The organism is Rickettsia africae ESF-5, assembly GCF_000023005.1.
In the GTDB taxonomy this organism is placed as follows: Bacteria; Pseudomonadota; Alphaproteobacteria; order Rickettsiales; family Rickettsiaceae; genus Rickettsia; species Rickettsia rickettsii.
The window spans coordinates 230,686-346,028 of record NC_012633.1 but is presented as its reverse complement, the minus strand read 5'-3'; the positions used below and the strand labels follow the sequence as shown (position 1 = coordinate 346,028).

The following is a 115,343-nucleotide window of genomic DNA, read 5'->3' as shown; positions in this document are numbered from 1 at the left end:
TTACGTATTATACTATCTTCCTCATGAATAAAACACGGAGCCGGAAATTTAATAGTACTTTTACGAATTTTATTCCATAACCTTGCTAAATAATTATAGTCTTTCTTTAAATCTAAGGTGCTACTTCCTCTACCTGCGGTTCTAACAATGACGCTATAAGCATTTTTGTCACCGCTTACTATTTTATTTAAAATATCTTTCAGTCTTTTTCTTTCTTCCCCGTTTGATATTTTACGCGATATACCGTTTTGCGAACCTTTATTAGGCATTAAAACACAATATTTACCAGCCAAGGATATATAAGTAGTAAAAGCGGCGCACTTATTTCCTCGTTCTTCCTTAGTAACCTGCACTAATAATATTTGGTTTTTTCTTATTACTTCTTGAACTTTATATTGTTTATATTGCGGAATATTTGACTCAGGGGTACCGCTTTGAATCATTTCAATATCATCAGCCGCTTCTAAATTAAGTTCTGACTGGAACGTACTCTCTACTAAATCTTCTATGGTTTTTAGGTCAATTTCTTCACTATCAACCAAAGAATCATATATAACAGCCGGTTTCTCTTTATCATCCTCAACCGTAATATTTGAAAGAGCTATTTCAGGAAAAGCATTAACCGGAAAATTTCTCTCCGAGGTAGGCAAATTGTAATAGTTAGGATGGATTTCACTAAACGGTAAAAAACCGCTTTTATCCATTCCGTACTCTATAAAAACAGCTTGTAGCGACGGTTCTATTCTTGTAACTTTTGCTAAATAAATGTTACCTTTATTTTGTTGTCTTACGGTTGTTTGAAATTCAATATCTTCTATATTGTTGCTTTGTCCTAATAAAACTACTCTTGTTTCGCTTGGAAAATTAGCATCAATTATAATCTTTTTATTCATTTATCTTGCTCACTAACTTGAAGAACAAATAATTAATATAATGCTTGTATCTTAAGAAAAATCATTGTTTATCTTGTATTAATTTATTTAAATAGATAATTTATCTATGAGTAAAGAGCAAAAATGAAATTCTAGATAAACTTCAAATAACACCTCTTTAAAATACTAAAAAATATATTATTATTTTTCTTACATTAAAATATTTTCATATTATTTAATTCATTAATTTTTTTTTAAAATTCAACAATAATTATATACAAATTACAAATAAGACTACCATACTTGATTAAAAGCTGATAATCTAATAACTATCCATATATACTTAAATAATGGAATTATGAATCTCTTTAATTTTTAAGATAATAATCTTAATCATTATAATTATGAGTTATATACCATGTATTTATGTTTAGCAAACACTTAATTTATGACTTTAAAAAACGATTACAAAACTATTTTTTTCTCACTTTTGGGAATATTTATTTTTTCCTGTATCAATGCTATAAATTTTTATAATTTTAAAATCTTTTTACTGCTAAATAAAAATCTAGGCGGAGAACAAATAAATCATATCAATCAAACTAAATTTATAGGTTCGATAATCGCAGGCTTTGCCTTAACACAGTTAATTAATAAGTTAAGTAATCAAAAAATTATTTTAATTAGTTTATCTTTATTAATTATTTGTACAATAAACCTAATTTTATTAAATAATTACACTCTAATTAAAATTAATTTTATTGTAATTAATTTTGGAACATTTGCATATTTCACTTCTATAACATTAGACATTATTGAGAGTAGCAAAGAAAAGAAATATTTTTTTTTAGCTTGTATAATGTTGTTATGGGCGGGTGGAAACTTAATGGTAGATTTATTAAATCCATTTATAACACCGACAAATAATACTATAGTAATTTGTGCATTGTTATATTGTATCAATATACTAACCGAATTTCTGCATTATAATCCTACATCTCATAAATTAAATTTAAATTCCAAATTTTCATCCTTAATAAAAAATGTCGAATTACAATTATTGACAGGCTTCGTAGTTGCTTATGTCACCTTGGATATATTATGGTATTATGAAGCTTTTGCATTAAAGAAAGAATTAGCATTAATTAATTTAAGACTTATACTAAAATATATTTTTCTAGCAATATGTTTTTCTATAATTCCTATATGCTATATATTAAGCAAAGTAAATAAATATTTGGCTAATTTATCACTAACTATAATTCTGCTCGTCTGCTTTATTTTACTACCGCTTCATGGAACTAATAAAAACCTTAATATATTATATATAATACTAATCGGTAGTTGTTTAGGATCCATTTATATTTGCAATATTTTAATACTAATTGATAAATTTAGGGATTACGAACTTAGAACAGCTTTATTTTCGTATTTTTCAATGTGCAGCATCGGTACATATGCCGGAGCTTTATCATCTCATGTACCTTACGGCACTATTAACAGCAGTGATTTCTTATTTTCTATTTTTGCCGTAGTCGGTAGTTTTGTAGCTTATCATTTTTGGTATTTTATTAAGTATACATTATATAGATTTTAATAAGACTTCTTGCATAACTTGCTAATAAAGGTAATTTGTACGTCGATCCGGTACTCGAATCCTCACGTTACTTGCGTGTACGCTGCGGTTCTGCGTTCCGTGTCTCCTTCAAATTTCTCCTTATTAGCAAGTTATGCAAGAAGTCTTATACTAACAGACGAAGATCAACTTCAAACAGAGCAAGGAATCCACAAGGTGAGGAGCGGCGCATATAATTAATACGTGAGTATCGCAACTCTTGTAGGATGACACAGCCAATTTTTGAAGTTGATCAAGTATATGTGTAATATTCTGTAACATACTATAACTTGTATAATTTGGCATTAAATATTAATATCTAAATATATTTTTACAATGCCTAAAATGCAGCAAAGTACATTATTAAAACCGGTTAGTTGTTACGGAATCGGGGTCCACTCAGGAAAACGTACCCAGTTAACTATAGAGCCCGCTAAAGAAAATACCGGAATTATATTCATTAGAACCGATATATCTTCTGAAAATAATTATATTGAAGCTAGCTATTTCAATGTTTCCGATACCTTGTTATCTACCACTATCAGTAATGATCATAAAGTTCAAATTTCAACAATTGAACATTTAATGGCAGCACTTTGGGGATGCAGCATTGATAATGCAATTATTAAAATTGACGGTCCTGAAGTACCAATTATGGACGGCAGTAGTAAACCTTTTGTGTTTATGATTGAGTGTGCAGGAAAAAAATTACAAAATGCTCCTAAAAAATATCTAAAAATTTTAAAAGATATAAAAGTAGTTCATAAAGATTGTGAATTATATTGTACTCCTTCCGATCACATGACTGTAGATTTAACCATTGATTTTAGTAGTAAAGCTATAGGCAGACAAAATCTAAGTTTTAGGGATCAAGAATCTTTTACTAAAAATATTGCAGATGCTAGAACTTTTGGCTTTATAAGAGATGTTGATTATTTGAAAAGCAAAGGGCTTGCCCAAGGTGCCTCATTTGAGAATGCTATAGGAATAGATGAGCAGGATAAAATCTTAAACCCAAACGGCTTACGTTATGAAGATGAATTTGTTCGCCATAAACTATTAGATTTATTCGGTGATTTATATACCAACGGCACTAGCATTGTAAGTGCAATTAAAGGCTACAAAACTAGCCATGCTCTTAATAATGAACTATTGCATAGAATATTTAGCGATACTACCTCTTACAAATTTGTAACTAGCAGTGAGTTATAATAATCATTTCATATTGTTAAATTTCGCTTTCTTTTTTGCATCCTTTTTAAATTTGCACTTTTTGTCGTTTTTATTTCAGCATTATTAACTTTATCTTTATCCATAGCTTTAGTTAAAGGATTATATCCTTCGGCTTTATTAGGATTTTCATAAAATGGATTCATTACATTTTTAATATCTTTAACATAGCTCTCTTTGCTATTATCCATTGTTATTTTATTTTCTCTAAAAAATTCTTCTAAACCGTTTCTTTTTATTTCAGAATTAAAACTGCCTATTATTTCTCGAAATTTTTGTATTGTTTGGTCTTTATTCATACTCCAATAATTCTTATCCGTTATTAATTTTTTTAAAGCTAATGTTTGCAATACTTGATTCTTAGTATAATTCTCTAATTGTTCTAAATTTTTATATATAGGAGTATCTTGTTTTTTATATTCTTCATTTATATTTAATTTAAATATTGCTTTTATTTCTATTTTTTCCTTTTCAGTAAGACCGTCGATAATTAATGATGCGGTCGTAACTACACCGTAACCCGTAGCTTTTAATATATCAAGCACATTACCGCTCGCACCTTTAATAATAGAAGCGGCCCAATTTGCGGCTCCACCTAAATTATTGCCAAATATTCGTCCTGTACTTTGCAATTTATTTACATTTAACTCATACTTATCTTGAGTAGCCTCCTTACCTGCCGTTTGCGGCGTATATAATTCATTTTTCAAAATATCTTTTAAGCTCGGTTCTAATGATAATATATAATCTTGCTGACTTTTAGCATTTCTGTTATGTACTAATAAATTATTCTCTTTATGAAGTTTACGCAAATCATGCACTTTCAAAGTCTCATTTACAGCTTGAATTCCTACGCTAACTCCTGAAACAACAGCTACAGCTATAATTATCGGTGATATAGGAGTAAAAAGTCCAGAAACTGTAATTGCTATAGAAGCTATGGAAACTGCATAACTTAAACTATTGCTAAATAATATTTTACCGATTTTACTTTGTCTAAAACTAGTCCAATAAGATTTTAACTTATTAAATATTTTTCTAACCCTTGATTTTTTTGACATTTATTTTTCTCTCCAAAGAACAAATATTTTTATAAATTTTTCTTTTATTTATTTAATTAACTTCTCTTACAACTGAAATTATAGTATAAACTCTAATAAAAAAAACAAAATAAATGTCTGGAAAAGAATTAAATAAAATTGTTGCAGCCATCTTATTTGCTAGTTTAATTGCTATGATGGTTGGATTTGTTGCAAATATATTATACAAGCCCACTCTAGAGTTACAACATCGCGGCTATAGCGTTGCGGTTCAAGAATCATCAGAAAATCAAAATACTACCGCACTAGAGCAAGCACCGGTAAATATACCGGAATTAATGAAGACTGCTAACACCGATAACGGTCGTGAAATAGCCAAGAAATGTTTAATGTGCCATTCTCTTGATAAAGACGGTCTAAATAAACTAGGACCGCATCTTTGGGATGTCGCAGGCAGACCAAAAGCAAGCATAGCAAACTATAAATATTCCCCTGCTCTATCAAAACTTGGCGGCATATGGGATGATGATAGTTTATTTGCTTTCTTACATAAACCAAGTAGCTATGCACCAGGAACTAAAATGTCCTTTGCCGGTATCTCAAAACCACAAGACATAGCTGACGTAATATTATTTTTAAAAACTTATGTTCATGATAAATAATTATCTCACCGAAATATGGTTAATAATAGGTATAATTTGCATAGTTGTTGAATTCTTTACAGTTCCAAGTATTGGATTCTTATTCTTTGGGCTTGGAGCGTTATCAAACACTCTTGTGGTATATAACTACCCTCTAGTTAGCTTAACAAATCAAATAACATTTTTTGGTATATTATCACTTATTTGGTTTTGCATATTATATTATCCTCTTAAAAAATATGTTTATAATAAAACTGATAAAACAAAAAATTACTCGGATATGATAGGCAAAACGGTAGAGGTTTATAGTGCTACAGTTTCTTCTGATACTATAGGACAAGTAAGATGGTCCGGTGCTATTATGAATGCTTACCTTGTTCCAAATGAAATCGATGCAAAAACAGGCGACCGACTTTTTATTATCGAAGTTAAAGGGAATGTACTAATTTGTTCTAGAGAAAAACCTAATAATAATTCTTAGCAAAATATTTCTAAATGACATTGCCCGCGTAAATACAATTCCTCATTGCAAGTAGGTATTGTTGCGTGGATCATTTTATGTCATTCCCACGGAAGCGGGAATGACACTAAATGCATTTTCCAGTCCAACGCGGGCAGCCTCTCTAAATATTCTCTTTAAACCAATCAAAAACTTTTTTAAAGAAGCTACTATTTGCATCAAGTCTAATATGAGCAAATTCTTTTTGCTGTTTTAGAGCATGAATTTTTAGCATTCCTATAGTTGCTGAATACATAGCCGGATTATAGTCTTCTATAAAACCGGCAATAATCTCCGGTTTACCGATTCTACTCTGTTTTTCAAAAATTTTATTTGAAAGCTCTTTAAGTCCTCTAAGCTGAGACCCGCCGCCAGTAATTACAACTCTAAAAACTTCAACCTGCCCTTTTGTTGCTTTATCATATTCGGCTTTTACCATTGATAATATTTCTTCGGCTCTTGCTCTTATTACCTCAGCCAATTTATAAATTGTTACGGAAGTATTTAAAGTATGATGAGTATCAACCTGAAAATCCTCCATATTTACAATACTATCTTTCTCAAATAAAGGTATCATTGCATTACCGTATAAAATTTTTAATTTCTCTGCCGTAACAAGATCAATACCAAAGACTTTAGCAATATCCGAGCTAATATGAAAACTACCTATATTTACATGCCCCGTATATATTAATTTACCAGCAAAAAAAATGCCGAAAGAGGTAGTTTTATCCCCCATGTCGATGATAAGCGAACCTAGATTTTTTTCATCATTCGTAAGACAGCTAATAGCAGAAGCATAAATTGCTAGAGTAATATTTGTGACTTCAACATGACATTTAGCGAAGCATTGTACAATATTTGATAACATATTTGAACTAGCAGCAATAATATGTAATTCACAACTAAGTTCTCTACCGTACATACCTATAGGATTCTCGACTGAATTATTATCCAGGGTAAATTCAAGAGGAAAATAATGAATAATTTCCTGGTTTTTAACTTTAAATTCAAGTAATGCTTTTTGTAGTAACTTTTTAATATCCTGCTGCGTTACAGTTTGCCCGTTAACTTTAATGGTATAATTTATATAATAAGATTTAGTGTCGGCACCTGATAACGATAATATAACTTTTTTTATATTTTTACCGCAATCTTTTTCAAGTGCGTAAATTGCTGAAACAATGCTAGTTTCAGCATTTTTTAAATCTGATATAACTCCTGATTTAATACCTTTAGAATGATGCAAATTTTGGCTAGCTACTTTAATTTCACCTTTTTTACTAATATAGGCAGCAATTACGGCAATCTTACTACTACCGCAATCAAGTGTAACAAAATTTGATATTTTCTCTTTCATTTTTTTATGCTTGTTATTCCAAAAACATCATTGCGCGAAGAATTACAAAGTCATGAGACGAAGCAAGCTCAGGATGCTTGACAAGAGTACCACGTCGAAACTACGTTTCTCTTCGCAATGACGATTCTCAGTACTTCTCTATATAATACTTATTCTTATCCCTTAAATCCAAAACCTTATAATTTTGGTTAAATAGCTTATTAGCTTTATTTAGTGCATCGACATATTTTAATGCTTCTTCAAACTCTTTTTCAGGTAACTTAATACTTATATTACCTTTAAGATTTAAATCCCACCTTCTATCTCCGAGTCTTACAGCAGCTGACGTTTTATTCATTAATGCCGGATATTTCTGCAACTCTAATACTAATGTACCTGCATAGATATTCGCCCCTTCCCCTACAACATGTAATAAATGAGGAAAAGGTTGAATATTTTTACTAATTTCGTAACCTTCTTCATCGACTAAGAAAAGCTGATTATTAATTTGCCAAATAGCAATAGGTTCTCTTTCAAATAATTTTATATATACCGTATTTGGTAATCTTCTACTGACATATACTTCCTTGATCCATTTATTTTTCTTTAAATTATTTCTAATTTCGTCTAATTTAAGAGCAAAAATAGGACTGCCCTTATTCGCATTTAAAACCTTTAATATTGTAGGCTCATCGACATTTTGCTGTCCTTCAATGATAACATTCTCAAGTTTAAACCCAAGTCTTGTTGTTGTTTGGTATATATTTGTTGTTAAGTAGGTTTTTATGCCGGCAAAATATTTTGTAAAAACAAATAGACATACAAAGATAATTAAAGCAATCTTAAGCCCTAATATTGCTTTTTTGTAAATTAGTCCTAATTTTCGGCGTAATGAGATATTATTAGTTTTTTTTGTTTGTTTTTTTTTATTGGAGCTTGTTTTTTTTCTCATGATTCAAAGCTTGCCATCTTTATAATTTCTTCAATTAAGTTAGTAAAATTTATCCCTGCATAAGCTGCAATTTCCGGCACTATTGATAAAGGCGTCATACCTGGGTGAGTATTTATCTCCAAAGCATATAACTTGTTTGTCTGCTCTTCTAAAATAAACTCTGCTCTAGCAGGACCTTTACAATTCATTGTTTTATAAATTTTTTCTGACTCTATAAGTAATTTCTCATATAAATTAGCAGGTAGCGGAGCAGGACAAAGATGATCAGCAAATCCTTCGGTATATTTAGTTTCATAATCATAGAAACGATTCTTTAGTAATTTAATCTCTAAAGCTCCAAGAGCTTTGCCGTTTAATACCGCTACTTGCAATTCTCGCCCTTTTATATATTGTTCTATTATTACCTGATCACCGTAAGGAAAATCATAATCGGCAAAGTTAAAATCGTCTTCTGCAAATATCACCTCAACACCAATACTTGAACCTTGCGTAAGAGGCTTAATAACGTACGGTCGTTTCATAGGATCATTTTTTATATTATCGCTTTTATTTACAACAATGCTTTCTGCCATATTAATATTATTCGTTAAAAACCAGATCCTAGAATGTATTTTATCGAATGCTAAAGCTGAAGATAACATGCCGCTATGAGTATAAGGAATCCGCATTATATTAAGTAATCCTGGTAAACAACCGTCTTCACCATATGTACCGTGCAGGCAATTAAAAACGATATCAGGTTTTATTTCTTGTAATCTAACTGCAATATCCGCTCCCATATCAATAAAGGTAACTCTATATCCTAATTCAATTAAAGCTTTACTAACTCCTTCACTTGACACTAACGATACTTCACGCTCAGCAGACATACCGCCTACCATTAATGCTATATGCTTTTTACCGGTACTACTTAATATTTTGACTATAGAGTGTTCTACCCAATGTGTTTGATATTTATGCACGTTTTTTCCTTTCTTATTAAATCCATTGTAATTCCTAACTAAAAGCGACCTTGTTGCATAGCTCGAAAAACCTACTCGATGTCATCCCCGCGTAGGCGGGGATCCAGAAAAATAACTTCAATATTGATATAGAAGTTACATATTATAAAATAAACATATAAAAAACTTGTTTTTTATATGTTTTACTGGATTCCCGCCTTCGCGGGAATGACATAAAACTAGCTGCAACAACGCCATTTTTAATTAGGGATGACGTCCGATTCTCTTAATCTCCCACTCTAACTTAACCCCGCTATCTTCACATACTTTCTGCCGAACAAAATCACCTAAATCTTCTAAATCCTTAGCGGTAGCATCACCATTATTTATCATAAAATTACAATGAAGTTCTGACATCGAAGCACCGCCTATTCTATAACCTCTAAGCCCCGCTTTGTCAATAAGTTCCCAAGATTTACGCCCTTCAGGATTTGCAAAAGTACTACCGCCCGTACGCTCTTTAATAGGCTGTGTAGATGATCTTGCGTTATGTATTTCATTCATCCGTAATAATATATTTTCACTATCGCCTTTATTTATTTTAAAAACAGCTTTGAGAATAATTAAATTCTTTGGTAAATTATTACTGCGATATTTAAAACCGATTTCTTCATTTGTGAATGTTAAAAAGTTTCCTGCAAAGTCAATCGCTTCAATCTGCACTACAATATCTTTAAATTCAGAGCCGTAAGCACCGGCATTCATAGCAACACCGCCGCCGATAGTCCCTGGAATACCTACTAAAAACTCAAAACCGGAAATAGCATTTGCTTGACAAAATTTTGCTAAATTATAATTAAGGCAGCTACTACCTACTATTAAATGATTATCTATAAACTCAATATTGCTAAAATTCTGACCAAGTTTTATAACGACCCCTTCTATGCCACCGTCTCTTATAATAACATTTGAGCCTGCTCCAAAAGTCTTTATAGGTAATTTTTGCTTATTTTGTATTAAGAAACTTTTTAAATCTTCGCTATCTAAAGGTTTAAAGAAAATTTCAGCATTACCGCCTACTTTAAACCATGTTAAGTGTTTTAAATTATAATCTTTTTTATACTCGCCTTTTACTATCGGTAAAATTAACATATTTAGTCCTGCTATTCGCTTTACTGTTATCTTCACTCTTTTGTCCCTTAGTTCGCTTGACCCTATGTTATACGAACAGATGTCATTCCCGCTTTCGCGGGAATGACATAAGAGCTATGCAACAATACCAGTCAAACCACGGTATGACAACTAAAGCCACGGGATGACAATCTCCCCTCTAATTCATTAGCAAAACTTGAAATATTACCTGCTCCCATCATAATTATCATATCACCAGAAGCTGCATTATCTATAATAACTCCAACCGCATCATCTAGCTCTGCTAGAAAATTTGCTTTATCGTGATGTTTACGCTTAGTAATCTTATCAACTAAATTTCGTCCTGTAATTCCCTCTATAGGGTTTTCACCTGCAGCATATATATCAGTAATATAGAGTATATCGGCATCAGCAAAGCAAAACATAAAATCATCAAATAAATACTGCATTCTTGAATATCTGTGAGGCTGAAAAATAGCAATAACTTTACCGTTTTGTTTATTTGCTATATTTTTAGCCGTCGCAAGCGTTGCTTTGATTTCCTCAGGGTGATGAGCGTAATCATCGATAATTGAAGCGTTATTATATTCAGCTACTTTAGTAAATCTCCTCTTCACTCCTTTAAAATTATTAAAACCGTTTTTAATAGCTTTAATACCGAAATCTAATTCTATCCCAACGGCAATTGCAGCAAGACTATTTAAAATATTATGTCTTCCGGGCGTTGGAATAGTAATTTTTTCAATAATCGTTGTACCTAGTACATTTGGTAGACTAATTTTTACGTCAAAAGTAGAGGAGGCAATATCAGTGTTAATATTAAACGCTATAATATGAGCATCTTCCGAATCGATGCCATAAGTAACAATCTTCCTTTCAGTAATATCGTCTACTAACTTACGAACTATTTTATGATCGATACAACAAACGGCAAAACCGTAAAACGGCAAATTAGTAATAAAGCTTCTAAAAGCACCAATTAATGTTTCAAAATCTCTATAATAATCTAAATGTTCAGGATCAATGTTAGTTATTATCGCAATAGTTGATGGAATATGAATAAACGTTGCATCCGATTCATCGGCCTCCGCAATTAAATAATTACTTGAACCAAGATATGCATTAGTCGATTTATTATTGATGATCCCACCGTTAATAACCGTAGGACATAAACCAGCTGCCTCAAATAAACAAGCAACTAAAGAAGTAGTAGTGGTTTTACCGTGCGATCCCGAAACTGCTACTGAACATTTTAATCTCATAAGTTCAGCAAGCATGTCCGCACGTCTAATAATTGGAATTTTACGCTCCAAAGCTTCTTTTATTTCAGGATTCTTTGGATTAATTGCCGATGAAATAACAACATACGACACATTGGTAATGTTCTGCTCGGCGTGTCCTAAAAATATTTTAATACCGTATGACTCAAGCCTTTTAGTATTATAATTTTCTACTAAATCGGAACCTTGTACTTTATAACCTAGATTATATAATATCTCGGCAATACCGCTCATGCCAACGCCGCCGATACCTATAAAATGTATAGTTTCTAAGGTTTGATTAGTTTTTTTTAATTCAAGTAACAGCATTTAAGTTTAATCATTTAAAATTGAGTTCTGCATATAGGTTTTAAGTAACATTGTCAAGCACTAACTGTGTCATATCGCGACTTGATCGCGGTATCCAGTTTAAAATATTAAAATCATTGATATTAAAAGTTATTTTTATGGATACCGTGGTCAAATCACAGCATAACATCGGAGTCTTTTTCAAGAGCCATACAACAAAACCAGTTCAGTATGACAATCATTAAACCTCATCCACCCTATCAAATTTTGCTTCGGAATAGAAGTTTCCTTGTAGCCCACCGACTTTTAGATCAATTAAAAATTTAGCTATTTCTCCGTTTTCTACAAATTCAGCTACCGTTTCAATACCTAAATCTTCTGAAATTTTAATTAATCTTTCTACGAAATACCTACTTTGTACATCACTTGTAATACTACGCACATATTTACCGTCAATTTTGATAATATCAATTGGTAAGCTTTGAAGTTGTTTAAAAGAAGTAAAACCCGCACCAAAATCGTCTAATGCAAATTTACATCCGTACTTATGTATTTTATTAATAAATAAAGTTATTTTATCGTAATTCTGATTGAAAGAAGTTTCCGTAATTTCAATAATTAAACGATCCCCAACATTATGAGCTTTTAATAAGTTTTCTGCTATTTCCCATAAAGCTTCATCGCATGTTCCTATATTTGAAATATTAAAGGCTAACATTAAGTTTGGGTTACGGGCAAGTTCATTAACAGTCATTTCTAAAACAATTTGATCAATTATAAAAATTAATCCTTTATTTTCAGCAATAGGGATTATAGGACCTACGGAAATATAAACACCGTTCTCGTCAGGTATACGAAGCAGACATTCATAATAATGAATCTTCATAGTATTACGATCTATTATAGGCTGATAAGCAAATCGCATAGTCTTTTTTGCTAAGGCTTGTCGTAGTAAGTTAAGCTGAAGATTAGATTTTCTTATATTTTCCAAATCATGTTCTGTACTGCTATATTCACGGTAATAATAATTATTATTTTGTGAAAGTAACATATTTAATGTTTTTTCAATTTCTTTAGCATTATTACTTACTTTTTTTGGAAATTTAATACTAGCAATATAACAATTCATATAAATTGCCGGCTTCTGTTCATTAATATAAAGCTGCAAAAATAAATATAATTTTCTAGCAAAATTTTTAATTAAGTCAGAATCAGTAGTATTTAGGATAAATAATATTCTATCTTTCTTTATTTTCTTAAACTTTGAAAAAATATTAAGTTCTTTGCTTACATCTTCAATGATTTGATCTAAATCTTCAATTATAAAATGCTTACCCTGCTCTATAAATTCTATTTCATCATAATTAACTAATCTACAAGCAAAACATACGCCTTTTTCCAATTTATCTATCGCATCTTGTAAATCTTTATAATTCGTTCTTAATTCTGATATTGCCATGTGTATCATAAAATTATATACTTAAGAATATTAGGGCATTTTTACTGTAAATGAAATAAAAATATGAACCGCATAGAAGTGATACAAGAAAAATTAAGTGTGTTAAAACCACATTTTCAAGAAATAATAGATGAAAGCTATAAACATGCTAGTCATTATAACGGAATTCACAGCCATATAAAAATAAGAATTTCTGCAAAAACATTACAGGGGAAAAGCCTAATTGCCAATCATCGCACTATTAATAACTTACTTGCCGATGAATTTAATAGCGGCTTGCATGCTTTATCGATAGAGGTACTATGAAAACAAATAATATTTTAAAAGTAGCCGTTGGAGCTAGCAGCGTAGCACAAAAAGCCTTAAATAGTATAACGGATAAAAGCTGTGGCATAATTGAGGATAAAATACTTAAAGGTAATTATGTCACTCGCGAAGAATTTGAAAAATTACAAACTTTAGTAATAAAACTCAAGAAAGAATTAGCAGAGTTAAAGAACAAATAATTAATCAACTAGTTTCAGAATTGTCTATTTTTGCTTTTAACTCTTCTATTTCTGCTATAGTTAGCCCTGTTGAATCTGCTATTATATTGTGACATCTATATCTTTAAGTCACAAGTTCTTTACTATTTCTATGCTTCTTTCTTTCCCTTTTTCACACTGTTCTTCCTAAAGCTATTTCCTCGGCATCTTCCATTAATTTCGCTCTTATATAGGCATCATATTCTTCGGCGGTGAGGTTATGCATTTCTATTATATTGTATGCATCTAATACCTTCTCGCTCTTTATATTTGCAGGTGGGCTGGTTTCTGTTTCTGCACACTTAAATAAATGTAGCCACTCATCTATAGTAGTTTCAAGCTTATCTTTATCAAAATTTTAAGCTCTATAAATAAATACATAGGAAAAATCAAATAAATATTGCTTATTTGTTTCGGTAATAAATCTTTATGCTTTATTCCTTGTGTAAGTTGTAAGCTCGATTATATACCAGCTACCGGCTTCATCTTTAACCTTTAAATCAAATATGCTTTTTGTTCCCTTTATCGAGCATAGGTACTTGCTCTACAGGTATAAATTCTATTGCTTTAATTCTAAGCCCCTCAGGTAGTTCAAGAACTGCATTGATCAATTCCTTGAACCTCTCTAAATCACGAAAGATTTTTTTTAATACACTATCAATTAGTGGGATCTAAATATCTTTGCATATTAATTATTACTTTTGGTATTACTCATATTATATAGCTTTTTAAGTAATCAGTAAATAATACTAGAATATGTACTTTTAATAGAATAATTATTACTATTTTTTAACAAAAATTACGTACTTTGATCCGTTCTAATGGATACGATTGCTGACATGCCGGGGACTAGATTAGCATTTGGGGATTCAAAATCTATTAAAACAGGTACACGTTGTACGCTTTTAGTAAAATTACCGGTAGCATGATCTGGTGGGATTAAGCTAAATTTAGAGCCGGTCGCAGGAGCAATATTACGAATCTTCCCGTAAATTACCTTTTTAGGCAAAGCATCAAATTCAATTTTGACTTTCATACCGGACTTAAATTTCTGAATTTGTGTTTCTTTAAAATTAGCCTGAATATACATAGTATTATCTTGAACTATAGAAAACAACACCCTACCCGGTACTATGTAATTTCCGACTTCTAAACTACTATTACCGAATATACCGGGTACCATAGCAATAAGTTTAGTATTTTGTAAGCTCCTTAAGGTTACTTTTTTATTTTCTGTTAGCTCTTTAAGTTTTTCCTGTTCTGCTGCTTTTTCAAGCTCAAGAAGCTGTAAATGTTGCTTAGATATATCTAAATCTAACTGTGCTTGTTTATAATCCGTTTTGGCTTTTTGATATGCGTTTTTAGAATCATCTAACGTTTTAGAGCTAGCAAATTTTGCCTTATTTAACTCCTGCACTCTCAGAAAATCTGTTGCAACAATATCAAAGCTTATTTTATTAAGCTTTAATTTTTCAGCTGCTTGCTCTAGGCTAATCTGCCCTATTGAGATTTTTTGCTCTATAATTTCTATATTTTTTATGCAAGCTTCAATAGATGCTTCAAGTGCTGCAAGCTTTGCCTTATAATCTCTATCGTCAATTTCACCTATCAGATCGCCTTTATTAACTTTAGTATTATCGGTAACAAATAACTTTGTTAAAACACCGCTAACTTCAGCACTAACATTTGAAATATCTGCATCTATGTAAGCATTATCCGTAGATTGTGTATTTGCCCAAACATAAATTCTACATCCCAAATAAATAAATATGATTAAGGCTATAATAATTACATATTTAGTAAATGGATGATGTTTATATTTGTCGATAGCTTGTTGTAATACACTCGGCATAATTAACTTTACCAATACCCTCTATGTTTAAAAAAATAACAAATTGGTATAGAAAGAATATATATAACTGCAATTAACGGCAGTGAATACCATGGATATATGATAAGATTTATAATAACAATAGCAACTAAAATCATTGCAAGCGATAAATATTCAGGTTTAATACTCAAATTTTTTGTTGAGATTGTAGGAAGCCTACTAGCAAGTAGAAAAGCTATAATAGCCAAATATATATTAATTGTTATAGTATGAGTACGGGTATTGATATTTAATAACGTACCGATTTCAAAATCTATCATTACAGGCATTAAAGCAAGTAAAGCACCGCATGGGGCAGGTACACCGGTAAAAAAATAGTCAGTTTTATCTTGTTTCGGTTGATAAATACCAACGTTAAAGCGAGCTAAACGTAGTGCCATACACACTATAAATAATAACATTACCGCTGATGAAAATACCTTATACTCATATTGTTGAAAAGACCATAAATATATCAGATAGGCAGGAGCTATACCGAAATTAGCAAAATCGCATAATGAATCAAGCTCTGCACCAAATGGACTAGCTGAATTTAGCATCCTTGCTATTCTACCGTCGATACCGTCAATAATTGCCGCTACTATAATGCAATATACCGCAAGTTCCCATCTGCTATCCAAAGCAAATTTTATAGAACTCATACCGGTTACTAAACCAAGCAACGTAATAAAGTTGGGAATTAATTTTATTAGAGGTACAGGCTTAGTTATTATAGATTTACGAATTTTTAACAATTTTTATACCCAAAATGTATTTATCACGTCATTGCAAGGAAAAAACAGTGTGGTTGCATGGCTGTCAATATCTCACTTCCTGCAAAAGCAGGAATCCAGAAAAAAATAATCTTAATTGGTACAAAATTATATATTTGATAAAATAAACAGATAAAAAACTTGTTTTTTATACGTTTCACTGGATTCCCTCCCGCCTACGCGGGAATGACATAAACAAACCATGCCTACAGCTGCTCGCAATGACGGTTTTAAAGTGATGAGGCTACTTCCTCTCAAACTTAAATTCTGTTGTCTTTTTACGTCCAAAATCAGCAATGATAGTTTCACCGCCTATAGCAGTCTGCCCTTTACTCACTAATAAAGCTGTTTTCAACGGTAAATAAACATCTACTCTGCTACCGAAACGAATTATACCGTATCGCTCGCCCGTTTTAACTTCATTACCCTCTTCTAAATCACAAACTATACGCCTTGCTATAAGTCCGGCTATTTGAACAAAAACAATTTTCTGACCTTGAGCAGTTTCCATTAATACTGATTGACGCTCATTATAAATACTAGCTTTATCGAGTGAAGCATTAAAAAATTTTCCTGGATTATAATGAAGTGCTAAAATTTTTCCGTTTGCCGGGATTCTATTAACATGGACATTAAAAATATTTAGAAAAATACTAACTCTAATCATTTCCACATCACCAAGTCCTAATTCCGGAGGCGGCAATGCTTCCTTAATTTCTTGAATTATTCCATCTGCAGGACTTATTACCAGATCATCACTTATAGGCACAAAGCGATCAGGATTACGGAAAAAATAAATACACCAAGCAGTAGCAATACATCCAATACAGCCAAGTTTTTCATTAAATGATGCTAATAAAAAACTTACTAATGCAAAGCTAGCAATAAATATATATCCTTCGCGGTGAATAATTTTAAATAAATCATTATATTGTTTCATTTTAATCTCTATGAATCTCCTTATTATTTTTAACTATGCCTGCTCTGCTTTATCCTCTTGGTTCTCACTCTCGTTTTCATCTTCGTCTTGAGGAGTAGCTTGGACTTCTTGCGCAGAACCAAGAGCATATACGCATAAATCCGGGAGTGGAACACCGTTTTTTTTAGCAAGATCATTTAGCTGTGATATTGCTTTCATAACATCATCAGGAATAGTACCGCCTCTTTCATCAGATAACCATTTTGCTTGAAATTGTAGCGGATGATGCCCTTCTTGAGGCGTACCTATATAAAACTTAAACTTGGCTCTTTGTCCACTAAAATCGCAGTCAAATTCAAACTCTTTATAATGTGCCATAACTTTATGAATTAATAATTATATTAATATTATTATAACAATAAAAATGCAAATCTAAAATAATTTCTTGTCTAATATTTTTTAAGTTTTTTAGCAATATAACGATTTGAATATAGAAATTTATCGCTAGAATCTATAATTATCCCGCCTGCTTCCTTAATAAAAAGCTCAAATGCATAATATAATGTAAAATTTAATAATGATAAACATATTAAATCCGCTTTACCTGACGCTACAAGCGTAGCCCCATAGCAAAGAGAACCAAAAGATCTAATATTATCTACCTCTATCTCCTCCAAATCATTATGATTTACACCTTCAATAATTGCTAAACAGTTTTTTAAATCAGCATTATCGGAAACTCTAAGTCTTAATCCTTGATAATTAGAGTTTAAATTATTTTTTTCTATCCAAGCTCCCTTACCTTTTTCAGCATAATAAATTTCATTAAGAGCAGGAAAATATATTACTGTAGAAGTAGGAATTAAAACTTCTTGATTCCTTTTGAAATAAGTTACGGATATCGCAAAAAAAGGTATGCTTCTGGCGAAATTATTTGGACTATCTATAGGATTAATTAAAAAAACACTCTCATAATTATTATTTAAATCGAATTTATCCTCCGGAAAAAATAAATATTGTGTATATTTTTGTAATTCTTCACATAATAAAGTTTTTAATTTTAAATAAGATCGCTTACAAAATTCTTCATTTCTTACAGAGTTTTTTTGTAGCATTTCAAGTTCTAAAAAATCTCTATGCAAAAACTTAACAGCTTTACGCAGGGCATTAATTAATAAATTAGTTATAGGTTGCATTTGATATTTTTAATTATTAGTTTTAGAAATTATGTCGTATGGCTTTAAAAAATTGATACCATTCCTAGCTAAAAGCATTGCCTGAGTGGATGCTGAAAGTCGTCATTGCGAGGAAAAACTGTAAGTTTTGACTAAGCAATCTCAGGATATTTGACGAGATTGCCACGCAGCCTACGGCTGCTCGCAATGACGGGGTGGTATCCATAGTTCAATAAAACAGCTTACTTCGCTCGCTCGACATATGTCATATCATCAGTTTTAACCACAATTTTTTCTCCTATTTCTAAATATTGCGGGACCTTAACTTTAATACCGTTTTCTAAAATTGCTGGTTTATAAGAAGCGGTAGCGGTTGCTCCTTTTATTACCGGATCAGTTTCACTAATTTCAAGTATAACAGTTGGAGGAAGCTCAATATTTAAAGGCTTGTCATTATAAAATTCGACTTTAACAATCATATTTTCAGTTAAGAAAGATAATTTTTCTTCTAACATTTCCTTGGAAATATTTATTTGATCAAAATGTTTGGTATCCATTAATACCAAATCATCACCTTCAAAATATAAAAATTGATAATCTTTTTGTTCAAGTTCAGCTTTTTCTAAATAATTGGCAGAACTGAATCTTTCGTTACGCTTTGTCCCTGTTTTTAAATTTTTCATCTCAACTTGTACATAAGCTCCACCTTTCCCGGGTTGAGTATGTTCCGGTGTTTTGCTGACAACCCATAAATCATTATTATACACTAATATATTACCTGTTCTAATTGAATTTGCTGAAATTTTCATATATCTTACATTTAAGACTTAAAATTAAAGTATAAATATACAAATTATTTCCTTTAAAAACAAGAATTTAATCTTATGACCACAATATTAGTAGTAGATGATATAGAACCCAATATTAAGTTACTAACAGCCAAACTTTTAAAAGAGTATTATACGGTTCTTACTGCAAATAGCGGTAAAGAAGCACTAGCAATTCTTAAAAAAGAAAAAATTGATATTATACTACTTGATGTTATGATGCCGGAAATGGATGGATGTGAAGTATGTAAAACGATAAAAACCGATCCGGAAACTACTCATATACCGGTTGTAATGGTAACTGCACTTTCCGATATTGATGATCGAGTTAAAGGTCTTGAGGCAGGAGCTGATGAGTTTTTAACAAAGCCGATTAACGATACTGCTCTATTTGTAAGACTTAAATCGCTATCTAGAATGAAAAGCTTAATTGATGAGTTAAAGCTTCGTAATAGCACTAATGCATTATTAGGCGTAACAAATATCGCAATGCATGACACTTTTGCAAATAAAAAAATATTACTAATTAATGATGATGTGGTACAAGCTAAAAATATAAAAAAAATGTTACTTAAGCTTACCCAAAACGTAAAGGTAATAAGTAATTCCGATGAATTAGATATTATAAATGAATATACCCCCGATTTAGTAATTATCAGTAGTACGCTCGAAAATGACGATCCTTTGAGGATCAGTGTTATTTTAAGAGGTAAAGCAGAAATAAACGGCGTAGTAATAATTTTACAAATTGATGAAGACGGTATGCCTTTGGTTGTGAAAGGTATTGAACTCGGTATTAATGATTATTTCGTTTATCCTATAGAGGAAAGCGAATTGCTTGCTAGAATTAGAACACAATTAAGACGTAAGCAATATCAAGATAATTTACGTAATGATCTTGAACAAAGTGTCAATTTAGCAGTTAAAGACGGTCTAACCGGCTTATTTAATCGTCGCTATTTCGATATACATCTCAAACAAATTATTGAGAAAACTAATAAAGAAAGTATTAAATTATATTTACTTATGTGCGATATCGACAATTTTAAACATGTAAACGATACTTACGGTCATCAAGCAGGCGATAAGGTTTTAACAATTGTATCCCGTATTTTGAAGAATACTCTCAGAGTAACAGACTTAATAGCAAGATTCGGCGGTGAAGAATTTACTATACTCTTAACGGATATAGATATTTCTAAAGCAATTGAAACTGCGGAGAGAGTTAGAGTTAAAATAGAATATATGAATTTTCACATTGAAGATCAAATTGAACCTTTAAAAACAACTATTTCAATCGGAGTTACGAAATATAAAAAAGAAGAATCAATAGAATCTTTCATTGAACGTGCTGACAAAGCTATGTATGAAGCTAAAACAACGGGTAAAAATAAAGTAGTAAAATTATAATTGATTTTTTAAAGTAAAAAAATAATGAGCAATTCTTCCAAAAAACATTTTGATTTACCATATAGACCAGGGGTCGGCATGATGATATTAAATGCCGATAACCATATATTCGTCGGTAAAAGAATAGATACAAAAATATCTGCATGGCAAATGCCGCAAGGTGGGATAGTTCCCGGCGAAACACCAAGTATTGCAGCAATGCGTGAGATGTTAGAAGAAATAGGCAGCGATAAAGGATATATTATTGCCGAAAGCAAATTCTGGTATAGTTATGATGTACCAAGCTTTTTAATACCTAAACTGTGGAACGGTAATTTTCGTGGACAACAACAACGCTGGTTTTTAATTAGGTTTACCGGAAATAACGAAGATATTAATATAAATACCTCTAATCCGGAATTTGACCAATGGCGTTGGGCATCACTTGATGAACTCTTATCTATTATAATACCGTTTAAACGTAAACTTTACCAAGCCGTCGTAAAAGAATTTGAATCATTAATTCAGTAAAAATGTTATATATATAGTACTTGTAGAACAGCACTATTTACCTCTTTATCACCTTCAATTCATTTATAGCACTAAATAATGAAATATCCGTATTATTGCCTAAAGTAAATACAGCACACTCATTTGTTCCTCTAGACAATAAACTAATCTTTATCGCAACTAGATTCAATCATATAATATGTACGTACTATCATTCTTTATTAGGTTATAATTATTATCACTGATTATATGTGCAGTAAATGCATTTGCTAGATTAGATATAGTTATATTAGCAATAAAATCTTTTACTTCTCTTATATGAAATAAGTTTATAATGAAATTACTTAGACAGTAATTTGTTGTTGTTTCAGTTTCCCAATTAACCGTATCAATTTGAGTTTCCGGCATTAAAAATCATGAATTTATATCTTCAAACGCAAATTTTAGCTCTCTAACCAATCCATATAAAATATATTTTTTATCAGCAATATGTACAAAGGTATGATCAGGATGCTCATCTAAAAAATATGTAGAGGTATTAGAAAAAGGTTTTAAACGTACAGAATATACCTTATTTCTATCAAGGCTTTGGTCATAACTATTTTCACTAGAATCAGCTGGTATTAAATTTGGTAATAAAATAAGTCTACAAAAATAACCGATTAACTTAACTCTATTTGGTAAAAATTTAACATGATAATTTGGCATAATGTTACTTTATGTTTATTATAACATGTCTTATTATTAAATTTTCTCACTTAATACTGTCATAGTTTTTTTTTCTATATCAAAGTTAAAATATTGATCTTTATAAGGCTCATCTGCAAGTTGTATAATGCCACCACTCAATTTTACATGCTTTAAAATTATGGTTTTGCATCTTAGAACATAAATAATTACGTTTTGCTAAATATTGCTTATCAATTAATTTACTATCATGAGGTAAAGTGTCATCAAATAAGTCAAAAGAAGTATACATGTCTACCGTATTGTCATCTAAAGAGGATTATAACACGCGCGTCTTTCAGCTTTCTCTTAATAATGACTTCAGAATTATTATTAACTTCCTTCTGAAGCTTTATTATTGATCAATCTACAGTACTCTACTATGACTAGATCTTTCAGCTATATAACCTAATATAAAACATTTAGACTTATCTGTATATGGGTAAAAGCTTTCCTTATTTTTTTGATCAATATTATCTTTGCTCCATCTTAAAAATGTTGTACAGCTTTTTGTGGTCTATATGCATATAATCAGTGAATAACCATCTTTTTGTACCTCAGCTTGTACTGCTTTAAGAGCCTTAACAGCTTATATGGTTAAAATTGCTTCCGGTGCTTTATAACCATCTACCTTTTTACCAACAAAATTTTCATCTGAATAATAATGCATATTTTGAATAATTGTAGGGTCGATATCTTTCAGATACATAAACCCTTTAAGTAAGGATTTAGCATATATTGGAAGAAAGCTCATAAATATAAAAATTAAACTTGTTAAAATCAATTTCATAAAATGCTAGGCTTTGTAAAGATTTCTAATTGACTTTATTTTGAGATATTTTTTAGTGCAAATCAAATCGTTTTAGAGATCTTCACAGAACCTAATATAAAATAGACTCCTTGGCATAATCTCTTTCTAAAGGTAATTTGGATCTGGTACTCGAATCCTTACATAGATTTGTTGGCTACGCTCCGGTTCTATGTTCCGTGCCTCCTTCAAATTCCTCTTTATAAAATAGGTTATGCAAGAAGTCTAATATTTATCTTATACAAAATTTTATTAAAAACTATGGGACTATTAACAGTACTATAGTAAACTCACCCCCATTTTGTGCCAGGCACGAAGGTAGAGCCTATATATATAATAGACGAGAGGATGAACAACGAAGCACAAAGTTCAAATCAGTTTACTATAGAACTGTCAAAAAGACGGATGAATGGTAGCGAGGGAGGGATTTGAACCCCCGACACACGGATTATGATTCCGTCGCTCTAACCAGCTGAGCTACCCCGCCAGGGGAAAAGTGTTTATATAATTTGTTAAGAAGTGTCATTCTAGATAAAAGCGGTTGCATGGCTTGGAAAATGTACTTAGTGTCATACCGTGGCTTGACCACGGTATCCCAAAAAATAACTTAAAATACTAATTAATTTAAATATTTTAAGCTGGATCCCACGATCAAGTCGCGGGATGACAATAAAAAATTGATCCATGCAACAATTGACTAGCAACTTCTCAAATTGTATCTTAACGTTTAGAGAATTGTGTTTTCTTACGTGCTTTACGTTGTCCGTATTTCTTACGCTCTACTACCCTAGAATCACGTGTTAAAAGACCACCTTTACGCAAAATAGCATGAAAATCCGGAGCAGATTTATCTAAAGCTTTAGAAATTCCATGTAAAATAGCACCTTTCTGCCCTGAAATTCCTCCACCTCTAACAGTACAAATTATATCATACTGATCAATAGTTTTTGTTAAGACAAACGGCTTTAAGATAGTTTTTACATAAGTTTCAGAAGGAAAGTACTGGGCTATTGTTTTTTTATTAACAACTATTTTTCCTTTTCCTACTTTAAGCCATACTCGTGCTATAGCATTTTTTCTTTTACCTGTAGCATAAAACTTGCCTAAATTATCTATTTTTTCTTTAGGAGTTTTTAATACTAAAGGTTCTTTAGTTAACTGCTTTTCTACTTTTTCTGTTTTAATTTTTAACTCGGGCATATTCTATTACTTTTTATTTTTTGGATTTTGGCTTGCAAAATCATAAACAGTAGGTTGCTGTGCCATATGAGGATGATCACCATTTGCATAAACATACAAATTACTCATTTGCTTAGCACCTAAAGCATTTCTTGTAATCATTCTTTTTACGGCCATTTTAATAACTCTCTCAGGATGTTTACCACTTAAGATTTTACCTGCCGTAGTATCTTTTATCCCACCTGGAAATCCTGTATATCTGTAATATATTTTTCCGTCTTTGGGATTTGCTTTTTTACCTGTTAATTTTACATGCCCCGCATTTATTATGATTATATTATCACCACAATCTAAATGAGGTGTAAAACTAGGCTTATGCTTACCACGTAGCATATTAGCAACTCTGCTAGCGAGTCGTCCTAGTACAATATTTTTTGCGTCTATGACCCACCATTTCTTTTCAATTTCCGATGGCTTTGCCGAGTAAGTTTTCACAATAGTATCTTTTTAATTAGAATTTAAAATTAAAGAATCAAGCAACATACTTAATAGCATTAATACCCGCTATCTGTCAAGCTAAATATAATTTATTTACTTCCGAATATTATTTTTCTATCGGTAGAAAAATATAAATTATTATTTGCGCTTAGCCCATAATAATGAATATTTTTTATAATTTTGACAACATGAGGTATCATGTTTAATCCATTATTATCAACATCAAAACTATATAAAACACCGTTAACGGAAATAACATTTAAACTTCGCTTATTGTTATTATTAACTCCAACAAAAGGTACTAAAAAAGCAGCAGATTTTAGTTTCTTAGGATCTTGTCCATCATTTAAATCAGCTACAAACTTTACTTTCCCTGTTTCAGGATTAAATGCTGCTATTTGTCTAGCATTATTTGTTACAAATAGACTATTACCGATTAAAGACATTGATTGAATATCCTCGGCATTTACCTGCCAAATCACACTGCCGGTTGCTACATTAAGCTTAATAAGCTTACCAAGACCGGTTGCTATATACAGATTCATATTATCATGAACGGGAGTACATAAAATACTTGATTCGTCAAAATTTGGTATAGCTGTACGATCATTAAGATTTGTAAACTCAAAATTCCATTTTACTTCACCGTTTGTTATATTTAAGGCAAGTATTTGCCCGGAATTATAAGTTACTATTACATTGTCATACTGTACTATCGGCGTCATAAAATAACTAGCCGACAAAACTTCCGCTAGGCTTTCATGTTCCCATACGGTTTTTAAAGTTTCTGCATTTAAAGCAATAGTTTGATTACTAATAGTTTGCACTAAGACAGTATTATCATTGAGCACAATAGGCTTAATTCTAATAATATCCGGAAGTTCTTTTCTAATTATTTCATAACCTGATTTTGCATCTAGCACTACTAACAACCTTGAACCGTATGTTACGTATAATTTTCCGTTATGGTGTAAAATTCCGCCGCCTATATAATTATCTTTTTTATGTCTACTTAAATTATAAGACCAAATAATCTTATTTTTCTCTATAGAAAATGCAGAAATATTCGATCTAATATCCAATGCATAAATCATATCGCCTATAAAAACCGGCTCGGTAATCGTTTTACTTCTAGCGAAACTATACTGTTTATTCTTAAGCATATTTGCATTAAATGCATATATATTTGCATTAGAATCTAAATATATAGGCTCATGAGTCTGAATTGCTAATTTAGAAGTCAACTCAACAATATTTTTTACCCTTTTTGGTCCAAGCCCGTTACATGAAATTAAAATAAACGGTAATAACAGAAGTGCTATTTTTTTTGTCATATTTTTCCTTAAGTACGAATTATTATTTATTTAAATTTACAAGCAATGCTTTAGCCTGATCTTTTATTAGATCAGATACATTATTTGAAATTAATAAATTTTTTAGATTTTTTTCTGCTTGCGATTTCATATTATTCTTAATATTCCACATAGCTTTTATAATAGTTGCTGTAGCCCAAAAAGGTTTTTTCTCGTCATCAAAATAATTTAAATATTTGGTCAATTTCTCTTTATCTTGAATATCTAGATTGTGATCATCAATAACAAGACTACACCATGAAATACGTGCATAAGAAGTAGAAATTTCGGAATATTCTTTATTTTCAATAATTTTATTAAGCAGGTCTTTCGCTTCTGAATATTGTTTTTTTGAAATCTTTATGGCTACTTGTTCTAATGCAGCTATTTCTTTGATTTTAGTATTACTAGTAGTAACTAAATTCTCTAAAGTATTAAAAGCTAATTCTTCATTATCTTTTGTTGTTTCCAAACCAACAGTCTTAACAAGAATATCTCCGTTTTTTTGGTTATTTTTAATTCTTTTATCTTTATTATTATTAATAACAACCATTATAGTAATAGCTATTATAGAAATGATTATTATTATAGGTAAAAGCTTTTTGAAAAAAATTAACCTTTTTTCTTCATTGTGATCACTCAGTACTTCATCCAAAATATCAGTCATATTTTATTATTTTTATTTATTTTTACAGCCAAATTTAATCTTAGCATCTTCTGCCATTTTCTTAGATGCGGCAGTTCTATTAGTTGGAAATTCCTTATCAAACTTAGCAAGCATATTACATGCTTCCTGAGTTTTTTTTAGTTCGCCTAAGGAAAGTGCTAACTTCAATAACCCATCGGAAGATTTTGCCCCTTTCGGTAACTCTTTATAGCCTTTTAAATAGTTAACCGCTGCCCCGTTATAGTCTTTTTGTTTAAAAAAGCATTCCCCATACCAGAAATAAGCATTACTAATTAGCAAACTGTTAGGATATTTTTGGATAAAATGTTTAAACTTATCTTTTGCTTCAGTCAGTTTATTATCTTTATAAGCAGCAAGAGCCAAATCGTAGGCTTGCTTATCAGGAGCTATATCCTTATTAACCGCAATAGGTTTTTTAGGCGCATTATCCGGCATATCTTTAAGCAAAGCTATATCAAAAACATCTTGTTTTTTTGAATCACCGGCTTCTAAAACTTCAGTATTTTCTTCTTGATTTGAAATATTTGAGTTCTGCGTTAGCATATCAATTTTATGCTGTAAAACCTCAACTTTACCGATTAGCCTTCTGATTTCTTGTTCCTGTTCATCTAGTCTATTTTCAAAATCATTATTTGCTACATATTTTAAAGGCGTTCCTTTAATAGTTTCGCTTTCTCCGAAAGAAAACATAGAAAATAAAAAAGTAAATAATAAGACAATCAGTTTCATATATTTTTTAAAAATTTATAATTTTTTTATAATACCGAAATTTTTTTAATATTCCACACAATTTTTTATATTTCAATACTACAGTCATATGTAAACGTTATTGTTATGGTGGTACCTTCATTTATCTTACTTTGCAAATCAAATTTACCGTTCATAAGTTCAACCAGCTTTTTAGTAAGCGGCAACCCAAGACCGGTACCTTCATATTTTCTACTAAGCTCACTATCAATTTGACCGAACGCCGATAAAGTTTTTGGGATATCTTTTTCCTCAATACCGATACCGGTATCTATAACTTTTATATATACTAATTTTGCTAACTCATCTTTTTCAAGTGCAATAGTAACACTTCCTCCGGAATTCGTAAATTTCACGGCATTTGATAAAAGATTTAAGAATACTTGTTTTAGCCTTTTTGGATCAGCCTTTATAACCACATGCTCTTTCGGTAATCTACTAATTAAAGCCACTTCGGCTTGATCGGCACGAGTCTTAACAAGTATCAGCGAAGAACGAATTAATTTATTTAAATCAAGATCTATACTATCTACTTTTAATTTATCGGCAGAAGCTTTAGAAAGATCTAAAATATCATTAATCATACTAAGCAAATGCTTACCGGCATCATTTATATCTTTAATATAATTTTTACTTTTTTCTGCATCTCTTTCCGACATAAGAATTTCTGAAAAGCCTATTATAGCATTAAGCGGTGTACGCAATTCATGACTAATATTAGTAAAAAACTTTGTATTTGAAGAGCTGGTTTTTTCTACTTTTACTATTTGAGCTTTTAAATTTCTATTTGTTTCAAGCTGCTCCTCAATGATTTGTCTAGCATAGTTAGTATTACTAATAATTATAGTGCAGAATATTATAAAAATAATGATAAAAGTTATAAAAACCTTTTGCTCAAGAGAGGTTATATTTTGCCACTGGCTGGTAATATTAGTGTTAATCTCAAATACTGCATCTACGGGAAAATCTAAATTATTACTTATAACAGGGATATAGCTAGTAACAAAAGAAGCCTCTTCCACGGTTAAATCACTTTCATTTTCTATTACTACCCTTGGTAATAATATATGACTTGTAATACCTTCAAAAGCATCTCGAAGCGGAGCTTTTGAAGTAAAGGATTTAAAAAAAAATTTATCGATTTTTGCGGTAACTATCTCAACCAAACTATCATCTTTATAATTGTCTACACTATACATATGTAACATATTACTAGTGATGAATTTATTACCTTTGAGATCGTAGAGAGAAATATTAATATTAAGATTGGTGAACCATTGAGCGGTAATCTTTGCAAAATTAATAAACTCTTGATCTTGTAATAGTTTTAAATAATCGAATTTGTGTAATTTACTGATTACGTTCTGATGAGTATTCCAAATATTATCAGTGTAAAGTTCTACAATTTTAGTATGTTCCAAAGCCACTTGTTTTACTATCATTTCTTTTATCATAAAATAACGATAAAACATCATATTTATGACAATATTAAGAAACAATATAATGAATGACAATCTTACTATATACTTATTATGGTTCATTATAAGACCTAGTAGTTATTTTTAACTCAACTGATGTCATCCCTGCAGAAGGCTTGCTCGCATACCAAATCGTCATTGCGAGTGACTAAAAGGAGCGTGGCAATCTCATAAACCAGGGTTCCTGAGATCGCGTACGTACAAAACTTACAGTTTTTCCGTAGCTTATGATGAAGAATCTATCCATGCAGCAAAACCGAGAATGATATTATCCTCTCTACTTATCTTCTTGTTTAACTCTCTCTTTTGTTTCCAGCTTCTTATTAATAATCAACCCTGTAATTACATCATAAGCACGAGCAAATTGATAATCTTTTTTGTATAATTCCGATAATTCATTCTCTTCTTGTTTATTATTTTTGGCTTTTGTTTCTTTTTGGCTATCTTTGTTTTTAGATGCATTATCTTTGTTTTTTTCATTATCATTCTTCAAATAATTTTTTAAAGAACTCTCAGAAAAACGCTTATCTATTTTTTTCACTTCTGGATACTCAACTTTCGCCGGCTCAATTAAAATATCAGGCTCTATTCCTTCTGCTTGAATAGAACGACCGCTTGGGGTGTAATATTTAGATATAGTCAGTTTTACGGCAGCCCTAGAATTGATTTGCGTTAAAGCCTGAACTGATCCTTTACCGAAAGACTTAGTGCCAAGTATTATTGCTCTTTTATGATCTTGCAAAGCTCCGGCAACTATTTCCGAGGCAGAGGCAGAATTACCGTTTATTAAAACTATCATAGGTACTTTGGGAGCTTTTAACGAAAACTCATTTGCTTTAATTTCGCTATTACTTGATGTAGTTCTACCTTTTGTTGTTACAATTACACCGGAATCAATAAAATAATCACTAACAGCAATAGCTTGATCGAGTATACCTCCGGCATTATTACGTAAATCTAGAATTATACCTTTAAGGTCATCTTTACTCTCAGTTTTTAACTTCTTTACTGCTGCCTTCAGCTCAGAAATTGTTGACTCATTAAAAGTAGTTATACGTATATATGCAATATTATTTTTTTCTAAATGTGCTTTTATCGGCTTGATTTTTACTATTTCGCGAGTAAGCTCTAGCTCTTGCGGTTTTGCCTCTTCTTCCTTAATTATCAACAATTTAACCTTAGTACCAGGCGTACCACGCATCTCTTTTATAGCTTTATTAGGACCAAGCGTAGAGACTAACTCGTCATTCACGCCTACTATATAATCCCCACCTTTAAGCCCTGCTTTAAAAGCCGGCAAATCATCAATAGGCGATATTATCTTAATTGCTCCGCTATCATACATTATTTCAACACCGATTCCGCCGAATTCACCTTTTGTAAAAGTCAAAATATCTTCTAAATCCTCATCGGTATAATAGCTTGAATGGGGATCAAGTGAGTTTAACATACCGTTAATTGCTTCATCTATCATTTTTTGCCTATCGGGTACCTGTACATAAGCCTTTTCGATACGTTCAAATACGTCTTGAAATTGCTTATAAGCTTCCTGATTTGATATTTTATTTTCAGTTTCTTTTTCTCCTTCTGCAAATGCACAAATAGAATTTATAATAAAAAATAGTGTTATAATTAAACGTAATAACATAATACTCCAAATATGTGTGTTTTTTAAGCAAAGCGTCATTGCGAGGAAAATTACGAAGTAATCTTAGGATATTTGACGAGATTGCCGCGTCACCTACGGCTCCTCGCAATAACGATTAAATATCCAGCTCACTAATAATTTTATCCATTTTAACTAAAGCCTGTTCATAAATAAATTGAAATCTTTTTTCCGGCTTTTTACCCATTAAATCATCTACTATTTTATCAACATTTTGAAAATCTGCTAAAGTTACCTTTAAAAGCGATCTTTTTTCCGGATGCATAGTAGTTTCCTTTAATTGTGCAGGCATCATTTCACCGAGACCTTTAAACCTACCTACTTCAATTTTAGCTTTACTAGCTTTTAATAATTTATCCGTTAACTTAGCTTTTTCCTCTTCATCGCCTGCATAATAAGTTTTATTAGACTGCGTTAAACGATAAAGCGGAGGCTTAGCTAGATATAAATGCCCCTCTTCTACCAATTTCGGCATTCGTAAAAAAAAGAAAGTCATTAATAACGAAGCTATATGAGCACCGTCAACATCTGCATCAGTCATAATAATTATTTTTTCGTAACGCAGATTTTCTTTTTTATAATTCTTTAAACTACCGCAGGCAAGAGCTATTTCTAAATCTTGTATTGCTTGATTATTAACGATTTTCTCAAGCGTAGAACTCGCAACATTTAGAACTTTACCCCATAGCGGTAATACTGCTTGCGTTTCTCTATTACGTGCTTGTTTTGCAGAGCCTCCTGCCGAATCACCTTCTACAATAAATAATTCCGTCCCTTCAGGTGAAGTGCGTGTGCAATCGGCAAGTTTACCGGGTAAACGTAATTTTTGAGTGGCATTTTTACGGGAAATATTTTTTTCGTTTTTCTTACTGATTCTAAACTCAGCAATGCTAATTACATGCTCAAGTAAATTAGTAGCTAAAGCTTTATCGCTACTAAGAAAATGGTCAAAATGATCTTTTATTATATTCTCGACCGGTTTACTTACACCGTTTGATACTAATTTTTCCTTAGTTTGTCCTTGAAAAGACGGCTCAGTTATAAAAATAGAAAGTACGACACTTGCGGTTTCTAAAATATCCTCAATAGTTAGATTAGCAGCTTTTTTATTCCCTATCATTTCACCATATGCTTTAAGCCCACGTAAAATAGCCGACTTAAGTCCTTGCTCATGTGTTCCTCCTTGAGGAGTCGGAACAGTATTACAATATGATTGAACAAATGCCGAGCTATCGTTATTTTGCCAACAAATCGCCCATTCAAGTTTTATCTTGTCCGACGTAGACTCTATATTACCTGCAAAAATTCCCGGAATAACTAAATTATCTAAAGTTATTTTTGAACTTAAATAATCTTTTAAACCATTTGGGAAACTTATTAATGCCTTTTTAGGTATATCTGACTGTACTTCTACTTCGCATGCCCATTCTATAGTAACACCGCGATATAAATAAGCTTTTGACCTTGCAAGCTCATAAATCTTTTTAGGATTAAAATGTAATTTTTCACTAAAAATTTCCGGATCAGGAGTGAAATTTATTGATGTACCTCTTAGCCTTTTAGATGCTTCTTCACATATTAAATCAGTTAATTTTTCTCCTTTAGAATAACTTTGGCTATATAATTTACCTTGTTTATAAACCTTTATTTCTAAATGTTTAGATAAAGCATTTACTACCGATATTCCAACACCATGCAATCCGCCTGCAGTATGATAAACATTATTTGAGAATTTACCTCCTGAATGAAGAGTAGTTAAAATTACTTCTAAAGCTGATTTGTCAGGAAATTTAGGATGATTATCAATAGGGATACCGCGACCGTTATCAAATATAGTAATACTATGATCATGATGCATTGTTATCGTGATGATACTTGCAAAGCCGGCGACTGCCTCATCCATAGCATTATCCAGCACCTCAGATACTAAATGATGCATAGCATTTAAATCAGTACCCCCGATATACATCCCCGGTCTTTTACGAACAGGCTCAAGCCCCTCTAATACTTCAATATCTTTTGCACTATAGTTATTATCGACTAGCTTATTTTTCTTTTCTTTGTTAAAGCTGAATAAATCGCTCATATATTAGAGATTTAATTAATTATTTTCTCTCCTAAATTAAACTATTTAACATAGAAAAGCAATTAAGCTTTAAAGAAATTGTTTGAAAATTCTACGTAATTGCGAGGCAAAACTGTAAGTTTTGACGAAGCAATCTCAGGATTTTATACTATTTTATGAGATTGCCACGCTCCTTACAGTCGCTTGCAATGACAATAAAAATAATCTTATCAATATCCCTTAGCTTTGATTAACATACAAGCTATGTTAGCGTTTCCTTGAGCTAATGCAATATCTAATGGATATTGGCACTCATCATTTAGAGTAGAAATTTTAATACCTCGTATGACCAAAAATTTTGCTAAATAGTAATTATCGTTATAAATAGCAGCAGTTAGTAATGTCTCACCGCTTCTACCTTTTTCTTGCAATATAGGATAAACGTCAAGTAACGCACGCAACTCAAAAAGATTGTTTCTATCCACTGCTCTAAAAGCATTCTCTACTGCACTACAATAAGATAGATTGGCATAAATATCTTTCTTTTTATTTATATCATTACCATATTTAATAAAACTCTCTACAACTTTTCTTCTTTCGGCACTTGCTATCCATTCTGCTTTCTTTTGGAACAGCTCTATATATGCATACATATCCATCTGCTCTAAAGTCGCCTGCTCTGTTAGTTTACCAAGAACTATATCATCATCAGGTAAAAGTAACATTTGTGCTTCATCTTTAACAAATTTTGTTACCAACTCCGATGTTTCATTATTTACGTTATTATCTTGTTTTTGAATCGTGACATTTGGAGAGCTTACCGGAGGTGATTTCTCTTGATTATTTGTAGTTTGATTATTATTAATTTGTAAAGGCTGAAGTTGATTCAGCTTCACTACAACAACGGGTATAAGCGGCGTATTCCAATCTTGTTTTTTTGGGACATCTGAAACAGCTACAAATGTCTCTTGCGAGTTATTGAGTGCTGCTGAAGAATCGGTTGTAGGAATTACTTTAGACGGAGTAGTAACGGGTGTATTTGGGCTAGTCGGTGTTATAGGCTGTGTAGAAGGTTGATTTGTAGGCATTGCCGAAGGTGCAGGTACATTACGAGGTACTGCCGGAGGTACTGTTGTCGGCATAGTACTTGATGTATTATCTTGGGTTACCGGCGGGCTAACCACAGGCAGAGAAACAGCAGGTATATTAGTTATAGAGGGCGGTGCTATCGGTGCTACGCTTTCTTCCTCTTTATTAGCATCAGGAGGGGGATTAAGCGGAATAGGCTTATGCACAGGCGGCAAATTGGTTGGTTTATATATTTGCACCGGTCGCTGCGGAGGCACTACATAACTTTCTGCTTGAGCCGGAGGCATAGATACTATCGGTCTCGGTACGTTAGGAATTATAATATTAGAAGCTAAATTTGTATCATTATGCTCATTAGAAGCAACTTGTGCTTCATGCATTTCATTACTTGTAACACTAGGTAACGTTGCACTACCAATATCTATAAAAGGTTCAGATACCTCGGCTTCATTAGATTCCTGAATGTCATGAGAAGCTAAATTTACACTACTTTCATGACTGGGATTTGTATGAACGTTATCACTTGTAGCACTAGGCAATACTGTATTACCGACATCTATAAACGGCTCAGCTTGTTCATTGTCATTAGGCTCTTGGGAAGCTAGCTTTGGTTCTTCTTGATGGGCTGCTTTAGTTTGTTCACTTGCGTGTTTAGGGGGTATATCTTTCTTTTTTGGTTTACTAAAAAATTGCTTAAATTTATCAAAAAAAGAAATATCGGCACTAGAGCGAACATCCTTATCTTTAGTATCTACTTCGGCAGCCGGTAATGATGGCGGTAAGGGCGGAGGTGAAGCATAACTCTGAACTATCACTAATAATAGATTTATAAAAAATAATATCTTACATAATTTATTTAACATATAATGCCTTATTAAATAATTTATTTGATAGCAGGAGGTTGTTCGATGTCATTCCTGCAAAAGCAGGAATCTAGGGTAAAGCAAGATAAATCGAGCTTTTAATATTAAAACTTACTGTGTGTATACCTTTTAATTGCTGGATTCCCGAGTCCGCGGGAATGACATAAAAAAGCCATACACCTCCCCCGCTTTTAGCTAGCAATGACATTCACTGCCCTACCTCTTACTATTCTGCACCAATTTCTTTATCTCAATCTCTACTAACTCTTTAACAAGTACAGGTAGATTTTTATCAAGCCAAGCTTTAAGTTCTGGTTTTAACATCTCAATTACTAATTCTTCAAGTGCATTTTTAGATGAGATATTATTATCCAGCTTTTTATCTTTAATAGTATCGGTAAAATTTTTAAAAATATCACATACCTCTTCAGCAGATTTAGTTGATATTAACTTTTCTTCTTCATCTTGATTTACTATTTCCGTTAGCTCTAATACATCTTCATCTTCGCTATCATTTTCATGAATAGGATTTTTACGCTCGTTTATTACTCCTTTAATCGATTTTAATATGTCTTCTATCGACATATCTTGGTTCTTTTTATTGTCCTTACTCACGTTAGAAACCTATAAACATTTTCTTTTTAATAGTCTTAAACTCTTCTTCAGGACTAAAATATTTTACTTTAAGTTTTAAACTTTGAGCCGTTAGCTCGCCAGTTAACAATTTCATTTGATATGCCGCAAGTACTGAAGATTTATACGCATCCACACGAGTTATTTTTGCTTCGTATAATTTTTCTGCGGCAGTTAAAACATCTAATATTGTTTTAGATCCGACTATTTCCTCTTGCACAGTACCGTCATATGATATTTGAGCAGCATCCACTCCTTGATTAGCGGCAACAATACGAGATTTTGCTGCTTCAAATCCCTCCCACACGCTTACAACCCCTGCTTGGGTCTGCTTTATCACATTATCAAGTTGAACTGCACTATTTCTTGTTTGATTTTTAGCCGATCTGATTCTTGAATATTGAGCTCCTCCCTCAGGATAAATAGGGATATTTACCGAAAGAGTAGTAGTATAGCTTCTATTATTTATAGCATTTATATCACCTTGTGGATTGTAGTATGTTCTACCGGATTGCAGTTGCACACTTACTTGCGGTAATAATTTCCCTTTTTCTGCCATTTCTAAAGCTTTAGCCGCAGTTACATTATGCCTTGCCGAATCAATATCAGGATTGAGTTTAGCAGCTCTTCCAGTTAACTCATCTAATGAAGCAGGTAACATTTTAGGTAACTCAGGCATAGTTATATTAGTCGGCTCTATTCCAAATACTCTAATAAAATTTGCTTTTTTTCCTTGAAAATCGGCATAAGCAGCTAGTTTATTCGTTTCTGCTGCTGCAAGCCCCGCTCTTGCGGTTGCTATATCTACTTCCGTTGCTTCTCCAAGTCTTAATTTTTCCTCAACGGTGTTAACTTGTTGTATGTTAGTGCGAACTCTACTTTCGGAAATATCATATTTCTCTTTGCTCTCAAAACAATCAAGATACGCAGTTATTAAATTTAATAATATTTTTTGTTCACCGGCATAATATGCACCCCGTGCAGCTCTAAATCCTGCTTGAGCAGCTTTAAGAGCCGCAACACTAGAACCACCATTAAATAGAGACTGTTGAATTGTTAATGCACCTTGATCACTATCTGTGTCCCTTGGAGTAAGACCAAGCCTATCAGCATATTTTTTATTATATTTAGTCTTATTATGTTGTCTATTAATCTGTAATCCGGCACTAGGCATAAACCCCGAAAAAGCTCGCGGAAACTGCTCAATCGAGTCTAAAAACTTAATTCTAGCAGCTTTCAGCTCCTCATTATTCTTATATCCTTCAGTTAAAGCTCCCTGCAAATCAACTGCTGCAACCGAACTAGTTAGTAATAATGTAACAATAAATGTAATTAATTTACGCATAAATTTCTTGAATCATTGATAATATGTTAGTTAGATTAGTTTAATCTTTCAAGAATATACCTATATCCTAATAAAACAATATAAATCTATTGTAGCAATGTTAGCACGTAATATAACAAAAATTAATATTAAGGGCAATGATAACTATTTTACATTTTATTTTACGGTTATAAAGCTTTAAGATTAATTAATATTTGATAACAAAATAAAATTTTATGTCTATAATTGATTTTTCTAGTTTCAGCGGATTAAATAAAGAATAACAAAGATTTTTAATAAAATTAAAAGGTTTTACCAAATCTTTGAAAATGAATGTAAAAGATTTAGAAGATCTTATTTTATATTTTACAAAATTCTTTAATGAATTATCTCACACTGAAAATATCGATGTAGAGAAAATAGAAAAACTTTTTAATAGGACAATCCAAGAATCTATAACTACTTTATCTGAAGCACTTGAGAAAGCATATCAAGAACAGTTAAAAAACAAAAGATATCTTTTTATTTGACAGGATTATTGTAGAAAAATGTTTAAATGTTTTAGAACACATTTTATTTCAGCAAGAATGAGATAAACTCTATCCTGGAGCTTCTAAAAAAATTATAGAATCATTAAACAATATATTAGTCGGGGTTATATCGACTCAAATACCGATGCTTGGAATATTTATACAAACAAGCGGAATACTTGAAAAAGTAAATAATCTTATTGACTCTGAAAAAATTATTGCCAAAAATAACAAAATTGCATAATGATATAAAAGAAATAAGGGAAGAAGCTAAATCTCATGAGAAGCTTGAAAACATCTATGAAAAAGCCAAAAAAGTTGCTACAATTTCAGAAATATCAAAAGAACCGACTCGCAAAATTATTGAAATAGCAAATAAAAACCCTAATAACCAAGCTTCACTAGAGAATATTGTAAAAGCTACTAAAGCTATACCAAAAAGCAAAGATGAAGTAGAAGAAAAAATAACAGAACTAAAAAGTAATATTGAAAGTGCAATTCCACAAGATACAAATATTGACAAATTAAACTCTGTAAAGAATACTATTTCTGGTAATCTAAATGAAGCTAAAACAGAATTATTAAAAGTATTACATCCGGAAGCTTCTTGTAGCGAAAAGATAGAATCCTTATGTAAAGCAGCAGAAAAAGCTACGAAAATTGCAAGCAACATAAAAAAATAGTAGGAGTCATACCAGGAAGTCAAGAACTCGGAAATGTTATAAGTCTCACAATAAAAACTAACTTATTACCGCCTCCGGTCTTAGCAATTGCAAAGCTCACTCCTGATATAGCTAACTTAGTTAATATAGGTAAAGCAGTGGTTACTATACTTTCTAAAACACACAACTTAACTCAACAACAAGGAAGAGCAAAATAATGTCTAATTCTAATACTCATATTTTAATTGCCATAGGTTGCTTATTAGCATTATTATTAATATTTTTAATGTATAAGAAAATAGCAGCACGTAAAAAAAATATATTACCTGCTGAAGGAGGGAATACTGATGATTCGCCAAATGTGGCCCTTAATAGTCAAAAACCAGGAAATAAAAAGCTGACATTACAAGAAAGAATAGAACTATCTTGGAAATTCCTGTATAATATCACGGAAGTTATTTTAAATAAATTCTCTAAAGAAGATGTTATTCAAGTGAATAAATGCGGTCAAGTTTTATTTGAAAATGGCGTTAGATATGAACATGTAGTCGATCTTGCAATTCCTCAAGTTAAGTCTCATACTCAAACAGTTGAACAAGAACAATCTAAAGGAAAAAAAGCCTTAGGGGTATAACTCTTTTCTTTGAAAAGTAGTATTTTATACTTTTCTTTAAAGCATGTTTAAAATCAATTATGTTTTTTATCCTTTACTTATATACTAATATAACTATTTAGGAGTAAACTCCTAAATAGTTATTTTTTAGCAATAAACTCCAATTAAGTTAGATTATAAAAAGCAACATTCTTAGCTAAATAGGTAAATTTTATTTAAACTATGTCTAATATATATCTTGTTACTATATAGTTTAATAAAAGTAAGCAATTCTTATTATTGGCATTGACTTTGTAGTTTTATCGGTTCTTTATACCAAAACGGTAATATGTTAAATAATGGAGAATTTTTAGTCTTACAAAAAATAAATTGGTTTTTTATGCAGTAATTCCTAATAAAGATGCTTTGCATGCTTCACATTTAAGCTATCATGCATTGAAAAAGATAAAGATGAATTAGAGCAATTGGGCATAATAATTAGTTATAAAATAACAACAGACTATGTTAGTGAAACACCTATTGATATCGAAAAAAATATTGAAAATGCAAAATTTCTCTATTTATATCCTATTTCATGGTCAAAAGCTTATGAAGAGCAACTTATATTACGTACAGATGAGGGGAGATATCTACCTTTATATATAATAAATGATAAAGACCGATATCTCGGAGGAACAATTACTTCTTGGCAAAATGATTATGCGGCGGCTTACAGCTTATGGCTTTCAAGCTATAAACATTAGAACCTTTAATGGAAAAACAATTAGCAGAATTAGATAGTGATATTTCTATAAAAGGAAGAAAAATGAATAAGCGAATACAAAAATGTTTAAAAAAGAAAGTTTTTTATCCTATAGCAGCACTGGTATCAGGAAACTCCTATGCACGTTCTAATTATTCAAATTGTCCATCTTGTAAAAAAGATTGGCAATTCAAAACAACATTTCCTGAAATATTTGATTATAAATGTAATAAATGCCTTTTATTAGGTTATGAACTTCATAGTTAGCTTTTTGTTGCCTAGAGATACCTTACATATTCTTAATATAGCCGGTTTAAACAAATCCGTTAACTTGATGCTCCCAGAGTTCCTTAAAAGTGCCGTCTTCTACGATCTTGCCTTTATCCATAACAATAATTCTATCCATATGCTTGATAGTAGATAATCTGTGGGCTATAGCAATTATTGTGACATTCTCAATATCAAGCATGGTATTAATAGATTTTTGTACTTCTTGCGCTGTATGGCTATCAAGGCTTGAAGTTGCTTCATCTAAAACCAAAATCGGAGCGTTTTTAAGAATAGCACGGACAATTGCTATACGTTGCCTCTGTCCACCACTTAGCTTTACTCCTCTCTCACCGACAATGGTGTTATATTTTTCCGGTAAACTGTCGATAAATTCATGGATATTTGCAGCTTTGGTGGCATTTTCTATTTTCCAAGGCAAAGGCTTTTGCATATCCGATATTCTTACCTACTGAGCGATGAAAAAGCATAATATCTTTAGGAATTAATGATATCTGCTCCCACAGGCTGTCAAAGGAAGTATCGTAAAGGCTTTGGTTATCGATTATAATATCGCAAATTCCGGCTTAAAATTTTTCAATAATAATGCAATTAAAGTGGATTTACCGCTACCTGAATTCCCGACAATACCCACTTTCTCACCGGCTTTAATATACAAATTAAGAGACTGGAATACACTACTCCCCTCTTTATAAGCAAACGATATATCCTTAAATATAATCTCCCCTTTGAAGATTTTTAATGCAGCAGCATTTTTTATCTATAGTATCTTGTGGGATTTGCATGATTGTAAAGGCGGAGCGAAACGCTGCTATATCTTCTAAAAAGTCTTTAAGTTCCATAGTGGCATGCCACGAATTTTCAGTCACTAAAAAAGTAAGGGACATAATAAAAGCAATATCGCCGATACTAATTTCACCAAGATTACGTTAAATGCATTACATACACAAATACACCTATATACCCAATATACTAAACTGAGTATTATACAAATAATTAAATCATATTTGTAATATTTTTATTAGAGGGTTATGTACATTATGGTAATAATCATTTACTTTATTTAATGCTCGCTGCTTTGCTGCAAACGAAAAAATAGTAAAGATGTTTATAATACAATCAGCTACCAAGAATCTTGCTTATCTTGTTCCATTGTAGCAAGTTTAGTAAAAAACTGTAAAGCAAGCGGTAAGTCAATAGCCATAAAGGTACTAATGACAACAAATACTTTAATATTATTAAGACCCAGTACAATACCGGAAAGCAAGGTAATTAATAACGGTTTGCTTAATTGATACTCGATTGCTTGGTGCATTTTATAATAATTATCACCTATGCCCCGTACTCTTCTAACGATAGAACCGGAAAGGTTATTTTGAAAATAAGTATACGGCAAATTAAAACAGTGATTACATATTTTATTCATCATGCCTTGAAAGATATGAGGCATTGCTTTAAGTTGTGCAAAGTTATGAGCACGCCAAGCACCATCAAGTATAGCTTGTGCTGCTACAAACCATATTATCGGTTTATAACTTTGAGCAAATATAATCTTTTCATTTTGGGTAAATAAATCAAGCAAAAGCTTTACGGCATAATTATATATAATAGGATGAAAGCCGCTTGCAATAGGCCCAAGCATCATAACAAAATACCAATATTTATACGGCTTTATAACAGACCATAAAAAAGAAACAGGATAAGTTTTGATTTTCATAAGTTGAGAAATGTATGTTATTCTTAGATAAAAGCGGCCTTATTACATGGCCCGTTTCATATCATACCTGCGTGCCCTTGTTGCATGACTCTTATGTCATTCCCGCAAAAGCGGGAATCCAGTACCTTAAAGCTTTATTTGAAAAGTAAAATTTATAAATCTTGGTCTAACCTTAAGTTGTCACCCATGTGCGATCAACGGAATGACATTATTGTAGATAATCTATTAATATATTAGTATCAAAGGTAGCTTTCATTCGTTCCACTCATTACATAATTTAGCCTGATATTCTACACTATCTAGATTTTTATCTTTCCAGAGTCCAAAAGCGTTTTCAAATGCCTTATTATTGTGATCATTACTAGCAATGTAACTAGTTAAAGCTTGCCCAATAATTTTATCTCTTGATATTTTTTTCTTGGATATTTTATCTAGAATTTTAATTTGCGAATCAGCTATATTAATAATAGTTTTCACATAATCTCCTTAGGATTTTTTCCTAATTAGGATATCATATCCCTATGATACGTATTATTATCTTATATCATCCTTTAAATTTAAAATCTACAAATATTTCTCATTCTCTTCTTTAACCACAGCTATTAACTGCTCAACCGATAATACTTCTTGGTCAGTAGTTCCGAGCCTTCTAATCGCTACTTGTTTATTTTCTTGCTCTTGTTTACCAATTACTGCAATCATCGGTATTTTTTGATTAGAAAACTCACGAATCTTATAGTTAATTTTATCAGGTGAGATATTAAAATCCGTTCTTATCCCGTTATCAATTAAAGCTTTCTGCACTTCCAAAGCGTAATCGTTCAAATCGCTGGTAATAGTTGCAATAGCAACCTGCACTGGTGCAAGCCAAAGCGGAAACCTACCTGCATATTCTTCGATCAATATACCAATAAAACGCTCAAGTGAGCCAAGGATCGCTCTATGTAGCATTACGGGTCTTTTTTTCTCTCCGCTTGCTGCAACATAGCTAGCGTCTAACCGCTCCGGCAAAACAAAATCCATCTGAAGCGTACCGCATTGCCATTGCCGCCCTATCGCATCGGTTAATACAAACTCAAGCTTCGGACCGTAAAATGCCCCCTCGCCCGGGTTTAGTGTATAATTAAACCCTGCTTGTTCTACTGCTTCTTTTAAAGCATTCTCAGCCTTATCCCAAACTTCATTGCTCCCTGCTCTGATTTCAGGACGATCAGAGAATTTTACCTTTATATCAGTAAAGCCGAAATCCTTATAAACTTCAGTCAGTAATTTACAAAAACTAACCGTTTCATCGGTAATTTGTTCCGCAGCACAAAATATATGTGCATCGTCTTGCACTAAACTCCGCACTCTCATTAAACCGTGCAATGCACCGGATGCCTCATTACGATGGCACAAACCAAACTCCGACATACGAAGAGGTAAATCACGATAACTCTTGATACCTTGTTTGAAAATCTGCACGTGGCAAGGGCAGTTCATCGGCTTCAAAGCTAATGTCTTGTCGTCTGTTTCTAACGCAAACATATCATCACGAAACTTTTCCCAATGTCCTGAAGCCTCCCAAAGGCTTTTATCGACCAAAACAGGAGTCTTAACTTCGGTATAACCGTTTTTACGAATCTTTTTCCTAATATACTGCTCAATGGTATTATATATACTCCAGCCTTTATCATGCCAAAATACCATTCCTTGAGCTTCTTCTTGGAAGTGGAATAAATCAAGCTCACGCCCAAGCTTTCTATGATCACGCTTTTCGGCTTCTTCAAGCATCAAGAGGTAACTATCTAGCTGCTCCTTCGTGGCCCAAGCAGTGCCGTATATACGCTGCAACATCTCATTACGACTATCACCTCGCCAATACGCTCCTGCAACTTTCATCAACTTAAAATGCTTAACAACCCCTGTAGAAGGAGCATGCGGACCTCGGCATAGATCAATAAAATTACCTTGCCTGTATAAAGTAATTGGCTCACCTGCCGGAATTGAAGCAATAATTTCGGCTTTATAATGCTCTCCTATCGATTTAAAAAACTCTACGGCTTTATCCCTATCCCATAGCTCTCTTGTTACTTGCTCGTTCTTTTGTGAAAGTTCTTGCATTTTAGCTTCTATAACGGCTAAATCATCAGTGGTAAAAGGTTTATCACGAGCAAAATCGTAATAATAACCGTTTTCAATTGCAGGACCAATCGTTACCTGAGTTTCAGGGAATAGTTCCTTTACTGCTTCTGCTGTTAAATGTGCCGCATCGTGCCTTATTATCTCGAGACATTCAGGATCTTTCGCAGTTAAAATACGAAGCTTGCAATCATTGTCAATTACGATACTTAAGTCTTGAAGCTCACCGTTTATTTCAGCAACCATTGCTGCTTTAGCAAGTGACATTGAAATTGCATTTGCTACTTCATAGGCGGTAATGTTTTTTGCAAATTGTTTTATACTCCCATCGGGAAAGGAAATATTAATCATTCTTTTATAACTTATTTTTTCTTCAAATTTTTTACTTGTAGACCTTATCTCGTAGCTCTTATGTCATTCCTGCAAAAGCAGGAATGACACTTAGACTACTTGCTTTCTTGATCTATCATAGCCATGGCATTTATAAATTCTAATACTCTTGCATCACTAAGGATCTGATCAATAGCTTTATCGTTAAAGGTTAGTCCGGCGTCTTTACTTTTTACATCCACTACTAAAGATTCACCGTCTTTTAATTCAGAATTTTTACTAAAAACTTCTATTGCCCTAAAGCCGTATTGCTTTATTACTGAAGATTGTTTTCCTAGATTTAAAGCAAATTCCTTAGAATCTTCTATTTTATTAAGCACCGGTACAATAGCATTATTAGTATAATGCACAAAATTATTTATAACCACACTCGGATCCGATAATTTTATTACGCTTTCTAGATTCAGAGGATTATCTATAGTAGGCATATCAATATCAATAGCAAAATTAAAATCATCCATTACAAGATTAATTTTACCGGATAATTTTTTTGCTTCAGGATCAAACTGACCTTTTAAATTAAATTCGGAATTATTTATTTTTGCAAAAACACCCATTACTCTTTCCCCATCTTCTTGAGTAATAGGGCTAGTTAGTTTAAAAATTTTATCTAACTCAGCTCTTTTGTTTAAACCATTACTAAAGTAGCTTCCTAAAGCTTCAGCTGCCGTTTTTTGGTATGTTTCAGAAGGTTCTATAGTAGATTTAATATTTAAAGCAAAATCAAAAATTTTATCTCTTTCTATATTTAATTTATATAAATTACTTTCTACTTTTCCTTTTCTTTCAATATCACAAGCAACTAAAAACGGCTTACCTTTTACTAATTCTCCTAACATCTGCATAAAAATAACAGCATGCATATTCTCATCTTGCCTTTGATCTAGAGAAAAATTTTGAATTAATAATTTCCCAAGAGCTACTAACTCATCACTATATTTTAGTTTCAATTTGGAATTGTAAGAAATAGGTAAATTCAATATATCTAACTTTGTCAAACCATACTCAAAGAAAGCAGTATCAGAGTCATTAGCTATTTGATCTCTCAAAAATTCAAAAATTTTATCATATAAATTTCTTCTGTAATTTTCAGAAATAAAAGAAACAGTATTTTTTCCATCCAAAATTAACAAATTAAGGTTATCCGATGTCTTAGTATTAGTAATTACAGAATTACTAATATCACTCTCTGCTAATTTTTCTGCATCTAGAGAACTATAAAGAGTTGATTTATTGTCACTCAAGCTTAATTTCCAATAATCAGGCTCTCTATTAAACAAAGATTTTCTAAACCAAATTGTTGTATGATGATCAGGTGAGTAAAAAATATTTTTTTCATCTTGAGCGGTAGTAATTTTTACATTATTTCCGTAAGAATCAATTTTTGTAATATTCAAAAACGGTATATGTCTAATAACTATTTCATCAAAATAAAAATCTATAGGTTTTAACATTACTTTATTTAAAGTAGCACTAAATCCATAATTTATTAACTTTTATTGCATCATAAGTTATATATTCTTCATATTTATCAAGAATAGAGATAATATTTTCTTTACTTTGATGTTCAAATTTATAGGCAGCATATCCCCACCCTACTAGGATTAGAGCTATAAAGCTTATTATAATAAATCGTATTTTCATCTTTTTTACTGTAAAAAATTATTAAAAATCAGAAATGTTGTTCCTGCGTAGACACCTAATCGTCATTGCGAGCAGCAGTAGGCTGCGTGGCAATCTCATCAAATATCCTGAGATTGCTTTGTCCATTACTTCGTAATTTTCCTCGCAATGACGAAAAACTGAACTTTGTAATAAAACCTTAAACAGTCCAAAATAGTATATATCGCTTAAAAAATATATTTATTTTTCTTTTAAACGATCAGCTATTAGCTGATATGATTCAAAAACCTTATTTGGTTCTTTTTCAAGCAATTCAAATCCCAATTTTTCATTACTGTTAATATGCCATAATCTACAATTATCCGGACTAATTTCATCAGTTAACATAATGATAGATTCTTCACCGTTAAACACACGCCCAAATTCTAATTTACACTCAACAAGCCGAATCCCAACACCGATAAATAAGCCGCTTAGAAAATCATATATACGCAAAGCCTGCTCTTTTACCGCTTTAATTTCATCCCTAGTTAACCAACCGAAATTTAATATTTGATACTCATTAACTATCGGATATTTAAATTCACGACTTCGTACCTTAAAATCAATAATAGGTTTATCAAATACATACCCTTCATCAATTCCGAATTCTTTTACAAATCTACTGCACGCTACTGATGATATTATTACTTGTATCGGGAAAACCTCAACATATTGAATTAATTGCTCCCTCATATTTATTTTTTCGATAAAATGATTTTCAATGCCGATCATTTCCAGTTTATCCATTAGAAAGGAAGAAATATTATTATTAAGTACTCCTTTACCTGATATATCAACAATCTCACCTGTTTCTAAAATAGCCTTATCGGAAAAAGCCATTATAAGTAAAAAATCTTCTTCGGCAGAATATAAAATTTTACTTGAACCTTCATATAATTTTTTTTTCATTTATTTGTCTCAAAATTCATTTTCCTCGTCATTGCGAGAAAATTACGAAGTAATTGACGAAGCAATCTCAGGAGCTTGTTATTATTTCATGAGATTGCTACGCAGCCTACGGCCGCTCGCAATGACGACTCTGGTATCCACACAAGCATATCATTAAAATCCCTGAAGATCATTCGGACCGATAATTGCCGACGTAGTAGTACCACTAAATATTTTATTTGCCGTATTAATAATATCATCAGCTTTTATGCTCATGATAATTTCCATAATCTCTTCAGGAGAAATATATTGACCGAAAACAGAATAATTTTTACCTATTTCTTCTGACTTATAGGTATTTTTCTCTTGAGCCATTTGTAAATTACTACGTAGTTGTGTTTTAGCTCTAAGAATCTCTTCTGTGCTTACTTGTTCAGTCATTTTTATTATTTCGTTTTTAATCTCTCTATATAATAATTCTAATTTATCATGTGCAGTGGATGCATAAATTGTAAACACTCCACTATCAAAATAAGCACTATTATAACTACCTACTGCATATGCTAAACCTAATTTCTCACGAATACTTTGAAATAAACGCGATGACATACCGCCACCGAATATTATAGAAAGTAGATGGGTTTGGTAAAGCTTTTCTAAATTAATATATGATGTACCTTCAAACCCTAGCACTAAACTAGTTTGCTCTAACTCCTTATTAATAAAGTCATTTCCGCCTATATATTTTGCCGGAATAAAGCTACTTTTTACTCCTTGCTTCAAAGAAGAAAATAACTGTTCCGCTATAATTACTATTTTATCATGATCAATATTACCGGCAATTGATAAATAGAGATTTTCAGCATTATAATGTTTATCTATAAAATTAAAAAAATGTTCTTTCGTAAAAGTTGCAAGGGTTTTAGCAGTACCTAAGATTGACTTACCCAACGGTTGTTCTCTATAAACTTTATTATAAAATTTCTCATATACTAGGTCATCTGGATTATCCTGATGATGAGCAATTTCCTGCATGATCACCTGATATTCCTTAGCTATTTCCTCATCAGAAAAAATAGAATTTTGAATTATATCGGCAAGTATATTAAGTGCTTTATCACAATTTTCAGACAAGACTCGCGCATAATATACCGTATTCTCATGACCGGTATAGGCATTAAAATGTCCGCCTATAGAGTCAAACGCTTCCGCTATCTGTTTTGCCGTTCTAGTTTTTGTACCTTTAAAAGCCATATGCTCAAGAAAGTGAGATATGCCATCCTCTTCTGCATTCTCATAACGTGCTCCAACTTTAGCAATTAAATTTATTGCTACCGAATTAACATAAGGCATATTATATGTTAAAATTGTCAAACCGTTTTTTAATTTACTAACATTAAAATTTTCCATAATTTATCTTTTATTTTCTAAATCGTCATTGCGCGGAAATGCATAGCATCGACGTGGCAATCTCAGGAATTTTATATTACTTCATGAAATTGCCACGCTCCTTATAGTCGTTCGCAATGACGTTTTTTGATTTAAGCGATGACTCTCTTAACTTCGTAAGCCTTAGAAATCTTGCAAAAGCAAAAATTATTGAATCTACAAAACCGTCAAAACCAAATACAAAATAGCGTCTGATAAAAAACGCTTTAAAAAACCACCATATCATTTCTGTTGTTAAACGAAAATTTGAAAGCTTTTTTCCTTGCTTAACTAAATCTTTTGCTTGCTCGTTAGAATAAAAATTTGCTTTAGTGACCAACTGCTCAATTGAAGTACCAGAATAATGATAAGCAGCTTCATTTAATAGATAAATTTTACCTGCAAAATCAACATCTTTATTAAATATTACCGAATCATGAGTAGTACTATTTACGGTATTTGCAAAGCTTGCAAATTTTTTATTATACAACCGAGTACATTTATTAAATGGAGCAAACATTCGTGGCTTTTGATCATTACGATGCATTATTAACAGCTTTATTTGATAAGCTAAATAACGATCTTGATTATGAGAGGCAAAAATATACTCTATTTCGTCTTGTAACTCTTTAGACAACTCCTCATCGGCATCAATATTAAGAACCCAATCATTTACGCAAAGGCTTTCGGCAAAAGATTTCTGTCCTACATAACCAAGCCACGGTTTTATTACTACCTTTGCTCCTAATTTTTCAGCTATTGCTACCGTATCATCAGTACTTTCACTATCGACTACTATCACCTCATCAGTAATATTTTTTACGCTATTTATAGCTCGTGCTACCCTTGTGGATTCATTTTTGGTAATAATAAATGCTGAGATTTTTTCAGTTAATGACTTATTCATAATACGTATACATTCTAAGAATTTTTACAACTTTTTCTTGTTTATAAACTTCATAAACCAACCTATGTTGAATATTAATTCTTCTTGAATAGCAACCGCTAAAGTCACCAACGAGCTTTTCATATGGAGGGTAAATTTTCCAAGGATCAGTACTAACTATGTTTAATAAAACTTCTACTTTATTCTTTAAACCGGCTTGCACTATTTTCTTAGCATCTTTTTGTGCTTGTATAGTATAACGAATTATATACATTTATAAAAAATTACCAATTTAATTTATCGCTACACTTTGCTATAGGCTCTGCTCGTCCTTCAATTATAAACTTATGCATATTTGGAATAGATAATAAATATAAAGTTTCTTCCATATTACGATAATCTTCTTCTGAAATTATAACTACATTATTTCTTTTACCTTTAATATAAACAGGTTTGTGTACATCAGAAACATAATCTATAAGTTTATAAAGCTTACTTCTTGCTTCGCTTGTATTATATATTTCCATTATTTTTTCCTTATAGTTAGTGAGACCTAATATTAATAACGTACTATAAACAGTACGTTTTGTCAAGGTTATATTCCTACTATCACCCTAAACACCAGCTTAACTACATAAGTTAAAAGTAATGTGGATAATAATCCGCTAAGCCATAGGATAATAAACCATTGCCACCCTTTGAGACAAGAGGTTATTTTTTTAAATTTTTTAATATATCGGATGATGAGATGATTTGCCACGAAATATATAATAACAATAGAATGTGTAGCCAAGTATGACAGGTAGGAATATCCCAGCCCCTATCAACAGTAAAGACTGTGACTCCGGTGCTGCTGCAGCAGTTTCAAGCGTAACTTTATAAGGAACGATATATGGCCATATGCTTATCGCGAGCCCTAAATATCCTAATAAAAATAACAAGATCGTATAAATAAACGGCTTTACTTCTTTTTTCTGCTTAACGGCTTTAATTAACTTGATAAATATTAAAGCAGTTACAATAGGTACAATAGATAAATAGTAAATATTAGGTACACTAAACCAACGATGATTTATGTGGTTATTTAAGAAAGGAACCCATAAGCTTACAAGCCCCATAAAAAGTGCAACGTAAAATAAAATATATAAAGCAGATTTATAAGCCCAATCTTGTGTTGTCTTTTCTGTTTTCAGAATAAGCCAAGTAGCACCCAAGAGTGCATAACCGAATATTAATGCTATCCCCGTCATAACGGAAAAGGGAGTAAGAAAATCAAAGCTCCCTCCTGCAAATTCTCGTCCTTCTATCTCTATTCCTTGGACAAACGTACCAAGCATTAAACCTTGACAAAAAACAGTAATCATAGAACCAAAATGAAAAGCGTAGTCCCAAATATAACGATGACCTATATGAGCCTTAAAACGGAATTCAAAAGCTACACCACGAAATATTAGACCGAGTAACATCAATATAATAGGAATATATAAAGCCGGCATTAATAGCGAATACGCCAACGGAAAAGCCGCAAATAAACCACCGCCGCCAAGTACTAACCAAGTTTCGTTACCGTCCCAAAAAGGCGCAATAGAATTGATCATTTTATGACGGCAATCATCGGTAGGTGCAAACGGAAATAAGATTCCTACTCCTAAATCAAAACCGTCTAATAAAACATATAAACAAATAGCGGTAGCTATAAGCCCACCCCAAACAAGCGGTAAATCTATATAAGGTGCAAAATTTAACATAAGCTTATTACTTTTCTACTAATGGGTTATTCAAACCACTCTCTCCGTACATTTCTTTATTCTCTATCACTTCTATACCTTTCTTTATCAAATGCATTATATAATATATACCCGCTCCGAAAATGATCACATACACTACTATAAAAGCAATTAGAGAAATAAATACATATTTGCCGAGTACCGGTGATACCGTATCCACGGTTTTTAAAATATTATATACTATATAAGGTTGTCTACCTACCTCGGTTACGAACCAACCGGCAAGTACTGCAATAAAACCTGAAGGTGACATTAATATATACCAATATTGAAACCAATGCGTAGTATATAATCTTTTCTTCAAGTAAAGATATAACCCCACAATACCTATAAATACCATTAAGCAACCGATTCCTACCATAATACGAAAGCTAAAAAATACTACTGCAACCGGCGGACGCTCTTCTTTTGTCCATTCTTTTAATCCTTTCACTTCACCATCTAAACTATGCGTTAAGATTAAACTACTAGCATAAGGTATTTCTACAGCATATTTTGTTTTTTCTTCTTCCCCATCAGGAAAGCCGATAAGATTAAAAGCTACTCCTTTGTCTGTATTCCAAATACCTTCCATAGCCGAGACCTTGACCGGCTGATATTTAAGAGTATTTAAACCATGCAGATCACCAATAACTATTTGAATAGGTGCAACGATTAACGCCATTAACACCGCCATAAAAAGCATAATTTTAGCATGCTCTTTATAACGATTATTTAGTAAATAAAAGCTAGCTACACCACCGATAACAAAAGAAGTAGTTAAATAAGCCGCCGTAATCATATGGAAAAAGCGATATGGGAAAGAAGGGTTAAAGATAATTTCTAGCCAATTTAAAGGATAAAAGAATCCTTCGCCTCGCAGTTCAAAACCAGCAGGCGTATGCATCCAGCTACTAGCTGCAAGTATCCAAAAAGCTGAGATTACAGTACCAACGGCAACTATTAACGTAGAAATAAAATGTACTTTTTTACTGACTTTATTAAAGCCGAATAACATTATACCTAAAAAAGAAGATTCAAGGAAAAAGGCAGTAAATACTTCAAAACCGAGAAGCGGACCAAGGACATTTCCAACCTTATCTGAAAAATTCGACCAGTTAGTACCGAATTGATAAGACATTACAACACCCGAAACTACTCCCATACCGAAAGTAACGGCAAAAATCTTCACCCAAAATTTGTATATTTCTTGATAAACCAGCTTTTTTGTTTTCAACCATAACCCTTCAATTACCGCTAAAAAGCTTGCAAGCCCTATAGTAAAAGCAGGGAATATTATATGAAAACTTATGGTAAAAGCAAATTGAATCCTTGATAATAATCCTTGATCAAATTCCATATTTAAGCTGCTGTTTTAAGATAATAAGCTTTGTGACAATAACAATATACTCCCAGTGTAATAACGTATACTTAATACGTGAGTACCACAGTACTTATAGAACGACGTAGCCAATTTTTCAAATTAAGCGAGTATACAGTATTTGATTTAATCATCCACCTTTGCTATTATTAAATTCTATCTGATTAGTTTTAACAAATTTTCCTTTTTCGGAGTTCCAATTATAATGAACATTTACTATTCTTACTTCTGTAACATTAATATCACCATTGGGCAATTGCGTTACATCATACCCTTTTCGGATAGAATCCGTAATTAATAAACTTGCTTGACAAATATATTTTACATCAAAGAACGGAGAATCGTCTTCCTTAGACTTTTCTTGTTCTTCTAAAAAATTATTAGATAATTCTTTTTCTTGCATTTCTAATGATGTTGAAGTTATTTTCTGAATTTTGTAGCATTATTTAAGGTAAGAAGCAAGGCTTGTTTATTATTTTTTCACAGATTTAATATTTTTAGGTATATTTTAAAATAATTAAATTAAAATATGCTCCAAAATAACACGAATTAATATATTATTTTAAAATCGAGGTACATTAGCGTGATAAAATACCCTACTTTATCTAAATCAACATTTAGCTTAAGTATTTATTTTTTAAAATTCGATAAAGTTAAAATGACTTTATTGACTGTAATTTGTATTTTACTCGGTATGATTCCGGCGATTGATAGTATATTACTTCAGAAAATCATTGATTTAATAGAATCTTTCAGCGATAAGAACGCTAATAATCTTTTATCTTCCATGATTTACTGGGCAGTATTTTATGCTCTTTGGTGGGAGAGTATTAATATAGCATATCGTTCATATGATTATTTGTATCTCAAGACTATGCCCATAATAAAAGGGAAAATACTAAATGAACTTTATAATTATACCCAATATCATAGCCATAAATTCTTTCAGGATAATCTAGCAGGACATATTAGCAATCGTATTACCGAAACTGCAAGATCGTTTGAGATGATTATTTCAATATTCGGTGAAAAAATTCTTCGTAAACTCACTATTATTGTATTTGCATTAATTGCTTTACATTCGGTACATTACGTTTTTGCTACGATATTTATTTTATGGATTACGGTTTTTTTAGGACTTAGTGTTCTTTTCTCCGATAAAATCAATAAATACTCATTAAATTATGCTAGAAGCCAATCTTTTGTTGCCGGTAGTATCGTAGATGCAATTAGCAACATTAATGCGGTTAGAATGTTTACAGCCCATAAATTTGAACGTCAACATCTCGAAACAAGAGTAGAAAATGCCGTAGCCGATGAGCAGACTATGCAATTCTTTATGTTCAAATTGCGTTATGCTCTTGGGACTTCTTGTTCAATAATGATTTTTATAATGATTTATTATTTATCTAAACTTCGTAGCGAATTATCTATAAGCATAGGTGATTGCGTATTAGTACTAACATTATGTATAAATGTAGCAGACGATATTTGGGATTTAACGCAAGAAATCGGTGATATGTTCGAGCAGGTCGGGGCATTTAATCAAGGCTTATCTTTAATGGCACCGCATATTATAACTGATATTGCAAACGCTACTCCATTAGATATCAAAAAAGGGGTTATTGAATTTAGAAATGTTACATTTAATTATCATCATAATAACAAGCTATTTTATAATAAATCGGTATTAATACCGAGTAAACAAAAAGTAGGACTAGTTGGATTTTCAGGTTCAGGGAAAACCACTTTTATTAGTTTACTCACAAGGTTACATGATATAGAAGAAGGAATGATTTTAATAGATAATCAAAATATTAAAAACGTAACTCAAGATTCTTTAAGAAAAGCCATTAGCCTTATACCTCAAGAACCGGTGCTTTTTCATCGTACCATTTTGGACAATATCAGATACGGAAAAAAAGAAGCTACTCTTGAGGAGGTTATAGAAGCAGCAAAAGCTGCACATATTCATGATGTTATCGATAATCTACCGGACGGTTACGATACTATGTGCGGTGAACGGGGGAATAACTTATCAGGCGGTCAGCGTCAAAGAATTATCATAGCAAGAGCCATCTTAAAAAATGCTCCTATTTTAATTCTCGATGAAGCAACAAGTAGCTTAGATAGCGAGACGGAAAGCCTGATTCAAGAGTCAATGGATTATTTAATGCAAAATAAAACCGTGATAGTCATTGCCCACAGATTATCTACTTTACTCAATATGGATAGAATTTTAGTTTTTGAAAAGGGAAGTATAATCGATGACGGTAACCATGCAGAATTACTAAAAAATAGTAAGCTATATCAAAAATTATGGAACTCTCAAGTTAAAGGGTTAATAGTGTGAGGAGGTATTACCCATGTTTTATGTCATTCCTGCAAAAGCAGCAATGACATAAAACCAGCCTCAACCTTTAAACTAAATCATTATGAGCCACTATTTCTCCTGTTGCTTCAACTTGAAGTAGTCCGCACTCTGTCATCGCTTTTATTGCACTCTTAGGTAATTCTATCTTATCTGTAGCGTTACTATCAATAATATCTTCAATTTTTAAAATGCATAAAAACTCTAAAGGCGGTATCAATTTAGCTATCTTTCCTACTAATTCTATTAATGGTTGTTTTATAGAATCATCCTTAGAAACATCTTTTACAACCGGTAATATTGCTGCTTTCCATTGAACAAACGCAGCTAAATCTTTCTTGTCAATAGCCTTAATTTTCTTGTAATCATTCTTACGCAATGTGGATTCAAGCGTTAAAAGAGCTTTCAGAGGTTCATAAATTGCTTCCTTGTCACGGACCATTTGACCGTCAGGATCGAGTATATCCGATTAGCACCATATTGTAACAATACTTTTACCATATCTGTACTCTGCTTACTATCATTAAGCGCTCTAGTTAGGTCTACTAAACTTTTAAATGCGGTTTTTCATATTAGCACCATAAGCGAGCAATTTAGTTACCATGGCTATATTTAGGTATAGGACGTACATATTTCTAAATAAGTCATATTGTCACCTGTTACGTAATTAGGATCCACACCATTTTCAATTAGAAATGTTGCCATATCAAAATGTTGAGCTGTTAGGGCAGTGTGAAAAACGGTACCGCTGTTGTGGTCAAGGATTATATTTGCACCTTTTGCAAGTAGAAGCCTTACTATCCCTTTCTGATTATTATGACACGCAAAATATCAAAAAGATTTAGCCTCACCTTCCAATGTATATACTTCTGTATTTGGATCAATATTTAAAGCGGTTAACATACTATAAACTAAATCATAATCACCTTGACAAATTGCTTTAACTATAGCAGTGTCAGGAGATCTTGCTATTTTATCTACAGTGCAGTATGCCATATTGTACACACTAGAAATATTTGTATTTGGATCTTCAATCAAAGCTTTGAATTCTTTGACAAAACTTTCTCTAAAAAATTCATATCTTTTTATTTTATATATATTATTAAATCCCATATTTTCTTCTATACCTTTACTGCTTAATATCTCATGAAATTTATTTCTAATTATATCATCGATTATCAAGTATTTCCCTTAATGATTCAATTGATAGTATTTTGTATCGTACAGAAAAAAATCATTTTATCAACAAATAGTTGATTTATTAGTAAGCAATCAATAAACTAAAATATTATATTAAATATTGTCATATGCTGCTATAATCACTTTTTTAGCCACTAATATTTAAACAATGAAACTATCTGATTTTGACTTTGATTTACCAAGCGAACTGATCGCACAATATCCATCTCGTGAACGTGATAACTCAGATTTACTAATTGCTGTTACGCCGCCTATTAAAACCAAATTCTACAACATAATAGATTACTTAAAAGAAGGGGACTTATTAGTCTTTAATAATAGTAAGGTAATAAAAGCAAAGTTAAATTTGGGGGAAAATATTACAATAAATTTGAATCAAAAATTATCAGATGATAGTTGGTCGGCTTTTGCTAAACCAGCTCGAAAGCTTCATGTAAATGATGAATTTTATTTTGATAATCATAAGGTAATTATTACCGAAAAACTTGCAATGGGTGAGATTAAAGTAAAATTTGAGCTTAATGATATTTCTGTATTCGAGTTCTTAAATAAATACGGTGAGATGCCGCTACCGGTTTATATTAGGCGTTCACACTCATTATGTCATCCCGTGGCTACGACCACGGGATCCAAAACATATTTAAATAATGACTGGATACCGTGGTCAAACCACGGGATGACAAACACTCAAAACGACAACGACCGCTATCAAACTGTCTATAGCCAAATAGAAGGTTCAGTTGCAGCACCGACAGCAGGCTTGCATTTTACAAAGGATATACTTGATAAGCTTAAGGCAGAGGGCATACAAGCCACATTTTTAACATTACATGTGGGAGCTGGAACTTTTTTACCTGTAAAAACCGAAAATATTCATGAACATAAAATGCATACCGAATATTGCTCTATTACTCCTGACACTGCTAAAATTATCAATAAAGCAAAGCAAGAAGGGAAACGTATTATCGCAGTCGGCACTACAACACTTAGAACACTTGAGAGTTCTTGCAATAACGGCATCGTAAAAGCAGGTAGCTTTAAAACCGATATTTTCATAACCCCAGGTTTTAAATTTCAAACAGCCGATATGCTACTTACTAATTTCCATTTTCCTAAATCTACTTTATTTATGCTTATATGTGCTTTTGCCGGATTTAAAGAGATGCATGAATTATATAAATATGCTATAAAAGAAGCAATGCGTTTTTTTAGCTACGGCGATGCAACGCTTTTATGTAGGAAATGATAATCACAACCGTCATTGCGAGCAATTAAAAGGAGCGTGGCAATCTAGCAAAAATAACAAAAAATGCTAAAGGTTAGCATTTTTCACTGGATCCCGTGGTCAAACCACGGGATGACGGAGGTGAAATTGATCCACGCAACAAAGCCTTCCTGCTTTTAGCTAGGAACGACATTTTAGAAAAAACCTATAACAAACTAGATAAAAAATATTTTGGATGATTAAATCCTCTACTTCATTAATACGAGATTCAAAACAAACTGCTTTACAAGAAGAATTAAAACAGCTGGCAGCAGCACTTAATAAACCTAAAAGTCTATTCAAATTCTTTAATCAAAACAACTTAGAAAGCGGAATTTATTTATACGGTCCGGTGGGCAGCGGTAAAACTATGCTCATGAATTCTTTTTGTGAAGAATTAACCACACCTAAAATAATAATACATTATCAGAACTTTATGCAGGAAATTCATAAATCTATGCATAAATTACAAACAGCAAATCAGAAAGATATCATCCCTAACATTGCTAAAAACTATACTAAACAAACTAAAGTGTTATGTATAGATGAGTTTGAAATTAAAGATATTACTGATGCAATGATAATCGGTAGATTATTTAATGAATTAATAAAGCAAAATATTTTTATTTTTATAACTTCTAACACGAGTCCCAATAATCTGTACAAAGACGGATTACAACGAGAATCTTTCTTACCTTTTATAAAGATAATCAATAATACATTTTATGTTAAATATCTAGATAATCAACATGATTATCGATTTGATAAAGCGTTAAGAGTTAAAGAGGCAAGGATAATTTATCCTTTAACTTTAGAAAACCAAAACAAACTTGAAAAAATTATCACGGATATTAGTGATAATAATCTTGCTCCTCAAAATATACAGGTTCTAGGTAGAGAAATATCCTTTCAAAAAGTGCATAAAAGAATATTAGTAACAGATTATAATGAATTATTTACAAGAGGCTTAAGCTATATCGATTATGTTAATATTTGCCAAAATTTTAACGTTATTATAGTGGGGAACGTTCATACTATCGATTCTAACGATACAAATACAGCCGTTAGATTTATCAACTTTATCGATAATGCCTATTTCTATAAAATACTCTTATTTATGAGCCTAGAAGATAACCCAAATAAAATATATCAAGGTTCAGCACGAGCCGCAGAATTTAAACGCACTATTTCAAGACTAAATGAAATGAATAGCGAATCTTATTTATTAAATAATGATTTTAAGAATTAACTTCAATTTTCGCTAAAAAAGCTCTTTAATTACTAATTAAAATTTATTTACAGATGACCTCTAAGAAACTTAATAAATTCATCAATATTGATCTTTATATCGTCTTCTAAATGCTCTTCTGTTGTCTGATAATCTACATAAAAAGGATAATAATCGCATGACATATAATTTGCCATTCTTTTATAAAAACTTCTAGAGGGAGTTGTACCGTGATCAATCTCTACTACTTTGCATTTTGGAGCCACAAAAATAAAGTTAGCAAATCCTGATCCGTGCGATCCAACTATTATTTTTGCTTTATTAAAAAGCCGAGCCCGTTCATACGGGAAGGATAGCTCTGATATATTACTTTCAAACCGGATCTCTCAATTTTTTCTATTAATTCCTCTTCATTAACTATTTTTCGGGTAGAAGCGTATTTACGAGAAATATATATTTTATCGTATACTTTACTATTATCTTTAATAAAAATATTTCTTAAATCTTTTTTTAACCATAAAGGCAAAGGTGTACCTTTTACCGGAATAAACGGTACAGATGGAACAATTAGTCTAGTAGCTTGAATTATACAGTCACTATTTACTACAAAAAGCTTATCTTCCGGTATATTTAAATAATTTAATACTATTTCTAATGACTTAATTTGCCATGAATATTTTAAATTATTAATATAGATACGATCATATTCAAGAGCTAATTCTTTTAATATAATTAATCTAGGCACAATTTGTAGCAGCCAATGATACCAATTTTCAGAACCAAAAGATAAAAAATTACTGCTAATTTTCCATTAAAATATAAAGAATTTTCAGTATTAACATCTCGTTTTTTTAATAAACGATGTTGATCACCTAAGCTTGTTTGAGTATCTTGTAGAATATAACCTTCTTGAGTTAAAATTCCACCTTCATTAATTACTGTGACGTTTGGTAACTCTAAAATAAATTGACCAGTATTTTTTTTCTTTAAATAGCTTTTTAATTTCTATGTTAGATTTTAGCGATTCTATAGAAATAAATTGATGTTTATTCTTTAATGCGTAAGCATTACTAATATAGAGAAAGGTAAAAATTATGAATATAAAATATTCTCATAAAGAGAAAGAAAGGTAATTAAACAATTTGCATTGCAAGCTTGGCAGCGACTTACTCTCCCATGCCTTATGACATAGTACCATTAGCGCTATGAGGTTTCACATTCGAGTTCGGGATGGGATCGTGTGTTTCACTCATGCTATAACCACCAAGCTAGCAATACAAACTTTTAAAAAGATAGATTTGTATTATAGTTTGCTGTTAATGTTGTTGCACGACTCAAAAAAATTCTCAACATCATATCTTAATCTTAACTTTTACTACCGATACTCAGCAAAATAACTTTCGCTGGATATCGTGGCAGGGCTACAGTATAACATTAATTATGCAATAACATTTTTATTAGTTGATAAAACTATTTAACCTGATAACTTTGTGAGTAGATACTACACTCTTATAGCATTAACACTATATGCATATGTAATCTCACAGCAAAGTAAATCAATCGAGCTATTAGTATCGGTTAGCTACACACATTACTGTGCTTCCACACCCGACCTATCAACGTGGTGGTCTTCCACGGCTCTAATGGGGAAGTCTAGTTTTGAGGTGGGTTTCCTGCTTAGATGCATTCAGCAGTTATCCCTTCCGTACTTAGCTACCCAGCTGTGCCGTTGGCACGACAACTGGTCCACCAGGGGTACGTCCACCTCGGTCCTCTCGTACTAAAGGCAGATCCTCTCAAACTTCCTACACCCACGGCAGATAGGGACCGAACTGTCTCACGACGTTCTAAACCCAGCTCACGTACCACTTTAATCGGCGAACAGCCGAACCCTTGGGACCTTCTCCAGCCCCAGGATGTGATGAGCCGACATCGAGGTGCCAAACGATTTCGTCGCTATGGACGCTTGGAAATCATCAGCCTGTTATCCCCGGAGTACCTTTTATTCGTTGAGCGATGGCCCTTCCACTCGGGACCACCGGATCACTATGACCGACTTTCGTCTCTGCTCGTCTTGTCAGACTCGCAGTCAGGCTAGCTTATGCCATTGCACTCTAAAAGTTGATTTCCGACCAACCTGAGCTAACCATCGCGCGCCTCCGTTACTCTTTGGGAGGCGACCGCCCCAGTCAAACTACCCACCATGCATTGTCTCGGATCCTGATTCAAGGATCTCGGTTAGATGTCAAGCACCAAAAGGGTGGTATCTCAAGGGTGACTCCACAAAGGCTGACGCCTTCGCTTCGTAGTCTCCCACCTATCCTGCACATCTGATTCCTAACACCAGTGCAAAGCTATAGTAAAGGTTCACGGGGTCTTTCCGTCTGACCGCGGGAACTCCGCATCTTCACGGAGAATTCAATTTCGCTGAGTCGATACTGGAGACAGTGGGGAAATCGTTACGCCATTCGTGCGGGTCGGAACTTACCCGACAAGGAATTTCGCTACCTTAGGACCGTCATAGTTACGGCCGCCGTTCACTGGGACTTCAATTCAGAGCTTGCACCCCTCCTTTTAATCTTCCAGCACTGGGCAGGCGTCAGACCCTATACATCGTCTATTGACTTTGCAGAGCCCTGTGTTTTTAATAAACAGTCGCTACCCCCTAGCTTGTGCCACCTGCACATGGTTGCCCATATACAGGTCATCTTTCTTCCGAAGTTACAGATGCAATTTGCCTAGTTCCTTCAGCATCGTTCTCTCAAGCGCCTTGGTATACTCTACCTGTCCACCTGTGTCGGTTTCGGGTACGGTCTATAATGAAGGTGTTATTTCCTGGAAAATATTCACCGCACAATCAATCCAATAAGACTGTACAATTTACTATTTTCGTCACATCCTTCAGGTTCAGGAATATTAACCTGATTCCCATCGATTACGCCTTTCAGCCTCATCTTAGGGGCCGACTAACCTTGCGCAGATTAACTTTACGCAAGAACCCTTGGACTTTCGGCGAGAATGTTTCTCACATTCTTTATCGCTACTTATGTCAGCATTCTCACTTCCGATACCTCCAGCAAACCTCACGGTTCACCTTCGCAGGCTTACGGAACGCTCCGCTACCATTTATGCCAAATGCATAAACCCGCACCTTCGGTACATGACTTGAGCCCCGTTACATTGTTGGCGCAAGAAAACTTATTTAGACTAGTGAGCTATTACGCTTTCTTTAAATGATGGCTGCTTCTAAGCCAACATCCTAGTTGTTTTGGTCTTCTCACATCCTTTAACACTTAGTCATGATTTAGGGACCTTAGATGGCGGTCTGGGCTTTTTCCCTCTCGACTATGGACCTTAGCACCCATAGTCTGTCTGCTATGCTGTACTCATCGACATTCGGAGTTTGATTGAGTTTGGTAAGTCTGTGGGACCCCCTAGCTCATTCAGTGCTCTACCTTCGATGGTAATCGCTATAACGCTCTACCTAAATAGATTTCGCGGAGAACCAGCTATATCCGAGTTTGATTGGCCTTTCACCCCTAACCACAGCTCATCCCCTACTTTTTCAACAGTAGTGGGTTCGGTCCTTCAGTGGATTTTACTCCGCTTTCAACCTGGCCATGGCTAGATCACCCGGTTTCGGGTCTAATTCATCTAACTAAACGCCCTATTCAGACTCGCTTTCGCTACGCCTACACCTAACGGCTTAAGCTTGCTAGATAAACTAAGTCGCTGACCCATTATACAAAAGGTACGCCGTCACAAGACATATAAATACGCTTGCTCCGACTGCTTGTAAGCATTTGGTTTCAGATACTATTTCACTCCCCTTGTCGGGGTACTTTTCACCTTTCCCTCACGGTACTTGTTCACTATCGGTCACTAGAGAGTACTTAGGCTTAGAGGGTGGTCCCCCTATGTTCAAACAGGATTTCACGTGTCCCGCCTTACTCAAGGACTTCAAACTTTTTACCTATACGGGACTATCACCCTCTATGGTCAACCTTTCCATGTTGTTTTAGTTATTTTTTTGAAGCCACTGGCCTGATCCGCGTTCGCTCGTCACTACTAACGGAGTCTCGGTTGATGTCCTTTCCTCCAGCTACTTAGATATTTCAGTTCGCTGGGTTTGCCTTATATAGCTATGTATTCACTATACAATACCTAATAAATTAGGTAGGTTCCCCTATTCGGAAATCTTCGGATCAAAGTTTATTCGCAACTCCCCGAAGCTTATCGCAGCGTATTACGTCCTTCATCGCCTTCTAGTGCCAAGGCATCCACCAAATGCTCTTATTATATTTACTTATGCTTTTAACTTGAGATTACACAATGCATACAGAATTAATTTCACAATTATTTTTCTTATTTTCAGCATCTACTCACGATATAAATTTTTATTATCGCGGTGTATTTAGTTTTTAGCTTTATCAACTTTTTAAACAGCTACAAAGTTTTACGTTTCAAACTTTGTGTGATAGTTTTATATCTATATTTTTAAAGCTTGTCAAACACTAATTTCAAATAATTTTAATTTTATTTCTTATGAGAGGGCTTAAAGTTATTTTAACCTCTTTTTAAAATAGGCTTTGTCAGCTTTTTGTTTAGATTTGTGGTCCCTAATTTTGTATCTACCTTACCGCCTAAATCTTCAAACAAAAATCTGCCTTTTCGTAAAATATGATTTACTGCTGTCATTTCTCCTTCTCTATTTATCAAACTGCTTTGAGTTTTAACCCATAATAATTTACCGTCTTTTCTAAAGACTGGATTTTCATCAATTGCAAAATCTTTAGTTATACTTAAATTACCGTTCTTATCAAATTTACCTAAAATATTTTTCTGTAAATCAGCAAATACGGCATGAGCGTATAATTTTGAAATTTCTTTTATTTGCTTTGGATCGTTTATATGTGCGCCGGCTTTGTTAATAAAGCCGCTAATTTCATATTGAGATGTTTTACCATGTGGAGTTTTTTTCACAAGAAATTGAGTTTCCGTAAGTAGCTTAGTTTGATCCTCTACTATATTAATTACTTTCCTTTTTAAAGAATAAATATCACTATTCTTTTCAAACTTTAAGGTAAACTCCTTAACGTCTCAATTATCATTAAACCTAACTTCTTTTTTATCTTTACCCATAATAATACTCTTATTTTAATACTGTATCTTTTAAAATATTTGTACCACGTAAAAATTCTTCTATATTCAAAGCTTTTTTACTCTCTTGCTGAAGTTTTTTCACTCGTAATATACCGCTTCCACAAGCTATTTCCAGCTTATCGCTAATAACGGTACCGGAAGTAAAGTGATGATCCGCATTTAAATATTCTGCTTCAAGGATTTTAATTATTTTATCATTATAACTAAAATATGCTCCAGGCCAAGGATTCATGCCCCTTATTTTACAATCTATTTTATACGCGGATTCATGCCAATTAATTTTTCCTTCTTCTTTAGTTAATTTATGAGCATACGTAACGCCGTCACTTGGCTGTGTTATTGGTACTATATTATCGATATTTGCAAGTGTTTTAATTAATAACTCCGCTCCGAGATTTGCACATTTGTTATGCAGTTCTTCCAATGTTATTCTTTCTTCTAAATCAAAATCTTCTTTCATCAATATATCACCTGTATCAAGCCCTGTATCCATACGCATAATACATACACTACTTTTCCGGTCACCCTCTATAATAGTACGCTGCAGAGGAGCCGCTCCTCTGTGACGAGGCAAATCGGATGGATGGATATTAAGACAGCCGTATTTCTTAGCTTCTAATATAGCTTTCGGCACAATAAAACCATAGGCAATAACAACTATAATATCAGCATTAACTTTATTAATTAGATTTATTATTTCATCATTACGAAGAGTAGAAGGAGTATAAACAGGAATTTGATGCTCAAATGCTAATTGATGTATTGGAGATTTAGCTAAGTTAAGTCCTCTGCCCTTAGCTTTAGGTTGCTGTGTAAAAACAGCTTTAACTTCGTGATGAGTTATAAGTTTTTTAAGAGCGGGAACAGCGAATTCAGGCGTTCCCATAAAGATTACTTTCACACTATATTATTTTTGAGTTTCTTAAGCTTACGAAGTACTACATCTCGTTTTAAATTACTTAAATAATCAATCATAAGCTTACCTTCTAAATGATCATACTCATGCTGGATAACTCTTGCAAGCCAATCATTTGCTTTAAGCTCTTGCGATTTACCATGATAGTCTAAATACCTAATCTTTATAGATTCCGGTCTTGCCACCTCAATACGTTGCTCCGGTAATGAGATACAACCTTCGTTAGCCGTAACTAGCTCTTCTGCTTGTTCTATCATTTCAGGATTCACTATAAAAAGCGGATAAAAATCTTTTGGTCTTGCTACCGAATCATGATCTTGTATATCAATTACTAAAATACGTTTCAATACCCCTACTTGTACTGCTGCAAGCCCTGCACCGTCTTCATGGTACATAGTTTTAAGCATATCATCCATAAATTTTCGTGTTTGATCGGTAAACTCTAAAACCGGCTGAGATTTCTGCTTTAATCTTTCATCAGGTGCCGTTACTATCGGTAATATTGACATAATTAAATCTTAATATTTAATTTTAATATACTATAAAATCACCAAAATGTAAAGAAAGCAAACCTGCCTAATTCCGGCAATAGTTGCATAATAAACTCACCTATTTGCAATAATTTGTCGAATTAATAATATTTAGTAAAAAATAATAGCAAATATCAGATAACATGTTAATAAATAAGGCTTGCATAAAATTAAGGAGGAATAATAAATAATGCATTGGGGTGATATTGAAGAAATTGCCGAACAACTCGAAGAACATTGTAGCGATCAGTATAATGAAAAAAAAATTTCATTATTAAAGCTAGAGAAACTGATTAGAAAATTAAAGGACTTTGAAGATGGAGAAAAAAAAGTCGAAGAAGTTACATTAGAAGAAATTTTAGACAAATGGGAAGAATTACGTAAAGAAATTAGAGAAATCGATTAAGTAGCTTTTGAGTTATTTTCAGACATTTATAAATTAACTTTATAAAAATACATTATAATCAGTAAAAATATAGCAACTGCCTGAAAAAAAACCCTTAAAGTCATTAACTTTGAACTAAATTTCTTATCAAACTTTCCTTCGATAGCCATCGATACTACCCCTATAATAAGAACCGCAACGGTTAAACCAATTGCAATTAATAACCACATCATAATTTATTACCAATGTATCACTTTCCACACAAAGATTATATGCTTTTTCTCTTTTAAATCAATTATATAATATTTGAGATTTGATTAAAAAATTCACTAATTCTTCGTAAAAAATAATAATTCAAGGAACACACATCTCTAATTTATCAAATATAGATAATTCAACAATTACTTTAAAAGCAAAAGAGATATTAGGCTCTTGCGTTCTTATTAATTTTTGCTCAAAAATATCTAAAAATACAAATAATTTAATTTTCTGCACACAAGAACCTAGAGTATTTTGAGAAACCTCGTCCTATTGCTAAAATATTTATTAATGCTCACGGTGGAACATGACTTGCTTAAATTAAGCTTTCTGAGTTACACTATATATATTATATATCAGTTTAGCAAAAGCACCATTTCCTAAAACATTAGCACAAGTGATCACAGGATCAAATAAGATATAAAGAGCTGTAATCAGAGACATCATATTAGTATTAAAACCTAGATATTGTTCAAGTATAGGGAGCATTACAATAATTCTACCACCTGGTATAGCTGCTACTGAAAATTTTGCCAATACAAAATAAAAAGTAAAATAATTAAATAAAGTAGGTTCAGCTAATCCATAACTTTTTAGTATAGCATAAGCCAAAATCGATATGGCAAAACAATCGCCAACAAGATGAATATTGACTGTTATTGGTCAACGGTACGAGCGAGTGCTTTATTATTTGTATTATTTTCCGCTCCTATTTTATACTAAGTGGCATACTTATAACACTAGACATTGCACTAAATCCACTTATAGACGCTGGCATCATATTATTAAGGCTAGCTATGCATTCCTTAACTCGACAATTACTTAAAATAAAATAAGCAAGAAAGATATAACCAAACTGAGCAAATACGATCGTCACAAAAATGAACATATAATCTTTAATAATTATATCTAATACTTCATCAAACTGTAGTTTTACGATAAAGCCCATTATAAATAAGGGCATTATATAGATCAACAATCGCAATATTTTTGCAACAAATGCTTCTAGCTTACAAGCCAATCCAATTGCAACTTCAGCACACAATTTTGAGGCAATAAAGCCTAAGATAATACTACTAAATACGATTTTATCATTAGAAATAATATTAGGAAAATTAAGCAACCATAAAGGCTTTAAACTATCATTTTCTATAGGAGAGATCATTGATAAAGCGAATTGATATATGTATATACCTACATAATAACTTATGAAGGTAGAACAAACATTAGACCCACATACTAGTAATAATATTAAGAAAACTATACGTGTTGCATCTTTGGCTAGCATTACAACAGATTTAAAAAGTAAACCAAAAATAATTAAAGGCAGAAATAATCCAATTATAGAAATAGATAGACTTATTGAATACAATAACCTTTGTACTTCTAAACTCATTAGTGGGTTTAACAATATGATAGCTATGATAATAGCCATTAAAATAAGTGGCATTTTACGCAACATAAAACTTACCTAATAATTAGTTAATTTAAATAGATGAATATAATTAAAAGAAAGATATAGAGATATTGTTACCGGCTTAGACCGGCTATAGTAGTAAAAAAAGACTGGAAAGTTAATATTTGCATATTAATTCAATATAAAGTTGTTATAGAGAGAAAAATTAGTGTTGCAATACTTTTCTAGAAGTTCTTTTGGGGGGGTATTGTTAACTAAAAGCAGATCAATTAATAAATTAACGTCATTGCGAGGAAAATTACAAAGTAATTTGTACGTCCGCAATCTCAGGAGTTTTATTATTTCATGAGATTGCTACGTAGCCTATGGCTGCTCGCAAGGCATTGTTGCGTGAAGCAATTTCACCTCTGTCATCCCGTGGCTTGACCACGGGGTGACACAGTGGGTTTTACCGGTCCACGCAACAATACCTCCTCGCAATGACGACTTAGGTATCTATGCAAAATGCTTTCGCAAGAATGACATCGAGAGCTTTTTAAGAGCTATGCTGGAATAACAACGCCTCAGCCCTTACACCTCTTCAGATTGCTCTAATCCCTCTTCCTCTAACTCACTATCTTCTTCACTTTCAGCAGTTTCAGCAATTAAAGAGACAGACACGACTTTTTCACCATCATCTAACTTAAATAGGATTACGCCGCTAGTGTTACGTCCCGTAATACGTACTGACTCAAGTTTACAGCGAATTAACTTACCGCTATTGGTAATCAGCATTAACTCATCATCCATTTTAACCGGCATAACACCAACGACTAAACCAGTTTTGTCGTTAATATCCATATTGATTATACCGCTACCGCCACGGTCAGTAATTCTATAGCCATAAGCTGAGCTTCTCTTACCAAAACCGTTCTCAGTTACGGTTAAAATGAATTCTTCGGAATTTGCCATTTCTACAATAGCCGGGGCAGTTAAGCTTACGCCAAGTTCTTCAGGATTAAACACCTCACCTTTAGCAATCTCTAATCTCTGCTCCCACGGCACAGATAAATAAGCATCTCTATCCTCTTTTGTACTACTAATACCTTTAAGCACAGTCATAGAAATTACAGAATCCTCTTTGGCAAGCTTCATACCTCGTACCCCATCAGAAGTACGGCTCTTAATAACACGCAGCGATTCAACAGGGAATCTTAAAGCTTTACCGGCTTTGGTAGCAAGTAAAATATGCTCGTCTTCTTTACATGGTTTTACGTCTATTAATTTATCGTCCTCATCAAGCCTAATAGCAATTTTACCGTTCGACTGAAGCTTTGTGAAATCTAATAAATCGCTTCTTCTGATATTACCTTTGGCAGTTGCGAACATAATGTTTAAATTATCCCTCTCATCCTGATTTTCAGGTAGCGGCATAATATTCGTAATATGCTCATTTGCTTTCAGCGGTAATATATTAACCATCGGTCTACCCTTACCCTGCGGATTACTTAAAGGCAGTTTATACAGTTTTAAACTATAAACCTGACCGATATTTGAGAAGAACAACATAGGAGTATGGGTACTACCGACAAAAACTTGCGTGGTAATATCTTCATCACGCATTGAAAGCCCTGATCTTCCTTTACCGCCACGTTTTTGCGCACGATAGCTACTTAGAGGTACACGCTTGATATACCCGCCAAGCGTTACGGTTACAACCATTTCTTCACGCTGAATTAAATCTTCTATATCTTGATCAAATTCGCCGAATTCAATTGAAGTAAGACGAGGAGTCGCAAATTCTTCTTTAACTTTAATGAGCTCTTCCTTTAAAATTTCAAGTAACCTTGTACGAGAGCCAAGTATATTAAGATATTCGGTGATTTCCGTAATTAGGTTCTTTAAATCCTCTTCAAGCTTGTTTTTCTCCATAGCGGTCAGGCGTTGCAATCTCATTTCTAAGATTGCCTTAGCTTGCACTTCGGTAAAGTTACATTTACCCTGCTCGTTTAACATTGCTTTATCATCAACCAACTTTACAAGAGGTAGGATATTTAATGCTTCCCACTGACGAGCCATTAATTCTTGTTTAGCTGCATTCGGGTCATTTGAAGCTTTAATAATACGTATTATTTCATCGATATTACTAACGGCAATAGTTAGTCCTAGTAAAATATGAGCTCTATCTCTTGCTTTATTGAGTAAATATATAGTACGGTTAGTAATTACTACTTCCCTAAAACTAACGAAAGCTGCAATTACTTCTTTCAAATTCATCACTTTCGGTAGCCCGTCTTTAAGAGCAAGCATAATAACACCGAAGCTAGTTTGTAGCTGCGTACATGCGTATATTTGATTTAAGACTACTTCAGCAACTACGTCTTTCTTTAACTCAATAAAAATCCTTACACCGTTTTTATTCGATTCATCACGTAAATCACTTATACCTTCTATACGCTTTTCCTTAACCATTTCAGCGATTTTCTCAACGAGCCTTGCCTTATTTACCATATACGGTATTTCGGTAATAATAATTGCTTGACGGCTATTATCGATATTCTCAATCTCGGCTCGACCTCGCATAATGATACTCCCTCTACCGGTAAGATATGCCGATCTAATACCGCTAATACCTAAAATCATTGAACCTGTAGGAAAATCCGGTCCTTTAACAACTTCAAGTAAATCTAATATTTCTATATCGTTATTATCTATATATAAACAGCACGCATCGATAACCTCACCAAGATTATGAGGCGGGATATTAGTTGCCATACCGACCGCAATGCCTCCGCTACCGTTCACCAATAAATTGGGAAACATTGCAGGAAGTACGGAAGGCTCTTCTTCAGAACCATCGTAATTAGGGTTAAAGCTGACAGTCTCTTTATCGATATCCTCTACGAGCTTATACGAAACTTTGGCCATTCGAGATTCGGTATATCTCATTGCTGCCGCCGCATCACCATCCATCGAACCGAAATTACCCTGCCCATCTACAAGCGGTAAACGCAAGGAAAAATCTTGTGCCATACGTACTAACGCATCGTAAATAGCACTATCGCCGTGCGGATGATATTTACCCATCACGTCACCGACTATTCTAGCGGATTTTCTATAAGGTTTACTAGCATGATTACCGGCTTCATGCATGGAATAGATAATTCGGCGATGTACCGGCTTTAAGCCGTCCCGAACATCCGGTATAGCTCTACTTACTATAACGCTCATAGCATAATCAAGATAAGATACTTTCATCTCATCTTCGATATTTACCGGTACTAAATTAGAAGAAGATTTATCAGTCACGATTACTTAGCCTTAAATTTAATGAATTATATTTAATAATAGAGACATAATAAATTTCTTTCAAGGATTGCTTGTATTTATAATCGTGGTATTATTTCTAAGTTACCGATGTCATTGCTGCGGGACATTGTTGCACGGATGCCGATGTCATTCCTGCGAAAGCAGGAATCTAGTTTTTTAAGCAAATCATATACTAAATTTTTATGTAATTTTCTTTGTTTTATCATTTTTTACTGGATTCCCGCTTGCGTGGAAATGACATAAACGAACCATACAACAAGGCCTTTAGTCACTTACAATGACTACATCAACCGTTTCTATGCAATAACATAATCGTAAAAGTTAACAAACTTTATTATATATTAGAATTATTTTATACTTTCTAAATATAATGAACGCTGCTCTATTCTTGTTATCTCATCTACCGTTACCTGTTCTGCTAACCTTTGTTTAAACTTAGATCTTAGTTTTTCTAAATCTTTATTTTTCTTAGAGAACGGTAATATTTTAGATAATAATTTATTATTTTTGTTGAACATGTAGTTGCTCCCGTGATTACACTTAAATTGCTCAAGTTTTAACCACCGAAGATTTTAACTTCGGGTGGTTGGGACATTCAAAGAACCGTCACAGAACAATTATAATAGCTTTTAGGTTTAAAGCTTACACTTTAAACCTTGTACATAGCTACTATCCCCCGACCATGAAGTCGAGGATTATACCATTTATACGGCTGATAATACCGCTTAGGATAGAGGCTTTGAAACCCCGGAATAACGTCACCGCTATTCTTGCAAGAGATTTTAGCCAATTTTTTGAAATATCAATTAGCTATCCATGGCCATTCCTGCGTGGATCAGTTTTTTTGTCATTGCGAGGAAAATTACATAGTAATTTGACGCAGCAATCTTGAGAAGAATTCCTGAGATTGCCACGCTCACTAACGTTCGCTCGCAATGACGACTTGATATCCACGCAACAAAACCTCCGCGGGAATGACATCGAGCTGGTTTTACCAAACCACTTAACAAAGCTTGTAGTTGATATAATGATAAATTTTAAGAATGTTCCTCTTCTTGCTATTTATACCAAAGTTCGGCATAATAGCCTTTGTGCTGTAGCAAGGTTTTATGGTTGCCCCGCTCAACTATATAACCGTTATCTAAAACGATAATCTCATCTGCATCGATAATAGTTGAGAGTCTATGGGCAATGATAAGGGTAGTATGGTGAGCCGAGATCTCTTTAAGACGTGCTTGAATTAGCTTTTCGGCTTTAGTATCAAGCGAACTTGTTGCCTCATTAAAAACATATATTGCTGGATTTTTTAAGATGGTTCTTGCAATTGCAATACACTATTTCTCACCGCCCGAAAGCTTTAAGCCTCTCTCGCCTACCTGCATCTCATACCCTTCGGGTAACGTGCTAATAAACTCATGAATATGAGCATTTTTTGAGGCTGCTATAACTTCATCGTAGCTTGCTGCATTATTACCGTATGCGATGTTGTAATATATCGCGTATCGTTAAACAGTACCGTATCTTGTGGGACAATTCCAATAGATTTACGCAGCGATTGTTGCGTGACTTCTCTTATATCCTGACCATCAATAGTAATATTGCCGCTATTAATATTGTAAAACCTAAAAAGCAAGCGTGATATCGTCGATTTCCCTGCCCCACTACTACCGACTACTGCTAAAGTTTTTACTGCTCTTGATCGTAAAACTTATATTATGTAAAATCGGATGTACCTGATTATAAGCAAAGCTAACATTATCGAAACTAACCGCACCTTTTAAGATAATTAGCTCCTTAGCGTTCAAAGCATCCTCTACTTCTACAGGTATATCAAACAGCTTAAACATATCTTCCATACTAACTAGAGCGTTTTTAATTTCTCTATAAGCAAAGCCAAGTATTGAAAGCAGAATTGATAGCTGAAATAGATAAGTATTAACCATTATTAAATCGCCGACGGTCATTTTATTTTGGTTAATAGCATTTGCTGAAAGTATCATAAGGCTAACAAGCCCTAAGGATATTATAACATCCTGCCCGATATTTAAAATCGATATGCTGTTAGTAGTTTTAGTAGCTGATTTTTCATAAGTTTGTAAAACCTCATTAAACTTTATCGCCTCATATTCTTCATTACCGAAATATTTAACGGTCTCAAAATTCAGTAAACTATCGATTGCTCTATTATTGGCGGTGTTATCGCTTTGGTTTATTTCCCTTGCAAAAGAAATACGCCAAATACTGATTAGGCAAATATAACCAACATAAACTATCATTGTTATTAAAATAGTTACGGCAAACCAAATACTGTAAACATACCATAACATCCCGCTTACTAATATAATTTCTACGCTTGTCGGAAAAATATTAAATAACGAATACCGCAGTACCACTTCAATACCTTTAGTACCACGCTCTATTGACCTACTTAAGCCCCCTGTGTTTCTAGTAATGTGAAAACGCATACTTAAAGCATGTACTTAAAGACATTTAGAGCAACTAAGCGAGTTGCTTGATGCCCTACTTTTGAAAAAATGATATTTCGTAATTCACTGTTGAACAAGTATTTTTGTTCCGCCATATGCAACAATAATCCCGACCATAACCGAAAGAGCAAAGTTTTTATTTAGCCCATTTATTATATATTTATAAACAATAGGAACGAAAATATTTATTACTTTAGCTATGACTAGACAAATAAGAGAGGTAACAATACGCAGGCGTATATCAAAATCCTTCGACCATAAATACGGCAGAAGTAGAGAGAATGAATTTTTGCGAGTTTTATTTTTGAACATTTTAAAGTTTTGGTAGTTTTCAGCATCATTGCAAGCGGACATTGCTCGCGTGGATACTAAATCGTCATTGCGAGCGACCGTAGGGAGCGTGGCAATCTCATAAAATAATAACAAACTCCTTAGATTGCTTCGTCAATTACTTCGTAATTTCCTTGCAATGACGTTTTTATTAATTACGCTCCAGCAGCAGGTGAAGTCGTCTTTGGCTGATTTTCTAACAGCTTATCTAACCTTCCCTCTTTTTCAAGATCAAACAGAGCATCACAACCGCCAACATGCATATTATCTATAAATATCTGCGGGACGGTCTTTTTTCCACCGGATTTCTTAATAAATTTTTCTTTCTCTTCCCGAGTAAAATTACTTACTTCAATTTCCTCATAAGCAACATTTTTCTCATCAAGCAATGCTTTAGCTTTTATACAATAAGGACAACTAGAGAGAGTATAAACAATAATTGTGTGTAATATAGCTTTATTCATAATGTTATATTTTTTTGTGAGATTTTAATATATTATCTTAAACTATAGTTTTTAAAGCAAGTAAAAATGCATGAATAATTTTTCTATTATCTCAGAATATAAACCGGCAGGCGATCAACCAAAAGCAATAGATGAAATTATAGCAGGGTTAAGTAGCAAAAAACGCTCACAAATGTTGCTTGGTATTACGGGATCAGGCAAAACCTTTACTATGGCAAATATTATAGAGAGAACTAATCGTCCTACTCTTATTATGGCTCATAATAAAACTTTAGCTGCCCAAATCTATTCAGAGATGAAATCGCTTTTTCCAAAGAATGCCGTTGAATACTTTGTCTCATATTATGATTATTACCAGCCCGAAGCTTATATAGCACGCACCGATACTTTTATAGAAAAAGACTCATCAATTAACGAACAAATTGATTTAATGCGTCATGCCGCTACAAGATCGCTATTAGAGCGTCGTGACGTTATAGTAGTTTCTTCCGTTTCCTGTATTTACGGCCTTGGCTCTCCCGATTTATATTACCAAATGATGGTTAATCTAGAGCCTGGTCAAAGCTACCCTCGTGATCAGCTACTAAACGATTTGATAAATCTACAATATGAGCGTAACGATATCGGATTTGAGCGTGGCTGTTTTAGAGTTAAAGGCGACAACATCGATATTTTCCCCTCACATTACAGCGATAAAGCTTGGCGTTTATCGTTTTTCGGTAATGAACTCGAATATATCCATGAATTTGATCCCCTAACAGGTGAAAAACTTGCTAAGCTCGATAAAGCTATGGTTTTTGGTAATTCACATTTTGTGATGCCTCAAGAAACGGTCAATAATGCCATATCAGGTATTGAAGAAGAATTACAAAAACGCTTAGAGTTTTTAAAGTCACAAGACAAACCACTTGAAACTCAAAGGCTAAATCAACGTACTCAATATGATCTTGAAATGTTAACGGAAACCGGCAGCTGTAAAGGCGTTGAAAACTACTCTCGCTTTTTCACAGGACGTAATGCCGGTGAGCCGCCTCCTACATTATTCGAATACCTACCAGAAGATGCATTATTATTTGTTGATGAAAGCCATGTATCCGTACCGCAAATTAGAGCGATGTATAACGGCGATCGAGCAAGGAAAAAAGTTTTGGTAGAGCATGGGTTTCGTCTACCCTCTGCACTTGATAACAGACCTTTAAAATTTGAAGAATGGGACAAATTTAGACCACAAACTGTGTTTGTATCTGCAACTCCAGGACCGTTCGAGTTAGAAGAAACCGGCGGCACGGTTGTAGAATTGATTATCAGACCTACTGGGCTGCTTGATCCTGAATGTATTATCAAACCCGCTACTAACCAAGTTGAGGATTTAATTAGCGAAATGCAAACCACTATCGCTCAAGGTTTTCGTGTTCTAGTCACCACCTTAACTCAAAAAATGGCAGAAGATTTAACCGCCTATTTGCAGGAGCTAAAATATAAAACTTCTTATTTACATTCTAACGTTCATACTCTAGAACGTATAGAGATTTTACGAGATTTAAGACAAGGTACTATTGATGTTTTAGTCGGTATTAATCTATTAAGGGAGGGGCTTGACATCCCTGAATGCGGCTTAGTTGCTATACTTGATGCAGACAAAGAGGGGTTTTTGCGGTCGGAAGTATCGTTAATACAAACAATAGGAAGAGCTGCAAGAAATAGCGCGGGTAGAGTTATACTTTATGCCGATAAAATGACTAAATCTATCGATAAAGCCGTTAGTGAAACGTTGCGTAGAAGGCAAATTCAGCAAGAATATAATGAAAAACACGGCATAACTCCAAAAACCATCAACCGTGCTATTCACGCTTTAGCAGAATTTGAGAAAATCGATAGTAAGCTTGATAAAAAACAAGCTCATACTTTATTTGATAATGCTGCTAAGCTAAAAACCCATATTGATAAATTAAAGAAAGAAATGCTTAAAGCCGCAAGTAATCTTGAATTTGAACAAGCCGTAAAACTTCGTGATCAGCTAAAAACTCTAGAAGAGGCGGCACTCGAATTGAGTTAATGGTGTGCGTTGTGGATACCAAAATCGTCATCGTCATTGCGAGGCAAAACTGTAAGTTTTGACAATCTCAGGAGTGTGTTATTATTTCATGAGATTGCCACGCAGCCTATGGCTGCTCGCAATGACTATTCAGTGTCCACACGGGCAATACCATTAACAACACCTAAAACTCCTACGATGATACGGTGATAAGCCATATATATTAATAGCTTCGATATGTTCTTTGGTACCGTAGCCGGAATTTTTGTGCCATAAATATTGGGGAAATTCAGCACTTAAGTCTAGCATCAAACGATCCCTAGTAACTTTTGCAACAATAGAAGCCGCAGCAATCGATAATGATAAATTATCACCGTTAATTATACTGACAAATCTTTCATCCTTAAACTGCATATTACCGTCAACTAACACTATTTCTGGCTCAAGGCTAAGATTTGCTACAGCAATAGAACAAGCTTTTTTAGTTGCCTCTAATATATTAATATCATCAATTTCGGTATGAGAAATAATAGCAGTTGCCCAAACATAATTACTAGTGATTTGTTCATATAGTAATTCTCTTTTCTTTTTGGAAAGCTTTTTAGAATCTTTAATTCCCGTTATAATATTGGCGTTATCTACTATAACGGCACTTGCTACTACCGGACCTGCAAGCGGTCCTCTACCTGCTTCATCTATACCTGCTACAATACAGTTATGATATTTTTTTTCAAAATGTAATAGATCTACTTCCATAATTGTATTTTTTTAATTTTTGATATATGATAGAGCAGTTTAGAATTACAAAAAAGGAAAAGTGCAAAATTATTTTCAATTATTAGGACTTCCGCAAGAGTATAATATTAATTTAAAGATATTAGAAAAGCAATATTTTGCTATGCAGGTAAAATATCATCCCGATAAAGCAAAAACTTTGCAGGAAAAGGAACAAAATCTAATTACTGCGGCTGAATTAAATAACGCTTACTCTACTCTTAAAGATGCCTTAAAGCGTGCTGAATATATGCTGCTTTTGCAAAATATAAATTTGAATGACGAAAAAACACGTAGTTTACTTTCGCCTCTAGAATTAAGCATATTCTGGGATGAAATGGAAATAATCGAAAATACTATCTTATTTAGTGATTTAGAAAAAATAAAAGACAAATATGAATTAATGAAAAAGCTTGAAATTGATTCTTTAAAACAAGCTTTTGAAGAACAAAATCTATTAGACGCAACTATAAAAACTAGCAAGCTTAAATATATTGGGACATTGCTGCATAAACTGCAAGAAAAAATAAAATCATGCAAATAATAGAAATTAGGGAACCGGAGCAAGCTGATTTTAAGCAAGAACGGCAAATAGCAGTCGGTATCGATTTTGGCACTACTAACTCATTAATAGCTATTGCAGCTAATAGACAAGTTAAAGTTATTAAATCTATAGATGATAAAGAATTAATCCCAACTACTATAGATTTTACAAGTAACAATTTTACTATAGGTAATAATAAAGGACTGCGTTCTATTAAAAGACTATTCGGTAAAACATTAAAAGAAATTCTAAATACTCCGGCACTTTTTTCGTTAGTTAAAGATTATCTAGATGTAAATAGTAGTGAGCTTAAGCTAAATTTTGCAAATAAACAACTGAGAGTCCCTGAAATTGCAGCAGAAATTTTTATTTACCTAAAAAATCAAGCAGAAGAACAATTAAAGACTAATCTAACTAAAGCAGTAATAACAGTACCTGCACATTTTAACGATGCAGCAAGAGGCGAAGTAATGCTTGCGGCTAAAATAGCAGGTTTTGAAGTATTAAGGCTAATTGCCGAACCTACTGCAGCTGCCTATGCTTACGGCTTAAACAAAAATCAAAAAGGCTGTTATTTAGTATATGACCTAGGCGGCGGTACTTTTGACGTATCTATTCTTAATATACAAGAAGGTATTTTTCAAGTTATAGCAACAAACGGAGATAATATGCTTGGTGGCAACGATATAGATGTAGTAATTACACAATATCTTTGCAATAAATTTGATTTACCTAATTCTATAGATACTTTACAACTTGCAAAAAAAGCAAAAGAAACTTTAACATATAAAGATAGTTTTAATAATGATAATGTATCAATTAATAAACAAACATTAGAGCAATTAATTTTACCCTTAGTAGAACGTACTATCAATATAGCTCAAGAGTGTTTAGAACAAGCAGGAAATCCAAATATAGACGGAGTTATTTTAGTAGGGGGTGCAACCCGCATTCCTTTAATAAAAGACGAATTATATAAAGCATTTAAAATAGATATTCTATCAGATATCGATCCTGATAAAGCAGTTGTATGGGGGGCTGCATTACAAGCAGAAAATTTAATAGCACCCCATACAAATTCATTATTGATTGATGTAGCACCTTTATCGCTGGGTATGGAATTATATGGCGGTATAGTTGAAAAAATCATCATGCATAATACTCCGATTCCTATTTCGGTCGTAAAAGAATTTACGACTTATGTCGATAATCAAACCGGTATACAATTTCATATATTACAAGGTGAACGTGAAATGGCTGCCGATTGCCGCAGTTTAGCCCGATTTGAGTTAAAGGGACTTCCTCCTATGAAAGCAGGATATATTAGAGCCGAAGTTACTTTTTCTATTGACGCAGACGGTATATTATCCGTTTCTGCTTATGAGAAAATCAGCAATACATCACATGCTATAGAAGTAAAGCCAAATCACGGTATTGATAAAACGGAGATTGATATTATGTTAGAAAACGCGTATAAAAATGCTAAAATAGATTATACTACAAGATTATTACAAGAAGCAGTAATTGAAGCAGAGGCTTTAATCTTTAGCATAGAACGTGCTATAGCGGAATTAACAACTTTATCATCGGAAAGTGAGATATCTATAATTAATTCTTTATTAGATAATATAAAAGAAGCCGTACACGCTAGAGATTGGATCTTAATTAATAATTCTATTAAAGAGTTTAAATCCAAAATAAAAAAATCTATAGATACAAAGTTTAATATAATAATTAATGATTTGCTAAAAGGCAAAAATATCAATCAAATTAAATAGCCTCAGTTATATATAAAATATTATATATAATCGAACTAATTTAGATAAGGAAAAATAAGAAGAATGTCAGGAAAAATAAAAGTAACATTTATTATAAATGATGGAGAAGAAAAAACAGTAGAAGCACCGATAGGGCTTTCTATTTTAGAAATTGCCCATAGTAACGATCTAGACCTTGAGGGAGCTTGTGAAGGATCGCTTGCTTGTGCTACTTGTCACGTTATTTTAGAAGAAGAATTTTACAACAAATTAAAAAAACCTACGGAAGCAGAGGAAGATATGCTTGACTTAGCCTTTGGTCTTACCGATACTTCTAGATTGGGATGTCAAATTATTTTAACCGAAGAATTAGACGGCATAAAAGTACGCCTTCCTGCTGCTACTCGTAATATAAAATTATAATGGATTAAAAAAGTGATACGTAAAATACTTCTTTTTGTGTTTTTAGCCTTTACTATAATATGGTTTGCAACTGCATATACTATAAAAAATAACGTTGTAAGTTTAATGAAGAATTCTGAATCCGATAATCTTAAAATATCTTATAATGTAGTTAAGTTTTCAGGCTATCCTTTTAATTGGAAAATTACCATAACGGATCCTAAAGTAAAATTAATTGATCATGTAAATTCTAAAGAATTTACATGCGAAAATATTGTCCTAAATATAGCTTTTAGTACTAAAAAAGCCGCTCTTAATTTCGGTCCTTTTATTAGAGAAGTCGATAATTACGGCGACAAAACATTTACCTATGATGTACGCAGCGATGATGACATAAAGGGTATAGGAAAATTTAATAAACCTTTATATAAAATATCAAAAGATGATAATTTAAAAGAAATATTAAAATCAATTCAGTTAAATAATAAAGCATTATTGATATTTAAAGATAATCAAGAAATCTTTAAAATTAATGATTTAGCATTTCTTATAAGAAAACAGAATTTAGCAAGTGAGGAAAATATATCCTTATTTTTAAACATGAATTATTATTCAGAAAAAGATATTTTGAATTTTAAAAATGCTAATTTAGATATTGCTGCTTCTTTAAAATTTGCTGAAGACGGAGAAGATTCAGCTATTTTACAAAATTTTAATATAGAAAGATTTATTTTTACTTGTGATAATGATTCTAAAATTAATTTAAACGGTGATTTACAACTCTTTGCCAATAAATTACCGAAAGGAAAACTATATTTTGAGCTAGAAAATTATAATTCCATAGTTGATAAATTATTACCGAATAATATTATTTTTTCTAAGAAAATAATTAAAACAATTATTGCTAAAGCAATTAATAAAGCTTCCGACGTGCAATTAAATACAAAGCAAAATGATTCAAATTCGGCTTACAAAAATATAGAAAAAGCTAAGTTTGATATTGAGTTTTCAGACAAAGGAATAAATATCGGTGCTATTAATTTATTAGAACTAAAACTTGGTAAACATAAAGAAGATCAAAATACCACAAATAATTCAAATTAGCTTTATGAACAATTTTAAACTAGCGACTATTATTAGCATATTTCTTATTTGCAGTAATATTTATGCTGCTCCAAAAGTCATTAAAATCGGTACCGGCTCTATTTTAAAAGGATATTATGCTATTGGACTTGATTTATGCAAGACTATTACAAATGACGATAAAAATAATGAACATATTAAATGCGAAGTTGTTGCAACAAACGGTAGTATAGAAAATTTAAAATTATTACAACAAGGCAAAATTGACTTAGCCCTAGTGCAAGCTAATATTGCAGTAGAAGCATATGAGGGCATAGGTTATTATCACGATCAAGAAAAAATGCAAAATTTACGTCAGGTGCTTAATCTACATGATGAGTTTTTTACGGTTATTGTAAAAGATGAGGATAAAATAAAAGGTTTTGCTGATATTGACGGAAAAAAAATAACTAACGGTCCAGCATTTTCCAGTAGTCATATTACTTATGATATCGTACGTTCTTTATATAAATTTGCTAAGGAACCTGAAGAGCTATACATTAATTATGAAGATTCTAGTGATCAATTCTGTAATAAGGAAATAGATGCTATAATAATGATGGTTGGACATTCTAACCCCTTAGTAAATTTAATAGCTAATAAGTGTAAAATTGATTTCATTTCTATTGACAATGATAAAATAACGGAATTAATAAAACAAAATAGAGCTTTTCATAAAGCCATACTTCATAAGGGCTTATATCCAGGGATTACCGATAATCACACTACAGTCAAAGTATCGGCAATCCTAGTAACTAGAGATGAGGCAAATCGTGATATTTTAGATAAATTTATCGGAGCTTTTCATAGAAACGTAGCAAATTTTAAACTTTCTAATTACTTATTAAATAACCTGGACATTAACTATTTCGCCGATACTAAAAATTTTGTTCTACCAAAACATGATTCAGTAAGAAACAAAAACTAACAATATCTTATGTCTGAAAATACTATATTTAAAAATATACTGATACCTATAGATTTAAATGATAAAAAATCTATAAAAGGTATTCTTTCTAAGGCTTTAATGCTTGCGACGAACTTTCAAGCAAAATTACATTTTATGTATGTAATTCCTGAATTCGGTACGAAAATGTTTGAAGATTATTTACCTAAACATTGGAGAACAAAGAAAAAAGAAAAGTATAAAGCTCAAATTCAAGAGCTTATCAAACAATATATTCCTGATGAAATTGAAACAGATTATTATATAGGTAGCGGTGCCATTTATGATGAAATAATTAAGCACTCTAATGAAATTAAAGCCGATTTAATCATAATCTCTGCAGTCAGACTACAATTAAAAGATTATATGCTTGGACCTAATGCTTCTAAAATCGTCCGTCATTCAGATATATCAGTGTTAGTAGTAAGAGACGAGTAATAAGTATTATTTACGACTCTTGGGAGTACATTGCTAGCGTGGGTCCATAATCGTCATTGCGAGCAGCCGTAGGCTGCATGGTAATCCACAAAAAATAAAAAAAAATGCTATAAATTAGCATTTTTTACTGGATTGCTTCGTCAAAACTTACAGTTTTTTCTTGCAATGACGATTTTGGCTGTTATAATCTCACTTTCAACTTCACAAAGCCTTGATAGCTTTGATATTTCTTTTGTAAATGACAGTGATATTCAAGTAATACGCTTACATTATCTTGTTCAGTTAAAACGCTAGCACCGATATTATAAGCGACTTTAGGTTGCTTCGGTAATGCGATAGTTTCATTAACTTCTCTATCTTTCCATTTTACTTTAGCATTAAGTTTTTTACTATTATCATTAAGTAATGTTCTACAGATGCTTGAAGTGCAGGCATAAACTGAAACCTTCAGCTATTTTCTGCGGTGCTAAAGAACTACCTTACCGCCTAAAATACCGCTCTATAAATGCTACTTTTAGAAGCAATACTCAAACGCTGAATACCTACAACATCACTTTCTTGATATGTATCATCTTTAGAGTGGCCGTATCTTATACCAAGATTTGGAGTAAGAGTAATATCACCATTCATAAGATGATTATAACTTAATAAAGTTTCAAAGTTATAATTATTATCCTTATATTTACCGGTTGCAATAGTACCTAAACGGTTGATTTACTCTTTACTATATTATGATTGTAAGCAAACATAGCTTGTATCATAAAGTTTTTCGGTAATTCTTTTTGTCCGTATAAAGTTACGATATGGCTATCGATATTAGTATTTGACCTGCTACCGTTAGATTTAAACTTTGAATCCAATTTAGTATAAGCAATACCGACTAAATCTTTGTAGTTATCAGAACCAATATCAAAACCTATAGTATACCACCCGCAACATGACCTTTATCACCGGCAAAACCTTTTTGCGTATTAGTACCGTAAGTACCTGCTATCCAAAGGCTTTTATCTAACACTTTTTCATCTTCATCACCCGCAGCAACCACAGCACTAGAGAACATTCTATGCGATATAATATTACAGCTCATTTGAGTGATATCATGAATCGGATTATATATTGCTCCAATCATTTCTTCGTCTTGTTTTACTGCATTTTGCATTTCTACAACTTCAGCAGCTTCAACTCTTACAGCTTCAGCAATGCTTGCTTCTGCGGCTTCCTTTATAGAAGCAACTACTTTTGCCTCCTCTTCTTGTCTAGCTTCCTCTTGCTTCGAGTTTTCAAGGCTAACTTCAGAATCCTTAGATTCTGATTTATTTGTACTACTAGATACTTCTACTTTTGTTCGCTCCTGTATTATATTATAATCATCATTTTCATAATCTTCTTCAATGTTAAAATCATCATCTTTATCATCAAAGCCTTCAATATTGCCCTCTAAAGGAACAATCCTCTCTATACGTTGAACAATCATAATGTCTGCACCAGTATGTGGAGCTTCTTCCACCGGAGGCGGAACTACCCCTACATCTTCCATATTAATAACTACCGGTGCCGGTGCTAATGGAGCTGCAACTGCAGGAACAACTATTACCTCTTCTGCATCCTCTTCAGGATCTGCCGGTAAAACCAACGGTGCAACTAGAATTATTCGCTTTAAGTTGCTGCATTAATCCTGCATCTTGATTCATTCTAACACATAGATTTCTTGTTTCCTGATCTATACCACTTGCTACTTCTCTTTTAGGACCTATGAACTTAATATTGGTTCCTTCTTTTATAGCTTGAGCTAATTGATTTATATTACCATCAAGTGCATCTGCATTTTTAGTTGTATATTTCTCAAAAACTTCTTCTACAATTAATGCTTTTAGTTTTTCCTTTCCTTGAGTCTTTATTGCTAACTCTCTTTTTAAATCCGTGTCAACTGAAGCTGCTATAGCTTGAACAACGGTTTCGTATTTTTTCCCCTATTTTAGAAGTAGGAGCAATATAAGCTACTGCCACTGCAACCGCAGCATTTTTTTTAGGAAAAAGATTTACGATAGGCTTTAGACTGTCCCTCTTTCTGACTAAACCGTCCATACCAAGCCCATTATATCCTATCCTCGTAGGTAGTGGCAGTCCACCTGCTACCACTATTACTGGTGCAATAACAGGGATATTAGCAGCTTTACTCCTTTTAATACCGCTTCTATTTTCTCATCACTTAATTATATTAAGAAATTTTCCTCTTTTAAGAAATCTTTAGTATTAGGTATTAAAGCTTTCATTTTTGCATTAAAATTATTTTGTACGGCGTCTGTTATATTTTTCTCTGTAATGGTTTTAGAAGCTTTAGATAAACCAGCTGCATTATCGGCTAAAACTTTTCTTAGTAATCTAGCATTAGTATCAACTGCCGTTTCATAAATTCTTGATAATGTTGCCGGTACAGCTTTATTTTGTAAAAATGTTAGCCTCTATCTATATTACTTTCCACTGTTAAATTAACAATATTGTTATTAATCCAATTATTTATTTGAGTATTTACTTCGTTTGCTTTAGGAGTAAGGGCTATATTATCATGTACTTCTCCTTTATTAGGAGCTAGATCTAGTACATCGGAAAATTTTATCTCTATTTCATTATTTAAAGAATTTGCTCCTAAAACATTTTCATTTTTAGTAATATAATCTATTCTTGATATAATTGTTTTCTTATCTTGTAGTTCATATTTTATTTTTATTTCAGTACTTCTTGCCGTAATATGATTTTGTAAGTCCAGCGGTAATTTATCAAAAGTATAGTTTAACGGTCTATTGCATTATGTTCTTCTTCATTAAATAGCTCTTTCAAAAATTCCTTGTTGGCTATTTTATTATTTAAAGTTAAAGCTTGCCTTGAAATTTGCTTTATTACATCATCATCTTTTAGTCTATTCCAAATATTCTCAGCTTTTATCATTAATTGTGCTTTATCAGGCTTTGCTTCTGAAAATAATGTTAAAGACTCAAGTGAACTTTTCCTTTCTTCTAAAGTTAAAAGTGTTTTGATAGTAACCCCTAAATCTGTTTCTGCACCTAATCTAATGTTCTTACTTCTAGCTTTCCGGGATTTCCATTATTTTTAGCTAAATACATCTCATTATGAAATATTCTGTCTAAAGTATTCGGAGCTACAAGAACTTCTGCGACTGCTCTGCCTACAACCGGTGCCGGTGCAGCTATTCTTCCTCTTAATGCAGCATCTTCTTTTGCTTTTAGATTTATAACCTGCTAATTTTAGTGCATCATCACCTATGGCATCTAGATTTGCTATATCCCTAGCTATTGCAAGTCTTATACCTACACCTGCCGGAGGAGGAGCTGCTACTCCACCCGGTAGAGGCGGAGGAGGCGGGACTACTCCTGCCATTGCTTGAGGTGCTATATTACAAGACCTACTAGACCCTCATTATCTATTCTTATTTCATCTACAGTCTTTTTTAGGACAAGTGCCAGATCACTCATTGTTTAAAGCATCGAAATTATTTATCAATGCCTGCATTTTCTTACCATCCAAATCTTTAGTTATTAAACCGGCATCTTTTAAAATCTTGTTATAACTTTTTAGACCTTGCTCATCAACTACCTTATCGTTTTCATTCACTATCTTAATTTTACCGTTATCAATATATGCTTCTTTTAATTTAGCCATCTGCTCTCAATAATTAACTACTATTGCAGGATCAGCTAACTTCATTACGGATTGTCTTATGGGAATACTAGATTGTTTAGACTCAAGCTCAACTAAGTTTTGATTAACATAGTTTTTAAATTGATCTAATAATTTATGTTTTGCTTCCGGAGTAGCTACGCTTTTAAACTTATTTAAAAGGGCTGTTTCCTGATTCAGAGTATTTAGCATTAATATCGATGCTTCTTACAGATTATTTACAACTTTTAAATCGTCATTAGCATCTACACCGCCTGTCATAGCTATATATTTTAACTGCTCCAAAGGTGTATTTAAATTTTCTATGTTATAAAATTTATAGCCTTTTTAATTTTATCGTTAATACTGACAGCATTTGCCCCTTCAGCTTTAGCAAGGATTTCCAATACTTGAAGTCTATTTTCTAGAGCCATCTCTTGCTCGTTACGTCCTGTTTCTACTGCTGTATTACCTGTTAAATCAACAACTTCAACACCGGCTGCACGTGCTTCTCTTCTTTCTCTAGCACCGTTAAGTACAGGAACAACTGCTTGAAGTCTAGTGACTTCTATTATTGCATTATTGAATAATCTTCTTTCCCCCGGCATAAGATCGTCAACAAGGTCACCAAAATCTGTACGGTCCTGAATTCCTTTTATAACATTAAGCTTTTGAGCAGGAGTTAATATTTGGTAGTCAGCAGTATGGTTCAATATATCATAGATTTCTATATCTGCTCTTGCTTCCCCGGTCACAGCGGTAAGGATTGCAGCATTAGCACAGTTAAGTAAGAATAATTTTGTAAGTTTAGAATTTATAGATTTAATATTTTTTCCATAATATCTAATTTCTCTTTAATAAATCTTATTACTTAAAATATTAATACTTTTTTGTTATTAAAGATAATGATACATAATCTATATTATGTCAAAAATTTATATTGATGAGTTATAAAATAGGATAGTAACATGGATTTTATATGATATTTTAGTATTTATAGGAAATGTTATTTTTGTTAATGTTTAGTTAATTTATTAAAATCTCGTAGCACATTATACGATATTACTTCTATACATGCAAGCTATATTATTAAAATTTTCATTATTTTTACAATGCTTTATAATGATTGTTATATAAAATGATGTCATTCCCGCATGAATACCCAAGTCGTCATTGAGAGCGAACGTTAGTGAGCGTGGCAATCTCAGGAATTGTTCCAATATTGCTTAGTCGAAACTTGCAGTTTTTCCTCGCAATGACGCAAAAATCGTTCCACGCAACCGCGCTTTCTTACCTACACGGGAATGACATTAAACTATAAGGTATATTACTTTGTCTCTCAAAACCAAATTACTTTTTATTACAATTAGCGGCATTATAATATTATATTTTGCTATTCCTCCTGCACCTTTACTTAAAGACGTAAGTTTCTCACAAAGAGTATTTGACCGAAACGGCGAGTTAATGCGTATTTCGCTTTCTAAAGACGATAAATATAGGATATTCACTCCTATACGTGAAATACCGGCAAGTTTTATAGAAACAGTACTATTATATGAAGACAAGCATTTTTATGCGCATTTTGGCGTTAACCCCGTTTCTTTAGCCAAAGCTTTTTATTCTACTTATTTACAGAATAATCGTAAAATAGGCGGCTCTACTATAACAATGCAAGTAGCACGTTTAAAATATGGAATAAACTCTTCTACTATTCTTGGTAAAATACATCAAATCATTAAAGCTATTCATGTAGAGCTACATTATTCAAAAGATGAAATCCTAGAAGCTTATCTAAATCTAGTGCCTTACGGTAGTAATATTGAAGGGATAGCAGCCGGCAGTTATATTTACTTCAATCGTGACCTAAAAGATTTAAATTTGATCGATATTCTAAGCCTTGCAGTAATCCCACAAAATCCGCTTAAAAGAGGCGGGAATGATATTAATATTTTTAAAGCACGTAAATATCTATTTACCGAGTGGCTCACGATTCACCCACAAGATATTATTTATAATAAGTTAATTAGTTTGCCGGTTAAATTTAATCAAAATAAAAAGCTTCCTTTTATTGCACCGCATTTTACTTTAGACATACTAGCAAATAATGATAGCCCTATTATACGCACTACTATAGATAAAAATCTGCAAGCTGCTATAGAACAACAAGTTCGGCTATATATTAATGATCGGAAAAAATATGGCATTAATAATGCCTCCGTAATTCTTATTGATTTTACTACTATGGAAGTGCTTGCAAGTATTGGCTCCGGAGAGTTTTTTAATAACGATATTTGTGGACAGATTAACGGCACTAAAAGCCATAGATCTCCAGGCTCAGCTTTAAAACCGTTTGTCTATGCACTTAGTTTTGATCAATCACTAATACATCCGTTAACTTTACTAAAGGATACACCTACTTACTATGATTATTATAAACCGGAAAATTTTGATAGTAGGTTTGCAGGCGGTTTAAGTGCTAGAGAATCGTTAATAAAGAGCCGTAACGTACCTGTAATATTTCTAGCGTCTAAGTTAAAAAACCCGAATTTTTATGAGTTCTTACAACAAGCAAAAATTAGCGGCTTACGAAAACCTGAAAATTACGGTTTATCTATAGTGCTCGGCACAGCAGAAATTACTCTTGAAGAGTTAACTACTCTTTATGCTATGCTTGCTAATTTCGGTACTTATAAACCGCTTAGAAAAGTATTGGATTCTACTATGTCATTCCTGCGAAAGCAGGAATCCATAAAAAATTACCTAAATGTTGGAACAAAAATTTCATATGATTTACTGGATTCCCGCTTTCGCGGGAATTACACAGGAGAGGACAAGGATGACACAGACACCGTACTACTATCCCCCGAGGCAAGCTATTTAACACTTGATATTATAAAAGATACGACTCGTCCTATTACCTATAATAATACAAGGCATAACTTACCGATTTATTGGAAAACAGGTACTTCCAGCTCATTTAGAGATGCACTTAGCGTCGGCATATTCGGGAAATACGTACTTGCTGTTTGGGTTGGGGATTTCAAAGGGCAAACTCACGGAACATTTACGGGTAATATTGCTGCAGCCCCTTTATTCTTTAATATTATCGAAGCCATAGCTAGACCAAATAAAGATGAGGATTTAATCCTTTCAAAAATTAATACACTAAATATTACTAAAGTAAAAGTTTGTGCAGATACGGGAGATATCGATAACGATATGTGTCCGGTTAAAGCAGAAACCTTATTCATTCAAGGCAAATCACCGATAAAACAATCCGGTATTTATAGAAAAATGTTGATAGATTTAAAAACCGGTATGCCTGCTTGTAACTTTATTAAAGGACAAACAGAATATAAAACAGTAAATTTATGGCCAACAGAGATGCTTGCGGTTTATCAAAAAGCAGGAATACATATATTACCGAAACCGATACCTACAAACCATTGCAATAGGTTGATAAATTGGCATCATCAAAAACCTAAAATTATATACCCGTTAAAAAATTCCGTACATTCAATTAAAAATAGTGATAACATTACTTTTAGTGCGATTAGCGATAATAAAACCAACAACATTTTTTGGTTTGTGGAAAATGAATTAATAGCAACCGCGAAACCAAACGAAGCAGTAATATGGAAAGCAAAAGCCGGTGAATTTATTATTAGAGCTATCAGCGATAGCGGCGAAAGCGACAGTATAAAAATTTATATTAAAGAATAGATTAGCGGTTATATATGAAATTTAAAATTCCCACAGAAATTGAGATTAAACCTTTCACAGAAGAAGAAACTGCTCTTGATGCTTTAAAAGCAAATATTCTCAATGCATTGACTGAAGTGAATTATTCACTAATACCAGCAGGAAAAACATCAGAAGCTACAGAGTAGTAATAGGGTTACCTTATAGCGGAAAAAACACATTTTTAAATGCTCTTGAGAACAACCTTAAGATTAACGGTGAAGAATTTACATTTGATAAATTATTTGATTTTGAAACAACGCCGGAAATTCAGCATAAATATGAACCGGCTATATATGATCCCAAAAAATTTGAAATTGCAGAAAAAGTATTTTGAGAATGCTCTAACGGAGTACCCGATACAGTGCAAGAGTTAATCAATGTATTTTTCATTCAAAAGCTAGTTCAAATGACCGATAAATTAAAATTTATCATAGTAGCAAAAGAAGAGACCGTAAAATCCCCTAGTATCTTTAACAGGATTATAGACGACTTTAAAAATATTTTTCCTACAGAAGAACACAAAAAATTAAAAGGAAATGTTATATGCGTAATAACACAACATAATGAAAATAATCATGAAAACATTATACCGATGTACAAAATAGCATTGCTATTAACAAGGATATATTAGAATTCTCTGATATAAAATTTTTCTATAAACCTACTTCTCAAAATGGGGAAATAAACCTCTCTCTAGAACTAAAACACCTAGAAGAAAAAAAAGGAGTACAAAATTTAAAGATAAAGCAGCTAAGTTCATTGTTAAAGGAACAAGAAAGTCTGATAGAAAATTTACATACACAAATACAGATAAATGTAGAATGTATAATTAATACTATCCAATCAATTTTTGAAGACTTTAATGTATATACACCTCTTAACTACTCAAAATTTTTTAACTATAAGGGTTATATTAAACCATATTTACCAAGTTCTCCAATACAATACCGACTATAGAAAAAACTCTTTCTTGTTTTGAGGGATTAGCACAATTATCAGAATTTCAAGCTATCATATTAAACAAACAAGCTAATAACCTTATAGGGGTAATATTGCAAATTTTAGACTCTATTGAGAAATTCACAGACAATAAACCGGTTATTCAAGCTTACCGATATATATTAAACCTACAAATTAAAGAATTATCATTATTTGAAGCAATGTTATCTGGTCTCAATCCAATGATTGCTATAGTTCCTTAATTGAAATATGATTCATACAAAATCACTATCTATCTTCTATAAAAAATATAGAACCTAAACACGATCAACCAGTGCAATATTATAAAGAAGCCATAGAGTGTAAATAAGTACTCAGACAAAGCAGAAGTAACTCAAACTATAGCTAGCTGCTACTCTAAAATAGGCGATATATTGAGCGAAGCAGAAGATTATAATGAAGCTCTAACATGTAATGAAGAACTTAAAGAAATGTACAATAAAATCGACGATATGCTATTTAACTTAGGACGTGAAGACCCAGCTATCATATTTTATAGAGAGAATAATAAATTAGACTCTATATTAAAATGTTATGACAGTCTTATAAATAAGGCTGAAAAGCCTATAAAATATGATTTATATATGGCCCAAGGAAACGAACTTTGCTTTCAAAAACAACAGGAAACAGATGCTGCAGAATCATATTTTAAAGCAGCTGGTGTTGTACGTGATCCTCAAAAACAACGAGATGCAATGCTTATGGCATACAATATTCTTAGGAAACCCAAATAATAACACAATTCAACAAACAGATATTTCAGAACAACAACAAAGAGAGGAATATCTTAATGGTATAATCGGCGATATTATTGATCTGTGACCTTTCACTGGTATTAAGCGGCTTATTATTCCTCCCTGTCATCCCGTGATTTATTCACGGAATCCAGTAAAACATATAAAAATTTATTTTTATATGTTTATTTTGTTAAACATGTAGTGTAGGTAACAATATTGAAGTTATTTTTTCTGGACCCCGTGGTCAGGCTACGGGGTGATAGTGAAAAACCCATGAACACTCACCTTGATCTATCTATCTCAGTAAATCATTTATGCTTACTTTAGCTCTAGTAGTTTTATCGACTTGTTTTACGATAACTACGCAATAAAGTCCAGGCTTACCGGCTTCCTTAGCAGGTAATACTCCTGGAACTACAACGGAATAAGCCGGAATTCTGCCGTAAATAATTTCACCTGTATCTCTGTATACTATTTTTGTAGAGCTACCGATAAACACCCCCATACTAATTACTGCTCCTTCCTCTACTATTACACCTTCTGCTATTTCCGATCTTGCACCGATAAAACAATTATCTTCAATGATAACAGGCTTTGCTTGCAACGGCTCAAGCACCCCACCTATTCCCGTGCCGCCTGAAATATGACAATGCTTGCCGATTTGAGCACATGAGCCGATAGTAGCCCATGTATCAATCATTGTTCCCTCATCTATATAAGCACCTATATTAATGAAAGAAGGCATAATTACAACATTTTTAGCTATATAAGTACCGGTTCTAACAACAGCTCCGGGCACTTTGCGTATAGCTGCTTCTTTGAATGTATTTTTATCAGTATCTGCAGAAAATTTAGGAGCAACTTTGTCATACCAACTATTATAATTGTTATTATAAAGTTGTGATTCCGTAGTGATAAAATATAGCAATATAGCTTTCTTTACCCATTCATTAACGTGCCAACTATTTTCTTGCTTTTCACACACACGAATCGTACCTTGATTTAAGCTTTCTATACTATCATTAAGAGTTTGCTTTAATGTTATAAGCTTTGAAGAATCTTGAAGAAGTTTGTCCTTAATTTGCCAAGCTTCTTCAATTTCTTTAATAAGAGAGGACATATCTTTTAACTGTTTTATTGCCAAAAATAATAAATGAGATTATCATGAAGTCAAACATAATAATTATAATTAACCATGCATATTACTTGCCCAAATTGCCAAACAAGATTTATTATTACAAGCAATCAAATAGGTATTAACGGACGACGAGTAAAATGTTCCAAATGTAGCCATTTGTGGTATCAGAAATTAGACTATAATACTAGTACATTAAATGTAAATGACTTTAAAGATAAAGTCAACACGGGAACTATTAAAACTCCTATTAAAAATCATTACAATGCTAATGTGCCGGTTATTTTACCGTATATTCCTCCTAAGAAAAAATATAATATATTTCCAATATTATGGACTAACTTTATAATTTTTTGTTTAGTGATATTACTAATAGATAACTTTAAATTCGTAGATAAATATGATCAATTAAAGATAGAAGAAATTAATTTAGGCAAATCTCGTCATATAGGCGGTATGAAGATATTTTATAAATTATCTAATGAGTCTGATTATTTAATTTCCGATCCTATAATCAAAGTAAGAGTAATGGATACTAATAATCAAGCTTTAGATGAATATGTATCAATTACAAAACTACAAACAAAAATCCCTGCAAAACAAGCAATATATCTAGAAATGAATATTGAAGGGATCCCTATTACAGCAAAATATATTGATATTGTTATAGGTAATAGATTAGGACTTTTATTTAAGTGAGGATGTTGTTGCATAGACCGACAAAATCTACTGTCATCCCGTGGTTTAACCACGTGATCCATCAAAACAATTAAAACACTATTGAGTATTGTACGAATGTTGCTGTTGACCTGAGTATAAAGGCAATTGATGTCATTCCCACGTAGGCGGAATCCAGTAAAACATATAAAAACTTGTTTTTATATGTTTATTTTTATTAAATGTGTAACCTATATTAAGGTTGTCTTGTCCCTACCTTTGCAGGAATGACATAGGGGCTATGCAACAACATCACTTAAAAATAAAAATACCCATAAGCCGAAGCTTATGGATATTACTAAAGATATAATAATTTTTTTGTGTATTAGGAAACACCACAACTTGAGCTATTAGTATCACTTGATACCATATTAACAATATCTGGAGCTTTAAATAATATAATGATTGCAGTAACTACCACTAAAGCTACTTCCCACTGCAATTTTCCTCTTAATGTTTGAATTCCCAGAACAATTATACCGACAACAGCTATACCTTTTGCAGTATTGCCTCTGAATACTTTAATTAACTTACATAATGCGTCACCTACAGGATCGCCATTACTACCTAAGCTATCAAAAGCTACCATAATAATAGCCATGCTTAGAATAGTAAATAATATGCGTAATGATAGATTATAATCGATTAATTCTTCGTTTAATTTACGAATAGGAAAGTTCATATGTTTTACCTCAATAAAATAATTAGCATTTAAAAAATAATGTATAATTTATTTATATATAAATCAACTCCTAAATATATGCAATTTTAATGAATATGCAAAAATATTTTAAAAACACTTATTTTAAGTAACATTATAATCACATATAGTATAATTTAACTTCCAAATATATAAACAAACGTAAATAAAAATAACCAAACCACATCTACAAAATGCCAGTACCATGCAGCAAATTCAAACCCTAAATGTCCATTACCTTCTGTAGTAAAATCTCCTCTTTTTGCTCTAAAGTAGCAAATTATTAGAAATATGGTACCTATAATTACATGAGCTCCATGAAAACCCGTGGCTAAATAAAAATTAGAAGCATATATACCATCTGTAAATTTAAACGCCGCATGGTAATATTCATATGCCTGCATAGTTGTAAAAAATATTCCAAGCAATATGGTAAGAGCAAGTGCAGTTACACAATCTTTTTGATTTTTTTCTTCTAAGGCGTAGTGAGCCCAAGTAACGGTCGTACCTGATAAGAGTAGTATTAAAGTATTGATAAAAGGAATATCAAACGGCTCAAAAGTTTTAATTGTAGGTGGAGGCCAAATGCCCTGCTTTACAACCCATACACCATCTAAAAGACCTACGGGTGATAGACTTGATTTAAAAAAAGAAGCAAAAAATACACCAAAAAATACTATTTCCGTTAAGATAAATAACGCCATACCTATTTGCAAACCTTTTCTAACAGGACTAGTATGCTGATGTTCGACTATTCCTTCTTTCACTATATCTCTCCACCAAGAATATAAACAGTAACCTACTGAAATAATCCCTGCAGATAAAATATATATATTAAATTTGTATCCATGCATGAACGAGACGCCGCCTATAACCAAAAGAAGTAAAGCAAAAGATGTTAGGACGGGCCAAGGACTTGGGTCTACTATATGGAATAAGTGCGATTTAGTAATAGAATATGAATTATTTAAAATTATCTTTTGACTCATATTGTTACATATTGTTATTTTATATTTCCTAATTATCACCAATAACAAACTACAAAAGTAATCTGCTATTCGCATGAGTGAAAATAAATATAAATTATTATTGATGTAAAAGCAAATGCTAGAAGGAGATTATATAGAAAATATACCCCCCAACTCAGAATTACATTATTTATTATCAATGACAACTAAAATCTCTTGACTCTTTATATTATTCAACTAATATATAGACCGCTAATAATGTTTAAACTCCAGTGTTGCAAGACCAATCTGTCAAAACTTAATATTAAGTTATGCCAGGAGTCTATTATTACAAGTGAGTAAAATCATGAAGTATAATGGAGGTTGTTGTCTTACAGCAACGGATCTTAACCCCTGGCCCCTTTATTTATTAATTCTAAAAAATACAAATGCAAAAAATAAAGAACAACTTTAAAAAAAGTTTTTCTTTTCATCACCATTTCTAATAATATTACTAATGTTTTTTTATTATCTTCTTAATATCTTAGAAGTAAAATATTTCTAGATTTTTTAACTAATTAAGTTGTTAACTCTAAATTTTCTTACTTAAAATTATAGAGATACGACAAATTATCTTCACTATTTTACTAGTTATTTCTGCAAATATTGCCTCAGTACTATCATTCATTATAGCAATATTTTTATGTTCAATTTCATCAAGTCGAAATTTAATAATATTATTTAATAATTCTGACTCAACATTTTTATTTTCTAAATAATTTATTTGCTGTTCATAATGTTTTTCTATTACTTCTTCTACACTCTCGGTAATAAGCATCGCCGTTTTTATTCCCATCAAGGAAGATAAAGCACCAAGTAAAAATCCGTAATGATGCCAAAAAAATAATAAAAACGTGGGTCTCACTTCTTTTTCCAGTAATTTTTTTTCAAAATAATTTAAATGCACTTCTTCGTGGTCAAGCATTTCTTTAATCAATATACGATCATTTTGAGATTTAATATATTTTAGCTGTCCTTGATAAATTCTTTTTGCACCATATTCTCCGGCATGATTAACTCTAATTATCTCGTGAATTTGTTTGTCAGGGTCAGAAAAATCAGGTCTAGGCATAATGTATACTCGTTTAATTTGAAAAATTGGCTACGTCATCTTATAAGAGCTACGGTGCTCACGTATTAAGGGTACTCACGAAGTATACGCTCCGCTCCTCGCCTTATAGTCTCCTTGCTCTTTTCCAAATTAAACTTCGTCTACTGTTCATTTACTTTGGAGTATACTTTGGAATAAATCGAAACTAGCAGGATTTAACTTATAATCCACTTCTGCCTGTTGTAGCACTTTTAAAGTCTTTAGACATTCAGTAAGGCTAAGACCGTTTGCTATCTTCGTAAAATCATTAATATACTGATAGAAAATCGGTGGTGATAATGATTTTATTGCGAGTTCCAAACGCTCACCGTTTTTTACTTTCGACAAAACTATATATAAACTTAAATAATGCCTTATTAATGCTCTAATAATTAAAACTTCATTGATATTTTGTTTTTTTAATATATCAAGCTCTTGCAGAAAATTACTATAATCTTTTTTTGAAAAATACATTGCTAAATCACTGCCGTTTGCCGTAATTTCGCTACTTATAACTTCTAGAACGTCGTTTAAAGTAATTTCGCGTGCGTCGTGAACAAAATATATTAATTTATTTATTTCGCTACAAATTAAATCATGATCACCTTTTAAATGAGCTTTTAAATAAATGATAGCTTCTTTACTTATAACTTTATTAGTTTTTGCTACTTTACCTAAAATAATTCGTTCAATTTTTGCTTCATCATCATGATAACAAGCAACTGCTGCTAAATATTCTTCCGTTTCAAAAAACTTTCTAATGCTCCCACTAGAAGTTATTGCTTCACCTATAAATACAGGAAAATTTATATAATCACTGTTTAGAATTGTTTTTAAATTCTGATCGATTGAATTCCCAACCGATCTAATTTTAATTAATTCTTTTTGACCAAAAAAATTAGACGAATTAAGTAATATTTCTAAAGATGAAATATTAAGATCTGCGTATTCTATAGAAGTTTGTAGCATATTTAAGCTTTGTACTAAATGCTTACAAATTTTTTCTATATAACCTTTATCAGGACCATATAGTAAAAGAGCTCTAATCTTTCCGGATGTTATTAGTTCAAATAATCTACCTATTTGTGAAAAATAAAATTTCATAACTTAACTATTTCCGTGTAAAATATAAAATTAATCTGCTACGAATTTCTTCTGCTGCTTGATATGCCAAGTCTATTCCTGTTTTATCTCTTTCAACATTTGTCGCATATGGTGTAAAAATAGCATTATATGACGTGTTTTGGTAAAACTTCTCTTCAATTAAAACCTTTTGGCTTTCTATATCAATTAATTTATATCTAACTAATTGATTAATATATTCCCTTAAAACATTGGAGTTTTTTTCAATAGTAGCAGGCATAGTTGTTGCGATAAGCTTTACTTTAAGCAGGTATTTTGCTTGTGCTTTCTGAGGTAAAATACTAGTTAAACGATGATAAAACTCAGCCCCTTCAATTGTTCGAATTGGTTCAACTTCAATAGCTTCTAAATCATTATTTCTACTGTATTTTTCACTATATACCGGTTTTAAATTACAACTGCTCATTAGAAAGAATATAATTATTACAAATAAAGAACGCATATATTAGATTAAGATTGGTTTTTTTATATTAATAACAGTTTATTTCGATTTTGTGAAAGAAAATTATAATAATGAGCATTTATTAATATTTATAATAATATGTTAATTTATGTTGACATTAATAAGTGAGGCTTATATGCTGCCACTTCAAAATTTTTAAGGTATTAGATGTTATTATATAAACTTGTTCTAAGTATTCCAATACACATACACACAGCATTGGTAAACATAAGAGCATATTTTCTCCTACTAGAAAAAGTAACTTTAACAAAATATAACTTAACAGAAAATATTGAAACGCTCAAAGTAAATACAGATGAAGCTAACACTGTAAAGATTACAAAAGAGGATTTAAAAAAATCTTTTGAGTTATATGAAGAAAAATTGATAATATTAGCACAAAAACTATCATTACAAACATCAATTAGTTATGATGCTTATAACCCTCAAACAGAGTATTACCCATTGATAGGAGAAGATGGAAATATCCATTATATCCCTATCACCGAATTATAATCTTTTAAGCTTTAAATTTAATCGGTAAGTTTTACATACTTACCGTTTTTTATTAAAGAACTCTCTATATCTTCCTTGCAAATCTAATACTCTATGTTAAATTTACAAGGAAGATGCTTGTCTGATAATTTACAAAATTTTTATACAAGCTCCATTATTGTATGCTTATTTTTTCCGATTATAGACATATCATCTCTAAAATATTTTATCTTCTGCCCAACCATGCCATGGTTCTATATTAAGCCGGTCTATAATATCTCGTTCACAATTTTGCAATATTTCTAATATTGCTTTACTAGTATTATAATATGATGGAGTAAGACCTGAAGCATCTTTGATCATTACTAAATAAGGATTTTTTAAGTTTTGATAATCTCTTTGTTAGCAATTCCTGTAACTGCTGAATGTAATACTGTTGAATCGTTATAGGTTATCTTTGTTACGTATTTAGCTAATTCTAATATTTTTTCAACTAATGTTTTATCCTCAACCGCATCATGTAAGATATACTTATTATTTTTATCAAATAGAAGTGTAGTGCAGCAGCTTCATCATTCTTGTCTATTAATGCTTTGAATTTTCTTAAGAAGCTTCTTTTTTAGAAACATCCCTCTCTATATCATCATCTGAACGTGGTGATGTTAGTGAATTCTGAGTATTAGAGTTATTACTATTTTTTGTAAAAAACTTAAAAAAAGATGTTTTTTGTTTTATCTACTGTAGGTATTTGTTCTTTAGTCATTAATTCTCCTAAATTTATTAATTATTTTAGGAGAAATTGTTAATTAGCTATGTTTCTTAGGTGGTGAGTAAGGGGCGTTTTTTCTGTCATTGCGAGGAAATTGCATAGCAATTGACGAAGCAAAATCTCAGGAGAGTTTGTTATTATTTCATGAGATTGTCACGCAGCCTACGGCTGCTCGCAATGACGGTTTTAGTATGTATCCACGCAACAATGCTGTCTCGCTTTTGCAGGAATAACATAAAAAATATTTATCAATCCACTCAAAAATGACCTAGTTGGCAAACTACTCTGAGCTAATTTGCAATTCTCCTAAAATATAAGATTATAAATTTAAGAATAATAACGCAACAAACCAAGTTGAATTATATATTACTTCATCGATTAAGAATTGTTAATTTATCACAATGTCATTAGTTACTGAAGTTTTATATTTTCCATATCCCAATCATGAGAAATAGTATTATACTTTAATATATAAGGCTTAGTATCTATAGAATCTAGAGTTACATCAGCAATCATATCATCATGCGACGAGATAAATTCATTATAACCGAAATTAGCATAATAAGGTTGATAATTTCTAAATCTAACCGTTATAAACTTCTCTTTAGTAATAGCAGGCAAGAATTTCACCAAATCATCAAGATTACTTAAAGCTAAATCTTTCATCTCAAAAATTTGCAATCTATAAACATTTTTATAATCTTTAGTAAAAAACGTTGGTATAGAGCTAAAGCTACTACCAGATTGAACGGAAGCTATACTTAGAGCTTTAAGAGGAATACCTGATTTATTACTAAAATAATCATCGGCTTCAAAAAATACTGCACCGCCGAAATTTATCATTTTAGCGATTTTATTATTGTTCACATCATATAAATCTACTGCTTGTTCTAGCTTTTTTCCGTCACGAAATATAGTAAGTTTAATAGCTATTCCTTTGAAATTATCCATTTCTCTATCAAATAATGCTAGATTGCCGCCGAGTTCCTTATCATTAACTGCCCAAATAATATCACCGGCTTTTAAAGATTTTGCGGCAGGTGATCCGGCTAGAACTGCCTTAATACTTATCACTCTATTTCTACTATCAGGAAATTTCTTTATATATTTATCCATTTCTTCTTTAGGGAAATTGTGATGTCTCACTGCTTTATTTAAAGAATATAACTCGCTTATTATTCCTATATGTTTTCTGCCTGGTTGTTTATTATTCTTTAAACTTTCTAAAGTGCGAGCTACATAATCACCGTGCAGCGCTAGAGAATGAGTTTTACCGCCACCATATAATACTCCTATAGCCTCAATCTTATCGTTTAATACCGGTGAACCACTAGCACCTCCTGTAGTATTTAAATTAATAACATAAGTACATTGCGGCATTAAACCTTCAATATTATAAAGATCAGACAAATAACCGGTATGGAAAGAAAAACCTTTTGCTTCTGTGTTACCGACTACAAAAACCTTTTGATTTAATTTTGGCAATTCGCTTGCAAAAGATATTTGCGTTGCTGATGCCGGTATATCTTTACTCTCTACTTTTAAAACGGCATAATCTTGCCAAATATCGTAATAGATAAGTTTTGCTTCTGCCTGCTCACCGTTATAAAAAGTAACAAAATAAGTTCCGATAGACGCACCGCCGACAACATGAGTATTAGTAATTATATAACCGTTGTTCTTATCGTTGATAAATCCCGTTCCAGTCCAACTACTTGTATCGTCATATGCCGATACGGCAATTCTAGTATCGATCGTTACGATTGCTTTCTTTGCTTTTTCAAATATACTAGTGCTTGTTTCGCTAGATGCTAAAACTATATTATTTAGGAAAACTAAATTAATAATAAATAAAAGTTTTAGTAAAATCGGTAGTTTTTTCATTGTCACCTCTTGTAAAATCATTTAAGCCGCACTATATCAAATCAAAAGTCATAATAAAATAAAAAAAAGAAAACGAGGAATCTTATGGGAAAAGTAATAGGTATCGACCTTGGGACTACCAACTCTTGTGTTGCGGTCATGGAAGGTAAAGAACCAAAGGTAATAGAAAATGCAGAAGGTGAAAGAACTACGCCGTCAATAATAGCTTTTGCAAACGGCGAAAAATTAGTCGGGCAATCTGCTAAGAGGCAAGCAGTAACTAACCCTCGCAATACTATATATGCGGTAAAGCGATTAATCGGTAGAAATTTTATCGATCCTATGGTTAGGAAAGACCAAGGTATTGTACCGTATAATATAGTTAAAGCCGATAACGGGGATGCATGGGTCGAAGCGGATAATAATAAATATTCACCAAGTCAAATTAGTGCATTCATTTTACAAAAAATGAAAGAAACTGCTGAGAATTATTTAGGAGACAAAGTAACACAAGCAGTAATTACCGTACCTGCTTATTTTAATGATGCACAGCGTCAAGCAACGAAAGACGCCGGTAAAATAGCAGGTCTTGAGGTCCTGAGAATAATCAACGAGCCGACTGCTGCAGCTCTTGCTTACGGTTTCGAGAAATCGGCAAGTAAAACTATTGCAGTATACGATCTTGGCGGCGGAACATTCGATGTTTCAATTCTTGAGATCGCTGACGGTGTTTTTGAAGTGAAATCAACAAACGGCGATACATTCCTTGGCGGTGAAGATTTCGATACAAGAATATTAAACCATTTAATAGATGTATTCAAAAAAGAAAACGGTATAGATTTAAGTAAAGATCCTTTAGCACTTCAACGTTTGAAAGAAGCCGCGGAAAAAGCTAAGAAAGAGCTATCTTCTGCAGTAACTACCGATATTAATTTACCTTATATTACGGCTGATAGTAGCGGTCCAAAACACTTAAATATTAAATTTACTAGAGCTGAACTAGAAAAATTAGTAGATGATTTAATTGAAAAAACAATTGAGCCTTGCCGTAAAGCATTACAGGATGCAGGTTTTAAAGCTTCTGATATTCAAGAAGTAATATTAGTAGGCGGTATGACTAGAATGCCGAAAGTACAAGAAGCCGTAAAAAAATTCTTCGGACGTGAGCCGCATAAAGGCGTAAATCCCGATGAGGTTGTAGCTCTCGGTGCTGCTATTCAAGGCGGAGTACTTAATAAAGAAGTAACGGATATATTATTATTAGACGTTACACCTCTATCCCTTGGCATTGAAACTCTTGGCGGCGTATTTACAAGATTAATTGATCGTAATACTACTATACCTACTAAGAAAAGTCAGATATTCTCAACTGCTGATGATAACCAGCATGCCGTAACTATTAGAGTATTCCAAGGTGAACGTGAAATGGCAAAAGATAATAAATTACTTGGTCAGTTTAATCTCGAAGGTATACCTCTTGCACCAAGAGGTTTGCCACAAATAGAAGTAACGTTTGACATTGATGCTAACGGAATAGTACATGTTTCAGCTAAAGATAAAGCAAGCGGTAAAGAGCAGAAAGTAACTATTCAAGCTTCCGGTGGTCTTAGCGATGCGGAAATTGAACAAATGGTTAAAGATGCCGAACAAAATGCTGATGAAGACAAAAAGCGTAAGGAACTTATTGAAGCAAAAAATGCTGCCGATAGTTTAGTTTATTCTACTGAAAAAACTCTTACAGAATATGGCGATAAATTATCATCAGACGATAAAGGAGCTGTTGAAGAAGCACTAGCCGCTTTAAAAGCCGTGCTTGAGTCGGAAGATACTGCTTTGATTAAAGAAAAGACCGAAAGTTTAACTGCAGCTAGCATGAAAATCGGTGAAGCGATGCATAAAGCACAAAGCGAGAGCCAACCTGCTGCAAAAAGCGCCACTAATGATGAAAAAATAGTAGATGCCGACTTTCAAGATGTAGAGAAGAAGTAGAAGTAATTTCGTCATTGCAAGGAGCGAAGCGACGTGGCAATCTCGTTAAATATCCTGAGATTGCTTTGTCAAATTACTATGTAATTTTCCTCGTAATGACGTTACAATCTCATTTTATAAATTAACTTATGTCACAAAATTATTACCAAATACTAGGGGTTAGTAAAACAGCTAGCCAAGCTGACCTTAAAAAAGCCTACCTCAAGCTAGCCAAGCAATATCACCCTGATACTACTGATGCTAAAGATGCTGAAAAGAAATTTAAAGAAATCAATGCCGCTTATGATGTTCTAAAAGATGAGCAAAAAAGAGCTGCTTATGACCGTTTGGGACACGATGCTTTTCAAAATCAACAATCACGAGGGGGAGGAGGAAATCATGGCGGTTTTCACCCTGACATTAACGACATATTCGGTGACTTCTTTAGCGACTTTATGGGAGGCAGCAGAAGATCATCACGCCCAACTTCAGCTAAAGTTAGAGGCTCAGATTTAAAATATAATCTGACAATTAACCTAGAGGAAGCATTTCACGGTATAGAAAAAAATATTAGCTTTTCTAGCGCAGTAAAATGCGATACTTGTCACGGTAGCGGTTCTGAAAAAGGTGAAACCGTAACTACTTGCGATGCTTGCAGCGGTGTTGGAGCGACTAGAATGCAGCAAGGATTCTTTACGATCGAACAAGCTTGTCATAAATGCCAAGGTAACGGACACATTATAAAAAATCCTTGCAAGAAATGTCATGGCATGGGACGTTACCATAAACAACGAAATTTATCGGTAAACATTCCTGCCGGTGTTGAAAACGGTACTAGAATAAGACATACCGGAGAAGGGGAAGCAGGTATTAGAGGCGGTAATAGCGGTGATTTATACGTTGATATAACAATAAAACCACATGATATTTATAAAGTAGACGGAGCAAATCTACATTGTAAACTACCTATTAGTTTTGTGAATGCTGCTCTTGGAGGAGAGATAGAAGTACCGGTAATTGAAGGTGGAAAAGTAAACCTAACAATTCCTGCAGGCACACAAAACGGTGATCAATTAAGGCTACGCAGCAAAGGTATGTCTAAAATGAGATCAACTATTAGGGGTGATATGCTTACGCATATTCATGTCGAAGTACCTAAAAATTTATCTAAAAGACAACGTGAATTACTAGAAGAATTCAAAAAAGAATCCATAAATGAAAAAGAAAATGACGGCAGCTTTTTTAATAAAATGAAAAGTCTGTGGTCGTAAATTTTATTTACCTTTCCTATAGCAATGAAACCTCCAATATTATAAAATATTATTTGCATAATATTACCGGAGGTTTTTATGCCTTATAAGAATAATAACGATTTACCTGATTCAGTTAAAAATCATCTTCCGAGCCATGCTAAGGATATTTATCGCGAAGCTTTTAATCATGGCATTTGAACCATATAAGGATGCCGATAAAAGACGTGGAAATGACTCTAGAGAGACAGTTGCACATAAAGTAGCATGGTCGGCCGTAGAAAAAAATACCATAAAAATGATAAAGGACATTGGATAGAGAAATAAGTCCAAGAATATAGACCTATTCTTCTAGGGGTAATTTGTACGTCGATCCGGTACTCGAATCCTTACGTACAAGTGTACGCTGCGATTCTGCATTCTGTGTTTCCCTCAAATTCCTCCCTATAAACTAGTTTCTGAATAGGTCTAATCTATAAGTTTGTGAGATTTTAAATTGAGTCCTTGAAATTCTGTAAGCCTATATGTATATTTAGTTATTAACTGAATTTAAGTTCTTATGAAATTAACAAAATTATTGAGTACCCTTTTAGTTATAGGGTTAGTTTTAGGCGGGTGCAAAAACAAAAAAAACAGTGATGACATAGTAGTCCCTATCGCTACCCTTTATAATGAAGGTATTACCTTATTGGAAAAGAAAAAATATAAGAACGCTGCAGAAGAATTCGGAAGAGTATTGTACCAGCATCCAGGTAATGAAATGACGCCGCAAGCCGAATTGATGCAGGCTTATTCTTTATTTCTCGCCGCTCAATATGAAGAAGCGGTTGATGTGCTTGATATGTTCATTAAGTTGCACCCTGCAAATGTTGACATTGCTTATGCATATTACCTTAAAGCATTATCATATTATATGTTAATTTCAGACGTAAATCATGATCAATCTAGAACTTTCCTAGCTAAAGATAGTTTTGAAGACGTAATAGCAAAATTCCCAAATACTAAATATGCTATTGATTCATCTTTAAAAATTGACCTAGTAAACGATCATTTAGCAGGTAAAGAGATGACGGTAGGGCGCTTTTACTTAAAGAAAAAGAATCCGATGGCAGCTATAAATAGATTTGAAGAGGTAATTGATAATTATCAAACTACTTCTCACTCGGTAGAAGCTCTTTACCGTTTAGCCGAGAGTTATATGATGCTTGGACTTCCGGATGAAGCAAAAAAATATGCCTCAGTGCTAGGTTACAACTATCCTGATAGTCAATGGTATAGTTATGCGTACAGGCTAGTTCAGAACCACCAAAATTAAGCGGCATATGTTCTACAGTCTCTCAGTTAAAAACTTCATTCTGATAGACGAGCTGGAAATTGAGTTTAATAAAGGTTTATGTGTTATTACCGGTGAAACGGGAGCCGGTAAATCTATTTTACTTGATGCTATTTTATTTTGCTTAGGTTATAAAACTTCAAATAATATAATAAAGCGTGGAAAAGATTACGCTGTTGTTAATATACTATTCTCTTTAAATGAAGAAATAAAAAATTTTCTGGTTCAAAATTTGATTGAACCTGAAGAGTTATTGTTTGTAAAGTGTCTGCAAAAAGCCGAAGGACGAAAAAATTTTTTCATTAATAATCAAGTGGTTACTAAAGCTCTTATGCAGCAATTAGCTACTTATTTATTCGAGCTTCATGGACAAAATAATAATATTTCTCTTCTAGCAGCAAATACGCAGCGTGATATTTTAGATAGTTATGGAAATCTTTTGGACTTTCGAGCGGAGCTTTCCAACTGCTATCAGGCTTGGCAAAATACTCGGAAAGAAATAGCCGCAATAACACTTAAACAAAATTCTATAGAACAAGAAATTGATTATTTGAGCTTTGCAACGGAAGAATTAACTAAACTGAACATTCAAACAGGTGAAGAAGAACAATTAGCAAATCTACGAAAAGATTTGCAAAATAAAGATAAGGATTTACAGCTAATAAAAGATATTCTAGAACAGATTAATAACCCTGAAATAAATACATCGATTAATAGAGCAGAGAAATTATTAGCAAGGCAAGGCAACAATGAGCGTTTTGAAGCTATCATTACAAGTTTAGAGGAAGCCTATAATAATCTAGAAGAAGCACGCCAAGAATTATCAAATCTGTTAGATAGTTTCAATTGTGAGGAATATAATCTTGAAGAAACAGAAGAAAGATTATTTTTAATAAAAGCTATTAGCCGTAAATATAATGTTCCTGCTGATGCGTTAGGTGTATTTTTAGATAAATCTTTAGAGCAGCTCAGTATATTAAAAAACAAAATAGCAAATAGTAATGAGTTGAAAGCTCAAGAAGTACTACTGCAGAAAAAATATTATGAACTAGCGAGTAATTTATCTGCAAAGCGTCTTATTGTTGCAAAACATCTAGAAGAATCGTTGCATCAGGAGCTAAAGCAGCTTAAAATGGCGAAAGCAATTTTTGAGATTGAGATAAATGCTAAAGAACCAACAGCCAACGGTAATGACGATATTGTGTTTAAAGCGTCTACTAACCCGGGAACGGCAGCTGCAGCAATTAATAAAATCGCTTCCGGCGGTGAATTATCAAGATTCATGTTAGCTTTAAAAACTTCTTTGTTTGATAAAATGGTAAAACCATCTATTATATTTGATGAAATAGATGTCGGGATTGGCGGAGAGGTCGCAGATAAAGTAGGTGAGCGATTAAAAAAACTTAGTAGCGTTACTCAAGTAATAGTTATTACGCACCAGCCGCAAGTAGCAGGTAAAGCGGATTTGCATATAAAAATCGAGAAAACACAGCTAGAGAAAGAAACGAAAGTAACGGTAAAAGCTTTAAATTTAGCTGAAAGACAGGAGGAACTCGCCCGCATGATTTCAGGTAAAACAATCACCAAAGCAAGTTTAAAAGCAGCAAAGGAATTGTTGCATTTGTAATAGACACTAGCGGTACGGTTTTTATGTCATTCCTGCGAAAGCGAGAATCCAAAAAAATAACCTTAATATTGCTACAAGAAATTACATATTAATTAACAAATAAACCTATAAAAAACAAGTTTTTTATAGGTTTTACTGGATTCCCGCTTTCGCGGGAATGACATAATAGGGAACATATGAACCACAACTACACAAAATTAGAAAACGAATTTGCAACCATCTCACATTTTAATAATATCTTGAGCATATTATACTGGGATGTTGACGTAAATATGCCTATGGGTTCAGGTGAGAGTAGGACAAACGAAATAGTAACTTTAACGTCGCTAGTTCATTCTATGCTCAAATCTCCTATTCTAAAGGAGCTACTTAGCAAGGCAAAAGAAGAATCAAAGAACCTTGATGAATGGCAGAATGGTAATATTAGAGAGATTGAGAGAAAAGTAACAGATGCAAATTGTATTGACGAGCAGCTACAAAAGAAATTGGTAGCAGCTACTACTAAAGCCGCACTTGTTTGGCGAGAAGCAAGAAAACATAACGACTATAATTTATTCAAATCACACTTACAAAAAGTCTTAGATTATACGAAAGAAGTTGCTAAAGTACGAGCAGATGCTTTTAATTGCGGATTATACGACTCATTAATAGATATGTTTGATCCAAGCAGAAAAAGTAGCGAGATCAAACAAGTTTTTTCAGTACTTAAAAAAGAACTCCCGCAGCTCATAAATAAAGTTTTAGAAAAACAGAAAACCGAGAAAGAACTAGTAAAACACAGCAAACTAGCTCCTGAAATACAAAAGCGTATCGGAAAACGCATTATGGGAATTATGCAGTTTGATCTAACAAAAGGACGATTAGACGAATCGACGCATCCTTTTTGCAGTGGAACTCCAAACGATATACGTTTAACTACTAGGTATGATAAAGATAATTTCATAAGCGGTTTAATGGGAATTATTCACGAAACAGGACATGCTTTATATGAGCAGAATCTACCGGAAATGTATAAAGGGCAGCCTGTTGGGCTTGCTAAAGGTATGGCATTCCATGAAAGCCAATCTTTATTTATGGAAATGCAAGTAGGTAGATCAAGAGAATTTACCGAATTTTTAGCTAAATTACTTAGAGACGAATTTGCTGTTAAAAGCGAAGAATATTCAGCAGCAAGTTTATATAGAAAAATTACAAGAGTGACGCCTGATTTTATAAGAGTAGATGCAGATGAAGTAACTTATCCGATGCACGTAATATTACGTTTTGAGATAGAGGAAATGCTTATCAATGGCGACTTGAATCTCGATGAATTACCAAGCTGTTGGGATAGTAAGATGCAGGAATATTTAGGCGTTAAACCGGTAAGTTTTAGTAACGGCTGTCTTCAAGATATTCATTGGTCACACGGAAATTTCGGTTACTTTCCCGCCTATACAAACGGTGCAATTATCGCATCAATGGTGATGAAAAAAGTAAAAGAGATGCATTCAAATATAAAAGATGATATATTAAAGGGTGATTTTAGTAATCTAAATAATTATCTAAATAAGAATTTTAGAAATCTCGGTTCGTTAAAAAATTCAGCCGATTTATTAAAAAGTGCTAGCGGTGAGGAAAAAATCAGCCCTGAGGTGTATATAAGATATTTAGAAGGGAAGTATTTATAGTAATAAAATCGTTGCGAGGAAATTACGCAGTAATTGACGAAGCAATCTCGGAAGAATTGCTGAAATTGCCACGCTCCTTGCAGTCGCTTGCAATGACGGCTTATGACAACAACTAAACAATACAAACAATAATATGGAAGAAGACTTTAAAACAACAGATTATTTATTTGGCGGGAATGCTGTTTTTGTTGAAGCGCTATATAAGCAATATCTAGCCAACCCTGCCTCGGTTGATCAAACTTGGCAAGAATTTTTTGCCGGCATTAAGGATAATAATACTTTACTCAATAAAAGTACGGCAAAAATAATTATCCCTGATGAAATAAAAAAAGAATCGTTAAATAATAATTTATCTTCTGAAGACTTAAATAGTTTAAAAGCTAAGGAAATGATCAATGCTTATCGCAAGCATGCTCACTATTTAGCGAATCTTGATCCGCTTGGTCTTGAGCTACGTAAAACAAAAAATGATTTAAAGCTTAATATAGAAACTTTTGGTCTTGATAGCGGTCAGCTAGAAGAAAATATCAATATTACGGATGAATTTGTCGGTACTTGGAACTGTAAATTATCTGAATTAGTAACCAAGTTCGATAAAGTTTATACAGGCTCTATAGGTGTAGAGTTTGAGCAAATAGAAAATGTAGCAGGAAAAAACTGGTTATATAATAAGCTAGAAAGCGAAGTTACGTTTTCTTCTGAAGACAAAAAAACTATCTTAAATGATTTAGTAGAAGTAGAAGGGTTTGAGCAGTATTTACATACAAAATTTCCTGGAGCTAAGCGTTTTTCCATTGAGGGTGGTGATGCTTCTATAGTTGCTATGAGTAAAGCTATAGATTTATCCATGCATCAGGGCGTCTCAGAAATCGTTATCGGTATGGCACATCGAGGGAGATTAAACACTCTAACTAAAGTAGTAGGTAAGCCATATAAAGCCGTTATTGCTGGCTTCATAAGCGGCAGCGTATTTCCTGATGAGCTAAATGTTTCAGGCGATGTAAAATACCATTTAGGCTATTCGTCCGATAGAACTCTAGAGGATAAGAAAATACACTTGTCGCTAGCCGATAACCCTTCACATTTAGAAGCGGTAAATCCTATAGTTGCAGGAAAAGTAAGAGCAAAGCAAGATATTCTTGGAGATACTAAACGCAGCAAAGTCAAAGCTATCTTAGTGCATGGCGATGCTGCTTTTTGCGGTCAGGGCGTGGTTGCCGAGAGTCTATCAATGTCACCTTTAGCTGCTTATGATATCGGCGGGATATTGCATTTCGTCATTAATAATCAGTTAGGTTTTACGGCTAACGCTGCAGATACTAGAGCTAGTAGATATTCTACGGAGTTTGCTAAAATCATAGCTGCCCCGATTTTACACGTTAACGGTGACGATATAGAAGCAGTGTTAAAAGCCACCAATATTGCGGTAGAATACAGGCAGAAATTTGGTAAGGATATTGTAGTAGAAATTATTTGTTACCGTAAATATGGGCATAATGAGGGCGATGAGCCGATGTATACTCAAGGCAAGATGTATAACATTATTAAAAACAAACTGACCCCTGGAAATATTTACGCAAATGAGTTAGTAAAAAGCGGTGTAATCGACAATAATTATTTTGCTAAGTTAAAAGAAGAATTTAAAGCAAAACTAGATAAGGAATATGAGCAGGCAAAAAGTTATAAGCAAGAAGCACATTTCTTAGGCGGATTATGGCAAGGTATTTCTCGTACTCGTACACAAGCTACAATAACGGGTATCAGTAAAAAAACATTACACGATTTAGGTACTAAACTATGCGAAATACCGAAAGATTTTGCCGTTAATCCAAAACTTGTAAAACTATTTGAAGCTCGAAAAGCCACTCTAACAGCTGATCAACCTATTGATTGGGCGACGGCAGAGCAGCTAGCTTTTGCAAGCTTACTTGCTTCAGGCACAAATATAAGGCTAACCGGACAAGATTCGGGACGCGGTACTTTCTCGCATCGTCATTCAGTATTGCACAACCAAATTGATGGTACTACCTATATACCTCTAAATAATTTATCTAAAGAACAAGCAAAATACGAGGTAGCCGATAGTAATTTATCTGAATATGCGGTGCTTGGTTTTGAGTATGGTTATTCACTCGCAAACCCAAAAAATTTAGTTTTATGGGAAGCACAATTCGGTGATTTTGCTAATGGAGCTCAGATTATTTTTGACCAGTTTATTTCAAGCAGCGAAACTAAATGGCTTCGTATGAGCGGGCTTGTGGTTTTGTTACCTCATGCATTTGAGGGACAAGGACCGGAGCATAGTTCGGCAAGACTTGAGAGGTTCTTACAACTGGCGGCTGAGAATAATATGTATGTTACATACCCTACTACCCCTGCTTCGATTTTCCATCTGCTACGTCGCCAAATACTTGATGATACCCGTAAACCGTTAATCGTAATGTCGCCGAAATCATTATTACGTCATAAATATGCTGTATCTAAACTTGACGAGCTAGGTGAAAATACTACTTTCTTACCAGTTTTAGACGAAGTAACTAAAGTAGATACAAACAATATTACTAAAGTAATTTTATGCAGCGGTAAGGTATATTACGATCTATTTGAAATGCGTGGCAATAACAGTAATATAGCGATTATTAGGCTTGAGCAATTATACCCTTTTGAAAAAAAACTTGTAGCATCGCTATTAAAAAAATATAATAGGACGCAGGAATTTATTTGGTGTCAGGAAGAACCAAAGAATATGGGCACTTGGTGTTATATAGTTGCTCACTTAAACGATGCTTTAAAAGAAGCAGGAATTAAAAATGAATTCAAATATGTAGGTAGAGAGGAATCAGCCTCTCCAGCAGTAGGTTCGCTGCAAGCACATAATAAACAGCAAGAGAAGCTATTAATGACAGCATTGGGAATATGATTCTTAGGGTATTGCCTAATAATCATCATTGCGAGCGACTAAAAGGAGCGTGGCAATCTCAGGAATTTGCCTGAGATTGCTTCGTCGACGCTTATAGCGTCTTCTCACAATGACGATAAAACTATACAGGGCGATGCTATACAAATATAGGAGTAAAATAAATTATGAGAGTTAAAATTATAGTACCGTCGCTTGGGGAGTCCATAACGGAAGCAACTATTGCCAAATGGTATAAGAAAGAAGGCGATTCGGTTAAAACCGATGAATTACTGTTAGAAATCGAAACCGAAAAAGTGACTTTAGAAGTTAATGCTCCTTGCAATGGTACTATAGGTAAAATATCGAAAACTGACGGTGCAAATGTAGCAGTTGGCGAAGAAATAGGCGAAATAAATGAAGGAGCATCTGCAAATACTGCCGGTACTAATAATGAATCTGCTAAAACTCAAGCAGTAACACAACCTACTTCAGAAAAACCGGCCGTGGCTAATAATACTCTTGCTCCTTCTGTACAAAAATTAGTTACCGAAAATAAGCTTGACCCCAATAATATAAAAGGAACAGGTAGAGACGGTAGAATTACCAAAGGTGACGTGCTTGCAACAATAAACACTACGACTACTTCTGCTCCTGCAATAAGTAAATCTAATGAAGAAAGAGTGCAGCGTGTTCGTATGTCACGCTTGCGTAAAACTATTGCACAGCGTTTAAAAGATTCACAAAATACAGCAGCTATTTTGACTACTTTTAATGAAATCGATATGTCAAAAGTAATTGCTTTGCGTAATCAATATAAAGAAGAGTTTGAGAAAAAGCACGCTGTGAAACTTGGGTTTATGTCTTTCTTTGTTAAAGCAACAATTGAAGCTTTAAAGCTTATTCCGTCGGTAAATGCTGAAATAGATGGCGATGATTTAGTATATAAAAATTACTATGATATAGGTGTAGCTGTCGGAACAGAGCAAGGGCTTGTTGTACCGGTTGTTAGGGATGCCGATAAAATGGGATTTGCCGAAGTGGAGAAAACTATAGGAATTTTGGCTAAACAAGCTCGTGATGGTAAGCTTTCTATGGCTGATTTGTCAGGTGGGACATTCTCGATTTCTAATGGAGGCGTATATGGCTCATTATTATCTACACCAATTATTAATCCTCCTCAATCAGGTATTCTAGGCTTACATAAAACCGAGGAAAGAGCTGTAGTTATAGACGGTAAAATTGAAATACGTCCGATGATGTATATAGCTTTATCTTACGATCATCGTATAATTGACGGGAAAGAAGGAGTATCGTTCTTGGTAAAAATTAAGCAGCTTATTGAGAATCCTGAAAAGTTATTGTTAAATTTGTAAAAAATTGTCATTGCGAGCAGCCGTAGGCTGCGTGGCAATCTCATGAAATCATAACAAACTCCTGAGATTGCTTCGTCAATTACTTCGTAATTTTCCTCACAATGACGTGGTCCCGTTTTTACTCTTTGCAAAAAAAGTAAAATCATTCAAAGAAAGGAAGTATATAATAATGATAAAATGTACTCGTCGTATTGAGTTCGATGCAGGACATAGAATTATAGAACATCAAAATAAATGTCAATTCCTGCACGGTCATCGCTATGTTCTTGAGATCGCTATAGCCGCAAACAAAACCGATAAACTTGGTATGGTAATCGATTTTGGTTTAATTAAGGATTTAGCTAAAAAATGGATTGATGAAAATTTTGATCATAGCTTAATCCTACATCAAGACGATAAGGAAATGGGGCAGCAAATAGAAAATTGTACCGGTCAAAAAATATATTACATGCAAAATAACCCGACTGCAGAAAATATAGCGATGCATTTAAAGAATGAAATTTTTCCTAAACTTTTCGTAAGTCAAAACTTCTTCGTAACTAGCCTCAAACTATATGAAACACCGAATTGTTTTGTTGAGGTTTAGGCATGCAAGATTGCTGTTTAATTTTAACTACTACTAATGATTTCCAAATTGCCGAGAAAATAGCATCTGTTTTGTTAGAATTAAATCTTACTGCCTGCATTCAAATTGACGATGTCAAAAGTTACTTTAGATGGAATGGTAGAGTAACTTTAGAAACTGAATATAGACTTGTAATTAAAACAAAATCTTCTAATTATAATGAAATTGAAAATAAACTCCTTGAAATTCATAATTATGAATTACCACAAATAATAAAAATAAATATTGACTATGGCTTTCAAAAGTACTTAGAGTGGATTAATCAAAATAATAAATAAACTTATAGTTGAGTAAATTTAAAAATTAAGTAAGTAAATTATGAAATTATGGCAAAAAGTTACCTTAGGGTTAATCTTAGGTATTATATTTGGTATATACTTACCACAATATGTTAATTATATTAAACCTATCGGTGACATTTTCTTACGTTTGATAAAAATGATCATTACCCCTTTAATTTTCTTCAGTTTGGTTTCCGGTATCACTAGTATGAATGATAATTCTGCCCTTGGTAGAGTAGGCATGAAAGCGGTAGCCGCTTTTTTAGGTACTACTTTTTTTGCCACGGTTTTTGGACTCACTGTTGCCTTAGTATTAAAGCCAGGAGTAGGCGTACATATAGATTTCACCTCTTCAGGAACGACAAACAGAACTTCATTTAATATAATTGATTTTTTTGTAAATATCGTCCCTGATAATGCTGTTGGGGCTTTTGCAAACGGTGATGTCTTACAAGTTGTATTTTTTGCTATTTTTGTTGGAATTACCTTAAACAAAATGAAATCTATCGGTGAACCTATTACTGATTTAATTCATGTAATGTCAAAATTAATATTAAAAATGATATCGTTTGTTATTCAATTATCCCCTTACGGTGCTTTTGCTTTAACAGGCTGGATTGTAGGCATGCAGGGAGTTGAGGTAATGATTAGTTTATCAAAACTTGTTGTAGCGGTAGTTGTGGCGATGACATTCCAATATCTAGTTTTTGGCTTACTTATATGTGTATTCTGTCGTGTTTCACCTATACCTTTTTATAAGAAAAGTTTTGAGTATCAGATACTTGCTTTTTCTACTTCAAGCAGTAAGGCAACTCTTGCAACTACTATGCAAGTTTGTCGTGCAAAGCTTGGCATTTCAGAGTCTAGTACTTCGTTCGTACTTCCGATAGGTGCGTCAATTAATATGGACGGCTTTGCTATAAATTTATCTCTTACCACCATATTTTTTGCTCAGATGATGGGAGTAACGCTTGCTCCTCACGACTATTTAGTCATTATTCTCACCTCAACACTTGGATCTATCGGTGGTGCCGGTATTCCCGGTGCCTCTTTGATAATGCTTCCTATGGTTCTTTCTTCGGTTCACTTACCTATAGAGGGAGTAGCAATTATTGCTGGTATTGACCGAATACTTGATATGCTACGTACTACTATCAATATTACCGGCGATGCAACAATTACTATGATTATAGATAACAGCGAAAATACTTTAGATAAGGAAGTATATTTATCTTAATGATATTGCTAACTAAGACCAGACATTGTCATTGCGAGCAACTATAAGCATTGTTGTCTGAATTGAAAAATGCGTTTTATGTCATTCCCGCGAAAGCGGGAATCCAAGGAAAAGCGAAATTAAAATATAGTTATCAAAAAGAAGATAATAGAATAGAATTTTTACAAGGTGATTCTAATAAAGTAGAGGCAATATTCCCAAAAGAAAAAATATCTGAAATAGTACATCCTATACTTTGAATAGAAGATACTCATATCAATACTATAGGTATTTTAGAATATTTTTGAAGAAGGGGATTATTTCATCATTGAAGATACTAATATTGACTATAATAATGCGTGCTATGATGTTTGGAGGAAAATTTTAGATGAAAAAACTTGTATAGCAACATTAGAAAATTTAAACAATAAAATCGTTAGATTAACTAGCTGGTTGAAAGAAAACAAAGATTTATATTTAGTAGATACAAAATATGTAAATTATACAAAAGAAATTAAAGATGCCGTAAATAATAATGCAGAAATTATACATATAAAAAATATCAATCAAAAAAATTATAATATAATGACTCCCTATGACGGTGAGGTACAGATTAGCGGAATAGAAGAATTAATTTGTCATATGTATGGAGTAATAGGGATAATTGGTAGTTTGCCTGTATTATATAAAGAAGATAAGAATATTATTAGAGCAGTAGCACCAAGACGTAATTCGCATAATGAACATAGCTCTCAACGCCGTATAATGATTGAGATTGGCATGTAAATGCTGCATACCGTCCAAATGACCAAGAAGAGTGATAACTTATCTCCTATAGTTGACTACTTAATTTTGGGGATTGTACATAAAGGACATGAGAATCTACCTATAGTATATATTAGCCTTAAAGATATATTAAATCAATTGAGCTACCAAGATATCTTAATCGGGCTAACAACATCGCAGTCGTAGACTGCATGGCACGCCCCAAAAAATAATAAAAAAAATTCTGTAAATCAGAATTTTTTCTCTTCCTTACTTCGTCAATTGCTATGCAATTTTCTTGCAATGACAGAGATAGAACATAAGGCAGAAAATTAAGATAGGTTTTTATCCTAACTTGTGAAGTATAAATAGAAACGCTACAAAAATTTAACGGTGAGAATTGAGAAGCTTTTTTATTGCTTTTCTTTGTTTTGAGTCTTTATGCTATTTCTTTCTTTTATAATTTTCAGTTTAGTTTTAAATGGAACAACAAATAAAGCAGTATAGTATTCTACGTCAGAAGCATGTAAAGTTCTATTAGCATCCACCGCTATCTAATCTCAAGCTCTTTTCCCTTTGCAATCTTTAATTTTTTGATCCGCTCCATATTCTAATAAAATACGAGTAGGTTCAACATTAAGATATGATGATGTAAGGGAAGTCATTCCGGTTTTAGAATTTTGAACATTAGGATTAACACCTAACGTAAGCAAAAGTTTTATTAAATCAAGATTATTTCTTTCTGCGGCTAGCATCATTCCGGTAATACCGTCTTCATATCTTAAATTAGGACTCATTCCCTGATTAATTAAAAGTTTGGCAATTTCCGGCTTCATAAATCCTATATTTATATGGATTAAATTCATAGGTGCACCACACTTTAATAAAAAATCGGCAATTTTTATATTATTATTCGATATAGCATAATCTAAAGGAGTCCAGCCCAAGTATGGTTGATTTACTCCATATCCCTAATCTAATATTTTTTTACTTCAT

119 protein-coding genes, 1 tRNA gene, 2 rRNA genes and 8 pseudogenes (1 of these 130 running past the window's edge) are annotated in these 115,343 nt (G+C 32.8%); 45 read left to right on the top strand and 85 right to left on the bottom strand.

Features of this window, described 5'->3' with window-relative positions; all coding sequences use genetic code 11:
• Window positions 1-893 carry the 5' end (the start) of an Rne/Rng family ribonuclease gene (locus tag RAF_RS01775; RefSeq protein ID WP_012719518.1) on the bottom strand. 1,180 nt of this gene lie to the left of the window's left edge, so only the first 893 of its 2,073 coding nucleotides appear in the window; the start codon lies at window positions 891-893; its stop codon lies off the left edge, out of view.
• A gap of 427 nt (window positions 894-1,320) precedes the next feature.
• Between RAF_RS01775 and RAF_RS01770 the strand changes: the two genes are divergently transcribed.
• A complete protein-coding gene (locus tag RAF_RS01770; protein ID WP_012719517.1) occupies window positions 1,321-2,469 on the top strand; it encodes an MFS transporter in 1,149 nt (382 codons plus the stop codon).
• Here the strand turns inward: RAF_RS01770 and RAF_RS08540 are convergent.
• Window positions 2,459-2,608: pseudogene (locus tag RAF_RS08540) on the bottom strand (palindromic element RPE1 domain-containing protein); the annotation flags it as partial. The gene RAF_RS01770 and the pseudogene RAF_RS08540 overlap by 11 nt on opposite strands.
• Before the next feature lie 224 nt (window positions 2,609-2,832).
• Here RAF_RS08540 and lpxC point away from each other — a divergent pair.
• Window positions 2,833-3,699, top strand: a complete 867-nt coding sequence (lpxC, locus tag RAF_RS01765) for a UDP-3-O-acyl-N-acetylglucosamine deacetylase (protein ID WP_012719516.1) — start codon at window positions 2,833-2,835, stop codon at window positions 3,697-3,699.
• Window positions 3,700-3,707: 8 nt separating this feature from the next.
• Here the strand turns inward: lpxC and RAF_RS01760 are convergent, their stop codons facing one another.
• Window positions 3,708-4,778, bottom strand: a complete 1,071-nt coding sequence (locus tag RAF_RS01760; RefSeq protein WP_012719515.1) for a hypothetical protein — start codon at window positions 4,776-4,778, stop codon at window positions 3,708-3,710.
• Window positions 4,779-4,891: 113 nt separating this feature from the next.
• Between RAF_RS01760 and RAF_RS01755 the strand changes: the two genes are divergently transcribed.
• On the top strand, window positions 4,892-5,419 hold the full coding sequence (locus RAF_RS01755) for a c-type cytochrome (RefSeq protein ID WP_012719514.1): 528 nt from the start codon (window positions 4,892-4,894) through the stop codon (window positions 5,417-5,419).
• Window positions 5,403-5,879, top strand: a complete 477-nt coding sequence (locus RAF_RS01750) for an NfeD family protein (protein WP_012719513.1) — start codon at window positions 5,403-5,405, stop codon at window positions 5,877-5,879. Before RAF_RS01755 ends, RAF_RS01750 begins: the two co-directional genes overlap by 17 nt.
• A gap of 142 nt (window positions 5,880-6,021) precedes the next feature.
• Here RAF_RS01750 and ftsA read toward each other — a convergent pair whose 3' ends face one another.
• From ftsA to RAF_RS01720, 6 genes are all read right to left on the bottom strand, one after another.
• On the bottom strand, window positions 6,022-7,257 hold the full coding sequence (gene ftsA / locus RAF_RS01745; protein ID WP_012719512.1) for a cell division protein FtsA: 1,236 nt from the start codon (window positions 7,255-7,257) through the stop codon (window positions 6,022-6,024).
• A gap of 127 nt (window positions 7,258-7,384) precedes the next feature.
• Window positions 7,385-8,188, bottom strand: a complete 804-nt coding sequence (locus tag RAF_RS01740; RefSeq protein ID WP_012719511.1) for a cell division protein FtsQ/DivIB — start codon at window positions 8,186-8,188, stop codon at window positions 7,385-7,387.
• A complete protein-coding gene (locus RAF_RS01735; protein ID WP_012719510.1) occupies window positions 8,185-9,150 on the bottom strand; it encodes a D-alanine--D-alanine ligase in 966 nt (321 codons plus the stop codon). Before RAF_RS01735 ends, RAF_RS01740 begins: the two co-directional genes overlap by 4 nt.
• 243 nt (window positions 9,151-9,393) lie before the next feature.
• Window positions 9,394-10,281 carry a UDP-N-acetylmuramate dehydrogenase gene (gene murB / locus RAF_RS01730; protein ID WP_041471825.1) on the bottom strand — a complete coding sequence of 296 codons (888 nt, stop codon included), beginning with the start codon at window positions 10,279-10,281 and terminating at the stop codon, window positions 9,394-9,396.
• A gap of 131 nt (window positions 10,282-10,412) precedes the next feature.
• Entirely contained in the window at window positions 10,413-11,870 is a 1,458-nt protein-coding gene (gene murC / locus RAF_RS01725; protein ID WP_012719508.1) for a UDP-N-acetylmuramate--L-alanine ligase, read from the bottom strand.
• Between the two features lie 220 nt (window positions 11,871-12,090).
• Window positions 12,091-13,317: an EAL domain-containing protein gene (locus RAF_RS01720; RefSeq protein ID WP_012719507.1), complete on the bottom strand. Its 1,227-nt coding sequence runs from the start codon at window positions 13,315-13,317 to the stop codon at window positions 12,091-12,093.
• Window positions 13,318-13,371: 54 nt separating this feature from the next.
• On the opposite strand from RAF_RS01720, the gene RAF_RS01715 reads away from it, so the two are divergent.
• A complete protein-coding gene (locus RAF_RS01715) occupies window positions 13,372-13,614 on the top strand; it encodes a BolA family protein (protein WP_012719506.1) in 243 nt (80 codons plus the stop codon).
• Window positions 13,611-13,814 carry a hypothetical protein gene (locus RAF_RS01710; protein ID WP_012719505.1) on the top strand — a complete coding sequence of 68 codons (204 nt, stop codon included), beginning with the start codon at window positions 13,611-13,613 and terminating at the stop codon, window positions 13,812-13,814. The genes RAF_RS01715 and RAF_RS01710 overlap by 4 nt, the downstream gene beginning before the upstream one ends.
• Before the next feature lie 518 nt (window positions 13,815-14,332).
• On the opposite strand, the pseudogene RAF_RS10510 reads toward RAF_RS01710, so the two are convergent.
• From RAF_RS10510 to efp, 7 genes and pseudogenes are all read right to left on the bottom strand, one after another.
• Window positions 14,333-14,519: pseudogene (locus RAF_RS10510) on the bottom strand (hypothetical protein).
• A 112-nt stretch (window positions 14,520-14,631) separates the two neighbouring features.
• The gene (locus tag RAF_RS01705) at window positions 14,632-15,684 is read right to left on the bottom strand and encodes an HlyD family secretion protein (protein ID WP_012719504.1); all 1,053 of its coding nucleotides are present in this window, start codon (window positions 15,682-15,684) and stop codon (window positions 14,632-14,634) included.
• A gap of 8 nt (window positions 15,685-15,692) precedes the next feature.
• Window positions 15,693-16,457 carry a CDP-alcohol phosphatidyltransferase family protein gene (locus tag RAF_RS01700; RefSeq protein ID WP_012719503.1) on the bottom strand — a complete coding sequence of 255 codons (765 nt, stop codon included), beginning with the start codon at window positions 16,455-16,457 and terminating at the stop codon, window positions 15,693-15,695.
• 262 nt (window positions 16,458-16,719) lie between these two features.
• Window positions 16,720-17,415, bottom strand: a complete 696-nt coding sequence (locus RAF_RS01695) for a phosphatidylserine decarboxylase (protein ID WP_004996349.1) — start codon at window positions 17,413-17,415, stop codon at window positions 16,720-16,722.
• A 33-nt stretch (window positions 17,416-17,448) separates the two neighbouring features.
• A complete protein-coding gene (locus tag RAF_RS01690) occupies window positions 17,449-17,772 on the bottom strand; it encodes a DUF2610 domain-containing protein (RefSeq protein ID WP_010976982.1) in 324 nt (107 codons plus the stop codon).
• A 71-nt stretch (window positions 17,773-17,843) separates the two neighbouring features.
• Window positions 17,844-18,590 (bottom strand): inositol monophosphatase family protein, encoded by a 747-nt coding sequence (locus RAF_RS01685; protein ID WP_012719502.1) that lies wholly within the window; start codon window positions 18,588-18,590, stop codon window positions 17,844-17,846.
• 221 nt (window positions 18,591-18,811) lie between these two features.
• Complete coding sequence (efp, locus tag RAF_RS01680; protein ID WP_012719501.1) at window positions 18,812-19,378, bottom strand: elongation factor P; 567 nt, start codon at window positions 19,376-19,378, stop codon at window positions 18,812-18,814.
• 75 nt (window positions 19,379-19,453) lie between these two features.
• Between efp and RAF_RS01675 the strand changes: the two genes are divergently transcribed.
• Together RAF_RS01675 and RAF_RS01670 are read left to right on the top strand one after the other, a co-directional pair.
• On the top strand, window positions 19,454-20,806 hold the full coding sequence (locus RAF_RS01675) for a PleD family two-component system response regulator (protein WP_012719500.1): 1,353 nt from the start codon (window positions 19,454-19,456) through the stop codon (window positions 20,804-20,806).
• Between the two features lie 24 nt (window positions 20,807-20,830).
• Window positions 20,831-21,316: an RNA pyrophosphohydrolase gene (locus tag RAF_RS01670; RefSeq protein WP_012719499.1), complete on the top strand. Its 486-nt coding sequence runs from the start codon at window positions 20,831-20,833 to the stop codon at window positions 21,314-21,316.
• 165 nt (window positions 21,317-21,481) lie between these two features.
• On the opposite strand, the gene RAF_RS01665 is transcribed toward RAF_RS01670, so the two are convergent.
• The 17 genes and pseudogenes from RAF_RS01665 to RAF_RS01585 form a co-directional block, all read right to left on the bottom strand.
• Window positions 21,482-21,703 (bottom strand): hypothetical protein, encoded by a 222-nt coding sequence (locus RAF_RS01665; RefSeq protein ID WP_041471824.1) that lies wholly within the window; start codon window positions 21,701-21,703, stop codon window positions 21,482-21,484.
• A gap of 6 nt (window positions 21,704-21,709) precedes the next feature.
• The gene (locus RAF_RS01660) at window positions 21,710-22,003 is read right to left on the bottom strand and encodes a hypothetical protein (RefSeq protein WP_012719498.1); all 294 of its coding nucleotides are present in this window, start codon (window positions 22,001-22,003) and stop codon (window positions 21,710-21,712) included.
• Between the two features lie 109 nt (window positions 22,004-22,112).
• Window positions 22,113-22,274, bottom strand: a complete 162-nt coding sequence (locus tag RAF_RS01655) for a M15 family metallopeptidase (protein ID WP_041471823.1) — start codon at window positions 22,272-22,274, stop codon at window positions 22,113-22,115.
• A gap of 336 nt (window positions 22,275-22,610) precedes the next feature.
• Complete coding sequence (locus tag RAF_RS01650) at window positions 22,611-22,811, bottom strand: hypothetical protein (RefSeq protein WP_010976975.1); 201 nt, start codon at window positions 22,809-22,811, stop codon at window positions 22,611-22,613.
• 428 nt (window positions 22,812-23,239) lie between these two features.
• Window positions 23,240-23,316 (bottom strand) — tRNA-Met (locus RAF_RS01645).
• A gap of 233 nt (window positions 23,317-23,549) precedes the next feature.
• Entirely contained in the window at window positions 23,550-24,029 is a 480-nt protein-coding gene (gene rpsI, locus RAF_RS01640; protein ID WP_004996371.1) for a 30S ribosomal protein S9, read from the bottom strand.
• Window positions 24,030-24,035: 6 nt separating this feature from the next.
• Window positions 24,036-24,503 (bottom strand): 50S ribosomal protein L13, encoded by a 468-nt coding sequence (gene rplM / locus RAF_RS01635; protein WP_012719497.1) that lies wholly within the window; start codon window positions 24,501-24,503, stop codon window positions 24,036-24,038.
• A gap of 92 nt (window positions 24,504-24,595) precedes the next feature.
• Complete coding sequence (locus RAF_RS01630) at window positions 24,596-25,840, bottom strand: outer membrane protein assembly factor BamB (protein WP_012719496.1); 1,245 nt, start codon at window positions 25,838-25,840, stop codon at window positions 24,596-24,598.
• Window positions 25,841-25,862: 22 nt separating this feature from the next.
• The gene (locus tag RAF_RS01625; RefSeq protein WP_012719495.1) at window positions 25,863-26,525 is read right to left on the bottom strand and encodes a DUF2659 family protein; all 663 of its coding nucleotides are present in this window, start codon (window positions 26,523-26,525) and stop codon (window positions 25,863-25,865) included.
• 12 nt (window positions 26,526-26,537) lie between these two features.
• Entirely contained in the window at window positions 26,538-27,275 is a 738-nt protein-coding gene (ybgF, locus tag RAF_RS01620) for a tol-pal system protein YbgF (protein ID WP_012719494.1), read from the bottom strand.
• 65 nt (window positions 27,276-27,340) lie between these two features.
• The gene (locus RAF_RS01615; protein ID WP_012719493.1) at window positions 27,341-28,834 is read right to left on the bottom strand and encodes a sensor histidine kinase; all 1,494 of its coding nucleotides are present in this window, start codon (window positions 28,832-28,834) and stop codon (window positions 27,341-27,343) included.
• Between the two features lie 214 nt (window positions 28,835-29,048).
• Window positions 29,049-30,419 carry a S41 family peptidase gene (locus RAF_RS01610; protein WP_012719492.1) on the bottom strand — a complete coding sequence of 457 codons (1,371 nt, stop codon included), beginning with the start codon at window positions 30,417-30,419 and terminating at the stop codon, window positions 29,049-29,051.
• 115 nt (window positions 30,420-30,534) lie between these two features.
• Window positions 30,535-32,523 (bottom strand): DNA topoisomerase IV subunit B, encoded by a 1,989-nt coding sequence (gene parE, locus RAF_RS01605; protein ID WP_012719491.1) that lies wholly within the window; start codon window positions 32,521-32,523, stop codon window positions 30,535-30,537.
• Window positions 32,524-32,732: 209 nt separating this feature from the next.
• Complete coding sequence (locus RAF_RS01600) at window positions 32,733-34,454, bottom strand: ankyrin repeat domain-containing protein (RefSeq protein ID WP_012719490.1); 1,722 nt, start codon at window positions 34,452-34,454, stop codon at window positions 32,733-32,735.
• A pseudogene (locus RAF_RS09665) lies at window positions 34,444-34,662 on the bottom strand (hypothetical protein). Before RAF_RS09665 ends, RAF_RS01600 begins: the two are co-directional and overlap by 11 nt.
• Window positions 34,663-34,670: 8 nt before the next feature.
• Window positions 34,671-35,069, bottom strand: coding sequence for a DUF2497 domain-containing protein (locus tag RAF_RS01590; protein ID WP_012719489.1), 399 nt, complete (start codon window positions 35,067-35,069; stop codon window positions 34,671-34,673).
• 1 nt (window position 35,070) lies between these two features.
• On the bottom strand, window positions 35,071-36,432 hold the full coding sequence (locus tag RAF_RS01585; RefSeq protein ID WP_012719488.1) for a TolC family protein: 1,362 nt from the start codon (window positions 36,430-36,432) through the stop codon (window positions 35,071-35,073).
• A gap of 308 nt (window positions 36,433-36,740) precedes the next feature.
• Here RAF_RS01585 and RAF_RS01580 point away from each other — a divergent pair, with 308 nt between their 5' ends.
• The 5 genes from RAF_RS01580 to RAF_RS09655 all read left to right on the top strand — a co-directional run bounded on the left by RAF_RS01580 (window position 36,741) and on the right by RAF_RS09655 (window position 39,225).
• Window positions 36,741-36,941 carry a hypothetical protein gene (locus RAF_RS01580; RefSeq protein WP_041471822.1) on the top strand — a complete coding sequence of 67 codons (201 nt, stop codon included), beginning with the start codon at window positions 36,741-36,743 and terminating at the stop codon, window positions 36,939-36,941.
• 218 nt (window positions 36,942-37,159) lie between these two features.
• Complete coding sequence (locus tag RAF_RS01575) at window positions 37,160-37,624, top strand: hypothetical protein (protein WP_041471821.1); 465 nt, start codon at window positions 37,160-37,162, stop codon at window positions 37,622-37,624.
• 196 nt (window positions 37,625-37,820) lie between these two features.
• The gene (locus tag RAF_RS01570) at window positions 37,821-38,237 is read left to right on the top strand and encodes a DUF2660 domain-containing protein (protein WP_012719485.1); all 417 of its coding nucleotides are present in this window, start codon (window positions 37,821-37,823) and stop codon (window positions 38,235-38,237) included.
• Between the two features lie 443 nt (window positions 38,238-38,680).
• Complete coding sequence (locus tag RAF_RS09660) at window positions 38,681-38,959, top strand: hypothetical protein (RefSeq protein ID WP_041471820.1); 279 nt, start codon at window positions 38,681-38,683, stop codon at window positions 38,957-38,959.
• An 8-nt stretch (window positions 38,960-38,967) separates the two neighbouring features.
• Window positions 38,968-39,225: a DUF2310 family Zn-ribbon-containing protein gene (locus RAF_RS09655; protein WP_041471819.1), complete on the top strand. Its 258-nt coding sequence runs from the start codon at window positions 38,968-38,970 to the stop codon at window positions 39,223-39,225.
• Window positions 39,226-39,271: 46 nt separating this feature from the next.
• Here the strand turns inward: RAF_RS09655 and RAF_RS01555 are convergent, their stop codons facing one another.
• From RAF_RS01555 to RAF_RS01490, 14 genes and pseudogenes are all read right to left on the bottom strand, one after another.
• Window positions 39,272-39,679 (bottom strand): ATP-binding cassette domain-containing protein, encoded by a 408-nt coding sequence (locus tag RAF_RS01555; protein WP_234943916.1) that lies wholly within the window; start codon window positions 39,677-39,679, stop codon window positions 39,272-39,274.
• A 111-nt stretch (window positions 39,680-39,790) separates the two neighbouring features.
• Entirely contained in the window at window positions 39,791-39,904 is a 114-nt protein-coding gene (locus tag RAF_RS09020; RefSeq protein ID WP_014419734.1) for an ATP-binding cassette domain-containing protein, read from the bottom strand.
• A 465-nt stretch (window positions 39,905-40,369) separates the two neighbouring features.
• The gene (locus RAF_RS07450) at window positions 40,370-40,963 is read right to left on the bottom strand and encodes a hypothetical protein (protein WP_234943915.1); all 594 of its coding nucleotides are present in this window, start codon (window positions 40,961-40,963) and stop codon (window positions 40,370-40,372) included.
• A 252-nt stretch (window positions 40,964-41,215) separates the two neighbouring features.
• Window positions 41,216-41,440, bottom strand: a complete 225-nt coding sequence (locus RAF_RS01540) for a hypothetical protein (RefSeq protein WP_041471818.1) — start codon at window positions 41,438-41,440, stop codon at window positions 41,216-41,218.
• 87 nt (window positions 41,441-41,527) lie between these two features.
• The gene (thrS, locus tag RAF_RS01535; RefSeq protein ID WP_012719484.1) at window positions 41,528-43,435 is read right to left on the bottom strand and encodes a threonine--tRNA ligase; all 1,908 of its coding nucleotides are present in this window, start codon (window positions 43,433-43,435) and stop codon (window positions 41,528-41,530) included.
• Window positions 43,436-43,530: 95 nt separating this feature from the next.
• A pseudogene (locus RAF_RS01530) lies at window positions 43,531-45,118 on the bottom strand (phosphoribosylaminoimidazolesuccinocarboxamide synthase).
• A gap of 219 nt (window positions 45,119-45,337) precedes the next feature.
• The gene (locus RAF_RS01525; protein WP_004996420.1) at window positions 45,338-46,048 is read right to left on the bottom strand and encodes a phosphoribosylaminoimidazolesuccinocarboxamide synthase; all 711 of its coding nucleotides are present in this window, start codon (window positions 46,046-46,048) and stop codon (window positions 45,338-45,340) included.
• Between the two features lie 153 nt (window positions 46,049-46,201).
• A complete protein-coding gene (locus RAF_RS01520) occupies window positions 46,202-47,440 on the bottom strand; it encodes a M16 family metallopeptidase (protein ID WP_041471817.1) in 1,239 nt (412 codons plus the stop codon).
• 73 nt (window positions 47,441-47,513) lie between these two features.
• The gene (locus RAF_RS01515) at window positions 47,514-48,362 is read right to left on the bottom strand and encodes a glycosyltransferase family 2 protein (protein WP_012719481.1); all 849 of its coding nucleotides are present in this window, start codon (window positions 48,360-48,362) and stop codon (window positions 47,514-47,516) included.
• On the bottom strand, window positions 48,355-48,615 hold the full coding sequence (locus RAF_RS01510) for a Txe/YoeB family addiction module toxin (RefSeq protein ID WP_004996425.1): 261 nt from the start codon (window positions 48,613-48,615) through the stop codon (window positions 48,355-48,357). The genes RAF_RS01515 and RAF_RS01510 overlap by 8 nt, the downstream gene beginning before the upstream one ends.
• A 10-nt stretch (window positions 48,616-48,625) precedes the next feature.
• On the bottom strand, window positions 48,626-48,868 hold the full coding sequence (locus tag RAF_RS01505; protein ID WP_012719480.1) for a type II toxin-antitoxin system Phd/YefM family antitoxin: 243 nt from the start codon (window positions 48,866-48,868) through the stop codon (window positions 48,626-48,628).
• Between the two features lie 201 nt (window positions 48,869-49,069).
• Complete coding sequence (gene cydB, locus RAF_RS01500) at window positions 49,070-50,089, bottom strand: cytochrome d ubiquinol oxidase subunit II (protein ID WP_012719479.1); 1,020 nt, start codon at window positions 50,087-50,089, stop codon at window positions 49,070-49,072.
• A 7-nt stretch (window positions 50,090-50,096) separates the two neighbouring features.
• A complete protein-coding gene (locus RAF_RS01495; protein ID WP_012719478.1) occupies window positions 50,097-51,467 on the bottom strand; it encodes a cytochrome ubiquinol oxidase subunit I in 1,371 nt (456 codons plus the stop codon).
• 151 nt (window positions 51,468-51,618) lie between these two features.
• Window positions 51,619-51,891 (bottom strand): DUF2671 domain-containing protein, encoded by a 273-nt coding sequence (locus tag RAF_RS01490; protein ID WP_010976947.1) that lies wholly within the window; start codon window positions 51,889-51,891, stop codon window positions 51,619-51,621.
• 180 nt (window positions 51,892-52,071) lie between these two features.
• Between RAF_RS01490 and RAF_RS01485 the strand changes: the two genes are divergently transcribed.
• Entirely contained in the window at window positions 52,072-53,841 is a 1,770-nt protein-coding gene (locus RAF_RS01485; RefSeq protein ID WP_012719477.1) for an ABC transporter ATP-binding protein, read from the top strand.
• A gap of 67 nt (window positions 53,842-53,908) precedes the next feature.
• Here RAF_RS01485 and RAF_RS09650 read toward each other — a convergent pair whose 3' ends face one another.
• The 3 genes from RAF_RS09650 to RAF_RS09640 all read right to left on the bottom strand — a co-directional run bounded on the left by RAF_RS09650 (window position 53,909) and on the right by RAF_RS09640 (window position 55,041).
• A complete protein-coding gene (locus RAF_RS09650) occupies window positions 53,909-54,301 on the bottom strand; it encodes a hypothetical protein (RefSeq protein ID WP_012719476.1) in 393 nt (130 codons plus the stop codon).
• A 170-nt stretch (window positions 54,302-54,471) separates the two neighbouring features.
• Window positions 54,472-54,660 carry an ankyrin repeat domain-containing protein gene (locus RAF_RS09645; RefSeq protein ID WP_327203436.1) on the bottom strand — a complete coding sequence of 63 codons (189 nt, stop codon included), beginning with the start codon at window positions 54,658-54,660 and terminating at the stop codon, window positions 54,472-54,474.
• A gap of 30 nt (window positions 54,661-54,690) precedes the next feature.
• Window positions 54,691-55,041, bottom strand: coding sequence for a hypothetical protein (locus RAF_RS09640; protein ID WP_041471816.1), 351 nt, complete (start codon window positions 55,039-55,041; stop codon window positions 54,691-54,693).
• A 166-nt stretch (window positions 55,042-55,207) separates the two neighbouring features.
• Between RAF_RS09640 and queA the strand changes: the two genes are divergently transcribed.
• Window positions 55,208-56,305 (top strand): tRNA preQ1(34) S-adenosylmethionine ribosyltransferase-isomerase QueA, encoded by a 1,098-nt coding sequence (gene queA, locus RAF_RS01470; protein WP_012719474.1) that lies wholly within the window; start codon window positions 55,208-55,210, stop codon window positions 56,303-56,305.
• A gap of 214 nt (window positions 56,306-56,519) precedes the next feature.
• Window positions 56,520-57,572, top strand: a complete 1,053-nt coding sequence (gene zapE / locus RAF_RS01460) for a cell division protein ZapE (protein WP_012719473.1) — start codon at window positions 56,520-56,522, stop codon at window positions 57,570-57,572.
• 47 nt (window positions 57,573-57,619) lie between these two features.
• Here zapE and RAF_RS09635 read toward each other — a convergent pair whose 3' ends face one another.
• The 7 genes from RAF_RS09635 to def all read right to left on the bottom strand — a co-directional run bounded on the left by RAF_RS09635 (window position 57,620) and on the right by def (window position 64,139).
• Complete coding sequence (locus RAF_RS09635; protein ID WP_234943914.1) at window positions 57,620-57,817, bottom strand: hypothetical protein; 198 nt, start codon at window positions 57,815-57,817, stop codon at window positions 57,620-57,622.
• Window positions 57,818-57,858: 41 nt separating this feature from the next.
• Window positions 57,859-58,296 (bottom strand): glycosyltransferase 61 family protein, encoded by a 438-nt coding sequence (locus RAF_RS09630; RefSeq protein ID WP_234943913.1) that lies wholly within the window; start codon window positions 58,294-58,296, stop codon window positions 57,859-57,861.
• 408 nt (window positions 58,297-58,704) lie between these two features.
• Window positions 58,705-58,819 (bottom strand): 5S ribosomal RNA (rrf, locus tag RAF_RS01450).
• A 279-nt stretch (window positions 58,820-59,098) separates the two neighbouring features.
• Window positions 59,099-61,859: ribosomal RNA gene (locus RAF_RS01445) — 23S ribosomal RNA — on the bottom strand.
• A gap of 258 nt (window positions 61,860-62,117) precedes the next feature.
• Complete coding sequence (locus tag RAF_RS01440) at window positions 62,118-62,534, bottom strand: hypothetical protein (RefSeq protein WP_012719472.1); 417 nt, start codon at window positions 62,532-62,534, stop codon at window positions 62,118-62,120.
• A 169-nt stretch (window positions 62,535-62,703) separates the two neighbouring features.
• Window positions 62,704-63,615 (bottom strand): methionyl-tRNA formyltransferase, encoded by a 912-nt coding sequence (gene fmt, locus RAF_RS01435; RefSeq protein ID WP_010976939.1) that lies wholly within the window; start codon window positions 63,613-63,615, stop codon window positions 62,704-62,706.
• Window positions 63,612-64,139 (bottom strand): peptide deformylase, encoded by a 528-nt coding sequence (gene def, locus RAF_RS01430; RefSeq protein WP_012719471.1) that lies wholly within the window; start codon window positions 64,137-64,139, stop codon window positions 63,612-63,614. Before def ends, fmt begins: the two co-directional genes overlap by 4 nt.
• 211 nt (window positions 64,140-64,350) lie before the next feature.
• Here def and iscX point away from each other — a divergent pair, with 211 nt between their 5' ends.
• Window positions 64,351-64,566: a Fe-S cluster assembly protein IscX gene (gene iscX / locus RAF_RS01425; protein WP_041471815.1), complete on the top strand. Its 216-nt coding sequence runs from the start codon at window positions 64,351-64,353 to the stop codon at window positions 64,564-64,566.
• Window positions 64,567-64,592: 26 nt separating this feature from the next.
• Here the strand turns inward: iscX and RAF_RS01420 are convergent, their stop codons facing one another.
• From RAF_RS01420 to grxC, 8 genes and pseudogenes are all read right to left on the bottom strand, one after another.
• The gene (locus RAF_RS01420) at window positions 64,593-64,778 is read right to left on the bottom strand and encodes a twin transmembrane helix small protein (RefSeq protein ID WP_010976936.1); all 186 of its coding nucleotides are present in this window, start codon (window positions 64,776-64,778) and stop codon (window positions 64,593-64,595) included.
• A 121-nt stretch (window positions 64,779-64,899) separates the two neighbouring features.
• Window positions 64,900-65,040 (bottom strand): hypothetical protein, encoded by a 141-nt coding sequence (locus RAF_RS01415; protein ID WP_041471814.1) that lies wholly within the window; start codon window positions 65,038-65,040, stop codon window positions 64,900-64,902.
• Between the two features lie 84 nt (window positions 65,041-65,124).
• Window positions 65,125-65,415 carry a cation:dicarboxylate symporter family transporter gene (locus RAF_RS10285; protein WP_041471813.1) on the bottom strand — a complete coding sequence of 97 codons (291 nt, stop codon included), beginning with the start codon at window positions 65,413-65,415 and terminating at the stop codon, window positions 65,125-65,127.
• Window positions 65,416-65,512: 97 nt separating this feature from the next.
• The gene (locus RAF_RS10280) at window positions 65,513-66,199 is read right to left on the bottom strand and encodes a cation:dicarboxylate symporter family transporter (RefSeq protein WP_268738947.1); all 687 of its coding nucleotides are present in this window, start codon (window positions 66,197-66,199) and stop codon (window positions 65,513-65,515) included.
• A 591-nt stretch (window positions 66,200-66,790) separates the two neighbouring features.
• Window positions 66,791-69,508, bottom strand: a complete 2,718-nt coding sequence (gyrA, locus tag RAF_RS01390) for a DNA topoisomerase (ATP-hydrolyzing) subunit A (RefSeq protein ID WP_012719470.1) — start codon at window positions 69,506-69,508, stop codon at window positions 66,791-66,793.
• Window positions 69,509-69,876: 368 nt separating this feature from the next.
• A complete protein-coding gene (locus tag RAF_RS09200; RefSeq protein ID WP_004996471.1) occupies window positions 69,877-70,047 on the bottom strand; it encodes a hypothetical protein in 171 nt (56 codons plus the stop codon).
• 540 nt (window positions 70,048-70,587) lie between these two features.
• Window positions 70,588-72,327, bottom strand: a pseudogene (locus RAF_RS01385) (ABCB family ABC transporter ATP-binding protein/permease).
• 173 nt (window positions 72,328-72,500) lie between these two features.
• Entirely contained in the window at window positions 72,501-72,809 is a 309-nt protein-coding gene (gene grxC, locus RAF_RS01380) for a glutaredoxin 3 (protein ID WP_012719469.1), read from the bottom strand.
• Between the two features lie 70 nt (window positions 72,810-72,879).
• Here grxC and uvrB point away from each other — a divergent pair, with 70 nt between their 5' ends.
• Complete coding sequence (gene uvrB, locus RAF_RS01375) at window positions 72,880-74,865, top strand: excinuclease ABC subunit UvrB (RefSeq protein WP_012719468.1); 1,986 nt, start codon at window positions 72,880-72,882, stop codon at window positions 74,863-74,865.
• A gap of 153 nt (window positions 74,866-75,018) precedes the next feature.
• Here the strand turns inward: uvrB and RAF_RS01370 are convergent, their stop codons facing one another.
• Entirely contained in the window at window positions 75,019-75,600 is a 582-nt protein-coding gene (locus RAF_RS01370) for a ribonuclease HII (RefSeq protein ID WP_012719467.1), read from the bottom strand.
• 61 nt (window positions 75,601-75,661) lie between these two features.
• On the opposite strand from RAF_RS01370, the gene hscB reads away from it, so the two are divergent.
• The 6 genes from hscB to RAF_RS01340 all read left to right on the top strand — a co-directional run bounded on the left by hscB (window position 75,662) and on the right by RAF_RS01340 (window position 80,827).
• Window positions 75,662-76,162, top strand: coding sequence for a Fe-S protein assembly co-chaperone HscB (gene hscB, locus RAF_RS01365; protein ID WP_012719466.1), 501 nt, complete (start codon window positions 75,662-75,664; stop codon window positions 76,160-76,162).
• Window positions 76,153-77,940: a Fe-S protein assembly chaperone HscA gene (gene hscA / locus RAF_RS01360; RefSeq protein ID WP_012719465.1), complete on the top strand. Its 1,788-nt coding sequence runs from the start codon at window positions 76,153-76,155 to the stop codon at window positions 77,938-77,940. Before hscB ends, hscA begins: the two co-directional genes overlap by 10 nt.
• Before the next feature lie 63 nt (window positions 77,941-78,003).
• A complete protein-coding gene (locus tag RAF_RS01355; RefSeq protein WP_004996492.1) occupies window positions 78,004-78,342 on the top strand; it encodes a ferredoxin family 2Fe-2S iron-sulfur cluster binding protein in 339 nt (112 codons plus the stop codon).
• A gap of 12 nt (window positions 78,343-78,354) precedes the next feature.
• Window positions 78,355-79,425 carry a hypothetical protein gene (locus RAF_RS01350; protein ID WP_012719464.1) on the top strand — a complete coding sequence of 357 codons (1,071 nt, stop codon included), beginning with the start codon at window positions 78,355-78,357 and terminating at the stop codon, window positions 79,423-79,425.
• Window positions 79,426-79,429: 4 nt separating this feature from the next.
• A complete protein-coding gene (locus tag RAF_RS01345) occupies window positions 79,430-80,371 on the top strand; it encodes a TAXI family TRAP transporter solute-binding subunit (protein ID WP_012719463.1) in 942 nt (313 codons plus the stop codon).
• 9 nt (window positions 80,372-80,380) lie between these two features.
• Window positions 80,381-80,827 carry a universal stress protein gene (locus tag RAF_RS01340; RefSeq protein WP_012719462.1) on the top strand — a complete coding sequence of 149 codons (447 nt, stop codon included), beginning with the start codon at window positions 80,381-80,383 and terminating at the stop codon, window positions 80,825-80,827.
• Window positions 80,828-81,313: 486 nt separating this feature from the next.
• Here RAF_RS01340 and RAF_RS10275 read toward each other — a convergent pair whose 3' ends face one another.
• The 9 genes from RAF_RS10275 to RAF_RS01300 form a co-directional block, all read right to left on the bottom strand.
• On the bottom strand, window positions 81,314-81,523 hold the full coding sequence (locus RAF_RS10275; RefSeq protein WP_083762088.1) for an autotransporter domain-containing protein: 210 nt from the start codon (window positions 81,521-81,523) through the stop codon (window positions 81,314-81,316).
• A gap of 5 nt (window positions 81,524-81,528) precedes the next feature.
• Complete coding sequence (locus RAF_RS10270) at window positions 81,529-81,702, bottom strand: autotransporter outer membrane beta-barrel domain-containing protein (protein ID WP_268738946.1); 174 nt, start codon at window positions 81,700-81,702, stop codon at window positions 81,529-81,531.
• 41 nt (window positions 81,703-81,743) lie between these two features.
• Window positions 81,744-82,460: an autotransporter outer membrane beta-barrel domain-containing protein gene (locus RAF_RS08530; RefSeq protein WP_234943912.1), complete on the bottom strand. Its 717-nt coding sequence runs from the start codon at window positions 82,458-82,460 to the stop codon at window positions 81,744-81,746.
• 290 nt (window positions 82,461-82,750) lie between these two features.
• A complete protein-coding gene (locus RAF_RS01320; protein WP_041471811.1) occupies window positions 82,751-82,966 on the bottom strand; it encodes a hypothetical protein in 216 nt (71 codons plus the stop codon).
• 651 nt (window positions 82,967-83,617) lie between these two features.
• Entirely contained in the window at window positions 83,618-83,773 is a 156-nt protein-coding gene (locus RAF_RS09195; RefSeq protein ID WP_200858175.1) for a hypothetical protein, read from the bottom strand.
• A gap of 180 nt (window positions 83,774-83,953) precedes the next feature.
• The gene (locus tag RAF_RS01315; protein ID WP_041471810.1) at window positions 83,954-84,223 is read right to left on the bottom strand and encodes a hypothetical protein; all 270 of its coding nucleotides are present in this window, start codon (window positions 84,221-84,223) and stop codon (window positions 83,954-83,956) included.
• 87 nt (window positions 84,224-84,310) lie between these two features.
• The gene (locus RAF_RS01310) at window positions 84,311-84,505 is read right to left on the bottom strand and encodes a hypothetical protein (RefSeq protein WP_016926024.1); all 195 of its coding nucleotides are present in this window, start codon (window positions 84,503-84,505) and stop codon (window positions 84,311-84,313) included.
• Between the two features lie 6 nt (window positions 84,506-84,511).
• Window positions 84,512-84,715: a hypothetical protein gene (locus RAF_RS01305; RefSeq protein WP_004996507.1), complete on the bottom strand. Its 204-nt coding sequence runs from the start codon at window positions 84,713-84,715 to the stop codon at window positions 84,512-84,514.
• 110 nt (window positions 84,716-84,825) lie between these two features.
• Window positions 84,826-85,257 (bottom strand): hypothetical protein, encoded by a 432-nt coding sequence (locus RAF_RS01300; RefSeq protein WP_041471809.1) that lies wholly within the window; start codon window positions 85,255-85,257, stop codon window positions 84,826-84,828.
• Between the two features lie 577 nt (window positions 85,258-85,834).
• Here RAF_RS01300 and pbpC point away from each other — a divergent pair.
• The 5 genes from pbpC (at window position 85,835) to RAF_RS01285 (ending at window position 89,979) form a co-directional block, all read left to right on the top strand.
• Window positions 85,835-88,225 (top strand): penicillin-binding protein 1C, encoded by a 2,391-nt coding sequence (gene pbpC / locus RAF_RS01295; protein WP_041471808.1) that lies wholly within the window; start codon window positions 85,835-85,837, stop codon window positions 88,223-88,225.
• 14 nt (window positions 88,226-88,239) lie between these two features.
• Window positions 88,240-88,392, top strand: coding sequence for a hypothetical protein (locus RAF_RS09190; protein WP_200858174.1), 153 nt, complete (start codon window positions 88,240-88,242; stop codon window positions 88,390-88,392).
• Between the two features lie 215 nt (window positions 88,393-88,607).
• Window positions 88,608-88,877, top strand: a complete 270-nt coding sequence (locus RAF_RS01290) for a hypothetical protein (RefSeq protein ID WP_041471807.1) — start codon at window positions 88,608-88,610, stop codon at window positions 88,875-88,877.
• A gap of 421 nt (window positions 88,878-89,298) precedes the next feature.
• Entirely contained in the window at window positions 89,299-89,448 is a 150-nt protein-coding gene (locus RAF_RS09015; protein ID WP_158299171.1) for a hypothetical protein, read from the top strand.
• A gap of 171 nt (window positions 89,449-89,619) precedes the next feature.
• Window positions 89,620-89,979, top strand: a complete 360-nt coding sequence (locus tag RAF_RS01285; protein ID WP_083762136.1) for a hypothetical protein — start codon at window positions 89,620-89,622, stop codon at window positions 89,977-89,979.
• 298 nt (window positions 89,980-90,277) lie between these two features.
• Here RAF_RS01285 and dapD read toward each other — a convergent pair whose 3' ends face one another.
• The gene (gene dapD / locus RAF_RS01280) at window positions 90,278-91,102 is read right to left on the bottom strand and encodes a 2,3,4,5-tetrahydropyridine-2,6-dicarboxylate N-succinyltransferase (RefSeq protein ID WP_012719460.1); all 825 of its coding nucleotides are present in this window, start codon (window positions 91,100-91,102) and stop codon (window positions 90,278-90,280) included.
• Window positions 91,103-91,177: 75 nt separating this feature from the next.
• Here dapD and RAF_RS01275 point away from each other — a divergent pair, with 75 nt between their 5' ends.
• A complete protein-coding gene (locus tag RAF_RS01275; protein ID WP_012719459.1) occupies window positions 91,178-91,816 on the top strand; it encodes an MJ0042-type zinc finger domain-containing protein in 639 nt (212 codons plus the stop codon).
• 343 nt (window positions 91,817-92,159) lie between these two features.
• On the opposite strand, the gene RAF_RS01270 is transcribed toward RAF_RS01275, so the two are convergent.
• The 5 genes from RAF_RS01270 to RAF_RS01250 form a co-directional block, all read right to left on the bottom strand.
• Complete coding sequence (locus tag RAF_RS01270) at window positions 92,160-92,516, bottom strand: TrbC/VirB2 family protein (protein ID WP_012719458.1); 357 nt, start codon at window positions 92,514-92,516, stop codon at window positions 92,160-92,162.
• 155 nt (window positions 92,517-92,671) lie between these two features.
• Window positions 92,672-93,523, bottom strand: a complete 852-nt coding sequence (locus RAF_RS01265; RefSeq protein ID WP_041471806.1) for a cytochrome c oxidase subunit 3 — start codon at window positions 93,521-93,523, stop codon at window positions 92,672-92,674.
• Between the two features lie 550 nt (window positions 93,524-94,073).
• Window positions 94,074-94,613 carry a demethoxyubiquinone hydroxylase family protein gene (locus tag RAF_RS01260; protein WP_012719456.1) on the bottom strand — a complete coding sequence of 180 codons (540 nt, stop codon included), beginning with the start codon at window positions 94,611-94,613 and terminating at the stop codon, window positions 94,074-94,076.
• A gap of 147 nt (window positions 94,614-94,760) precedes the next feature.
• On the bottom strand, window positions 94,761-95,735 hold the full coding sequence (gene holA, locus RAF_RS01255; RefSeq protein WP_012719455.1) for a DNA polymerase III subunit delta: 975 nt from the start codon (window positions 95,733-95,735) through the stop codon (window positions 94,761-94,763).
• 7 nt (window positions 95,736-95,742) lie between these two features.
• A complete protein-coding gene (locus tag RAF_RS01250) occupies window positions 95,743-96,216 on the bottom strand; it encodes a hypothetical protein (protein ID WP_012719454.1) in 474 nt (157 codons plus the stop codon).
• Window positions 96,217-96,384: 168 nt separating this feature from the next.
• Here RAF_RS01250 and RAF_RS01245 point away from each other — a divergent pair, with 168 nt between their 5' ends.
• Window positions 96,385-96,732, top strand: a complete 348-nt coding sequence (locus RAF_RS01245; RefSeq protein ID WP_012719453.1) for a hypothetical protein — start codon at window positions 96,385-96,387, stop codon at window positions 96,730-96,732.
• A 140-nt stretch (window positions 96,733-96,872) separates the two neighbouring features.
• Here the strand turns inward: RAF_RS01245 and RAF_RS10505 are convergent.
• Together RAF_RS10505 and RAF_RS01235 are read right to left on the bottom strand one after the other, a co-directional pair.
• A pseudogene (locus RAF_RS10505) lies at window positions 96,873-97,166 on the bottom strand (hypothetical protein).
• Between the two features lie 725 nt (window positions 97,167-97,891).
• Window positions 97,892-99,385, bottom strand: coding sequence for a S1C family serine protease (locus RAF_RS01235; protein ID WP_012719452.1), 1,494 nt, complete (start codon window positions 99,383-99,385; stop codon window positions 97,892-97,894).
• Between the two features lie 63 nt (window positions 99,386-99,448).
• On the opposite strand from RAF_RS01235, the gene dnaK reads away from it, so the two are divergent.
• The 4 genes from dnaK (at window position 99,449) to RAF_RS07380 (ending at window position 102,880) form a co-directional block, all read left to right on the top strand.
• Window positions 99,449-101,332: a molecular chaperone DnaK gene (gene dnaK, locus RAF_RS01230; protein ID WP_012719451.1), complete on the top strand. Its 1,884-nt coding sequence runs from the start codon at window positions 99,449-99,451 to the stop codon at window positions 101,330-101,332.
• A 128-nt stretch (window positions 101,333-101,460) separates the two neighbouring features.
• Entirely contained in the window at window positions 101,461-102,582 is a 1,122-nt protein-coding gene (gene dnaJ / locus RAF_RS01225; protein WP_004996543.1) for a molecular chaperone DnaJ, read from the top strand.
• Window positions 102,583-102,660: 78 nt separating this feature from the next.
• On the top strand, window positions 102,661-102,762 hold the full coding sequence (locus tag RAF_RS10685; protein ID WP_014410415.1) for a ChaB family protein: 102 nt from the start codon (window positions 102,661-102,663) through the stop codon (window positions 102,760-102,762).
• Complete coding sequence (locus RAF_RS07380; RefSeq protein ID WP_004996545.1) at window positions 102,752-102,880, top strand: hypothetical protein; 129 nt, start codon at window positions 102,752-102,754, stop codon at window positions 102,878-102,880. The genes RAF_RS10685 and RAF_RS07380 overlap by 11 nt, the downstream gene beginning before the upstream one ends.
• A 30-nt stretch (window positions 102,881-102,910) precedes the next feature.
• Here the strand turns inward: RAF_RS07380 and RAF_RS07375 are convergent.
• Window positions 102,911-103,019, bottom strand: a pseudogene (locus RAF_RS07375) (palindromic element RPE1 domain-containing protein); the annotation flags it as partial.
• A 101-nt stretch (window positions 103,020-103,120) separates the two neighbouring features.
• Here RAF_RS07375 and RAF_RS01215 point away from each other — a divergent pair.
• The 10 genes and pseudogenes from RAF_RS01215 to RAF_RS10500 all read left to right on the top strand — a co-directional run bounded on the left by RAF_RS01215 (window position 103,121) and on the right by RAF_RS10500 (window position 114,355).
• Entirely contained in the window at window positions 103,121-103,876 is a 756-nt protein-coding gene (locus tag RAF_RS01215) for an outer membrane protein assembly factor BamD (protein WP_012719449.1), read from the top strand.
• Window positions 103,877-103,883: 7 nt separating this feature from the next.
• Window positions 103,884-105,521 (top strand): DNA repair protein RecN, encoded by a 1,638-nt coding sequence (gene recN / locus RAF_RS01210; protein ID WP_012719448.1) that lies wholly within the window; start codon window positions 103,884-103,886, stop codon window positions 105,519-105,521.
• A 176-nt stretch (window positions 105,522-105,697) separates the two neighbouring features.
• Window positions 105,698-107,188 carry a carboxypeptidase M32 gene (locus tag RAF_RS01205; RefSeq protein WP_012719447.1) on the top strand — a complete coding sequence of 497 codons (1,491 nt, stop codon included), beginning with the start codon at window positions 105,698-105,700 and terminating at the stop codon, window positions 107,186-107,188.
• Window positions 107,189-107,321: 133 nt separating this feature from the next.
• Complete coding sequence (locus RAF_RS01200) at window positions 107,322-110,108, top strand: 2-oxoglutarate dehydrogenase E1 component (RefSeq protein ID WP_012719446.1); 2,787 nt, start codon at window positions 107,322-107,324, stop codon at window positions 110,106-110,108.
• Window positions 110,109-110,272: 164 nt separating this feature from the next.
• Window positions 110,273-111,460, top strand: a complete 1,188-nt coding sequence (gene odhB, locus RAF_RS01195; protein ID WP_012719445.1) for a 2-oxoglutarate dehydrogenase complex dihydrolipoyllysine-residue succinyltransferase — start codon at window positions 110,273-110,275, stop codon at window positions 111,458-111,460.
• 169 nt (window positions 111,461-111,629) lie between these two features.
• Window positions 111,630-112,046, top strand: coding sequence for a 6-pyruvoyl trahydropterin synthase family protein (locus RAF_RS01190; RefSeq protein ID WP_029374620.1), 417 nt, complete (start codon window positions 111,630-111,632; stop codon window positions 112,044-112,046).
• Between the two features lie 2 nt (window positions 112,047-112,048).
• Window positions 112,049-112,363, top strand: a complete 315-nt coding sequence (cutA, locus tag RAF_RS01185; protein ID WP_012719443.1) for a divalent-cation tolerance protein CutA — start codon at window positions 112,049-112,051, stop codon at window positions 112,361-112,363.
• Window positions 112,364-112,403: 40 nt separating this feature from the next.
• Entirely contained in the window at window positions 112,404-113,603 is a 1,200-nt protein-coding gene (locus RAF_RS01180; protein WP_012719442.1) for a dicarboxylate/amino acid:cation symporter, read from the top strand.
• 53 nt (window positions 113,604-113,656) lie between these two features.
• Window positions 113,657-113,842 (top strand): hypothetical protein, encoded by a 186-nt coding sequence (locus RAF_RS01175; protein ID WP_014013930.1) that lies wholly within the window; start codon window positions 113,657-113,659, stop codon window positions 113,840-113,842.
• Between the two features lie 325 nt (window positions 113,843-114,167).
• Window positions 114,168-114,355: pseudogene (locus tag RAF_RS10500) on the top strand (hypothetical protein).
• A 552-nt stretch (window positions 114,356-114,907) separates the two neighbouring features.
• Here the strand turns inward: RAF_RS10500 and RAF_RS01155 are convergent.
• Window positions 114,908-115,294, bottom strand: coding sequence for an ankyrin repeat domain-containing protein (locus RAF_RS01155; RefSeq protein WP_012719440.1), 387 nt, complete (start codon window positions 115,292-115,294; stop codon window positions 114,908-114,910).
• Window positions 115,295-115,343 lie beyond the last annotated feature (49 nt).

What these genes read in the sequence shown, in the direction of transcription:
- RAF_RS01770 (WP_012719517.1), top strand. Translation starts at nt 1,321, where the DNA reads ATGACTTTAAAAAACGATTACAAAACTATTTTTTTCTCACTTTTGGGA.
- lpxC (WP_012719516.1), top strand. Translation starts at nt 2,833, where the DNA reads ATGCAGCAAAGTACATTATTAAAACCGGTTAGTTGTTACGGAATCGGG.
- RAF_RS01760 (WP_012719515.1), bottom strand. Translation starts at nt 4,778, where the DNA reads ATGTCAAAAAAATCAAGGGTTAGAAAAATATTTAATAAGTTAAAATCT.
- RAF_RS01755 (WP_012719514.1), top strand. Translation starts at nt 4,892, where the DNA reads ATGTCTGGAAAAGAATTAAATAAAATTGTTGCAGCCATCTTATTTGCT.
- RAF_RS01750 (WP_012719513.1), top strand. Translation starts at nt 5,403, where the DNA reads ATGTTCATGATAAATAATTATCTCACCGAAATATGGTTAATAATAGGT.
- ftsA (WP_012719512.1), bottom strand. Translation starts at nt 7,257, where the DNA reads ATGAAAGAGAAAATATCAAATTTTGTTACACTTGATTGCGGTAGTAGT.
- RAF_RS01740 (WP_012719511.1), bottom strand. Translation starts at nt 8,188, where the DNA reads ATGAGAAAAAAAACAAGCTCCAATAAAAAAAAACAAACAAAAAAAACT.
- murB (WP_041471825.1), bottom strand. Translation starts at nt 10,281, where the DNA reads ATGTTAATTTTACCGATAGTAAAAGGCGAGTATAAAAAAGATTATAAT.
- murC (WP_012719508.1), bottom strand. Translation starts at nt 11,870, where the DNA reads ATGCTGTTACTTGAATTAAAAAAAACTAATCAAACCTTAGAAACTATA.
- RAF_RS01720 (WP_012719507.1), bottom strand. Translation starts at nt 13,317, where the DNA reads ATGATACACATGGCAATATCAGAATTAAGAACGAATTATAAAGATTTA.
- RAF_RS01715 (WP_012719506.1), top strand. Translation starts at nt 13,372, where the DNA reads ATGAACCGCATAGAAGTGATACAAGAAAAATTAAGTGTGTTAAAACCA.
- RAF_RS01710 (WP_012719505.1), top strand. Translation starts at nt 13,611, where the DNA reads ATGAAAACAAATAATATTTTAAAAGTAGCCGTTGGAGCTAGCAGCGTA.
- RAF_RS01705 (WP_012719504.1), bottom strand. Translation starts at nt 15,684, where the DNA reads ATGCCGAGTGTATTACAACAAGCTATCGACAAATATAAACATCATCCA.
- RAF_RS01695 (WP_004996349.1), bottom strand. Translation starts at nt 17,415, where the DNA reads ATGAAACAATATAATGATTTATTTAAAATTATTCACCGCGAAGGATAT.
- RAF_RS01690 (WP_010976982.1), bottom strand. Translation starts at nt 17,772, where the DNA reads ATGGCACATTATAAAGAGTTTGAATTTGACTGCGATTTTAGTGGACAA.
- RAF_RS01685 (WP_012719502.1), bottom strand. Translation starts at nt 18,590, where the DNA reads ATGCAACCTATAACTAATTTATTAATTAATGCCCTGCGTAAAGCTGTT.
- efp (WP_012719501.1), bottom strand. Translation starts at nt 19,378, where the DNA reads ATGAAAATTTCAGCAAATTCAATTAGAACAGGTAATATATTAGTGTAT.
- RAF_RS01675 (WP_012719500.1), top strand. Translation starts at nt 19,454, where the DNA reads ATGACCACAATATTAGTAGTAGATGATATAGAACCCAATATTAAGTTA.
- RAF_RS01670 (WP_012719499.1), top strand. Translation starts at nt 20,831, where the DNA reads ATGAGCAATTCTTCCAAAAAACATTTTGATTTACCATATAGACCAGGG.
- RAF_RS01665 (WP_041471824.1), bottom strand. Translation starts at nt 21,703, where the DNA reads ATGCCGGAAACTCAAATTGATACGGTTAATTGGGAAACTGAAACAACA.
- RAF_RS01660 (WP_012719498.1), bottom strand. Translation starts at nt 22,003, where the DNA reads ATGCCAAATTATCATGTTAAATTTTTACCAAATAGAGTTAAGTTAATC.
- RAF_RS01655 (WP_041471823.1), bottom strand. Translation starts at nt 22,274, where the DNA reads ATGTATACTTCTTTTGACTTATTTGATGACACTTTACCTCATGATAGT.
- RAF_RS01650 (WP_010976975.1), bottom strand. Translation starts at nt 22,811, where the DNA reads ATGAAATTGATTTTAACAAGTTTAATTTTTATATTTATGAGCTTTCTT.
- rpsI (WP_004996371.1), bottom strand. Translation starts at nt 24,029, where the DNA reads ATGCCCGAGTTAAAAATTAAAACAGAAAAAGTAGAAAAGCAGTTAACT.
- RAF_RS01630 (WP_012719496.1), bottom strand. Translation starts at nt 25,840, where the DNA reads ATGACAAAAAAAATAGCACTTCTGTTATTACCGTTTATTTTAATTTCA.
- RAF_RS01625 (WP_012719495.1), bottom strand. Translation starts at nt 26,525, where the DNA reads ATGACTGATATTTTGGATGAAGTACTGAGTGATCACAATGAAGAAAAA.
- ybgF (WP_012719494.1), bottom strand. Translation starts at nt 27,275, where the DNA reads ATGAAACTGATTGTCTTATTATTTACTTTTTTATTTTCTATGTTTTCT.
- RAF_RS01615 (WP_012719493.1), bottom strand. Translation starts at nt 28,834, where the DNA reads ATGAACCATAATAAGTATATAGTAAGATTGTCATTCATTATATTGTTT.
- RAF_RS01610 (WP_012719492.1), bottom strand. Translation starts at nt 30,419, where the DNA reads ATGTTATTACGTTTAATTATAACACTATTTTTTATTATAAATTCTATT.
- parE (WP_012719491.1), bottom strand. Translation starts at nt 32,523, where the DNA reads ATGAGCGATTTATTCAGCTTTAACAAAGAAAAGAAAAATAAGCTAGTC.
- RAF_RS01600 (WP_012719490.1), bottom strand. Translation starts at nt 34,454, where the DNA reads ATGTTAAATAAATTATGTAAGATATTATTTTTTATAAATCTATTATTA.
- RAF_RS01585 (WP_012719488.1), bottom strand. Translation starts at nt 36,432, where the DNA reads ATGCGTAAATTAATTACATTTATTGTTACATTATTACTAACTAGTTCG.
- RAF_RS01580 (WP_041471822.1), top strand. Translation starts at nt 36,741, where the DNA reads ATGAATGTAAAAGATTTAGAAGATCTTATTTTATATTTTACAAAATTC.
- RAF_RS01570 (WP_012719485.1), top strand. Translation starts at nt 37,821, where the DNA reads ATGTCTAATTCTAATACTCATATTTTAATTGCCATAGGTTGCTTATTA.
- RAF_RS09655 (WP_041471819.1), top strand. Translation starts at nt 38,968, where the DNA reads ATGGAAAAACAATTAGCAGAATTAGATAGTGATATTTCTATAAAAGGA.
- RAF_RS01555 (WP_234943916.1), bottom strand. Translation starts at nt 39,679, where the DNA reads ATGCAAAAGCCTTTGCCTTGGAAAATAGAAAATGCCACCAAAGCTGCA.
- RAF_RS07450 (WP_234943915.1), bottom strand. Translation starts at nt 40,963, where the DNA reads ATGAAAATCAAAACTTATCCTGTTTCTTTTTTATGGTCTGTTATAAAG.
- thrS (WP_012719484.1), bottom strand. Translation starts at nt 43,435, where the DNA reads ATGATTAATATTTCCTTTCCCGATGGGAGTATAAAACAATTTGCAAAA.
- RAF_RS01525 (WP_004996420.1), bottom strand. Translation starts at nt 46,048, where the DNA reads ATGAAAAAAAAATTATATGAAGGTTCAAGTAAAATTTTATATTCTGCC.
- RAF_RS01515 (WP_012719481.1), bottom strand. Translation starts at nt 48,362, where the DNA reads ATGAATAAGTCATTAACTGAAAAAATCTCAGCATTTATTATTACCAAA.
- RAF_RS01510 (WP_004996425.1), bottom strand. Translation starts at nt 48,615, where the DNA reads ATGTATATAATTCGTTATACTATACAAGCACAAAAAGATGCTAAGAAA.
- RAF_RS01505 (WP_012719480.1), bottom strand. Translation starts at nt 48,868, where the DNA reads ATGGAAATATATAATACAAGCGAAGCAAGAAGTAAGCTTTATAAACTT.
- cydB (WP_012719479.1), bottom strand. Translation starts at nt 50,089, where the DNA reads ATGTTAAATTTTGCACCTTATATAGATTTACCGCTTGTTTGGGGTGGG.
- RAF_RS01495 (WP_012719478.1), bottom strand. Translation starts at nt 51,467, where the DNA reads ATGGAATTTGATCAAGGATTATTATCAAGGATTCAATTTGCTTTTACC.
- RAF_RS01490 (WP_010976947.1), bottom strand. Translation starts at nt 51,891, where the DNA reads ATGCAAGAAAAAGAATTATCTAATAATTTTTTAGAAGAACAAGAAAAG.
- RAF_RS09650 (WP_012719476.1), bottom strand. Translation starts at nt 54,301, where the DNA reads ATGGTCCGTGACAAGGAAGCAATTTATGAACCTCTGAAAGCTCTTTTA.
- queA (WP_012719474.1), top strand. Translation starts at nt 55,208, where the DNA reads ATGAAACTATCTGATTTTGACTTTGATTTACCAAGCGAACTGATCGCA.
- zapE (WP_012719473.1), top strand. Translation starts at nt 56,520, where the DNA reads ATGATTAAATCCTCTACTTCATTAATACGAGATTCAAAACAAACTGCT.
- def (WP_012719471.1), bottom strand. Translation starts at nt 64,139, where the DNA reads ATGTCAATATTACCGATAGTAACGGCACCTGATGAAAGATTAAAGCAG.
- iscX (WP_041471815.1), top strand. Translation starts at nt 64,351, where the DNA reads ATGCATTGGGGTGATATTGAAGAAATTGCCGAACAACTCGAAGAACAT.
- RAF_RS01420 (WP_010976936.1), bottom strand. Translation starts at nt 64,778, where the DNA reads ATGATGTGGTTATTAATTGCAATTGGTTTAACCGTTGCGGTTCTTATT.
- RAF_RS10280 (WP_268738947.1), bottom strand. Translation starts at nt 66,199, where the DNA reads ATGAGTTTAGAAGTACAAAGGTTATTGTATTCAATAAGTCTATCTATT.
- RAF_RS09200 (WP_004996471.1), bottom strand. Translation starts at nt 70,047, where the DNA reads ATGTTCAACAAAAATAATAAATTATTATCTAAAATATTACCGTTCTCT.
- grxC (WP_012719469.1), bottom strand. Translation starts at nt 72,809, where the DNA reads ATGAATAAAGCTATATTACACACAATTATTGTTTATACTCTCTCTAGT.
- uvrB (WP_012719468.1), top strand. Translation starts at nt 72,880, where the DNA reads ATGAATAATTTTTCTATTATCTCAGAATATAAACCGGCAGGCGATCAA.
- RAF_RS01370 (WP_012719467.1), bottom strand. Translation starts at nt 75,600, where the DNA reads ATGGAAGTAGATCTATTACATTTTGAAAAAAAATATCATAACTGTATT.
- hscA (WP_012719465.1), top strand. Translation starts at nt 76,153, where the DNA reads ATGCAAATAATAGAAATTAGGGAACCGGAGCAAGCTGATTTTAAGCAA.
- RAF_RS01355 (WP_004996492.1), top strand. Translation starts at nt 78,004, where the DNA reads ATGTCAGGAAAAATAAAAGTAACATTTATTATAAATGATGGAGAAGAA.
- RAF_RS01345 (WP_012719463.1), top strand. Translation starts at nt 79,430, where the DNA reads ATGAACAATTTTAAACTAGCGACTATTATTAGCATATTTCTTATTTGC.
- RAF_RS01340 (WP_012719462.1), top strand. Translation starts at nt 80,381, where the DNA reads ATGTCTGAAAATACTATATTTAAAAATATACTGATACCTATAGATTTA.
- RAF_RS09195 (WP_200858175.1), bottom strand. Translation starts at nt 83,773, where the DNA reads ATGATAAAAGCTGAGAATATTTGGAATAGACTAAAAGATGATGATGTA.
- RAF_RS01315 (WP_041471810.1), bottom strand. Translation starts at nt 84,223, where the DNA reads ATGGCAGGAGTAGTCCCGCCTCCTCCGCCTCTACCGGGTGGAGTAGCA.
- RAF_RS01310 (WP_016926024.1), bottom strand. Translation starts at nt 84,505, where the DNA reads ATGGCTAAATTAAAAGAAGCATATATTGATAACGGTAAAATTAAGATA.
- RAF_RS01305 (WP_004996507.1), bottom strand. Translation starts at nt 84,715, where the DNA reads ATGCTAAATACTCTGAATCAGGAAACAGCCCTTTTAAATAAGTTTAAA.
- RAF_RS09190 (WP_200858174.1), top strand. Translation starts at nt 88,240, where the DNA reads ATGAAATTTAAAATTCCCACAGAAATTGAGATTAAACCTTTCACAGAA.
- dapD (WP_012719460.1), bottom strand. Translation starts at nt 91,102, where the DNA reads ATGTCCTCTCTTATTAAAGAAATTGAAGAAGCTTGGCAAATTAAGGAC.
- RAF_RS01275 (WP_012719459.1), top strand. Translation starts at nt 91,178, where the DNA reads ATGCATATTACTTGCCCAAATTGCCAAACAAGATTTATTATTACAAGC.
- RAF_RS01270 (WP_012719458.1), bottom strand. Translation starts at nt 92,516, where the DNA reads ATGAACTTTCCTATTCGTAAATTAAACGAAGAATTAATCGATTATAAT.
- RAF_RS01265 (WP_041471806.1), bottom strand. Translation starts at nt 93,523, where the DNA reads ATGAGTCAAAAGATAATTTTAAATAATTCATATTCTATTACTAAATCG.
- RAF_RS01260 (WP_012719456.1), bottom strand. Translation starts at nt 94,613, where the DNA reads ATGCCTAGACCTGATTTTTCTGACCCTGACAAACAAATTCACGAGATA.
- holA (WP_012719455.1), bottom strand. Translation starts at nt 95,735, where the DNA reads ATGAAATTTTATTTTTCACAAATAGGTAGATTATTTGAACTAATAACA.
- RAF_RS01250 (WP_012719454.1), bottom strand. Translation starts at nt 96,216, where the DNA reads ATGCGTTCTTTATTTGTAATAATTATATTCTTTCTAATGAGCAGTTGT.
- RAF_RS01245 (WP_012719453.1), top strand. Translation starts at nt 96,385, where the DNA reads ATGTTATTATATAAACTTGTTCTAAGTATTCCAATACACATACACACA.
- RAF_RS01235 (WP_012719452.1), bottom strand. Translation starts at nt 99,385, where the DNA reads ATGATTTTACAAGAGGTGACAATGAAAAAACTACCGATTTTACTAAAA.
- dnaK (WP_012719451.1), top strand. Translation starts at nt 99,449, where the DNA reads ATGGGAAAAGTAATAGGTATCGACCTTGGGACTACCAACTCTTGTGTT.
- dnaJ (WP_004996543.1), top strand. Translation starts at nt 101,461, where the DNA reads ATGTCACAAAATTATTACCAAATACTAGGGGTTAGTAAAACAGCTAGC.
- RAF_RS10685 (WP_014410415.1), top strand. Translation starts at nt 102,661, where the DNA reads ATGCCTTATAAGAATAATAACGATTTACCTGATTCAGTTAAAAATCAT.
- RAF_RS07380 (WP_004996545.1), top strand. Translation starts at nt 102,752, where the DNA reads ATGGCATTTGAACCATATAAGGATGCCGATAAAAGACGTGGAAATGAC.
- RAF_RS01215 (WP_012719449.1), top strand. Translation starts at nt 103,121, where the DNA reads ATGAAATTAACAAAATTATTGAGTACCCTTTTAGTTATAGGGTTAGTT.
- recN (WP_012719448.1), top strand. Translation starts at nt 103,884, where the DNA reads ATGTTCTACAGTCTCTCAGTTAAAAACTTCATTCTGATAGACGAGCTG.
- RAF_RS01205 (WP_012719447.1), top strand. Translation starts at nt 105,698, where the DNA reads ATGAACCACAACTACACAAAATTAGAAAACGAATTTGCAACCATCTCA.
- RAF_RS01200 (WP_012719446.1), top strand. Translation starts at nt 107,322, where the DNA reads ATGGAAGAAGACTTTAAAACAACAGATTATTTATTTGGCGGGAATGCT.
- odhB (WP_012719445.1), top strand. Translation starts at nt 110,273, where the DNA reads ATGAGAGTTAAAATTATAGTACCGTCGCTTGGGGAGTCCATAACGGAA.
- RAF_RS01190 (WP_029374620.1), top strand. Translation starts at nt 111,630, where the DNA reads ATGATAAAATGTACTCGTCGTATTGAGTTCGATGCAGGACATAGAATT.
- cutA (WP_012719443.1), top strand. Translation starts at nt 112,049, where the DNA reads ATGCAAGATTGCTGTTTAATTTTAACTACTACTAATGATTTCCAAATT.
- RAF_RS01180 (WP_012719442.1), top strand. Translation starts at nt 112,404, where the DNA reads ATGAAATTATGGCAAAAAGTTACCTTAGGGTTAATCTTAGGTATTATA.